General features: G+C 59.1%; 107 protein-coding genes, 5 tRNA genes and 1 pseudogene (1 of these 113 cut by a window edge). 63 read left to right on the top strand and 50 right to left on the bottom strand.

Annotated features, from left to right (window positions below):
* From BM074_RS10190 to BM074_RS10180, 3 genes are all read left to right on the top strand, one after another.
* Window positions 1-1,253, top strand: partial view of an OmpP1/FadL family transporter gene (locus BM074_RS10190; protein ID WP_036814316.1) — the 3' portion only. It extends 52 nt beyond the left edge of the window; only the last 1,253 of its 1,305 coding nucleotides appear in the window; its start codon lies off the left edge, out of view; the stop codon is at window positions 1,251-1,253.
* 226 nt (window positions 1,254-1,479) lie between these two features.
* A complete protein-coding gene (locus BM074_RS10185; RefSeq protein WP_091921753.1) occupies window positions 1,480-1,740 on the top strand; it encodes a hypothetical protein in 261 nt (86 codons plus the stop codon).
* Between the two features lie 37 nt (window positions 1,741-1,777).
* Window positions 1,778-2,521 carry a tetratricopeptide repeat protein gene (locus tag BM074_RS10180; protein ID WP_228019424.1) on the top strand — a complete coding sequence of 248 codons (744 nt, stop codon included), beginning with the start codon at window positions 1,778-1,780 and terminating at the stop codon, window positions 2,519-2,521.
* 43 nt (window positions 2,522-2,564) lie between these two features.
* Here BM074_RS10180 and BM074_RS10175 read toward each other — a convergent pair whose 3' ends face one another.
* The 3 genes from BM074_RS10175 to erpA all read right to left on the bottom strand — a co-directional run bounded on the left by BM074_RS10175 (window position 2,565) and on the right by erpA (window position 6,291).
* The gene (locus tag BM074_RS10175) at window positions 2,565-4,901 is read right to left on the bottom strand and encodes a phosphocholine-specific phospholipase C (RefSeq protein ID WP_139217646.1); all 2,337 of its coding nucleotides are present in this window, start codon (window positions 4,899-4,901) and stop codon (window positions 2,565-2,567) included.
* A gap of 237 nt (window positions 4,902-5,138) precedes the next feature.
* Window positions 5,139-5,918, bottom strand: coding sequence for an exodeoxyribonuclease III (gene xth / locus BM074_RS10170; RefSeq protein WP_091921749.1), 780 nt, complete (start codon window positions 5,916-5,918; stop codon window positions 5,139-5,141).
* A 37-nt stretch (window positions 5,919-5,955) separates the two neighbouring features.
* The gene (gene erpA, locus BM074_RS10165; RefSeq protein ID WP_027231485.1) at window positions 5,956-6,291 is read right to left on the bottom strand and encodes an iron-sulfur cluster insertion protein ErpA; all 336 of its coding nucleotides are present in this window, start codon (window positions 6,289-6,291) and stop codon (window positions 5,956-5,958) included.
* 168 nt (window positions 6,292-6,459) lie between these two features.
* Between erpA and BM074_RS10160 the strand changes: the two genes are divergently transcribed.
* The 14 genes from BM074_RS10160 (at window position 6,460) to BM074_RS10090 (ending at window position 21,791) form a co-directional block, all read left to right on the top strand.
* On the top strand, window positions 6,460-7,668 hold the full coding sequence (locus BM074_RS10160) for a deoxyguanosinetriphosphate triphosphohydrolase (RefSeq protein WP_091921747.1): 1,209 nt from the start codon (window positions 6,460-6,462) through the stop codon (window positions 7,666-7,668).
* A gap of 63 nt (window positions 7,669-7,731) precedes the next feature.
* A complete protein-coding gene (argS, locus tag BM074_RS10155) occupies window positions 7,732-9,489 on the top strand; it encodes an arginine--tRNA ligase (RefSeq protein ID WP_091921745.1) in 1,758 nt (585 codons plus the stop codon).
* A 128-nt stretch (window positions 9,490-9,617) separates the two neighbouring features.
* Entirely contained in the window at window positions 9,618-12,152 is a 2,535-nt protein-coding gene (locus BM074_RS10150; protein ID WP_175498972.1) for an SPOR domain-containing protein, read from the top strand.
* Window positions 12,153-12,228: 76 nt separating this feature from the next.
* Entirely contained in the window at window positions 12,229-13,248 is a 1,020-nt protein-coding gene (nagZ, locus tag BM074_RS10145; protein WP_091921741.1) for a beta-N-acetylhexosaminidase, read from the top strand.
* A gap of 15 nt (window positions 13,249-13,263) precedes the next feature.
* Window positions 13,264-14,127: a segregation and condensation protein A gene (locus tag BM074_RS10140; protein WP_091921739.1), complete on the top strand. Its 864-nt coding sequence runs from the start codon at window positions 13,264-13,266 to the stop codon at window positions 14,125-14,127.
* A 34-nt stretch (window positions 14,128-14,161) separates the two neighbouring features.
* Window positions 14,162-14,845, top strand: coding sequence for an SMC-Scp complex subunit ScpB (gene scpB / locus BM074_RS10135; protein ID WP_244532838.1), 684 nt, complete (start codon window positions 14,162-14,164; stop codon window positions 14,843-14,845).
* Window positions 14,846-15,030: 185 nt separating this feature from the next.
* Window positions 15,031-15,258 carry a twin-arginine translocase TatA/TatE family subunit gene (locus tag BM074_RS10130; protein WP_027231478.1) on the top strand — a complete coding sequence of 76 codons (228 nt, stop codon included), beginning with the start codon at window positions 15,031-15,033 and terminating at the stop codon, window positions 15,256-15,258.
* Window positions 15,259-15,316: 58 nt separating this feature from the next.
* Complete coding sequence (tatB, locus tag BM074_RS10125; RefSeq protein WP_091921735.1) at window positions 15,317-15,979, top strand: Sec-independent protein translocase protein TatB; 663 nt, start codon at window positions 15,317-15,319, stop codon at window positions 15,977-15,979.
* The gene (gene tatC, locus BM074_RS10120; RefSeq protein WP_027231476.1) at window positions 15,976-16,800 is read left to right on the top strand and encodes a twin-arginine translocase subunit TatC; all 825 of its coding nucleotides are present in this window, start codon (window positions 15,976-15,978) and stop codon (window positions 16,798-16,800) included. Before tatB ends, tatC begins: the two co-directional genes overlap by 4 nt.
* A gap of 64 nt (window positions 16,801-16,864) precedes the next feature.
* A complete protein-coding gene (gene serS / locus BM074_RS10115) occupies window positions 16,865-18,148 on the top strand; it encodes a serine--tRNA ligase (RefSeq protein WP_091921733.1) in 1,284 nt (427 codons plus the stop codon).
* A 17-nt stretch (window positions 18,149-18,165) separates the two neighbouring features.
* Complete coding sequence (surE, locus tag BM074_RS10110; protein WP_091921731.1) at window positions 18,166-18,924, top strand: 5'/3'-nucleotidase SurE; 759 nt, start codon at window positions 18,166-18,168, stop codon at window positions 18,922-18,924.
* The gene (locus BM074_RS10105) at window positions 18,921-19,574 is read left to right on the top strand and encodes a protein-L-isoaspartate(D-aspartate) O-methyltransferase (RefSeq protein ID WP_091921729.1); all 654 of its coding nucleotides are present in this window, start codon (window positions 18,921-18,923) and stop codon (window positions 19,572-19,574) included. The genes surE and BM074_RS10105 overlap by 4 nt, the downstream gene beginning before the upstream one ends.
* A gap of 193 nt (window positions 19,575-19,767) precedes the next feature.
* Window positions 19,768-21,087 (top strand): M23 family metallopeptidase, encoded by a 1,320-nt coding sequence (locus tag BM074_RS10100; RefSeq protein ID WP_091921727.1) that lies wholly within the window; start codon window positions 19,768-19,770, stop codon window positions 21,085-21,087.
* Window positions 21,088-21,461: 374 nt separating this feature from the next.
* The gene (locus tag BM074_RS10090; RefSeq protein ID WP_091921725.1) at window positions 21,462-21,791 is read left to right on the top strand and encodes a type II toxin-antitoxin system HicB family antitoxin; all 330 of its coding nucleotides are present in this window, start codon (window positions 21,462-21,464) and stop codon (window positions 21,789-21,791) included.
* Here BM074_RS10090 and BM074_RS10085 read toward each other — a convergent pair whose 3' ends face one another.
* Complete coding sequence (locus BM074_RS10085) at window positions 21,792-22,655, bottom strand: ATP-binding protein (RefSeq protein ID WP_091922407.1); 864 nt, start codon at window positions 22,653-22,655, stop codon at window positions 21,792-21,794.
* A 163-nt stretch (window positions 22,656-22,818) separates the two neighbouring features.
* Here BM074_RS10085 and yajC point away from each other — a divergent pair, with 163 nt between their 5' ends.
* The 4 genes from yajC (at window position 22,819) to BM074_RS10065 (ending at window position 26,727) form a co-directional block, all read left to right on the top strand.
* Complete coding sequence (gene yajC, locus BM074_RS10080; RefSeq protein WP_091921723.1) at window positions 22,819-23,154, top strand: preprotein translocase subunit YajC; 336 nt, start codon at window positions 22,819-22,821, stop codon at window positions 23,152-23,154.
* Window positions 23,155-23,216: 62 nt separating this feature from the next.
* Window positions 23,217-25,484 carry a protein translocase subunit SecD gene (gene secD, locus BM074_RS10075; RefSeq protein ID WP_091921721.1) on the top strand — a complete coding sequence of 756 codons (2,268 nt, stop codon included), beginning with the start codon at window positions 23,217-23,219 and terminating at the stop codon, window positions 25,482-25,484.
* Between the two features lie 4 nt (window positions 25,485-25,488).
* On the top strand, window positions 25,489-25,878 hold the full coding sequence (locus BM074_RS10070; RefSeq protein ID WP_091921719.1) for an Mth938-like domain-containing protein: 390 nt from the start codon (window positions 25,489-25,491) through the stop codon (window positions 25,876-25,878).
* 12 nt (window positions 25,879-25,890) lie between these two features.
* A complete protein-coding gene (locus tag BM074_RS10065; RefSeq protein ID WP_091921717.1) occupies window positions 25,891-26,727 on the top strand; it encodes a phytoene/squalene synthase family protein in 837 nt (278 codons plus the stop codon).
* A gap of 134 nt (window positions 26,728-26,861) precedes the next feature.
* Here the strand turns inward: BM074_RS10065 and trmFO are convergent, their stop codons facing one another.
* Entirely contained in the window at window positions 26,862-28,271 is a 1,410-nt protein-coding gene (gene trmFO, locus BM074_RS10060) for a methylenetetrahydrofolate--tRNA-(uracil(54)-C(5))-methyltransferase (FADH(2)-oxidizing) TrmFO (RefSeq protein ID WP_091921715.1), read from the bottom strand.
* A gap of 85 nt (window positions 28,272-28,356) precedes the next feature.
* Window positions 28,357-29,304 carry an aldo/keto reductase gene (locus tag BM074_RS10055; protein WP_091921713.1) on the bottom strand — a complete coding sequence of 316 codons (948 nt, stop codon included), beginning with the start codon at window positions 29,302-29,304 and terminating at the stop codon, window positions 28,357-28,359.
* A gap of 213 nt (window positions 29,305-29,517) precedes the next feature.
* Here BM074_RS10055 and BM074_RS10050 point away from each other — a divergent pair, with 213 nt between their 5' ends.
* Window positions 29,518-30,021, top strand: coding sequence for a hypothetical protein (locus BM074_RS10050; RefSeq protein ID WP_091922405.1), 504 nt, complete (start codon window positions 29,518-29,520; stop codon window positions 30,019-30,021).
* Between the two features lie 159 nt (window positions 30,022-30,180).
* On the opposite strand, the gene BM074_RS10045 is transcribed toward BM074_RS10050, so the two are convergent.
* The gene (locus BM074_RS10045) at window positions 30,181-30,327 is read right to left on the bottom strand and encodes a DUF1127 domain-containing protein (RefSeq protein ID WP_081815883.1); all 147 of its coding nucleotides are present in this window, start codon (window positions 30,325-30,327) and stop codon (window positions 30,181-30,183) included.
* Window positions 30,328-30,584: 257 nt separating this feature from the next.
* Here BM074_RS10045 and BM074_RS10040 point away from each other — a divergent pair, with 257 nt between their 5' ends.
* Both BM074_RS10040 and BM074_RS10035 read left to right on the top strand, forming a co-directional pair.
* Window positions 30,585-31,697, top strand: a complete 1,113-nt coding sequence (locus BM074_RS10040; protein WP_175498970.1) for a DUF2157 domain-containing protein — start codon at window positions 30,585-30,587, stop codon at window positions 31,695-31,697.
* A complete protein-coding gene (locus BM074_RS10035; protein ID WP_091921709.1) occupies window positions 31,694-32,269 on the top strand; it encodes a GDYXXLXY domain-containing protein in 576 nt (191 codons plus the stop codon). Before BM074_RS10040 ends, BM074_RS10035 begins: the two co-directional genes overlap by 4 nt.
* Window positions 32,270-32,290: 21 nt before the next feature.
* Here BM074_RS10035 and BM074_RS10030 read toward each other — a convergent pair.
* From BM074_RS10030 to BM074_RS10010, 5 genes are all read right to left on the bottom strand, one after another.
* Window positions 32,291-32,373: transfer RNA gene (locus BM074_RS10030), tRNA-Leu, on the bottom strand.
* 153 nt (window positions 32,374-32,526) lie between these two features.
* Window positions 32,527-32,706 (bottom strand): hypothetical protein, encoded by a 180-nt coding sequence (locus BM074_RS10025; RefSeq protein WP_027231459.1) that lies wholly within the window; start codon window positions 32,704-32,706, stop codon window positions 32,527-32,529.
* A gap of 125 nt (window positions 32,707-32,831) precedes the next feature.
* Entirely contained in the window at window positions 32,832-33,278 is a 447-nt protein-coding gene (locus BM074_RS10020) for a pyridoxamine 5'-phosphate oxidase family protein (RefSeq protein WP_027231458.1), read from the bottom strand.
* An 83-nt stretch (window positions 33,279-33,361) separates the two neighbouring features.
* Entirely contained in the window at window positions 33,362-36,529 is a 3,168-nt protein-coding gene (locus tag BM074_RS10015) for an efflux RND transporter permease subunit (protein WP_091921707.1), read from the bottom strand.
* The gene (locus tag BM074_RS10010) at window positions 36,526-37,638 is read right to left on the bottom strand and encodes an efflux RND transporter periplasmic adaptor subunit (RefSeq protein ID WP_051614995.1); all 1,113 of its coding nucleotides are present in this window, start codon (window positions 37,636-37,638) and stop codon (window positions 36,526-36,528) included. The genes BM074_RS10015 and BM074_RS10010 overlap by 4 nt, the downstream gene beginning before the upstream one ends.
* Window positions 37,639-38,280: 642 nt before the next feature.
* Here BM074_RS10010 and tig point away from each other — a divergent pair.
* On the top strand, window positions 38,281-39,705 hold the full coding sequence (gene tig / locus BM074_RS10005; RefSeq protein WP_091921705.1) for a trigger factor: 1,425 nt from the start codon (window positions 38,281-38,283) through the stop codon (window positions 39,703-39,705).
* Between the two features lie 29 nt (window positions 39,706-39,734).
* Here the strand turns inward: tig and BM074_RS10000 are convergent, their stop codons facing one another.
* From BM074_RS10000 to sfsA, 5 genes and pseudogenes are all read right to left on the bottom strand, one after another.
* Window positions 39,735-40,490: a 3-keto-5-aminohexanoate cleavage protein gene (locus BM074_RS10000; RefSeq protein ID WP_091921703.1), complete on the bottom strand. Its 756-nt coding sequence runs from the start codon at window positions 40,488-40,490 to the stop codon at window positions 39,735-39,737.
* Window positions 40,491-40,619: 129 nt separating this feature from the next.
* A pseudogene (locus BM074_RS09995) lies at window positions 40,620-41,452 on the bottom strand (AraC family transcriptional regulator).
* A gap of 95 nt (window positions 41,453-41,547) precedes the next feature.
* Entirely contained in the window at window positions 41,548-42,348 is an 801-nt protein-coding gene (gene radC, locus BM074_RS09990; protein WP_091921702.1) for a RadC family protein, read from the bottom strand.
* 8 nt (window positions 42,349-42,356) lie between these two features.
* Entirely contained in the window at window positions 42,357-43,187 is an 831-nt protein-coding gene (map, locus tag BM074_RS09985; protein ID WP_091921701.1) for a type I methionyl aminopeptidase, read from the bottom strand.
* A gap of 18 nt (window positions 43,188-43,205) precedes the next feature.
* Window positions 43,206-43,910: a DNA/RNA nuclease SfsA gene (sfsA, locus tag BM074_RS09980; protein WP_091921699.1), complete on the bottom strand. Its 705-nt coding sequence runs from the start codon at window positions 43,908-43,910 to the stop codon at window positions 43,206-43,208.
* A gap of 319 nt (window positions 43,911-44,229) precedes the next feature.
* On the opposite strand from sfsA, the gene BM074_RS09975 reads away from it, so the two are divergent.
* Complete coding sequence (locus BM074_RS09975) at window positions 44,230-44,409, top strand: hypothetical protein (protein ID WP_051614993.1); 180 nt, start codon at window positions 44,230-44,232, stop codon at window positions 44,407-44,409.
* 120 nt (window positions 44,410-44,529) lie between these two features.
* Here the strand turns inward: BM074_RS09975 and BM074_RS09970 are convergent.
* The 3 genes from BM074_RS09970 to phaC all read right to left on the bottom strand — a co-directional run bounded on the left by BM074_RS09970 (window position 44,530) and on the right by phaC (window position 48,134).
* A tRNA-Glu gene (locus BM074_RS09970) sits at window positions 44,530-44,605 on the bottom strand.
* A 146-nt stretch (window positions 44,606-44,751) separates the two neighbouring features.
* Window positions 44,752-46,065, bottom strand: a complete 1,314-nt coding sequence (locus tag BM074_RS09965; RefSeq protein WP_244532802.1) for a YcbK family protein — start codon at window positions 46,063-46,065, stop codon at window positions 44,752-44,754.
* A gap of 248 nt (window positions 46,066-46,313) precedes the next feature.
* Window positions 46,314-48,134 (bottom strand): PHA/PHB synthase family protein, encoded by a 1,821-nt coding sequence (phaC, locus tag BM074_RS09955; protein WP_091921693.1) that lies wholly within the window; start codon window positions 48,132-48,134, stop codon window positions 46,314-46,316.
* 117 nt (window positions 48,135-48,251) lie between these two features.
* On the opposite strand from phaC, the gene BM074_RS09950 reads away from it, so the two are divergent.
* The 7 genes from BM074_RS09950 (at window position 48,252) to BM074_RS09920 (ending at window position 56,490) form a co-directional block, all read left to right on the top strand.
* The gene (locus BM074_RS09950; RefSeq protein ID WP_036814269.1) at window positions 48,252-48,611 is read left to right on the top strand and encodes a hypothetical protein; all 360 of its coding nucleotides are present in this window, start codon (window positions 48,252-48,254) and stop codon (window positions 48,609-48,611) included.
* Window positions 48,612-48,752: 141 nt separating this feature from the next.
* Window positions 48,753-49,970, top strand: coding sequence for an LL-diaminopimelate aminotransferase (locus tag BM074_RS09945; protein WP_091921691.1), 1,218 nt, complete (start codon window positions 48,753-48,755; stop codon window positions 49,968-49,970).
* Window positions 49,971-50,042: 72 nt separating this feature from the next.
* Complete coding sequence (locus BM074_RS09940) at window positions 50,043-51,359, top strand: homoserine dehydrogenase (RefSeq protein WP_091921689.1); 1,317 nt, start codon at window positions 50,043-50,045, stop codon at window positions 51,357-51,359.
* 179 nt (window positions 51,360-51,538) lie between these two features.
* Window positions 51,539-52,522 carry a class II fructose-bisphosphatase gene (gene glpX / locus BM074_RS09935; protein WP_027231447.1) on the top strand — a complete coding sequence of 328 codons (984 nt, stop codon included), beginning with the start codon at window positions 51,539-51,541 and terminating at the stop codon, window positions 52,520-52,522.
* A 151-nt stretch (window positions 52,523-52,673) separates the two neighbouring features.
* Window positions 52,674-53,285 (top strand): hypothetical protein, encoded by a 612-nt coding sequence (locus tag BM074_RS09930; protein WP_027231446.1) that lies wholly within the window; start codon window positions 52,674-52,676, stop codon window positions 53,283-53,285.
* A 77-nt stretch (window positions 53,286-53,362) separates the two neighbouring features.
* The gene (gene recJ, locus BM074_RS09925; RefSeq protein ID WP_091921687.1) at window positions 53,363-55,153 is read left to right on the top strand and encodes a single-stranded-DNA-specific exonuclease RecJ; all 1,791 of its coding nucleotides are present in this window, start codon (window positions 53,363-53,365) and stop codon (window positions 55,151-55,153) included.
* A 92-nt stretch (window positions 55,154-55,245) separates the two neighbouring features.
* On the top strand, window positions 55,246-56,490 hold the full coding sequence (locus tag BM074_RS09920) for a Y-family DNA polymerase (protein WP_091921685.1): 1,245 nt from the start codon (window positions 55,246-55,248) through the stop codon (window positions 56,488-56,490).
* An 11-nt stretch (window positions 56,491-56,501) separates the two neighbouring features.
* Here BM074_RS09920 and BM074_RS09915 read toward each other — a convergent pair whose 3' ends face one another.
* The 3 genes from BM074_RS09915 to BM074_RS09905 all read right to left on the bottom strand — a co-directional run bounded on the left by BM074_RS09915 (window position 56,502) and on the right by BM074_RS09905 (window position 58,691).
* On the bottom strand, window positions 56,502-57,284 hold the full coding sequence (locus BM074_RS09915) for a bestrophin-like domain (RefSeq protein WP_091921683.1): 783 nt from the start codon (window positions 57,282-57,284) through the stop codon (window positions 56,502-56,504).
* Window positions 57,285-57,360: 76 nt separating this feature from the next.
* Complete coding sequence (locus tag BM074_RS09910) at window positions 57,361-57,849, bottom strand: anthrone oxygenase family protein (protein WP_027231442.1); 489 nt, start codon at window positions 57,847-57,849, stop codon at window positions 57,361-57,363.
* Complete coding sequence (locus tag BM074_RS09905; protein ID WP_091921680.1) at window positions 57,846-58,691, bottom strand: NAD(P)H-binding protein; 846 nt, start codon at window positions 58,689-58,691, stop codon at window positions 57,846-57,848. The genes BM074_RS09910 and BM074_RS09905 overlap by 4 nt, the downstream gene beginning before the upstream one ends.
* Window positions 58,692-58,783: 92 nt before the next feature.
* Between BM074_RS09905 and BM074_RS09900 the strand changes: the two genes are divergently transcribed.
* Entirely contained in the window at window positions 58,784-59,413 is a 630-nt protein-coding gene (locus tag BM074_RS09900) for a TetR/AcrR family transcriptional regulator (RefSeq protein WP_091921678.1), read from the top strand.
* Window positions 59,410-59,853 carry an SET domain-containing protein-lysine N-methyltransferase gene (locus tag BM074_RS09895; RefSeq protein WP_091921676.1) on the top strand — a complete coding sequence of 148 codons (444 nt, stop codon included), beginning with the start codon at window positions 59,410-59,412 and terminating at the stop codon, window positions 59,851-59,853. Before BM074_RS09900 ends, BM074_RS09895 begins: the two co-directional genes overlap by 4 nt.
* Here BM074_RS09895 and BM074_RS09890 read toward each other — a convergent pair.
* The 3 genes from BM074_RS09890 to BM074_RS09880 all read right to left on the bottom strand — a co-directional run bounded on the left by BM074_RS09890 (window position 59,850) and on the right by BM074_RS09880 (window position 62,546).
* Window positions 59,850-60,326, bottom strand: coding sequence for a DUF2214 domain-containing protein (locus BM074_RS09890; protein ID WP_091921674.1), 477 nt, complete (start codon window positions 60,324-60,326; stop codon window positions 59,850-59,852). The two genes, BM074_RS09895 and BM074_RS09890, sit on opposite strands and share 4 nt — an antisense overlap.
* The gene (locus BM074_RS09885; protein WP_091921672.1) at window positions 60,323-60,706 is read right to left on the bottom strand and encodes a DUF6152 family protein; all 384 of its coding nucleotides are present in this window, start codon (window positions 60,704-60,706) and stop codon (window positions 60,323-60,325) included. Before BM074_RS09885 ends, BM074_RS09890 begins: the two co-directional genes overlap by 4 nt.
* Before the next feature lie 91 nt (window positions 60,707-60,797).
* Complete coding sequence (locus tag BM074_RS09880; RefSeq protein WP_091921670.1) at window positions 60,798-62,546, bottom strand: adenylate/guanylate cyclase domain-containing protein; 1,749 nt, start codon at window positions 62,544-62,546, stop codon at window positions 60,798-60,800.
* Window positions 62,547-62,764: 218 nt separating this feature from the next.
* Between BM074_RS09880 and gatB the strand changes: the two genes are divergently transcribed.
* The 5 genes from gatB to BM074_RS09855 all read left to right on the top strand — a co-directional run bounded on the left by gatB (window position 62,765) and on the right by BM074_RS09855 (window position 66,273).
* The gene (gene gatB / locus BM074_RS09875; protein ID WP_091921668.1) at window positions 62,765-64,267 is read left to right on the top strand and encodes an Asp-tRNA(Asn)/Glu-tRNA(Gln) amidotransferase subunit GatB; all 1,503 of its coding nucleotides are present in this window, start codon (window positions 62,765-62,767) and stop codon (window positions 64,265-64,267) included.
* Complete coding sequence (locus tag BM074_RS09870; protein ID WP_091921667.1) at window positions 64,268-64,777, top strand: GNAT family N-acetyltransferase; 510 nt, start codon at window positions 64,268-64,270, stop codon at window positions 64,775-64,777.
* Entirely contained in the window at window positions 64,774-65,262 is a 489-nt protein-coding gene (locus BM074_RS09865) for a GNAT family N-acetyltransferase (RefSeq protein WP_091921666.1), read from the top strand. Before BM074_RS09870 ends, BM074_RS09865 begins: the two co-directional genes overlap by 4 nt.
* Window positions 65,263-65,338: 76 nt before the next feature.
* Window positions 65,339-65,743: an NADH:ubiquinone oxidoreductase subunit NDUFA12 gene (locus BM074_RS09860; protein ID WP_027231432.1), complete on the top strand. Its 405-nt coding sequence runs from the start codon at window positions 65,339-65,341 to the stop codon at window positions 65,741-65,743.
* 140 nt (window positions 65,744-65,883) lie between these two features.
* Window positions 65,884-66,273: a DUF2155 domain-containing protein gene (locus BM074_RS09855; protein WP_244532800.1), complete on the top strand. Its 390-nt coding sequence runs from the start codon at window positions 65,884-65,886 to the stop codon at window positions 66,271-66,273.
* Window positions 66,274-66,335: 62 nt separating this feature from the next.
* On the opposite strand, the gene BM074_RS09850 is transcribed toward BM074_RS09855, so the two are convergent.
* The 8 genes from BM074_RS09850 to BM074_RS09815 all read right to left on the bottom strand — a co-directional run bounded on the left by BM074_RS09850 (window position 66,336) and on the right by BM074_RS09815 (window position 75,315).
* Complete coding sequence (locus BM074_RS09850) at window positions 66,336-66,749, bottom strand: VOC family protein (RefSeq protein ID WP_027231430.1); 414 nt, start codon at window positions 66,747-66,749, stop codon at window positions 66,336-66,338.
* 143 nt (window positions 66,750-66,892) lie between these two features.
* Complete coding sequence (aat, locus tag BM074_RS09845) at window positions 66,893-67,462, bottom strand: leucyl/phenylalanyl-tRNA--protein transferase (RefSeq protein ID WP_027231429.1); 570 nt, start codon at window positions 67,460-67,462, stop codon at window positions 66,893-66,895.
* Between the two features lie 41 nt (window positions 67,463-67,503).
* The gene (gene accC, locus BM074_RS09840) at window positions 67,504-68,862 is read right to left on the bottom strand and encodes an acetyl-CoA carboxylase biotin carboxylase subunit (RefSeq protein WP_027231428.1); all 1,359 of its coding nucleotides are present in this window, start codon (window positions 68,860-68,862) and stop codon (window positions 67,504-67,506) included.
* A gap of 31 nt (window positions 68,863-68,893) precedes the next feature.
* Window positions 68,894-69,373, bottom strand: coding sequence for an acetyl-CoA carboxylase biotin carboxyl carrier protein (gene accB, locus BM074_RS09835; protein ID WP_027231427.1), 480 nt, complete (start codon window positions 69,371-69,373; stop codon window positions 68,894-68,896).
* Between the two features lie 37 nt (window positions 69,374-69,410).
* Window positions 69,411-69,854 (bottom strand): type II 3-dehydroquinate dehydratase, encoded by a 444-nt coding sequence (aroQ, locus tag BM074_RS09830; protein ID WP_091922401.1) that lies wholly within the window; start codon window positions 69,852-69,854, stop codon window positions 69,411-69,413.
* A 124-nt stretch (window positions 69,855-69,978) separates the two neighbouring features.
* Window positions 69,979-70,770 carry a DsbA family protein gene (locus BM074_RS09825; protein WP_027231425.1) on the bottom strand — a complete coding sequence of 264 codons (792 nt, stop codon included), beginning with the start codon at window positions 70,768-70,770 and terminating at the stop codon, window positions 69,979-69,981.
* Window positions 70,771-70,820: 50 nt separating this feature from the next.
* A complete protein-coding gene (locus BM074_RS09820; RefSeq protein WP_091922400.1) occupies window positions 70,821-72,215 on the bottom strand; it encodes a M48 family metalloprotease in 1,395 nt (464 codons plus the stop codon).
* Window positions 72,216-72,390: 175 nt separating this feature from the next.
* Window positions 72,391-75,315 (bottom strand): Rne/Rng family ribonuclease, encoded by a 2,925-nt coding sequence (locus BM074_RS09815; protein ID WP_091921657.1) that lies wholly within the window; start codon window positions 75,313-75,315, stop codon window positions 72,391-72,393.
* 704 nt (window positions 75,316-76,019) lie between these two features.
* Between BM074_RS09815 and BM074_RS09810 the strand changes: the two genes are divergently transcribed.
* The 3 genes from BM074_RS09810 (at window position 76,020) to prfB (ending at window position 81,189) form a co-directional block, all read left to right on the top strand.
* Window positions 76,020-77,225 carry an N-acetylmuramoyl-L-alanine amidase gene (locus tag BM074_RS09810; protein ID WP_091921655.1) on the top strand — a complete coding sequence of 402 codons (1,206 nt, stop codon included), beginning with the start codon at window positions 76,020-76,022 and terminating at the stop codon, window positions 77,223-77,225.
* Window positions 77,226-77,496: 271 nt separating this feature from the next.
* On the top strand, window positions 77,497-79,956 hold the full coding sequence (locus BM074_RS09805; protein WP_091921653.1) for a penicillin-binding protein 1A: 2,460 nt from the start codon (window positions 77,497-77,499) through the stop codon (window positions 79,954-79,956).
* Window positions 79,957-80,060: 104 nt separating this feature from the next.
* Window positions 80,061-81,189 (top strand): peptide chain release factor 2 gene (gene prfB / locus BM074_RS09800; RefSeq protein WP_113280744.1). Its coding sequence is split into 2 segments (ribosomal slippage): window positions 80,061-80,129 and window positions 80,131-81,189, totalling 1,128 coding nucleotides; the frame shifts between segments, so codons are not numbered across the junction.
* 10 nt (window positions 81,190-81,199) lie between these two features.
* Here prfB and BM074_RS09795 read toward each other — a convergent pair.
* Window positions 81,200-82,471: a M23 family metallopeptidase gene (locus BM074_RS09795; protein ID WP_091921651.1), complete on the bottom strand. Its 1,272-nt coding sequence runs from the start codon at window positions 82,469-82,471 to the stop codon at window positions 81,200-81,202.
* Window positions 82,472-82,589: 118 nt separating this feature from the next.
* Window positions 82,590-83,063, bottom strand: a complete 474-nt coding sequence (locus BM074_RS09790) for a peroxiredoxin (RefSeq protein ID WP_091921649.1) — start codon at window positions 83,061-83,063, stop codon at window positions 82,590-82,592.
* Window positions 83,064-83,263: 200 nt separating this feature from the next.
* Here BM074_RS09790 and BM074_RS09785 point away from each other — a divergent pair, with 200 nt between their 5' ends.
* Window positions 83,264-86,584 carry a YhdP family protein gene (locus BM074_RS09785; RefSeq protein WP_091921647.1) on the top strand — a complete coding sequence of 1,107 codons (3,321 nt, stop codon included), beginning with the start codon at window positions 83,264-83,266 and terminating at the stop codon, window positions 86,582-86,584.
* Between the two features lie 8 nt (window positions 86,585-86,592).
* On the opposite strand, the gene tyrS is transcribed toward BM074_RS09785, so the two are convergent.
* Window positions 86,593-87,846 (bottom strand): tyrosine--tRNA ligase, encoded by a 1,254-nt coding sequence (gene tyrS, locus BM074_RS09780; protein WP_091921646.1) that lies wholly within the window; start codon window positions 87,844-87,846, stop codon window positions 86,593-86,595.
* Window positions 87,847-87,946: 100 nt separating this feature from the next.
* Here tyrS and BM074_RS09775 point away from each other — a divergent pair, with 100 nt between their 5' ends.
* Window positions 87,947-89,077 (top strand): anhydro-N-acetylmuramic acid kinase, encoded by a 1,131-nt coding sequence (locus tag BM074_RS09775; protein ID WP_091921644.1) that lies wholly within the window; start codon window positions 87,947-87,949, stop codon window positions 89,075-89,077.
* Window positions 89,078-89,133: 56 nt separating this feature from the next.
* On the opposite strand, the gene BM074_RS09770 is transcribed toward BM074_RS09775, so the two are convergent.
* Window positions 89,134-89,808: an alpha/beta hydrolase gene (locus BM074_RS09770; protein ID WP_027231414.1), complete on the bottom strand. Its 675-nt coding sequence runs from the start codon at window positions 89,806-89,808 to the stop codon at window positions 89,134-89,136.
* 206 nt (window positions 89,809-90,014) lie between these two features.
* Here BM074_RS09770 and BM074_RS09765 point away from each other — a divergent pair, with 206 nt between their 5' ends.
* The 7 genes from BM074_RS09765 to BM074_RS09735 all read left to right on the top strand — a co-directional run bounded on the left by BM074_RS09765 (window position 90,015) and on the right by BM074_RS09735 (window position 96,923).
* Complete coding sequence (locus BM074_RS09765) at window positions 90,015-91,190, top strand: cysteine desulfurase family protein (protein ID WP_091921642.1); 1,176 nt, start codon at window positions 90,015-90,017, stop codon at window positions 91,188-91,190.
* Between the two features lie 170 nt (window positions 91,191-91,360).
* Window positions 91,361-92,887: a Fe-S cluster assembly protein SufB gene (gene sufB, locus BM074_RS09760; RefSeq protein ID WP_091921640.1), complete on the top strand. Its 1,527-nt coding sequence runs from the start codon at window positions 91,361-91,363 to the stop codon at window positions 92,885-92,887.
* Window positions 92,887-93,093, top strand: coding sequence for a hypothetical protein (locus BM074_RS09755; RefSeq protein WP_027231411.1), 207 nt, complete (start codon window positions 92,887-92,889; stop codon window positions 93,091-93,093). The genes sufB and BM074_RS09755 overlap by 1 nt, the downstream gene beginning before the upstream one ends.
* 90 nt (window positions 93,094-93,183) lie before the next feature.
* On the top strand, window positions 93,184-93,939 hold the full coding sequence (gene sufC, locus BM074_RS09750) for a Fe-S cluster assembly ATPase SufC (protein ID WP_027231410.1): 756 nt from the start codon (window positions 93,184-93,186) through the stop codon (window positions 93,937-93,939).
* Window positions 93,940-93,950: 11 nt separating this feature from the next.
* Window positions 93,951-95,222: a Fe-S cluster assembly protein SufD gene (sufD, locus tag BM074_RS09745; RefSeq protein WP_091922398.1), complete on the top strand. Its 1,272-nt coding sequence runs from the start codon at window positions 93,951-93,953 to the stop codon at window positions 95,220-95,222.
* Window positions 95,223-95,265: 43 nt separating this feature from the next.
* A complete protein-coding gene (locus BM074_RS09740; RefSeq protein WP_091921638.1) occupies window positions 95,266-96,507 on the top strand; it encodes a cysteine desulfurase in 1,242 nt (413 codons plus the stop codon).
* 5 nt (window positions 96,508-96,512) lie between these two features.
* Complete coding sequence (locus BM074_RS09735) at window positions 96,513-96,923, top strand: SUF system Fe-S cluster assembly protein (protein WP_027231407.1); 411 nt, start codon at window positions 96,513-96,515, stop codon at window positions 96,921-96,923.
* Between the two features lie 63 nt (window positions 96,924-96,986).
* Here BM074_RS09735 and BM074_RS09730 read toward each other — a convergent pair whose 3' ends face one another.
* Window positions 96,987-97,562, bottom strand: a complete 576-nt coding sequence (locus BM074_RS09730; protein ID WP_091921636.1) for a hypothetical protein — start codon at window positions 97,560-97,562, stop codon at window positions 96,987-96,989.
* Between the two features lie 118 nt (window positions 97,563-97,680).
* Between BM074_RS09730 and sufA the strand changes: the two genes are divergently transcribed.
* Both sufA and BM074_RS09720 read left to right on the top strand, forming a co-directional pair.
* Window positions 97,681-98,055: a Fe-S cluster assembly scaffold SufA gene (sufA, locus tag BM074_RS09725; RefSeq protein ID WP_091921634.1), complete on the top strand. Its 375-nt coding sequence runs from the start codon at window positions 97,681-97,683 to the stop codon at window positions 98,053-98,055.
* A 57-nt stretch (window positions 98,056-98,112) separates the two neighbouring features.
* Window positions 98,113-98,430, top strand: a complete 318-nt coding sequence (locus BM074_RS09720; protein WP_091921632.1) for a TfoX/Sxy family protein — start codon at window positions 98,113-98,115, stop codon at window positions 98,428-98,430.
* A gap of 19 nt (window positions 98,431-98,449) precedes the next feature.
* Here the strand turns inward: BM074_RS09720 and BM074_RS09715 are convergent, their stop codons facing one another.
* The 3 genes from BM074_RS09715 to BM074_RS09705 form a co-directional block, all read right to left on the bottom strand.
* Window positions 98,450-98,857 carry an NUDIX domain-containing protein gene (locus BM074_RS09715; protein WP_091921630.1) on the bottom strand — a complete coding sequence of 136 codons (408 nt, stop codon included), beginning with the start codon at window positions 98,855-98,857 and terminating at the stop codon, window positions 98,450-98,452.
* A 79-nt stretch (window positions 98,858-98,936) separates the two neighbouring features.
* On the bottom strand, window positions 98,937-100,442 hold the full coding sequence (locus BM074_RS09710; protein WP_091921627.1) for a DEAD/DEAH box helicase: 1,506 nt from the start codon (window positions 100,440-100,442) through the stop codon (window positions 98,937-98,939).
* A 190-nt stretch (window positions 100,443-100,632) separates the two neighbouring features.
* Window positions 100,633-101,406 (bottom strand): NAD kinase, encoded by a 774-nt coding sequence (locus BM074_RS09705; protein WP_027231401.1) that lies wholly within the window; start codon window positions 101,404-101,406, stop codon window positions 100,633-100,635.
* Between the two features lie 226 nt (window positions 101,407-101,632).
* On the opposite strand from BM074_RS09705, the gene BM074_RS09700 reads away from it, so the two are divergent.
* From BM074_RS09700 to BM074_RS09690, 3 genes are all read left to right on the top strand, one after another.
* A tRNA-Thr gene (locus tag BM074_RS09700) sits at window positions 101,633-101,708 on the top strand.
* Window positions 101,709-101,783: 75 nt separating this feature from the next.
* Entirely contained in the window at window positions 101,784-102,170 is a 387-nt protein-coding gene (locus BM074_RS09695; protein WP_091921626.1) for a DUF6632 domain-containing protein, read from the top strand.
* A 168-nt stretch (window positions 102,171-102,338) separates the two neighbouring features.
* A complete protein-coding gene (locus BM074_RS09690) occupies window positions 102,339-103,457 on the top strand; it encodes an NADH:flavin oxidoreductase/NADH oxidase (protein WP_091921624.1) in 1,119 nt (372 codons plus the stop codon).
* 33 nt (window positions 103,458-103,490) lie between these two features.
* Here BM074_RS09690 and blaOXA read toward each other — a convergent pair whose 3' ends face one another.
* Window positions 103,491-104,306, bottom strand: coding sequence for a class D beta-lactamase (gene blaOXA, locus BM074_RS09685; protein ID WP_091921623.1), 816 nt, complete (start codon window positions 104,304-104,306; stop codon window positions 103,491-103,493).
* A gap of 223 nt (window positions 104,307-104,529) precedes the next feature.
* Between blaOXA and BM074_RS09680 the strand changes: the two genes are divergently transcribed.
* Together BM074_RS09680 and BM074_RS09675 are read left to right on the top strand one after the other, a co-directional pair.
* Window positions 104,530-106,149, top strand: a complete 1,620-nt coding sequence (locus BM074_RS09680; protein WP_091922397.1) for an ATP-binding protein — start codon at window positions 104,530-104,532, stop codon at window positions 106,147-106,149.
* Window positions 106,150-106,185: 36 nt separating this feature from the next.
* Window positions 106,186-106,533, top strand: coding sequence for a response regulator (locus BM074_RS09675; protein WP_280139075.1), 348 nt, complete (start codon window positions 106,186-106,188; stop codon window positions 106,531-106,533).
* Between the two features lie 29 nt (window positions 106,534-106,562).
* Here the strand turns inward: BM074_RS09675 and BM074_RS09670 are convergent, their stop codons facing one another.
* The 4 genes from BM074_RS09670 to BM074_RS09655 form a co-directional block, all read right to left on the bottom strand.
* Window positions 106,563-106,751, bottom strand: a complete 189-nt coding sequence (locus tag BM074_RS09670; RefSeq protein WP_027231395.1) for a hypothetical protein — start codon at window positions 106,749-106,751, stop codon at window positions 106,563-106,565.
* Window positions 106,752-106,835: 84 nt separating this feature from the next.
* A complete protein-coding gene (locus BM074_RS09665; protein ID WP_036814254.1) occupies window positions 106,836-107,039 on the bottom strand; it encodes a hypothetical protein in 204 nt (67 codons plus the stop codon).
* Window positions 107,036-107,698, bottom strand: a complete 663-nt coding sequence (locus tag BM074_RS09660; protein ID WP_081815854.1) for an acyl-homoserine-lactone synthase — start codon at window positions 107,696-107,698, stop codon at window positions 107,036-107,038. Before BM074_RS09660 ends, BM074_RS09665 begins: the two co-directional genes overlap by 4 nt.
* A gap of 81 nt (window positions 107,699-107,779) precedes the next feature.
* Window positions 107,780-108,520: a LuxR family transcriptional regulator gene (locus BM074_RS09655; RefSeq protein WP_139217645.1), complete on the bottom strand. Its 741-nt coding sequence runs from the start codon at window positions 108,518-108,520 to the stop codon at window positions 107,780-107,782.
* Between the two features lie 484 nt (window positions 108,521-109,004).
* Here BM074_RS09655 and BM074_RS09650 point away from each other — a divergent pair, with 484 nt between their 5' ends.
* Window positions 109,005-110,654 (top strand): FAD-binding dehydrogenase, encoded by a 1,650-nt coding sequence (locus BM074_RS09650; protein ID WP_091921618.1) that lies wholly within the window; start codon window positions 109,005-109,007, stop codon window positions 110,652-110,654.
* 18 nt (window positions 110,655-110,672) lie between these two features.
* On the opposite strand, the gene BM074_RS09645 is transcribed toward BM074_RS09650, so the two are convergent.
* The 3 genes from BM074_RS09645 to rlmB form a co-directional block, all read right to left on the bottom strand.
* The gene (locus BM074_RS09645; RefSeq protein WP_091921615.1) at window positions 110,673-111,266 is read right to left on the bottom strand and encodes a YceI family protein; all 594 of its coding nucleotides are present in this window, start codon (window positions 111,264-111,266) and stop codon (window positions 110,673-110,675) included.
* A 14-nt stretch (window positions 111,267-111,280) separates the two neighbouring features.
* On the bottom strand, window positions 111,281-111,862 hold the full coding sequence (locus BM074_RS09640) for a cytochrome b (protein ID WP_091921614.1): 582 nt from the start codon (window positions 111,860-111,862) through the stop codon (window positions 111,281-111,283).
* Between the two features lie 91 nt (window positions 111,863-111,953).
* Window positions 111,954-112,817, bottom strand: a complete 864-nt coding sequence (gene rlmB / locus BM074_RS09635) for a 23S rRNA (guanosine(2251)-2'-O)-methyltransferase RlmB (protein ID WP_091921612.1) — start codon at window positions 112,815-112,817, stop codon at window positions 111,954-111,956.
* Between the two features lie 241 nt (window positions 112,818-113,058).
* Between rlmB and BM074_RS09630 the strand changes: the two genes are divergently transcribed.
* The 3 genes from BM074_RS09630 to tuf all read left to right on the top strand — a co-directional run.
* Window positions 113,059-113,143, top strand: a tRNA-Tyr gene (locus BM074_RS09630).
* Window positions 113,144-113,168: 25 nt separating this feature from the next.
* Window positions 113,169-113,242: transfer RNA gene (locus BM074_RS09625), tRNA-Gly, on the top strand.
* 235 nt (window positions 113,243-113,477) lie between these two features.
* The coding region (gene tuf, locus BM074_RS09620; RefSeq protein ID WP_091921610.1) for an elongation factor Tu at window positions 113,478-114,628 on the top strand (1,151 nt) is incomplete at its 3' end.

Below are 114,628 nucleotides of genomic sequence, written 5' to 3'. Positions count from 1 at the left end.
TGGCCTCCGCTGCTCAGGCCGGGGGGCTCGAGCGCGGAGGTTATAACTGGGATCTGTTGTTCGAACCGGGCCGCTTCGCTTCGGAAGCCGGCGCCATCTATGTGATGCCGGAACGGCGGATCAAGAATGCGGTTGATACCAACCCGCGCGACGGTCTTGGATCGAACGGTATTGGCGGTGGCGCGACGTCCGTGGACGAAACGCCGGACTATACGGTTCCGCGTTTTGGCGTGAAGGTCGGTCTGACCGACGATGCCGACTGTCTTGCCAGCTACGCCGAACCGTGGGGCGTTCACACCGACCCCGGCTATGATTGGGTTGGCGCTAACCAGAACATCGAGACCAAGATCCGCAGCCATGATTATGGCCTGACCTGCTCCTATCGCTTTGACGTTGGCAAAGGCCAACTGCGTGCTATTGGTGGTGTGTCCTACCAGGAAGTATCCGGCTTCAAGCGCCGCCTCGTTCTTGGGCCGGCCATTATTCAGGGCGCACTTGGACCTGCGGCTGCCGGCTTTGACGGAAGTGGACTTCTTGATCTTGAGGCAGACGGTGTTGGCTGGCGCGTTGGTGCCGCCTACGAAATTCCCGAATACGCGTTTCGCGCCAGCCTGATCTATAATGCCGAGATCGATCTCGGCCAGATCAATGGCACGGTGGACCTGACGGAAATTCCTGGCGTCATGGCCGGCGCGCTGCGCAATCCATTCGTCGGCCGGATCACGGATGTCTACGGCACCGCGACCATGCCGCAGTCGGTCCAGTTCAACTGGCAGACCGGTATTGCTCCGGACTGGCTCGCCTTCGGTACGGTGAAGTGGGTTGACTGGAGCGTTCTCGAAGTCATCGCCTTCTGCCCGACTTCAACGAAGTCGCTTGGTTCCTGCGGTCCGAGCTCGCCATTCCGCCTGACCTCGCTTGACCTGATGTTCCAGGATGGTTGGACTGTCTCTGCGGGCCTTGGCCACAAGTTCAACGATCAGTGGTCAGCCTCCGCGCAGCTCAGCTGGGACCGTGGCACCTCAACGGGCCTGACCACCCAGACGGATACCTATCTTCTGTCGAGCGGTGTTGCCTACGCTCCCAACAAGAATGTCGAGCTGCGTGTGGGCGGCGCTGTTGGTATGCTTACCTCCGGTTCCTACGGCCCTACGGCATGCCCGGGCAATCAGACCTGCGGCACCGACGTGTCCTATGACTTCGGCGATGATCTTGTGACTGCTCTGTCCATCTCCGGCAAGGTCAAGTTCTGATCAGAACCCACGCACCCCAAAGAGCCCGGCCCCGTGCCGGGCTTTTTGTTGCGCCATGTCCGCTAGGTCACTGATTTTGTGACGATTCAGCAACACTTGTCCGGCATGATCTTCCGCACGGGTTCGGGGAACAAATTTGCCCATTTTGCGCCACAAACCCAGCGCACCTCGAATGGGCGGCGGAAAGACATCGAGTAATAGTGCTGATGTTCCGCACGGGGAAATGATGGACGCAATACTTATTCCGCATGGCAGTTTTTCAGATCGTCATCTGACGTTTCGCCATCATTTTACTGACAGCCCCAGTATTGCCGGAAATCTGTCAAATGATTGCTGGAATGATGTGCAGGATATTGAGGTTCCGGCCATGGCTGCCCTGTCAGAGCAGCGTGGCGGGGATTGGGCCCGCAAGGTTGCAGTGGCGCGCATTGATGCAGCGACACAACTGATCCGGGCGAAGGAAGATTGCTGCCATGGTCATTGCTGATCGTCTTCGTGCACCCCTGATCGGGATTGGCCTTCTGATGAGCGCCATGACGGCGCCCTGCTTTGCATTCGATACACAGAATGAAGTGAAGGAGGATTCCAGTCCCTTCGCGCTCTTCAAATTCGGTTTTTCAGCCTATAAGAACGGCCACAAGGACGAGGCAGTCAAAGCGTTGCGCTTTGCCGCGGAAAAGGGCCATCAGGGCGCCAATTGGAAACTTGCCCGCATGTATGCCGAGGGCGACGGCGTCAAGGAAGATGACTACCAGGCCTACCAGATGTTCGAGCAGGTCATTCGCGAGGGCGCTGACCAGGGAACGCAGAACGAGAGCTACGTCGCTGACGCCCTTGTGGCGCTCGCAGGCTACTTGAAGCGCGGCATCCCGAATTCACCGGTCGGGGCCAATCCAAGCGCTGCCCGCGACCTTTACATGCAGGCTGCATCCAACTTCGGTGATTCCGACGCCCAGTTCGAACTCGGCAAGATGCTGATGAAGGGCGAGGGCGGGCAGTCCAATCCCAACCAGGCCGCCCGCTGGTTCCGTCTCGCTGCACAGAAAGGCAATGCCGGCGCGCAGGCCATGCTCGGCAATCTTCTGTTTCAGGCCGGCAAGACCGTACGCGGCCTCGCCATGATGACCGCTGCGCTCGAACATGCGAGCAAGCAGGATCGCGCCTGGATCGGCGATATCCAGGAACAGGCATTCTCGATTTCCGACGAAGCCGACCGGCGGACAGCCATGGTGCTTGCCGAAGACATCATCAAGACCGGCGATTTCTGAAAACCCGCCCGCACAAAATTGCCCCGGGCAGGTCAATTCTCGCCTAAGCCGTCTCCACATTGTTGAAGGTCAGAAACGGGTCGGTAACACTCGCGGCGCCCGTTTCGACACGACCTGCAAACCGGCGCAGATAGAAGCCGTCGGACTTGCCGCTTTCATTGACCAATTCCACCGTAATATCGTACCAGCCTGACCGGGTTTTGATCTCCTCGAACTGCGGAACGCAGGTCAGAAGCTTGAGCGGGCGCATTTTCGTTGAAGGGGTGCGATCGGCCGATCCGATCTTGTCATAAAGAACCGTAATTTTGAGAATCTGGTCTTTTGTTCCGGCATTGACCAACTTGAGTGTCACGTCACCGTTTGTCTGATACAGGATTTCGACTTCCGGATCGACTTCGAGTTCGGTTGTCAGGGCGCCCTTGAACTGGCGTAGATAGCCGTTCGGCCCATGGATGGCGAGGTTGTAGCCCTTGTCGGTCACATCCCACGCATCCTGTAACGGTTCACCCTTGATCACCGAATAGCGGCGCGGCTTTTGATCCTTGAGCACATAGTCGTAGGCATAGAAACAGCTGCCCGCTTTGCCCGCGTTGACGAAATCGACCACCAGCTGTTTTTTTGCAGCATCCAAATGCCCGTTGACGTGGAACTCGTAGGGGAGCGGCCGGGATCTCCGGGAGAAATCGGGATTGCTGGTATTGTCGGTGCCAAATGCCGTGACCGGGTTTTCCAGCTTCGGCATGGCGTTGGTGAGCGGCACGTTCGGAGGAAACTTTCCGCTCTTGTTCACGAATGGTCCGCCTTTCGGATAGGCCACGAAGGCAGCATCATTCTTGGCGAAGTCGAACGCCGAGGTAAGATCGCCGGCGATCGCCCGGCGCCACGGCGTGATATTGCTCTCATAGAGCGGGTTTTCCACGCCCGTCTTGTCGCTCTCCAGGCCGAAACGCGCTTCGAGGAAGCGCAATGTGGAGGTGTGGTCAAATACTTCCGAGCACACCCAGCCGCCCTTGCTCCATGGCGAGACCACCAGCATCGGCACACGCGGTCCGAAGCCGATATATTGACCGACCCATTCTTTCTCGTGGTTATACAGTTCGCGGTCGAGGCCATTCAGCAGCGAGGGCGACATCTTGCCCGGGCCCTTTTCATCGACAGGCATGGGTGGCACGACGTGGTCGAACAGGCCGTCGTTCTCGTCGTAGTTGAGCAGGAAAATCGTCTTGCTCCACACCTCGGGATTGGCGACGAGAGCGCTCAGGACCTCGTTGATATAGTACGCACCGTCTGTGACTGTCGCGGATGGGTGTTCGCAGTTCTTATAAGGTGCCACGACCCATGAGATGTTGGGCAACTGATTGTTGAGGACATCCTCACGCATCTGCGCGATCGAACGGTTGGTGACGCCGTTTCGGACAAGCGTCGGAAGATTGTCCAGGCTGCCTGTATACGCCTTACCGTCCTTGTAGCAGACTCCATCCACCCAGTAGCACCCCTTCACGGGCTGGTCGTTATAGGCGGCAAAATAGGCAAGGTTGTTTTCCTCGTAGCAATCGGTCGGCTCGCCCGGTTTGCCTGTGCCGCCCTGGTAGGTGCGCCAGGTAATCTTCCGTCCAGGATTGGTCTGCTCCGCATTGAATTTCTCGATGCGCTCGGGATAGGTCGTCCAGTCGGAGACTGCGCGCACGGCTGGTGTCTTGTCCCACGACGGCCAGATCACCTTCGGATTTTTCAAGGCAGGATTGGCGGCGGCGCCTGACACCAGAAATTGGCGGTTCGGTATCGTATCGCCATGGCAGGATACGAAGTAATGATCGCAAACGGTGAAGGCGTTGGCGAGATAGCGGTGATAGCTTACGTCCTTGTGGCGCAGGTAGCTCATCGTCAGGACATCGCCTTTCGCGGCGATCCAATTGTCGTAGCGGCCGTGATTCCAGCAGGATTGGCCGCTGTTGACGCCATGGTCAGTGCCGCGCAGGCCTTCGCCGGTCTTGTCGTAATCGATCGGGTAGGGCAGGACTTCGCTCGTCCCCAAGGGCACGCCGCAGCGCTTCCCGTCCTTATTGGAAAGACTATCGGTAATCGGCTGACGAAATACGTCCTTGCCGGTAGCTGGAGAGATCACGGGCCGCGGGTCGGTAAAGCCGCGTACACCGTTATAGGTTCCGAAGTAGTGATTGAACGACCGGTTCTCCTGCATCATGATCACGACATGCTCGACATCCCTGATTGTGCCGGTCGCATTGTTGGGCTCGATTGCCAGCGCCTGCTGGATGGCCGGCGGCAACATGCTCAGCCCCGCGACGCCGCCCGCGCTCACACCCATCATTTCCATGAATTTGCGGCGGCTCATCTGCCTGTGCGTGCGATTATCGCTCAAGTTCAATCTCCAGTCGTCATAAAGTTCAGATGCAAAATGCTTGCTTGAAATGGACGGCGTAAAGATTGCCGCAATTGTGCCCACCCCATACGGAACGTCACGTCAATGCGTCAATGCGACTATAGTTTATGTGGACTTGGAGGCGTGCGTGATACGGCACGATTCTAAAAAAAATGTTTCAGAAATATTTCACGTTTGTTTCAGAAATATTATCCGTCTCGTTATCAATACATCAAGCTAGGCGATTGAAATCGCTACGGGGACGTGGTCGGAAGGCTTTTCCCAAGCACGCACATGCTTCTCGATGGTTGCGGATTCGAGGAGATTGGTTGCTTCCGGCGACAGCATCAGGTGATCGATGCGGATGCCGTTATTTTTTTGCCAGGCGCCGGCCTGGTAGTCCCAGAAGGTATAAATGCCCGCTTCTTCGCTGACATTGCGAACGGCATCGGTAAATCCGAGGTTTTCGAGGCGGCGGAACGCCCGACGGGTTTCCGGCTGGAACAGCGCATCGTTTACCCAGACTTCGGGGTTTTTTGCATCAATGGGTTCGGGGATGACGTTGTAGTCGCCAGCGAGGATCAGCGGCTCTTCGAGCGCCAGCCTCGCTTCGGCCCAGCGTTCAAGTCGCGCCATCCAGTTCAGCTTGTATGGGAATTTTTCCGTGTTGATGGGATTGCCGTTCGGCAGATAAAGCGACACGACGCGCAACGCGCCTCGCTCGGTCGAGAACACCGCCTCGATGAATCGGGCTTGTTCGTCGCTGTCATCGCCGGGCAGTCCGCGCGTCACTTCATCGGGCGATTTCTTGGAGAGAATCGCGACGCCGTTGAAGCCCTTCTGGCCGTGCGTTTCTACATGATAGCCGAGCGCTTCGATCTCGAAGCGTGGAAAGGAATCATCGACAGATTTGATTTCCTGCAGGCAGACGATGTCAGGATTGGATTCCTGCAGCCATGTTGTGAGGACGTCGATGCGCGCCTTGGCGCCGTTGATGTTCCAGGTAACGATTTTCATGGGATCCGCTCTGAGTTGCGACGGCGGCAATAGGAGTTCAGATTGCGAAGCTCGTTCCGCAGCCGCAGGACGCCGTGGCGTTGGGATTGCGTATCTGGAACGACTGGCCCATGAGGTCATCAACGAAATCGATCTCAGAACCGCCGATATAGGGCAGGGAAATCGCGTCGATCAACACCTTCGCGCCGAGCTTTTCAATGACGATATCGTCTGCATCCTGGGCATCGACCAGATCGTATTTGTAGGAGAACCCGGAGCAGCCGCCACCCTCGACCGAGATACGCAGCGCCGTCTTCTCGGGATCGGATTTCAGGATAGCCGATATGCGCTTTGCGGCGGCATCGGATACGGAAATGTTTACGGCTTCGGTCATTCGCTCAAGCTTCCTTCGCGGATTACTCCGCACCCTGTTTGGCCGGTTCGACATTATCATGTCACACCTTGCCATTCATCATATAGCATAGCTAAGAATTGGCGACTGTGAAGTCAACGGCGCGCAGGTTCCTGCCAACTGGAAGCTGCGCGCGAGGGAAGTTCGAGAATGTCCATGCAGGGTGTCGGGTTCGGTTATAGGGAAAGGGCGCCCTATGCGTGCGACCCCGAAAAGAGCCGCGGACGGCTGGTAGCTGAAAGCGAAAGCCCGACGCGCACGGTTTTTCAGCGCGATCGCGACCGGATCATTCACTCGACAGCTTTTCGCCGGCTGAAGCACAAGACGCAGGTGTTCATCGCCCATGAGGGCGACCACTACCGCACGCGCCTGACACATACCATAGAGGTTGCGCAGATCGCGCGGGCGCTGGCGCGCTCGATGCGGCTCGACGAGGATCTCGCCGAGGCAATCGCGCTGGTCCACGATTTTGGCCATACGCCGTTCGGCCACACGGGCGAAGATGCGCTCAACGAAAGGATGCGCGATTTTGGCGGTTTCGACCACAATGCGCAGTCACTGCGGATCGTGACGAACCTTGAAAAACGCTATGCCGATTTCGACGGGCTGAACCTCACTTGGGAAACCCTGGAAGGGCTGGTCAAGCACAATGGACCGCTTGCGAATGCAAAGGGCGAGGGGCTCGAGCATCCTGTCCCCGCGCCAATTGTGGAGTTCAATGCAAGGTTCGACCTCGAACTTGCGAACTTCGCTTCGCTTGAGGCGCAGTGCGCGGCGATTGCCGATGATATCGCCTATAATGCCCACGACATCGATGACGGATTGCGTTCGGGCCTGCTCTCGCTCGACAGCCTGGAAGATGTTGCCATTACCGGCGGCATCCTGCGGGCGGTCCGGCAGAAATACCCATCGCTTGACGATGTGCGTACATCGCACGAGATCGTGCGGCGTCAGATCACGATCATGGTTGAAGATGTCATTCGGGCGGCACAGGCAAACCTTGACGCGATCAGACCGCGCAATATTGGCGATGTTCATGCTGCGGGTCGTGCCATTGTCGGGTTCTCCGCTTCGATGCGGGAAGAGGAGAAATCGCTGAAGGCATTTCTCTACAAAAATCTCTACTTTCACGACAGCGTCATGCGGGTGCGCAAATCGGCGGACAGGATTGTACGCGAGCTTTTCGATGCCTACCTCGACGACCCGCAATCGATGCCCGAGGGCTGGCGGGAGGAGGGTGAACAGGGGGATGCGACGATGCGGGCCCGGCTCGTCGCCGATTTTCTTGCGGGCATGACCGACACCTATGCTGTGCGAGAACACCGACGCCTGTTTGACCATACGCCCGATTTAGCTTAATGCGGGCGCAAATTGCGGTAGCTAGCCGCTAGACCCTGCTAAAACCCAAACGAGTATGACGTCATGAACATCTTCGCCGATTTCGACGCGCGGATAAAAAAAGCCCTGCAAGCGCTTGAACTCAAGACTGCGCAAGGCAGCGAAATCGACCTGTCCCGCGTGGGCGTCGAGCCGCCGCGCGATCCGAGCCACGGCGATATCGCGACCAATGCCGCCATGGTTCTTTCCAAGGCGGTTGGGCAGAATCCGCGCGAACTCGCCGTGCGGATAGGCGAGGCGCTGAAGAGCGATCCCGATGTGGGCAGCGTCGATGTCGCGGGGCCGGGCTTTATCAACCTGCGATTGAAAGACTCCTATTGGCACCGGCAGTTGGCGATCATGCAAGGCGCCGGCCTCAATTATGGGCGCTCGCAGCTTGGCTACGGGCACCGCGTCAACGTCGAGTATGTTTCGGCCAATCCGACGGGACCGATGCATGTCGGCCACTGCCGCGGCGCCGTCGTCGGTGACACCCTGGCGAATCTTCTCAAGTTTGCTGGCTATGACGTCACCAAGGAATATTACGTCAATGATGCCGGGTCGCAGATCGACGTTCTGGCAAACTCGGTGATGTTGCGCTACCGCGAAGCGCTTGGCGAGCAGATCGGCGAAATTCCCGCCGGGCTCTACCCGGGCGGTTATCTCGTTCCCGTCGGCCAGGCGCTGGCCAGCGATTTCGGCACCAAACTCCTGGAAATGCCGGAAGAAGAGGCCTTGGCCATCGTCAAGAACCGGACGATCGATGCCATGATGGCGATGATCCGCGATGATCTTGCGTCGCTGAATGTGCATCACGACGTGTTCTTCTCGGAGCGGACGCTGCATGCGAACAATGCGAAGCTGATCCGGTCGGCGATCAACGACCTGACGTTGAAGGGTCATGTCTACAAGGGCAAACTACCGCCGCCGAAGGGCCAGCTTCCGGAAGATTGGGAAGATCGTGAGCAGACTCTGTTCCGTTCGACCGATGTCGGCGATGACATCGACCGGCCGCTGGTAAAGTCTGACGGGCAGTTCACTTACTTCGCCGCCGATGTCGCTTACTTCAAGGACAAGTATGACCGTCATTTCGACGAGATGATCTATGTGCTGGGCGCCGATCATGGCGGCTATATCAAGCGGCTCGAGTCGCTGGCGCGCGCCGTTTCAGGCGGCACGGCCAAGCTTACGGTGCTCATCTGCCAGTTGGTAAAGCTCTTTCGCGATGGCGAACCTGTTCGCATGTCGAAGCGTTCCGGCGAGTTCGTGACACTACGCGATGTCGTCGAGGAGGTGGGACGCGATCCCGTCCGCTTCATGATGCTCTACCGGAAGAACGATGCGCCGCTCGACTTCGATTTTGCCAAGGTGACAGAGCATTCGAAGGACAATCCGGTGTTCTATGTGCAGTACGCCTCGGCCCGCTGCCACTCGGTTTTCCGGCAGGCGATGGAGCAGATGAATATTGGCGAAGAAGCATTGGCGGGCAGTGCAAAGCACTTCGGTTTGCTGACCGACGAGAGCGAAATCGCGCTCATCCGCAAGCTGGCCGAATATCCCCGGCTGATCGAGACAGCGGCGCTGCATCAGGAGCCGCACCGGCTCGCATTCTACCTTTATGACCTTGCCAGCGCGCTGCATACGCAGTGGAACAGAGGCACGGAAAATCCGGACTTACGTTTTATTAAGGTTAACGATCCAAACTTGTCAGAAGCCAGGCTAGGGCTGGTTCAGGTTGTTTCGAAAGTCTTGGCGTCCGGATTGACAATAATAGGTGCGGACGCTCCGACCGAAATGCGCTAAAAGCGGGTATAACACGGTATAAACCGCCGAAAAGCGTAGCAATTCTGACAACTTTTGCCCACATTGCGCTGGTAAGGCCAATGCGAGACGTTTGCGGACGTCCCACAGTTGAGTACAGGATTAACGCTATGGCGGACAATATTATTCAGCGTTCTCACCGGCAGGACGATTCGCGATTCGGCAATGACGATCCTTTGATGGAGCTTTCCCGTATCATGGGAACGCCCGATGAAGGGCATGATGCCGCGTCGAACGACGCCTTTGCCTTGGACCTCGAACGCGAACTCATGGGAGGCTTCGACGAGCCTGCGCCCGTGCAGTCCGCCGCGAAAGTTCCTGATCACCAGCAGCAGGCGGATGACGATCGCCATGCGGTCGACGATTTTCAGGAAGCCATAGAGCGCGAACTCGCGGGCGATCCGAATTACGGCCATCATGAAGCGGCGTCAGGACCCCTCGCAGCCTATGCCGAACCGGACTATGCCGATTACGAGCCCGACCTTTCTTATGCGGACAATGAGGCAGGTGAGGGCCGTTCGGTGGTCGATGCGCCATCGATGAGCCTCGAAGACGAGCTCGAGAACCTTCTCGCTGGATCGCAGCAACCGGTGGTGCAGCGTTCGGCAACTGCCTCCTGGGGTTATGGATCGCAGGCCCAGATGACCGGCCGTGCGGAACATCCCGCCCCTTCGATTGCCCGGGCGATGTCCTATCAGCAGCCGGCCGCTCACCAGCCAGCCCCAGAGCCTGCCGTTTACAGTGCGCCCGAACCAATCGCCTACAACGCGCCGGAACCGGCGCAGCAGAGCTACGAAGCCACCGATGAGCAGCCCCAAGCCGCTGAGGACGAGTTCGACTCTGAGGCATTGATGGCGGCGTTCGACGATTTCGACGTTTCGGCCGAGGCCGAAGAAGAAGTTGCCGAGAGCCAGCCGGTGTTCCCGCTCTATCAGGCTGTTGAGCCGTCTGCAGAAGTGGCATCCGTCCGCGAGCAGCTCGAAGTTCCGGTTGCGATGCCGGTCGCGAGCGCACCGAAGCTTCCCGAAGTTCACGATCTGCATGACTACGCCGATGAACTCGACCGGGCCGCATCGGCGATCGATGCCGCCCCTGACGTCGACACGATCTCGGTAACGGAAAATCGCGTCGATTTCACCGAAGCGCTCGACCTGCCGGAAGTGCACTACGAGGACGATGCTCCCGAACATCATGCGCTCGGCGAGCTCGAGAGTGAATTTGCCGAAGTCTTCGGATCGATCGAGGCCGAAGAGGTGCGTTCGAGCCAGTCAGTCGCTGAGGAACCTGCGGCGAAAGCCGAGCCCGAAGAAGACGAATATGCCGACATCTTTGCCGATGTGTTTGGCAACAAGGCGGAGCAGGGCCAGTATAGTGCGGCTGGTTATGCGGCCGCCGCTGGTGTCGCCGCCATGGGTGCGGCAGCCGCCGGTGCCCGCCAGCATCAAACGCCGGCCTATGGTCCCGAGGACGACAATGACTTCGGCTACGATCCGCGCCGCGACAATGTCGATATCGCCGCAACGCCTTACGGCGAAAAGCAGGCGAAGCGCCGCAGCAGCCTGTTTGTGCCGGGTGTGGCCGCTGCCGTGGTGCTCGTCGCCGTCGCGGGCGCCGTTGCCTATAAATGGACCGGCGGTGCGGGCGGTGACCCGGTCGTGATCATGGCCGACAAGACGCCGATCAAGGTTCAACCCGAGACGACCAGTACTGCAATCGTGCCCAATCAGGACAAGGCAGTCTACGATAAGGATGCAACGGCTGCACCGACGGCGCCGAAGCAGGATCAGCTCGTGACCACGCGTGAAGATCCGGTCGATCTGGCCGCCGATGAAGATGCCGAGGACCCGGCGACCGACAAGGTCGATGCACGGGTCGATCCGGCCGAGCAGGATACCGCCGCCAACGATCAGCAGCCGGCGGCCAATACGAATACGCTGGCGCCGCGCAAGGTCCAGACCATGGTCGTCAAGCCGGACGGAACGATGGTTGCATCCATCCCGCAGAATGATCAGGCGCTCAGCAGCGGTCCAGCCGCTGCCCCGGTCGATCGTCCGGCAGCTGCAGCCGTAGCGAGCGACGCTCCGACCGCGCCGCAGATGGCCGATACTTCAGGTGACGATGCCATTGGCGATCTGGTCGAGAGTAATGATGCACCTGCCGCCCCGGCGCAGGCCGCTGCACCCGAGCCGGCGAAGCCCGCCAAGGCGCCTGTCGCCGCAAAAGTTGCGCCCAAGGCGGTCGAAACTAAGAAGATCACGCAGGAAACGGTCGCCTCCGTGTCGGCGGCGCCTCGGAATGCACCGGTTGTCGATCGCCCCGCCGATCAGCCGGTCGACATCGTCGACCGCGTGCCGCCAAAGAATGCCGCAGGACAGCAGGTCGCCTCCGCTGCCCCGGCAGCGGGCAGCTATCTGATCCAGATCGCATCGCAGCCCAACGTCGAGGGCGCGCAGAAGACCTATGCGTCGCTCTCGCAGAAATATGCGGGTGTGATCGGTGGTCGCGGCGTTGACATCAAGCAGGCCGAGATTGCCGGCAAGGGCACGTTCTTCCGGGTACGCATCCCGGCAGGATCCAAGGCTGACGCGATCAATCTGTGCACGAAATACAAGTCTGCCGGTGGCAGTTGCTTCGTCACGCAGTGATCGGCACTACAACGAATGAGACAAGGCGGCTCCGGCCGCCTTTTCCTTTTTTGGATTGAGGAAGTAGACTTCTCGCATGAGCGAATCAAAAGCATGGATTGCCGGCACTGCCGGTTTGAAACTGACCCCAGACGAAATTGCGTTTTTCCGCGACGAACGCCCGTGGGGTTTTATTCTCTTCGCCCGCAACGTCAGCGAACCGGCGCAGATCGAGGATCTGTGCGCGCACTTGCGCGATCTCGTCGATCGCGAGGATGCGCTCGTGCTGATTGATCAGGAGGGCGGGCGCGTGCAGCGCCTGCGTCCACCGCTGGCGCCCAACTATCCTTCCGGTTCGGCTCTCGGAGCGCTTTATCGCGAGAATGAGGAAGAGGGGCTGCGCGCTGCCTGGCTTTTGTCACGCCTGCACGCCTTCGACCTTCTGAAACGCGGGATCGATGTTGACTGCCTGCCTGTACTCGATGTTCCGGTCGAGGGCGCAAACGAGGTCATCGGCAGCCGTGCCTATGGCAAGGAGCCTGAGATCGTCACGGCCATGGGCCGCGCCGCAGCGGACGGACTGATCGCCGGCGGCATGTTGCCGGTTATGAAGCACATGCCGGGCCACGGCCGCGCGTTTGCCGATACGCATCATGAGCTGCCGACAGTAACGACACCATTCGATGCGCTGGCCGAGCGTGATTTCGCCCCGTTCCGCGCTCTTGCTGATTTGCCGATGGCGATGAGCGCGCATGTGATCTTCTCCGCCATAGATCCGAAGAATCCGGCGACGACCTCGGGAAAGGTTGTCGAAGAGGTTATACGTGGCCATATTGGCTTCGACGGGCTGCTGATGAGCGACGACATCTCCATGAACGCACTTTCTGGGGATTATTTCGATCGCACCAAAGCAATCTTTGCCGCCGGACTCGATATCGTGCTTCATTGCCATGGCATCATGGATCAGATGCGGGCAGTTGCATCGTGTACGCCGGAGCTCGAAGGCAAGGCATTCGAGCGCGCAAAGCGGGCAATTGAATACAGGAAGCAGCCGGATACCTCGAATGAGGAGGAACTCCGGGAAGAATTCCAGCGCTATTTCGAGGCGGTGGCATAGAAGCGTGAGAGACTTTTGGCAGCGACGGAACAGAAGCTAAACGGCAATAACGGAGCGCCCATGGAGGCGCTTTGGGAAAGTCCGTCCGATCGCGGCGTCAGTGAACCCTTGCTTGTCATTGATATCAAGGGCTTCGAAGGGCCGCTTGATCTGTTGCTGCATCTGGCGCGCAACCAGCGCGTCGATCTTGCGCGCATTTCCGTGCTCGCACTCGTCGAACAATATCTTGTCTTCATTCGCCAGGCGCAGGCTTTGCGGCTTGAGCTTGCGGCCGATTATCTCGTCATGGCCGCCTGGCTTGCCTATCTGAAATCCAAGCTGCTGATCCCCAAGTCGCCGGGCGATGACGGCGAAAGCGGCGAGGAACTGGCTGCAACCCTGCAGTTCCGGCTGAAGCGCCTCGAAGCGATGCGCGATGCGGCGATGAAGCTCGTCAATCGCCCGCGGCTCGGGCGCGATATCTTTGCGCGCGGCATGCCCGAAGCGGTCATAGTCGACCAGACCAACACTTATGCCGCGACGCTCTACGAGCTTTTGACGGCCTACGCCTCGCAGCGGCAGAAGCAGGCGGTGTCGCAGGTGCAGATCGCGCGGCGCAGTGTCTGGTCGCTGAAGGATGCCCGAGAAATCCTCATGCGCCTTATCGGCGAAATGAAGGACTGGACTGCTCTCGACCAATATCTCCTGGAATTTATCGTCTCGCCGGCAGAACGAGCAACCGCAATCGCGAGTTCCTTTGCGGCAAGCCTTGAAATGGTGCGCGAAGGCCATCTTGAAATTCGCCAGACCGGCGCCTTCAATCCGATCTATCTGCGCAATCGGCAGACCAAGGCGACCGAGCCTTATTTCGAGCCGATGGAGGATGTGGTCAATGGCTGACAACATTCACGATACGCTGGAAGACGACGAAATCATGGAGCCGGGCGCGAACTGGACAGCGCGGATCGGGGTTTCCGAGGCGCTGCGCATGGTGGAAGCGATCCTGTTTGCGTCCGCTGAACCAGTGACCGAGAAGGCGTTGCAGGAGCGGCTGCCATCCGGCGTCGATGTTCCGGCACTCCTCGGCGAGCTTCAGGAGTTCTACGCAAAGCGCGGTATCAACCTGCGTCAGGTCGGCGGCGCCTGGGCGTTTCGGACCGCGGCTGATCTCACCTTCCTGATGAACCGCGAGGCGGTGCAGCAGAAGAAGCTGTCGCGGGCGGCGCTCGAAGTCTTGGCTATTATTGCCTACCACCAGCCGGTGACGCGAGCGGAGCTCGAAGACATTCGCGGCGTTGAAACGTCGAAGGGAACGCTCGACGTTCTCATGGAAACAGGTTGGATAAAATTCCGCGGCCGCAGACGCACGCCGGGGCGGCCGATCACCTATGGCACTACGGCGTCATTCCTTGATCATTTCGGCCTGCAAGAGGTGCGCGATCTGCCGGGCATCGATGAACTGCGCGGGGCAGGCTTGTTGTCGGCGCGCATGCCGGCAAATTTCGCCGTGCCCGTTCCGACCAATGATCCGGATGAGCTGACCGAGGATGAGGATCCGCTGACGGACATCGATCTTGAGGAGCTTGGTCTTTTGACGCCGCGCGTCGAACATGATTGAGACAAGCTTTGGACTTAAGGATAATGTGGCCTAAACAACCCGTCACGCAAGATTTTGTGCGGGTTTTAAACTTGGGCCTTGCGCGTCGCTTACATGAATGTGAAAGAGCAAGCAGCTCTAGTGTTTGAAAAGCACGGGGAAAAGGCATAGATCAGCCCGAACCATTGGGCGAATGTGAGGAAATTATGGGTAGTTTTTCAATTTGGCACTGGCTTATCGTGCTTGCAGTCGTGCTTCTTCTGTTCGGTCGCGGCAAAATTCCGGAACTGATGGGCGATGTTGCCAAGGGCATCAAGAACTTCAAGAGCGGCATGAGCGATGAAGACGAAGCTACTGCCGACGGCTCGAAGACGATCGATAACCAGACTGGCCAGCCGGTGAACTCGGTCAAGGAAAAGACGACCAAGTCTTGATTGGCAATGATTAGCCTCGTCATGGGCGCGGCGGATTTGCCGCGCTGGAGCATGTTGAATGTTTGAAGTCGGTTGGTCGGAAATCCTGGTTATCGTGATCGTCCTGATCGTGGTGGTCGGTCCGAAGGATTTGCCGAAGATGATACGCGCCTTTGGCAAGGCGACAGCGAAATTTCGCGCAACGGCTGGAGAATTCCGCCGCCAGTTCGACGAGGCGCTCAAGGAGGCGGAGCTTGACGATGTCCGCGACATCATCAACGACGCGAAAAGCCTCGATCCGCGCAGCGATATCCGCAAGGTCTTCGATCCGGTAAGGACGATGGGCGAGGATATTCGCTCAAGTCTCAAGGACGTAGCTGCATCAGCCAAGGATAACGTTGCCATTCCCGATCCGAGCGCGCCCGGCGCAGCTCAGCTCCAGCCGCAGGTGATGGAACCATTGCCGGCAGCGACGCAGGCCGCCGCCTCGACTGTCGCCGAGCCCAAGACTGAAGCGCCGGCAAAGAAACCGGCTGTGCGGAAGTCAAAGCCGGCGGCGCCCAAGGCAACCGAAGCAAAGGCCGCACCCGCCAAGGCAGCAAGCGCGAAGTCCGCACCCGCCAAGACTGCACCTGCCAAGACCGCCGCTTCCAAGGCTCCGTTAGCCAAGGCTGCAAAGGCGCCCGCAAAGACAACGGCCAAGCCGCGCGCCAAGACTGGCGATACGGGGAAACAATCTTGAACAAGACCGACGACGAAATCGACAAGAGCTCAGCGCCTCTGATCGAGCACCTCATTGAATTGCGCCGGCGTCTGATCTGGGCGCTCGTTGCGTTCTTCGTCGCATTCCTCGGCTGTTTCCACTATGGCAAGCAGCTATTCAATCTTCTCGTTATTCCATACCAATGGGCCGTGGGCTGGGCGGGTTTCGATCCGGCCAAGGCTCAGCTGATCTATACCGCGCCGCAGGAATTCTTCTTCACGCAGGTGAAGATCGCCATGTTCGGTGGCATCGTCTTGGCCTTCCCGGTAATCGCCTCGCAGATCTACAAATTCGTCGCGCCTGGCCTCTACCGCAATGAGCGCATGGCATTCCTGCCGTTTCTCGTTGCGTCACCGATCCTCTTCCTCATGGGCGGGGCCCTCGTTTATTTCTTCTTCACACCGATGGTGATGTGGTTCTTCCTCGCCATGCAGCAGCAAGGCGTCGCAGGAGAAGTACAGATCTCGCTCCTGCCAAAGGTTTCGGAGTATCTCAGCCTGATCATGACGCTGATTTTCGCGTTCGGCCTGGTGTTCCAGCTTCCGGTCGTTGCGACGTTGCTGGCCCGCGTTGGTCTCGTTGGCTATGACGGCATGAAGTCGAAGCGCAAATACGCCATCGTCATCGCCTTCATCGTTGCCGCCGTGATTACGCCGCCGGATCCGGTCAGCCAGATCGGTCTTGCGCTCCCGACGATCATTCTCTACGAGATTTCTATCTGGATGGTGCGTCTGGTCGAGAAGAAGCGTGCAGCGGCCGAAGCCGAAGCGCAGTCGGGCTCAAGCGAAGTCTCCTCCTGACACTTTCCGATTTCGCCGGGTCTTCGGGCCCATTTTACCACGCATCCAAGACGGCTTTACTCCCATGCTCGACATCAAATGGATCCGCGAGAATCCGCAAGCGCTTGACGCAGCTCTGGCCAAACGAGGCAACGAGCCGGCTTCGTCCCGCCTGATCGAGCTCGATGAGAAGCGCCGTCAGCATATCGGCAAATTGCAGGAGGCGCAGGAGCGCCGCAACGCCGCGTCCAAGGAAATTGGCAAGGCCATGGGCGCCAAGGACCAGGCGACTGCGGATCGGCTGAAGGCCGAGGTCGCCGACATCAAGCTGTTCCTGCAGTCGGCCGAAGAGGAAGAGCGTCAGCTCGACCGTGCGCTGACCGATGCGCTGTCGGTGCTGCCCAACATTCCGCTCGAAAGCGTACCGGTCGGCAAGGACGAGTCCGACAATGTCGAGGTGCACCGCATCGGGCAACTGAAGAACTTTGCCTTCGAGCCGAAGGAGCATTTCGAGATCGGCGAACAGCTCGGCTACATGGATTTTGAACGCGCAGCGCGTCTTTCCGGCAGCCGCTTCACGGTGCTGAAGAGCCAGCTTGCAAGGCTCGAGCGGGCGCTCGGACAGTTCATGCTGGACCTGCACACGCAAGAGCACGGCTACATGGAAGTGAGCCCGCCGCTCCTCGTCAATGACGAGGTTCTGTACGGGACGGGCCAATTGCCGAAATTTGCCGAGGATTTGTTCCAGACGACCGAAGGCCGCTACCTCATCCCGACCGCCGAAGTGCCGCTGACAAATCTTGTACGCGAGGAAATCCTCGACATACGCGACCTGCCGCTGCGCATGACCGCACTGACCGCGTGCTTCCGCTCGGAAGCCGGTTCGGCCGGGCGCGATACCCGGGGCATGTTGCGCCAGCACCAGTTCATGAAGGTCGAGTTGGTGTCGATCACCGATGCGGATCGTTCGATCGAGGAACATGAACGCATGACATCCTGCGCCGAGGAGGTGCTGAAGCGTCTCGATCTGTCGTTCCGCACCGTGACGCTGTGCACGGGCGACATGGGCTTTGGCGCGCAGAAGACCTATGACATCGAGGTCTGGCTGCCGGGGCAGAGGAGCTACCGCGAGATTTCGAGCTGCTCGGTCTGCGGCGATTTCCAGGCCCGTCGCATGAATGCGCGCTACCGGCCGGAGGGCGAGAAGTCGACGCGCTTCGTCCATACGCTGAATGGTTCCGGTGTCGCAGTCGGCCGCGCGCTGATTGCGGTTGTCGAAAATTACCAGAATGAGGACGGCAGCGTTACGGTTCCTCAAGCACTCGTGCCCTATATGGGTGGGCTGACACGAATCGAAAGAGCCGCTTAACAGGCAAGGATAGGGTAATGCGCATACTTCTGACCAACGATGATGGAATTCATGCGGAAGGTCTGAGTGTGCTCGAAGCCATTGCCCGAAGCCTCTCGGACGATATCTGGGTAATCGCGCCGGAAACCGACCAGAGCGGTCTTGCGCACTCGCTGACGCTTTCCAATCCGCTGCGCTTGCGCAGGATCGACGAGCGGCACTTTGCACTGCGCGGCACGCCGACGGATTGTGTGATCATGGGCGTGAAGCATCTGATGCCCGAGCCGCCTGACCTTATCCTCTCGGGCGTCAATGCGGGATCGAATACCGCCGATGACGTCACCTATTCGGGAACCATCGCCGGTGCCATCGAAGGCACGCTGCTCGGCATCAGGTCGATTGCGCTGTCGCAGGAATATGGCCTTGAGGGCGACGCCCGGGTGCTGCCCTGGGACGTCGTGGCGGCGCACGCGCCGGACCTGTTGAAGAAGTTGCTCGGTGTCGAATTGCCGAAGGGAGTCCTCATCAATCTCAATTTCCCGAACTGCAACGCCGGCGCCGTCGCGGGGACGCGGGTGACCGTGCAGGGCAAGCTTTCCCATGGCCTCGCCATCGAAGAGCGTCATGACGGCCGTGGTCTGCCCTATTACTGGCTGCGCTACGGGCGGGGCAAGGATGTGCCGGCCGAGAATAGCGATGTCGCGGCGATCCGCAAGAATTTCATATCGATAACGCCCCTCCAGCTCGACCTCACCGCGCACGAAACGCGTGCGGCGCTGGAGGATGCCTTCGCATGAAGCCAGCATTGTCCGAACGGGAGGGGTTTGCGGCGTTCGTTTTGCGCATGCGCTCGCTCGGCAATACCGACCAACGCCTGCTCGGCGCCTTCGAGGCGACGCCGCGCATGGCGTTCGTCAATGGCAATCTTGGTACTCTGGCCTATGGGCAGGGGATGCTGCCGATCGAGTGCGGCGAGTTCATGGAAGGGCTTGACCTGCAGGCCCAACTGATCAGGTCGCTCGATCTCGAGCCGACGCACCGCGTGCTGGAGGTTGGTACCGGTACTGGCTTCACAGCCGCCGTCATGGCGCGTCTCGCGGGCCGTGTCCTGTCGCTGGAGCGCTACAAAACGCTTGCCGAGCTTGCCCAGCAACGGCTGCAAGCGCTGAAGATTGAGAACACGTTCGTCAAGCATGCCGACGGCAGGCATGGCCTTGCCAATGACGGGCCGTTTGACCGTATCATTGTCTGGGGCTCGTTCGAGAGCCTGCCGCGCCAGTTCGTCGACCTCTTGTCGTCGAACGGCGTGATGATCGCGCCGATCGGCGCGCTTGAGGGCAGGCAGGTCATGGCCCGCCTTTCGAAGATCGGCAGCCGTTTCGAACGCCAGGACATGATGCCGGTGCGTTTCCTGCCGCTTCTCGAAGGCCTCTCCGCCGCGCTCTGATCTACGTAATCAACTACGTGCACTCGGCGCAGCTCGTAGCGCCCCCGCGTGGCTATCTCTAAGCCGACGAAGGGCAACCCTTTACGGGTTTGGTGAATTTTTCGCAAATTTTATGAGCACTTTAACCGTCGGGTAACATTAACGCGATCTAATGGCGTCAATAAACTTGTATTGAGTACGGGCGGGACATGCGATGCGTTTGAGTACATTAGACAAAGCGTCACGGCGGCTGGCTCTAAATGCCGCTATTCTTACGGTTGCTGGATTGGCTGCAGGTTGCAGCTCAGGCGTGCAGCGCTTCACCAGCGCCGATTTCAGCTCCGGCTACAGCGATAACCAGCGCTCCGTCATGGCGCAGAACAACGGCCCGCAGCCCTATACGCCGCCGGTCGATTCGACGCAGACCGCTTCGGTCGGCAGCGGAAAAGTTCAGCGCGGCAACCTGCCGCCGGTTGGCGCAGCCAGTGCGTCGGCCTTGCCGCCCGTATCGTCGCAGCCCTCGCGTCCTGCGCTTGCTCCGGTTGCCAGCGCTCCGGCGCGCAGCCAGCAAATGGCATCCGCTGAACCGGTCCAGCCCATGCGGGCGGCACCGCTTGGCTCCAGCACAAACACCTTGAAGACCCCCGACGGACGTGAAGCACGCATGCCTGCCCAGCCAGCCCACAATTCTGCCAACAACGTTGCCGTAATGCCGCAAGCGCCGCAGGTAAAGGCAACGCAGCCCAACGCTTCTACGTCTGCAAAGACGCCGGCTAATAATAACGGTGCCTATACGGTGCAGAGCGGCGATACGCTGCATGCGATTTCGCGCAAGACCGGCGCCAATGTCGAGGCCATCAAGCAGGCCAACAACATGACCGACGGTACTGTCCGTATCGGACAGTCGCTGATCATTCCGCCTTCCAGCGGTTCGCTTGCGCAGAATGTCGCCAATAACATGAAGTCGAAGGGCGCGGTCGACCAAGTCAAGACCGCATCGACGCCGCCCACCGAACAGCCCAAGGTTGTCGCCAACGCCGCGCCGACTGCAGCAACTCCGGCCAATGCCCAGCCTGACGGCCAGGCCAAGCCGTATACGCCGCCGCAGGCGAGCGAGAAGGTCATCGACGATGCGGAGAAGGACGTGGCCGCAGCGCCATCGGCGACCGGCGTCACCGGCATGCGCTGGCCGGTGCGAGGACGTGTCGTCGCCAATTACGGCAAGGGTAGCGATGGCATCGATATCTCCGTACCCGAAGGCACGCCGATCAAGGCCGCCGAGAACGGCGTCGTCATTTACTCGGGCGACGGCTTGAAGGAGTTTGGCAATACCGTGCTCGTGCGCCACGACAACGGCCTTGTCACCGTCTACGGCAATGCCAGCAAGCTCAATGTCCAGCGCGGACAGAAGGTCAAGCGCGGCGAGGAACTCGGCAAGTCGGGCATGACCGGCAACGCCACCCAGCCGAAATTGCACTTCGAGGTGCGCAAGAACTCGACGCCGGTTGATCCGTCGAAATATCTCGAATCCTGATCAGGCTTCGACCGCGAGCTCAGAAGCCTTTATGTAATTTGGCCCCCGAAAGTTGGATATCAACCTTCGGGGGTTTTGCATTTTAGATTGACGATTGTGCTAGCATTCAATGCTTGCAAGTAATATATTTTAAAGAGGCATTTTGATGAATAGCAGGCATAGGCGAACCCTGCTCGCTGTCTTTTCTGACCCGGTCGCGGGCTCGATAGCATGGTCGGATATCGAAAGCTTGCTGGTCAGCGTCGGGGACGGACGATCGAGGGTCGTGGCTCGCGTGAACTGGAAAGCTTTCACAGGCCCCATCCCACCAAGGAAGCAAAGCGCTATCAAGTCCGCGCCGCCCGGGCCTTTCTGAAAAGAATTGGAATCGAACCATGAACGTCATGCACTACAAGAATTATACTGCGCGGGTAGAGTATGACGACGAAGATGAAATATTCTTCGGCAAAATCGCGGATATAAGCGACGGCGTCGGCTTTCATGCCGATACAGTCGTCGACCTTAAAGCGGCTTTTCATGAAGCGGTGGATGACTATATCGAGGCTTGCGCCAAGATCGGCAAGGAGCCGCAGAAGCCCTACTCGGGCAAGATGATGTTTCGGGTGAAGCCCGAAGTTCATCGCCGCGCAGTCCTGGCTGCAGAACGGGCCGGGAAGAGCCTCAACCAATGGGCCGAAGAGGCTTTGGACAAGGCGGCGAGCTGACTACAGCTTCTTCCCAAGCCGCCCAGCGAGATCCTGAGTGAACTGCCAGGCGACACGCCCCGAGCGCGAGCCGCGCGTCGTTGACCATTCCAGGGCGTCGGCATGGAGCTCGCCCTTTTCGACGCCAAGGTCAAAATGCGCGGCGTAGCCGTCGATCATGGCCAGATAATCGTCCTGGCTGCACTTGTGAAATCCGAGCCACAGGCCGAAACGGTCGGAAAGGGACACTTTTTCCTCCACCGCTTCCGACGGATTGATCGCCGTCGAGCGCTCGTTTTCGATCATGTCGCGCGGCAAGAGGTGCCGCCGGTTGGATGTCGCGTAAAAGATGACATTGTCCGGCCGGCCCTCGACACCGCCTTCGAGCGCAGCTTTCAGCGACTTGTAGGACGTATCGTCATGGTCGAAGGAAAGGTCATCGCAGAACAGGATAAACCGGTAGTCGGTGTCCTTGATCGCCGCCATGAGGGCAGGGAGGCTGTCAATGTCCTCACGGTGGATCTCGACAAGCTTTAGGGGCGCGCCATTATCGCCCGCTGCAGCATTGACCGAGGCGTGTACCGCTTTGACCAGCGAGGATTTGCCCATGCCGCGCGCGCCCCACAGGAGCACATTGTTGGCCTGGAAGCCTTCGGCAAAACGCTTGGTGTTGTCGAAAAGGATATCGCGGACAGTGTCGACGCCGCGGATCAGCGAGATATCGACGCGATTGACCCTGGTTACTGGATCGAAGCAGAGATGGTCCGGATTCCAGACGAAACAGTCGGCGCTATCGAGGTCGACTGCCTGCGGCTCAGGCGGCGCCATTCGCTCCAGCACATTAATCAAGCGGTCAAGTTTATCCGTCAGCAATTCCCGCGACATTCCCATCCAGCCTTTGCTTTACCTGCGCACCTGCAACTATCATGTTGACGATAAATCGAAAAGCCGCCCTCACGGTTTTGTACGGTTGCTTTTGCCAACGCAAACATTGTATTGCGCAGGCTCAGGTATAATCAAAATATGTCTTCTCTGGAGGTTTGTCTCAATGTTCGTAACTCCTGCATATGCACAGGCCGCCGGCGGCGCACCGGAAATGCTCATGAGCATTCTGCCATTCATCCTCATCTTCGTGATCATGTACTTCCTCATCATCCGTCCGCAGCGCACGGCGGCGAAGAAGCGCGAGGAACAACTGAAGGCAATTCGCCGCGGCGACACGATCGTCACCGGCGGCGGTTTCATCGCCAAGGTCGTGAAGGTGTATGAGGATACGGGCGAACTCGATGTCGAGATCGGCGATGGCGTCAAGGCACGGGTGTTGCGCGGCATGGTCGCCGATGTACGGGTCAAGGGCGAACCGGTTGCCGATAACAAGAAATAAGGCATAGTTACGGGGCGGCCACGGAGCCGCCCTGTTGATTCTATGCCGAAGGTTATTGCCGAATGCTCTATTTCAGCCGCTGGAAGACCGTACTCATTTGGGCCGTTGTTCTGGCAGCCGTCATATTGGCTCTTCCCAATCTGTTCACGCAGGATCAACTGGTAAAGCTGCCGGACTGGCTGCCCAAGAAGCAGCTTGCCCTCGGGCTTGATCTCGAAGGCGGATCGCGCATCGGCCTGCAGGTCGACAAGGACCATCTCCCCGATACGGATGCGACGATGGCGGTGCTGACACGGCGCCTGAGCGAACTCGGCTATACAAATCCGAATGTCGAGGGCCAGCGCAACGGGCGTATCCTTGTCGAGGTGCCGGGCCTCTACGATTCGCAGCTCCTCAAGGACATTTTGAGCCTGACAGGCGAACTCACCTTCCAGATGGTGGATTCGTCGATGCCGGCTCAGAAGGCAGTCGATGGCACACCGCCGGAAGGCGATGAGGTCGTCTATTCCTTCGACGATCCGCCGGTTCCATATCTCGTCAAGACCGAGCCGCTCGTTTCGAACAAGAATTTTGTCGACGCGCAGGCCGGTATCGACACAGCGTCACAGGAGCCTGTGGTGACGTTCCGGCTCGACAGCATCGGCGCCGATCGCTTCTCCAAGGCGACGAAGGCCAATGTCGGGCAATCCTTTGCGATCGTCCTGGACAATCAGGTTCTGTCGGCGCCGGTGATCAGCGAGGCCATTCCCGGCAATACCGGCCAGATTACCGGCAACTTTGACCTCTCCGGCGCGAGCAATCTTGCGCTTGTCATGCGTGCGGGCGCCTTGCCGACCGATGTTACCGTGATCGAAGAGCGCACCATCGGTACCGACCTTGGCGCTGCAGCAGTATCATCCGGCAAGATTGCGGCCCTGATCGGCGCAGCGCTCGTCATCCTGTTCATGCTGCTGACCTATGGCTTCCTCGGGGTCATCGCCAGCGTTGCGCTTGTCGTCAATGTCCTCCTGATCCTTGCAGTGCTGACGCTCTTTGGCGCGCCGCTGACCCTTGCCGGTGTCGCCGGTATCGTCCTGACGATCGGCATGGCGGTGGATTCGAACGTCCTTATTTATGAACGCATCCGTGAAGACCGGCGGGCGGGCTTTTCAGTCATCCAGGCCATCGACTCCGGGTTCTCCCGGGCGCTTGCGACAATTGTCGATGCCAACGTGACCACCCTGATTGCAGCGCTGGTCCTGTTCATTCTCGGCAGCGGCCCCGTGCACGGCTTCGCCCTCACGGTGACGATCGGCATCGTTACGACGCTGTTCACGACATTCACGTTGACCAGGTGGCTCATATCGATCTGGGTGCAACGCTCGAAGCCAAAGGAAGTACCTGGCGCACCGCTCAAGCTCGTGCCGAACAACACCAGAATTCCGTTCATGAAACTGCGCGGCCTGACCCTCGGTTTTTCGGCGCTGTCGAGCATTGCCGCCATCGTCCTCTTCGCCGTTGTCGGCATGAATTTTGGCATCGATTTCAAGGGCGGCACGTTGGTCGAAATCCAGTCGCGGCAAGGACCGATCGACCTCGACGATGTTTATAGCCGGCTCGATGATCTGAACATTGGCGAGGTCAAGATCGAACCGTTTAAGTCGGACGACCGCGCCTTGATAACGGTTGGAAGCCAGGGCGAGGGCGAGAATGCCGAGCAGACCGTCGGCGTCAAGATCCGCGGCGAACTGCAGGACGACTACGATTTCCGCCGTGTCGATGTCATCGGCCCGTCCGTATCGAGTGGATTGTCGCAGGCGGGTGTGCTCGCCGTGGTCCTGTCGCTCGTCGCCATCCTTGCCTATGTCTGGTTCCGCTTCGAGTGGCATTTTGCGCTCGGCGCGATCCTTGCCACGATCCACGACGTCGTGCTCATCGTCGGCATGTTCGTTATCTTCCAGATGGAGTTCAATCTTTGGAGCATCGCGGCGCTTCTTGCCATCGTCGGCTACTCGCTCAACGATACAGTGGTGATTTATGATCGTGTCCGCGAAAACCTCAGGCGCCATGGCAATACCATGTCGCTGTCGGCTGTTCTCGATGCATCGATCAATCAAACCTTGTCGCGCACTATTCTGACTTCGCTTGCTACCTTCCTCGCACTCCTTATGCTTTACATCTATGGCGGCGATGACGTGCGTTCCTTCGCGCTGACCATTGCCGTCGGCATCATTGTTGCGACCTATTCGTCGATCTTCGTGGCCGGTCCACTATTGATGTTGTTCGGGCTCAAGGGCCGCGACGTTGTTGATGACACCGCGAGGGTGGCGTCCGAGCAGAACGGAGTTTAGGGACTTGGCCAAGGGCATTGAAATCCGGGACGCCCATTTTCCGGGGCGCGCGCCGATCGATGCCTATGGCAATGGCGGATTTCGCTTTGCCGACATGTCCCATCGTGGCTCGATCCTGTGTCTTCCATCAGGCATTCATGGCTGGGAGCCGAAAACGCCGCCGATCTTGACGGCTGCCGATCTGTCGCTCGTGATGGAGCAAGCGGATGACATCGAGATCCTCTTGGTAGGCACCGGCACGGAGCTGCGCCGGCTGCCGCAGGAACTGCGCGACGCCTTGCGCAAATACCGCATTTCCGCCGATCCCATGAGCACGGGCGCGGCAGTGCGCACCTATAATGTCTTGCTGGCCGAAGATCGGGCGGTGGCGGCTGCCTTGATCGCCGTCGATTAAGGCGGCATCTCGATGAACGCCAATGAAACCTACTGCATGCAGTTCCTGCGCGATGCGGACCCTGATCGCCATGTCTCGATCCTTTATGCCCCCGAGGACAAGCGCGGCGCGCTGGCGTCGATTTATGCCTTCAATGCGGAGATCGCTCGCATTCGCGACCTGATCCACGATCCCTTGCCCGGCGAGGTACGGCTGCAATGGTGGCGCGATCTTATCAACGGCACCGAACACGGCGCGGTCTCGGCGAATCCGGTTGCCGCGGCGCTCCTCGACACGATCAAGACCCACGACCTGCCGCGGCAGGCTTTCGACAATTATTGCGAGGCCCGGATTTTCGACCTTTATGACGACCCGATGCCCAGCCGCAATGATCTTGAAGGCTATTGCGGCGAGACCGCGTCGGCCTTGATCCAGTTGGCATCGCTGGTGCTCGATGAGGATGCCGCGCTGAAGCACGCGGATACGGCGGGACATGCTGGCGTTGCGCAGGCGATTTCCGGCCTGCTGCGGCTCCTGCCCCTGCACAGGCGGCGCGGCCAGATTTATATCCCGGCCGATATTCTGACAGCGGTCGGCTGCAGCCCGCAGAATCTCCTCGATGGTTCTGATGGAGAAGCGATTGCGCGTGCAGTCGCTGCCATGATAGCGCTTGCGACTGACCATCTGGCAAAGTTTGAAGCTGGAGCGAAGGAGCTGCGCGTCAGCCTGCGTCCTGCATATCTCCCGGCGCGCCTTACGCGTATCTATCTGAAAAAGCTGAAGGCAAAGGGCGCTGATGCTGCGAACGAAGTTGCCGATATCACGCCGCTGCGCCGGCAGTGGGCGATGCTGAAGGCTTCCGTCAGTTAACATGGACAAGGCTGATCGGGGTCGCAGTTATCCCCCTCTGCACTGCCGGGCATCCCCCCACGAGCGGAAAGATGGGCGGCAGCCCAGAGTCGTGAGCACCCTTGAGGAACGCAACTCCGAAGTGAAGTAGCTTGCTACTCCGCAGCCTCGGCAATCGCCGGCAATCCGAGCCAGGTGCGACAATCGGCGAGGGCGCGGGCGCTCATGGCGCGCTTCTTGGCATTGGATTTTTCCTTGCCGCGCAGGCGTTTGCCTTCCGACTTCGGTGCCTCGATAGGCGGGAAGAGCCCGTAATTGACGTTCATCGGCTGGAAGGAGCGCTTTCCTGGTTCCTCATCGGTGACAATATGGCCGCCGGTAATGTGGCCGAGGAGCGCCCCAAATGCCGACGTTGCCGGCGGCGGCGTAACGGCTTGGCCCAGTCGTTCGGCGGCGGAAAACCGGCCGGCGAGCAGACCAATCGCGGCCGATTCCACATATCCCTCGCAGCCGGTGATCTGACCGGCAAAGCGCAGCCCTGGCCGGCTTTTCAATTGCAGCGTTGGATCGAGGAGGGTGGGCGAATTCAGGTAGGTATTGCGGTGCAGGCCGCCGAGGCGCGCGAACTCGGCGTTTTCGAGTCCGGGGATCATGCGGAATATTTCAGTCTGCGCTCCATATTTCAGCTTCGTCTGGAAGCCGACCATGTTGTAGAGCGTGCCAAGCGCATTATCCTGGCGCAGCTGCACGACTGCATAGGCCTTGACGGTGGGATTGTGCGCATTGGTGAGCCCCATGGGCTTCATCGGACCGTGGCGCAGTGTCTCCGGCCCGCGTTCCGCCATGATCTCGATGGGGAGGCAGCCGTCGAAATAGGGCGTGCCCTCCCACTGCTTGAATTCCGTCTTGTCGCCGGCAATCAGGGCCTGCACGAAGGCCTCGTATTGCTCCTTGGTCATCGGGCAGTTGATGTAATCCTTGCCGGTGCCGCCCGGTCCAACCTTGTCGTAGCGCGACTGGAACCAGCAGACGTTCATGTCGATCGAATCGAAATGCACAATCGGAGCAATCGCATCGAAAAAGGCGAGGGCGTCGGCGCTGGTCTCGCGGCCGATGGCCTCCGCAAGCGAAGGAGCCGTCAGCGGTCCGGTCGCTATGATGGCTTTGTCCCAGTCTGCCGGCGGCAGGCCGGTGATCTCCTCGCGCACGATGGTGATGAGCGGATGCGCTTCGAGGATTGCGGTGACCTTGTCGGAAAAACCGTCGCGGTCGACGGCAAGGGCGCTGCCGGCCGGCACCTGGTGGGCGTCTGCCGCGGCCATGATCAGCGAATTGGCAAGCCGCATTTCGGCGTGAAGTACGCCGACCGCATTGGTCTCGGCATCGTCGGAACGGAACGAATTGGAGCAGACCAACTCAGCCAGTCCTTCGGTCTTATGCGCATCCGTGCCGCGCACAGGGCGCATTTCATGCAGGATGACAGGCACACCGGCTTGCGCCAGTTGCCATGAGGCTTCGGAACCGGCGAGACCGCCGCCAATGATGTGTACAGGTTTGATGGACATGGCTTTCCAATAAACGCTTTGACCGCCCGCATCAATGTGCAAAAGCCGCCGCACGGCGCAATGCGGCGGCTTTCGATCCAAGCGATCAGGCGCTGGCCTTGTCGAGTTGGGTAACGTCTTCGGCACTGAGGTTGATCGACGCCGCCTTGATCAGGCTGTCCAACTGTTCAAGGGACGTCGCGCTGGCAATCGGGGCGGTCACGCCTTCGCGCTGCATAATCCAGGCGAGGGCGATTTCCGCGGGCTTCGCCTTGTGCTTGGCGGCAATATCGTCAAGCGCGGCAAGAATGCGGAATCCACGCGGATTGAGATAATCCTTGATGCCGCCGCCGCGCGCGCTTTTGCCAAGGTCGGCTTCGCTGCGATACTTGCCGGACAGAAAGCCGCGTGCGAGGCTGAAATAGGTGATGACGCCGATATGTTCGGCCATGCAGAGATCGCGCAGCGGTCCGTCATAGCTCTTGCGGTCGTAGAGATTATACTCCGGCTGCAGCACATCGTAGCGCGGCAGGCCAGTTTCCCTGGATACGTCGAGTGCGGCACGCAGTTGCTGGGCATCGAGATTAGATGCGCCGATTGACTTGACCTTGCCCGCCTTCAGGAGTTCCGCGTGGGCGCCGAGGGTCTCCTCGTAGGGTGTTTCCGGATCCGGCCAGTGCGAAAGATAGAGATCGATCGCATCTACCTGCAGCCGGCGCAAGGAAGCCTCAGCCGCCTTGGCGATATAGGCAGCCGAAAGGTCCTTCTTGCCTTGTCCCATGTCGGAGCCGACTTTTGTGATAATTACAACTTTGTCGCGGTTCTTACGCGATTTCATCCATTCGCCGATGATGGTTTCCGATTCGCCGCCTTCATTGCCGGACACCCAGCGCGAATAGGCATCCGCCGTATCGACAGCGTTGAAGCCGGCATCGACGAAGCGATCAAGCAGGTCGAAGGATGTCTTCTTGTCTGCGGTCCAGCCAAAGACATTCCCGCCAAAAACGAGCGGTGCGATGGAAAGGCCGGTTCGGCCGAGACGGCGTTGTTGCATGATCATTCTCCGATTGGGTGAGGTGCGCCAGGGGTGATTAGGGTGCGGCGCCGGCGGTTGCCAGGTGAGGATTTCCGGGAGCAACCATATTATGCAAATCTGTTGGGCTTCGGTGAAAACAATTGTTAGTGTTGGCGCATGCAAACAAAAGTTTTAAATAAACTCGTCTTCTGTTTTCTTCTTCTCATTCTTTGCAGTCCCGCATCCATCGCCATGGCGCAGACCTTCAGCGTTTGTCACGGTTATGGCTGCTATTTTAAGACCAATGTGACGCTGACCGGTGCCGACCGTTCCCGCATTGCCTCCATCATGGCGTCTGGCCGCAAATCGCCAGAGGGCGAGCGCGCGGCGGTTCGCCGGGCGGTTCAAGTATTCGAACAACGCAATACGCAGGTGATTGGCGTCGTCGACCGGCCGAAAATGGATTTTGGCAAGGGACGCGAGCGCGGCCAGATGGATTGCGTGGACGAATCCACGAATACCGATCACTTCCTGCGCTATATGCAGGGTGCAGGCCTGTTGCAGTTCCACACCGTTGCCCGGCGGGATTCGCGCGGAAGCTTTTTCGACGGGCGCTATCCACACTTCACTGCTGTTCTGAAAGATCGCAGCGGCACGCTTTGGGCAGTCGATTCCTGGTACGAGCCGGGAGGGGGCGCTCCAGACGTCATGACGCTCGCAGAATGGAAAAGCAGGGGATATGGCGGCGTCCGCTAGGGCTCAATAGGCTGGAGGCGGCCTGAAACAACAACACCCACCGCGGGAGGAGGTGCGGTGGGTGTCGTTTGATAAAGGCCGATCAGGGAGGAGGAGTATCGGCCTTTGATCGCGGGGGCTTCGGGAGGAGGATAAGCCCCGGCGATATTCTCTATGCGATTAGCGAATTGCGGACTTCTTGGCGACGTACGGGATGTCCGAACGGGCAATGCCGAGATCGCTGAGTTCGCGGGACGACAGGCGGTTCAATTCGGAAACCGTGTCGCGATAACGACGCCAGTTGCTGTAGGAGCGGATAAGGTTCATTTCAATCACCACTTTGGTTGTTGTTTGCTTGATCACTCTTGATCGTTGAGTGGAAGATAGTGCACGGCTCCTGAAAGTTGCAGAGCCAAGTTTGCAGATCAGCTATGCAATTGCTGCATTGCAACATTAATCGATGTTAATTGTTGCGGCGCACAAATGTCGTGATTGTGGCGCTGCGAGCACGCAGGGATCGCCATAGGAGGATGACCGCCACCTCGCTATACTAAAGACTCGTTGCAGCGATTCAGGAGCAGACCTTGGCGATAACCATTGGCGTTAAGAAACACATTGCGCGCTGGCAGCGGGATGGTCTGATCGATGAGACGACGGCCGAACGCTTGCGCAAGGACATGGACGGCAGGGGACACGGCCTCGGGCTTGGAGGCGTCCTTGCGGTTCTCGGCGCAGTTTTGCTGGGCGCAGCCATCGTCTCCCTCGTAGCGGCCAACTGGGAACTCATGCCGCGCCTTGTTCGGCTTGGTCTTATCATATCGGTGATCGGCGCCGGCTATATCGGCGGCGCCTGGCGGGCAAGCCTGGGCGACAGGATATTCAGTGAGGCGCTCTACCTGATCGCCGCCATCACATTCGGTTCGGGTATCGGTCTCGTTGGCCAAATGTACCACCTCTCGGGAGACACCACCGATGCGGCGCTTCTTTGGGTGGCGGGCACGATGGTGGCGGCCCTCCTGCTGCGATCAACGGTACTGACGTCCACGAGCGTCGCAATTACCGGCTTCTACCTGTTCGCTTCGCTCGAACCATCGACTCCAGACCACTGGAACTACATCTGGCTGGTGCCTGTGCTTGCAATCATCTGCGCGGGACTGGTCTGGTGGACGAAGGCGAAGCAGGCGCGACATTTCATTGCCATTCTCCTCATCGCCTATGTCTTCGTGGTCCGGTTCGATCTGGACGACCAGGCGATCCTCTGGATCGCGGCCGTTCTCGGCGCGGCACTCTTCCTCGCGGATGCACTGCGGAGCAGGGCGACCCAGCAGCTTACCGGCTGGAGCGAGGCCATCGGAGGATATGGCTTCATCATGCTGGTCATCGCCCTCATCTTTTTCCAGTTCGACGAATTCAGCGAAGGGGTTGGCAATCAGGTTGTCATCGGCTTTGCGATTTTGGGATGCTCTGTCGCGGGCCTCGCCCTTTCGGGGCACCGGAACCTTGCGGTGCGCTGGGTTTCCTACACGGTCTTCTCGCTCGAGGTGCTGTACCTGGCGTTCAAGACGATCGGTACATTGATAGGCACCGCGGGCTTCTTCCTGACTGCCGGCATCCTCGTCTTGTTGCTGGCGGCCTTCGTTGTCAGAATGGAGCGAAGACTTCTAAGAAAGAATCCGAAAAAGGAAGCAACGGCATGATATTCAAGGTAAATCGCCTGATCCTGCTCGGCGCCGTTGTGGCAATTTTACAGTCCGGAGCCCTCTACGCCATGGTCGCACAGCGGGCGTCGATCCTGCGAAGCGGCACCAATCTCACGCTGCTTACCGAGCCGGTCGATCCACATGATTTCCTGCGCGGCGACTATGTCACACTTGGTTACGGCATCGCGACAATCGAGGCCAACAAGGTGACTGGGACGCCGCCGACGTCAACCGGGTTCGCCGATATCTATGTAGCGTTGAAGCAGGCGGATGACGGCTCCTGGGGCATAAGCAGCGCCTCGTGGCAAAAGCGCGAGGATCTGGCGCCCGGTGAAATACAGCTGCGCGGCCGCACCTCCGGTTACGCCAATGCCGCGATCTATCACGATCTTCACATCCAATACGGGATAGAGCGCTATTATGTGCCGGAGGGGGAAGGACGTGTGATCGAAGACCAGCAGCGAGAACGCAGGATTGAGGCTGTCATCGCGGTTTCGCCGTCGGGAGATGCTCAAATTCGCGCTCTGAAAAACAACGGAGAAGTTCTCTACGAGGAGCCGATCTACTGAAGATCGCGACGTCAAGCGCTATGGTGCGGATGGAGGGACTCGAACCCCCACGGTCTCCCGCCAGAACCTAAATCTGGTGCGTCTACCAATTTCGCCACATCCGCAGATGGAGGCGTTACCGCACCCCAAGCGCCGGTCTCTATAGCATCGTGATTTCTGCCGTCAAAGGAAAAAGGGGTTGTTCCAAAAGAAGATTAGCGAACCGGCCACACGCGAGGCATGGCCCGACGATTGGGCTGGACAGTGTAGGTACGCGCCTACTTGGCGGATGGCCGGCTCTTCGTAATCGAAAAAGCCCCCTTGGAGCGCTTCAAAACGTCCGACAAGCGTTCAGGATTGAATTTTGGCTTTGGCGTCGCCTGCCGAATCGTATCGATGAGATGATCCGAAGCAGTTGGCATCCTGCGCACGAAATGCTGATTGGACGTTCCGCCCATGGTGGTGCTCCTTTTGATTGGTCCCTCAATTATACAACGTCTAAGGGGTATCGTTGGTTGCACCAGTTCGCAGGCCAGGATCACATTCTTCTACCTTATGGAAAAGGGGAATGTGCGAACTTCGTCTAACGCTCCTTGACCGCCTTATGGCCGGTCGTTTCTGTTATAGCGATGCGGAAGTAAACCGGGTCAAGCGGGCGTTCCTGTTCGCGAATGACTGTCTTCACGTAGCCGGGCTCCCACCATTCGGCCTTCTTGTTCAAGAGATCATGAGCCATGTTACGCTCGTCGCTATGTTCCTTTGTGATCTCCTCGAACCTGCCGGTAACGACCACGCTCTTCCAGCTATTGGTCGAATCGATCTCGTCGAACTCGACGCAGACCTTGTTGTTCTCGCGCATCCACTCGATTTTTCGCCCAACAGTGGTGAAGGAATAGAGGTAGACGGAATTGTAGACGAAGCGAAGCGGGACGATGTAAGGCTGATCATCCTTGGCGCAGGCGAGCCGGCCGATGCTGGCCCGGGTCAGCAGTTCCTTGATTTCCTGCCGCGACATTTCGGTAATAATCATCTCTCGCTCCGCATGAATGATAAGTCAGCGCGCACCAGCATGATGCCCGCCGACCCTTAACGCAAGCCGGTAATGAAGCGGGACTAGAAGCCCCGCGCCGGAGCCTCCACCGCGGGTTTGCGCTTGCGCCCGAATGAACGGAGCGCCACGTAGAACACCGGCGTCAGGAACAACCCGAAGAACGTAACGCCCAGCATGCCCGAGAACACGGCCGTTCCCAGCGACTGGCGCATTTCCGCGCCGGGGCCGGTTGCGATCATCAGCGGAACCACGCCGAAGATGAATGCAAATGCGGTCATCAGGATCGGGCGCAGGCGCAAACGGCTTGCCTCGATTGCGGCTTCGACGGGTGTCGCGCCGTCGTCCTGGTGTTGTCGCGCAAACTCGACGATCAGAATCGCGTTCTTCGCGGCAAGGCCGATCAACACTACAAGCCCGATCTGGGTCAGGATATTGTTGTCCATGCCACGCAGGTGCACGCCGATCAGCGCGGCGAGCACAGCGAGCGGGACGATCAGGATGATGGCAAGGGGGAGGATCCAGCTTTCATACTGGGCGGAAAGCGCCAGGAAGACGAAAATGACCGACAGGGCGAAGATGTAGATCGCCGTATTGCCGGTGCTGCGCTCCTGGAATGCGAGTTCTGTCCAGTTGAACGTCGTTCCCACCGGCAGCGTCTGCGCCGCCAGTTGCTCCATCTTGTCGAGTGCATCACCAGTCGAAATGCCCGGCGCCGGATTGCCCTGCAATGGCACCGAAACATACATGTTGTAGCGCTGCACCAGCGAGGGTCCGGTCGTGTCCCTGATCTCGATCAGCGTTCCGAGCGGCACCAATGCTCCCGTCGCCGAGCGAACCTTCAGCGCCAGAATGTCGGCCCGGTCCATGCGATATTGCTGATCCGCCTGCGCGCGCACTTGATAAACGCGGCCGAATGCATTGAAATCGTTGACATAAGAGGTGCCGAGGTTGATCGACAGCGTCTCGAAGATGTTGGGGATCGGTACGTTCAATGCCCGCGCCTTGTCGCGGTCGATCTCGAGGAAATATTGCGGGCTCGACGCCGAGAAGGTCGTGAAGACCCCGGTGAGTCCCGGCGTCTTGTTGGCTTCACCCATCATCTGATAGGCAAGAGGCAGGATGCGGCGCATGTCCGGATTGTCGCGGTCGAGAATCTGCATCTTGAAGCCGCCGGAATTGCCGATGCCGCGGATCGATGGCGGCGGCACGGCGATGATGAAGGCCTCCTGGATGCTCTGCATCTTGGTGAAGAGCTGGCCGATGATCGCCTGCGCCGTCTCGCCCTTTGGCAGTCGCTCCTCGAAGGAATTGAACGGCGCGAACACCACGCCTGCATTCGACGCATTGGTAAAGGTGGCGCCGCTGAAGCCAGCAAACGCCACGGCATGGCTTACACCGGGAACGCTGCGGACGATGTCCGAGGCACGCCTGATCACCGCATCGGTGCGCTCCAGCGACGCGCCATCGGGCAATTGGACGACGACGATGGCATAGCCCTGGTCCATTGTTGGAATGAAGCCGCGCGGTACGATATTGGCCATGTACCATGTCCCGGCGAGGAGACCCACGAAGACGAGCAGCGAGGCCAGAAGGCCGACAGCTGAGCCGACAAGATGGCGAATGATCCACGAATAGCCGTGTGCCATTCGGTCGAAGCCGGTGTTAAAGCCGTTGGCGAGGAAGCGGCCGGCGCGCGCAAGCGGGTTTCTCGATTGCGAATGCCCGTGCGGGCGCAAGACGATTGCCGCAAGGGCCGGGGAGAGCGTCAATGAATTCAGCGCCGAGATCGCGGTGGCGACGGCGATGGTGATTGCAAATTGCAGATAGAACTGGCCGGAAATGCCGGGGATGAAGGCAGTCGGCACGAACACGGCAATGAGTACGAGCGAGATGGCGACGACCGCCGTTCCGACCTCATCCATGGTGACGTGGGCCGCTTGCTTCGGCGTCATGCCGGACGAAAGATTGCGCTCGACGTTTTCGACGACGACGATCGCGTCATCGACGACGATGCCGATGGCGAGGACGAGGCCGAACAGTGTCAACATGTTCAGCGAGAAGCCGAAGGCAAGGAGTATGGCGAGCGTTCCGATCAACGACACCGGAATGGCGACGATGGGAATAATGGCGGTGCGCCAGGACTGCAGGAATACGAGCACGACGAGAGCCACCAGAATGACGGCCTCGATGATGGTCTTGTAGACCTCGTTGATCGATTCGGAGATGAACTCGGTCGGGTTGTAGACAATGTTGTAGGTCAGTCCGTCCGGGAAATCCTTGGCGAGTTCCTTCATCGTCTCCTGAATGGTTTCGGAGGTTGCCAAGGCATTGGTGCCGGGCCGGCTGAAAATGCCGAGCGCCACGGCGGGACTACCGTCGAGGTAACTGTTGGTCACATAGTCCTTGGCGCCGAGCTCGATGCGCGCCACATCCTGCAACTGGACGAGGCGGCCGGTATCTGAAGCCTTGACAATGACATAGCGGAATTGCCTCGCGTCGCTGAAACGCCCTTCCGTCGTGACGGTGTACTGGAATGCACTGTTGCCCGACGTCGGCGGCCCGCCGATCGAACCGCCCGAAACCTGCACGTTCTGATCGCGCAGCGACTGGACGACGTCGCTCGCCGTCATGCCGTAGGCAGCAAGCTTCTGCGGGTCGAGCCAGATGCGCAGCGAATATTCGCGTTCGCCGAAGATGGTCAGATCGCCAACGCCGTCGAGCCGCAGGAGGACGTCGCGGATACGGGTGCGTGCATAGTTGGACGCATAGAGCTGGTCGTAGCGGTTGTTCGGCGAAAGAACGTGGATGACCATCATCAGGTCGGGCGAGCTTTTCGTCGTGGTCACGCCGAGACGCCGCACCTCCTCGGGCAGGCGCGGTTCGGCGATGGAAACGCGGTTCTGGACCAGGACCTGCGCCTGGTCGAGGTCGGTGCCGAGCTTGAAGGTAATCGTCAGCGCCATTGACCCGTCTGCGGTCGAATAGGAGGACATGTAGAGCATGTTCTCGACGCCGTTGACTTCCTGCTCGATTGGCGTCGCCACCGTGTCGGCAATGGTTTGCGCATCCGCGCCGGGATAGGAGGTGCGCACCACGATCGTCGGCGGCGCGATTTCCGGATATTGGGCGACGGGAAGCTGCGTGTAGGCAATGCCGCCCACGATCAACAGCACGATCGACAGGACGGATGCAAAGATCGGCCTGTCGACAAAGAAATGCGCGAATCTCATTGGCCGACCCCCGTCGCCTTGGCTTCGGGTGGCAGCGTAATGAGTTCCGGCTTGACCTTGACGCCCGGACGGATGCGCATCAATCCATTGACGACGATGGTCTCGTCGCCGGTCAGACCCTCGCGAATGATGCGATAGCCATATTGCTTGGGCCCAAGCCGCACCGGCTTCGGCGTAACCGTGCCGTCTTCGCTTACTGTGTAGACGATGCGCTCGTTCTGGTCCGCGCCAACTGCATCATCAGGGACGAGGATGCCCTTGTAGGTGTTCGAGGCTGAGACTTCGACGCGCCCGAACAGGCCGGGCTGCAAGACAAAATCCGGATTGGCGAAACGGGCTCGCACCCGCATCGTGCCTGTCTGGGCATCGAGCCGGTTTTCGGAGAAGTCGAGCTTGCCCTTGACCGGTGGTTCCTTCGAGTCCGTCAGCCGAACGGTAACATCCAGCCCGCCACCGCCTTCCTGAAGGTCGCTGCCCCGCTCGCGCGCCGAACGGGCATAGGAAAGCAGATTGCGCTCATCGACGTCGAAATAGAAGTCGATGGGATCGAGCGAGACGATCGTCGTCAGGATCGTGTCATTGGCATTGACGAGGTTGCCAACGGAAATCAGCCTTCGATCGATGCGTCCGTCCTGCGGCGCGGTGATTTCGGTGTACATCATGTCGAGCTTCGCCTGGGCGACCGCGGCTTCCGCGCCACGCACGCTCGCCTGGCCGGCGAGATAGGCGCGGCGCTGGTCGTCGAGCGTCGATACCGACAGGGTGCCGCTGCCGGTCAGCGATTCAGTGCGCTTGTATTGGGCTTCGGCGTAGGTAAGGGTGGTCTTTGCGACCTCGAGCGCCGCCTGCGCCTGATCGAGAGCAGTCTGGAACGGTCTCTGGTCGATCGTGAACAGCGGATCGCCCTTCTTGACGAGCGCACCGTCCTTGAAATGGACCGTATCGAGATAGCCCGACACACGCGAGCGCACAGCAACCTGATCGACGGCGTCGAACCGGCCGATGAATTCGTCAGCGTCGATCACATCGCGAACAATGGGTTTTGCAACCGATACCGGTGGTGGAGGCGGGGCGGCAGCCTCCTGCGCCAAAGCTGAAGTTGCGGTCATAATAGCGGCTGCAAGGCCGAGCTTAACGGCGGAAATGAACGTTCGTGACAAGGGCAGGCCTCCAAGACAATCGGACACCGAACGGCCACGCGGGATGAATTCCAGGACAAATCAACCGGATGGAGCGGCTGACACTGCAAATCATCGGACGATCGGGTCTAGTTACGCAAAGTCAGAATTCAACGCTCAGGCGGAGTAATTCAACCAGATGCGCTCGTGCGCCCAGCCGGGCGACGCGGAGACAACCTGTCTCAAAACCCCACGAATCCAGACTTGCATAGTTCGAATTGGTTGTCACCTTGCAATCGCGACTGGTATTTAAAGGTTAAACGCCTTGCAAAACGGGCATTTTTCTCGAGGCAGCAACCGGGCTGCGCCATTGATTTTTGCCCGCAAGGCAAGTAAAGGGAGCGACCAGTCGGTGAGGGTGCAATCTCTTTCGCAACTTTGTGCCACATTCTGTGCTAGAATTCGTGTCGCAAATCGAGAGTTGCACTGGAATTAGGCAATAAAATCAACGTGGATGGTGAGTAAAGCTCTTCGTCCGCACCGGAAGCCGCAAGGGCAGGCAGTTTTCTCCCGCAATTTAGGCCAACGAGCCGGCAACGGCGGGACAAATGTTAAAAAAGTGAAGGTTTGGACATGCAGGTTACTGAAACGCTCAATCAAGGGCTGAAGCGCGAGATCAAGGTCGTCGTTCCGGCCAAGGATCTGGAAGCAAAGCTTTCCGAACGCCTCAAGGGCGCCAGCGCCAAGGCGCGCATCAATGGCTTCCGCCCTGGCAAAGTGCCGATGACCCATCTGCGCAAGATGTACGGCAAGTCGTTCATGGCTGAAGTCGTCAACGAGATTTTGAGCGATTCCTCACGGTCCATTCTTGCCGACCGCAATGAAAAGTCCGCTACCCAGCCGGAAGTCGTCATGACCGAGGACGAGAAGGAAGCGGAAAAGGTTCTGAGCGGCGAAGCCGATTTCGAATTCTCGCTCAACTACGAAGTTCTTCCTGCCATCGAGATCAAGGACGCGTCGAATATCAGCGTAACCCGCGAAGTCGTCGATGTCAGCGATGAGGAAGTCGAAGAGCAGGTTAAGCGCGTTGCCAGTTCCGCCCAGACCTTCGAGACGAAGAAGGGCAAGGCCGAGAGCGGCGATCGCGTGACGATGGACTACCTCGGCAAAGTCGATGGCGTTCCGTTTGATGGCGGCGCCGACACCGACGCGACGCTCGTCCTCGGTTCCGGCCAGTTCATCCCCGGCTTCGAGGATCAGCTCATCGGCGTCAAGGCTGGCGACGAGAAGCAGATCAACGTGACGTTCCCGGCTGAATATGGTGCTGCGCACCTTGCCGGCAAGGACGCAACCTTCGACGTCACAGTCAAGGAAGTCGCCAAGCCGGGCGAACTCGAAATCAACGACGAGACTGCAAAGAAGCTCGGCATCGAAAGCGCCGACCGCCTGCGCCAGGTCATCCGCGAACAGATCGAGAGCCAGTACGGCACGTTTACGCGCCAGAAGGTCAAGCGCCAGATTCTCGACGCGCTCGACGGTGAATACAAGTTCGAATCGCCGGAACGCCTGATCGACGCCGAGTTCAACAACATCTGGGCGCAGATCGGTCACGACCTCCAGGAAGCCGGCAAGACCTTCGAAGATGAAGATACGACGGAAGAAGAAGCGCGCGAAGAATATCGCAAGCTTGCCGAACGCCGCGTTCGTCTCGGCCTCGTCCTTTCCGAAATCGGCAACAAGGCCGGCATCGAGGTAACGGAAGAAGAGCTGCAACGCGCCGTCTACGATCAGGTTCGCCGCTATCCGGGCCAGGAGCAGCAGATTTATGAATTCTTCCGTAAGACGCCGGAAGCAGTAAACAATCTGCGCGCGCCGATCTTCGAGGAGAAGGTGGTCGACCATCTCCTTTCGAACATCAAGGTCACCGACAAGAAGGTGACGAAGGAAGAGCTGATGGCCGACGATGAGGCGGATGCCAAGTCGGAAGAGACCAAGAAGCCTGCGAAGAAGGCCGCGCCGAAGAAGGCCGCCAAGAAGAAGACTGACGACGAGGCATAAGCCTCACTATCGATCCGGAAAGGGCGGCGTCAGCCGCCCTTTTCATTTGCGGTACCGAGAAGCGTATCGCCGCCATGCGCCAGGACCACCGCAGCCCGGATCAGGTCGGCATTGTCCTCGGCTTCCTTGCCTTCGGGAAGGAGCTTGCCATCCTCGAGGCCAATGCGTCCATCATAGCCGCGCGCAATTGCCAGGTTGAACATCGGCCAGACACTCGCTTCATCGCCGTGCAGCAGAATGGGAAGCTCGAATTTCGCCTGTTCCAGCACTGATATGATCCCAGTTGCCACCGCCATTGCCTCATCAAAGTCCTGTTCATTGACTTCAATGAGCACTCTCAGGCACTTCTTGGCGTCAGGAAGGGAAATGAAGCGCTCGGCGTCGCTCACCGACCATAGGCCGGCTTCGACGCCGATGCCCTTATCCCAGACGAGCGCCATGATCTCGGCAGCATCCTCTTCGATCAGATTGACCGATACATAGTCGGGAAGCTCCTGCCATTGCGCGATCGGTGCATGGCGCGCCTTGCCGCCGGGTGGGATGCGCCAATGTGTCGAAACGCCGATCGGTACCTCCGGAACGCTTTCACGTATGGCGCGGATCGCGGCGCTGATATCAGAGGCGACAAGGCTTTCGTTACCATCCAGATCCCGCGGATGTATGTGAAGCTCGCCGGCGCCTGCCGCCACGACAAGCGCGGCGTCGCGGGCAAGCTCGTCTGCCGTAAAGGGAACGGCAGCGTGAAAATCGCGGTTACGACCGCCGTTGAGGCAGGCTTGCAGCATGTGTCAGCTCCCATCTTGCCAAGGCGGCTGATCTTAGCAAACCTGCTAACAGCCATCTGTCAGCAATAACGGTTGGAGCGGCGCATGGTTGCGGCGGGCCGGCTGCCGCTGGCCCACCAATGAAAACGATCAGGACTTCACAGGTATCCAGATCTCGAGCCCGCCATTTCCGGTTCTCGGATCGAATTGCGGCCCATAACGCTCGAAATTGGGAGCATCGGCGACCTCATGGCCAGACTCCGGAAGATAGTTGCCCCAGATGGTCATGAAGGTGCTTCGGATCGTCGAGATATGATCCTGATGCGTGAAAACGAGGTACTTCTGGGACGGAATACGGAGGCGGCTGAATGTGTCGGGAATTTCGGAGAAATCCCTGACCTCGACGCCGGCGATGTAATCGAAGTTGTTCTCATCGTCGCTATTGCAGCAAACGCCGTAGGCAATGTCGCCGACCTGACCTGCAATATGCCCGATATGCGGTGCAAAGCGCTGCCATTGAGACGGGATCGCCTTGCTGCTCTCGCAATTGTAGCGCGCGCCCAATCCTGCGACGAGAAGAGGCTTGCCGGCAACGACACGCGGTACTTCCAGATTTACGACCAATGTTTCGTCCATTTTGATAGCCTCCACCAGGGGGATGTTGTCGACATGGCCTTGCGCACGAACCTGTTCCGGCGTCACGCCGAACTGATCGCGGAAGGCGCGGGTGAATGCTTCATGGGAATTGTAACCGGCCCCGAGCGCAACGCAGAGAATATCGGGAGCACCCTCGCTGAGAAGCCGGGCGGCCGAGCTGAGGCGGCGGCCCCGGATGTAGCCGCTGACCGAACAGCCAGTCACAGCCGCAAAGGCACGTGACATGTAAAGCGCGACAGGCCCGCCGAAGCGGCGATGTCGTCGAGGGTTATACCCCCGGAAAAATGCCCTTCGATGTACCAGATCGCTTTTTCGACCGTGTTCATTCAAATCTCCATGCAAGCACGATACCTGAATAGGACTTTTCAGAATGGTTCATTTGATCGGGTTTGCTGTCGAACAGGATATTGCCCGGAGATTCTCAGAAAAGTTGCAATCCCTTGAGACTGGCATGGCTGTTCTTGCCGACGATAATGTGGTCGTGGACGACAATGCCCATCTGCGCGCCGATATTGGCGATGGTCCGTGTCATCTCGATGTCCGCCTTGGAAGGCGTCGGGTCTCCGGACGGATGGTTGTGGACCAGAATGATCGCGCTTGCGGAAAGGTGCAGAGCCCGTGCGATCACTTCCCGCGGGTAAACAGGTGTGTGGTCGACAGTGCCGACCTGCTGTACCTCATCGGCAATCAACGCGTTTTTCTTGTCGAGGAACAGGATGCGCAACTGCTCGCGGGGTTCGTGGGCCATCGCGGCGATACAATATTCGATGACCTTGTTCCACGATGTCAGCAACGCCTTCTCTCGAATATCGCTGCGGATAACACGATGCGAAAGCGCGGATACCAGCTTGAGGTCGAAAGTGACGGCAGGGCCGCAGCCCTTTACTTCGCGCAGCAGGTGCTCAGGCGCGCCCAGGACTTCCGCCAGTGAACCAAAACGGGCAATGAGCGCCTTGGCAAGCGGCTTGGTGTCGCCCTGTCGTATCGAGCGGTAGAGCAGCATCTCAAGCATTTCATAGTCGGCGAAACCATCGTGGCCGACCTTCTCGAAGCGCTCCTTCATGCGATCGCGATGACCGACATAATGCGGCGTGTCATTGCCCGACGGCTTCGGCTGAGCGTTGTGGGAAGCACCGTAGCGCTCAACGAGTGGTTGTTTAGGGGTGGATTTTGCGGAGGGTTCGTTGAGGAAGAAAGTCGGTTCCGGCTTTTCTTCGCTCATTGCCGATCCTATCCGAGGTTCAGTCCGGGCGCGAACAGGCCGGCCGGCGATAGAGTGAATATCTCGCAGCCCGTGCTGGTGACGCCGACGGTGTGTTCGTATTGCGCGGTGAGCGAGCGGTCACGTGTCACCGCCGTCCATCCGTCTGCAAGCACCTTCACATGCGGTCGGCCGAGATTGATCATCGGTTCGATCGTGAAGATCATTCCCTCGCGCAGTTCAATACCTTCATTTGGCGTGCCGTAGTGAAGGATGTTGGGTGCGTCGTGGAAGAGCTGGCCAACACCGTGGCCACAGAAGTCGCGCACGACCGAGCAACGCTCGGCTTCGGCATAGCTCTGGATGGCAGCGCCAATGGCCCCGGTGCGCACGCCCGGCCGAACGGCGGCAATGCCGCGCATCAGGCTTTCAAGCGTGACTTCCATCAGGCGTTCAGCAGCGCGCTTGATTTGCCCGACGGGATACATGCGGCTTGAATCGCCGTGCCAGCCATCGAGGATATAGGTGACGTCGATATTGACGATATCGCCTTCGCGCAACGGCTTCTCATCGGGGATGCCATGGCAAACCACGTGGTTGATCGACGTGCAGCTCGATTTGGTGTAGCCGCGATAGTTGAGCGTCGCGGGCAGGGCCCCGTGGTCGGCGCCGAACTCGAACACGAACCGGTCGATCGTATTGGTCGTGACGCCCGGGGCCACGATCGATGCGAGCTCATCGAGGCAGCGGGCGGTCAGCTGGCAAGCCTTGCGCATCGCCTCGAACCCTTCCGGGCCGTGCAGCCGGATCTGGCCGGTATTCTTAAGAGGCGCGTTCTGTGCGTCGAGATAGGTGACCATAGTTAAGTCCGGTTGGCATCAATCGATAATTGGCATCGTGCTTATTGCAGCAATGCCCGTGGGCGTGATGTGGCATTTTACAGCGTATGCTTCAACCCCGCGCTTCATTGCCCGATCAAAAGCCATAGCGTAGACCGGGTCAAGATCGCCGCAGATCCTCAGTCGTTCGCAATCCCCGCGCTGGACGACATAAAGCATTACGCCGCGAAAACCATTTTCAACCATGTTTCCGAGCTCGTCCAGATGTTTTGCGCCGCGCGCCGTTGGCGAATCGGGGAATTCGGCAAGGCCGGCTTTTCGGGAGAAATGGACGTTCTTGACCTCGACGTAGGCCGGCTGACGATCGGGGCCGCGCAAAAGGATATCGATACGCGAGTTCGCGCCATATTTCTGCTCGCGCCTCAGCTCGGCATAGCCCGAGAGCGAGGGTATCATCCCGGCAAGGATTGCATCCTCCGCGATCCGGTTGGGCAAGCCGGTGTTGATGCCGACCATCGTGCCGCCAACCTCGACCATCTGCAGCGTGTGCGGATATTTGCGTTTCGCGCCGTCGGTGAGCGAGAGCCAGACCGGAATGCCGGGATCGGTGAGACCAAGCATCGACCCGGTATTGGGGACCGAACTCGTGATCGCAGCGCCGCCGTCGTCGAGAATGATATCGGCGAGAAAGCGCTTGTAGCGCTGGACCAGCCTGCCGGTAACGAGGGGTGAAGCGAAATTCATGATTTGGGTTTAGCCGAAGCGCAAAAAGACGGCAATCAGCGTGGACGGTCCTGTGACAACCGATGCCGCATAAAAAAACCTGCCTCTAAGGGCAGGTTAGTTTGCTCTGGGGTGGGAGAATCGGGTCCGAGTGGAGGTAAACCGAACCCTACTGCCAGCAAATGAGTCCCGGCAGTAAGCAGATGATAGGTCAGCCGCCGATATCGGTCTCATAACTTTGTCTAACAGTGCGTGATAAAGCTTGAAAATGCCGGGGTGTTCGAACCGCTTTCGCTGACCCATTCTATGTATGGGGACGAAACAAACAGGAGAGAACATGATGAACTTCAAGTTTTTCTTACCCGTCGCAGCCGTCGCCGCGCTCACTTTGGCCGCATGCGACAACAAGCCGAAAGAGGGTGAAACCAGCGCGCCTGCCACGACATCCGAGCCGGCTACACCGGCTCCAGCGCCAGCGACACCTGCACCCGAGCCAGCAAAGCCTGCGCCATCCAACTGAGTCGTGTAAACGCCAAATCGTGCGGCCAGCTCGCGCAGGGCTGGCCGTTTGCACGGGATACGCGCCACAAAAGCAAATGAGCTTTGCGCTTTAAGGTTCTGATTTTCCAGGAAGAAAACCTGGTACGCCCAAGGGGAATCGAACCCCTGTTTCCGCCGTGAAAGGGCGGCGTCCTAGACCGCTAGACGATGGGCGCCCCGCAGGTAAGCGGCTTATAGTGAAACAGTTTTTGCGCCGCAACCCCATTGAGCATTCTTTTTTCAAAAAAAATGAAGATTGTTCAACTTGCGCGTTAGCCGACACAGGACAGCGTGTAAGGACGAGGCGGTTTTCGCGGTGCGGCTAGCCACGGCCACGCGAGCAGCGCCAGTTCCAGTCGCGGGTCGGTCCGATGTCCACATGGACCGATTCGGTGTGACAATAAGTTCCAACGCCGCCACGGCCCGGCATAGAGCGGGCAAAATTGGCCAGAACCCACTTGGAAACGCCGGGCACCTGAATATCGGCGGCGGCGCATGACATGTGGAGCGAGGCCTTGGCGCCATTCACCAGGCGGTTGTAGGGCGGGCTGCGATAGCCGGAGGTGACGATTACCGCTTTGCCGAAGCGGCGCTCGATCGACTTGAGGAAGCCGACGAGCTGCGGCTTGAGACATGCGACCTGCACATTCTCGCGCTGCACCTTCAAGCCGTTCGGGGCGAGACGCGCGAGGCCGGCAGCGGAAGCGAGGATCACCTGTGCCGGCGCAGCCTCGACGTCATCGTCTTCGTAAAGGCTGTCGCGCTGCATGATCTGAATGCCGGCATTCGGGCGAACGCCGGGCAAGGACGACAGGTGCTCGGTCTTGCCTTCGAATGATTCGGCCGAGGGAAGCGCGGCCGATGCGGTCTGGACCGGAGGCTCGGCCGAGCGAAGCTGCGGTTGGGATCTTGGCTGGATGATTGCAACCTGGCGGCTCGCCGCTGGCCTGTTCTGGCTGTTGCCGAAAAGGCGAAGGAGGAGACCGCTGTCCTTGTTCGGGGCGGTGGCAGCCGCCGCCTTGGTCTCGGCAGGCTTAACGTCTGCGCTGGCTGCAGCCTCGTCGGGCTTCGCCGTCTCGGTGATGGCCGGTGCTTCCGCGGCTTCGGCAGGCTTCGGCGCAGCCTTTTGCGGCGCCGGTGCGCCTTCACCGCGCATGCTGTTGCCGAAGAGCGAAGTCTTGGCCGGAGCTGCCGCTGCTGCGGCGCTGGCGACATCTACGGTGCCTTCCGGCCTTGCCGGCGCGCTCGAACCGAAGAGCGATGTTTTCTGCTGCGGAGCCGCTTCGGCCGGTGCGGCGGCCGCTGCCTGCTGTTCTGTCGACGCGACTGCCGCAGCAGCCTTGGCGTCGGCTGGCTTCGTTGCATCCTTCACGGCTTGCAGGGCATTGGCTTCGGTGCTGCCGGCGAGCGCAAGCGCTTCGGGCGATACTGTCGCCGTGCCGGTGGAGGGCATACCGTGTTCTGAGGTGGACTTGGCTTCGGCAGTTTGTGTCGACTCGGCAGCGCTGGTCAGTGCGGAGGTCACGCTGGGGCTGGTGCCAGTGGTGCAGGAGGTTGCTGCGAATGCGGAGAGCGCAACGACGCATGCGACGGTACTTGCCCGCAAGGCAGAAACTGAGGCTGGCAGTATTTTCAACGATTCCCCCGTCTCGTCTTTCGCGATTTCCGTGGATCGTGGAGACCGCTTTTATAAGAGCAGAAAGCTCGCGAAGTTTTGTCTAAGTGCAAAAACACCGGCGTAGAGTCGCCAGAGTTAAAGACTTTTAGGTATCTGCACAAGTCGTCCAGTATAGATAGAATGAGGCGAAAACGTGATTGGCCGCTTTTTTGCCATTGTCTTCACCTGTGCTTTCGCGGGTGCCGCCGGTTCGAATCAACTCTTTCCTACACCCTGACGCGAACATAGGTTCCTGGTGCTTCGGCCAGAATCTCAACGTTTTGTTCGCCGGGTTTGCGTGCGGAAACGCGTTCTGGAGCCTGTGATTCGATCCATTTTTCCCAGTGGTTCCACCAGGAACCCGGGTGCTCCCGGGTTTTGGCGACCCAGTCATCAAAATTGCCGATGGGAGCGCCGCCGGTCCAATATTGATATTTGTTCCTGGCCGGCGGATTGACGACGCCGGCAATATGGCCCGAACCCGCGAGGACATAGGTGACATCCCCGCCAAAAAACTTGCATCCGGTAAATACCGAGAGGGCGGGAGCGATGTGGTCTTCCTTGGCCGCAAGGTTGTAGATCGGAATCTTGACATCGGCGAGGGAGAGATTTTCGCCGGCGAGTTGCATCATGCCGCGCACCAAATTGTTGTCGAGATAGCAATTGCGCAGATAGTAGGAATGGTTGGCTGCGCTCATCCGCGTCGCGTCGGCGTTCCAATAGAGAAGGTCAAAGGGCAAGGGATCGCGGCCGCGCATGTAGTTGTTGACGACATAGGGCCAGATAAGGTCGCCGGAGCGCAGCATGTTGAAGGCCGTCGCCATGCGCGTGCCTTCAAGGTAACCCTCGGCGGACATCGCCTTTTCCAATGCACTGATCTGGTCTTCATCGACGAAGACCTTCAGATCGCCGGCGTGGGTGAAATCCACCTGTGTGGTGAAGAGCGTCGCGCTCTTGATGCGGTCCTCGCCCTCTCTGGCAAAAAGCGCAAGCGCCGCACTCAGCAGCGTACCGCCGACGCAATAGCCGATGGCATTGACACCTTTTTCGCCCGTGGCTTTTTCGATGGTGTCGAGGCCAAAGCGCAGCCCTTCATTGATATAGGCCGTCCAGTCCTTGTGGGCATGCCGTTCGTCTGGATTGACCCAGGAGATGACGAAGACCGTGTGTCCCCGATCAACTGCCCATTTGATGAATGATTTTTCCGGGTTGAGATCGAGAATGTAAAATTTGTTGATCCAGGGCGGGCAGATGAGAAGTGGGCGCTTGAGCACCTTTTCCGTCGTCGGCTCGTACTGGATGATCTCGGCGACTTCGCTGCGCGCGATGACCTTGCCCGGCGTGGTGGCTACATTTTCGCCAAGCGAGAATTTTGTCGTGTCGGATTGGCGGAGCCTGAGGTCACCGCCGCCGGCGGCGATATCTTCTGCAAGCATCTTCATGCCGCGGACAAGGTTTTCCGCGTTGCTGGCGACTGTTTCCTTATAGAGCTCGGGATTAGTCATGAGGAAATTGCTCGGCGAGGCCGCGGTCGTAATCTGCTTGACGTAGAAGGAGGCTTTATGACGCGTATGCTCGTCTAGCCCTTCGGTGTTTTCGACGAGCTCGGCCGCCCAGCGGGCCGTGACGAGATAAGCCTGCTTGAGAAAATCGAAAAAGGCATACTTGCCCCAATCCTCGTCGGCAAAGCGTTTGTCGCCTTTGTCGGGCGTGACGACATCCTCCACGTCTTCGCCGCTCATGCGGCGAATGGAGTTCGACCAGATCGCCATATAGCTGGTGAACAGCCTTGTCTGGGCCTCGAGGGCACGCGCCGGTTCGGCGAGCCAATATTCGGAAACCTTGGAGAGTGTCTTGACGACATCGGTCACAGGGTCGGCAAGCGTATCGCGCTTCAGGCCCTTTTCGCGCGGCTCAACCCAGGCGGATGCGGCCTTGCCGGCCTGCTCGATCATGTGGGCGACATTGCGGGCAAACGCCTCTGGATCCTTGATGACATAATTATCAAGGTTCGGCGCTTTGCCTGTCTTGTCCCCTTGATTGTCCATGCAGGCACTTCCTCCCATGTCGCACAATATTGACATCATATCATAAATTGGTGCTATCCCTCTAACGTGCAATTGTTATCGTCATTATGAATTCGTTTTTCGCAATCGGGACATAAAATGAACTTGCCGGTCAAAAACCTCATGCGCCTTTCATTCGGCGCCGTTCTGATTTCGGGGCTCGGCGCCTGCGCAAATAACTCGGCGCAGCCGGTCATGGCGAATTCGCCGCTGACCGGACCCGTCAATACCGGCACCTATCCGCATTTTACGCCGGACCCGAAAGGCGAGACGACGCAATTTACCCCGGAAGAGAAGCAGGCGCTGATCGCCAGGACTACGGCGGCAAAGACAGCCGCGCAATCCGGTCCCTCGGCCGATCCGGCGGCGGCTGCCAAGAAGCAGGCGGATTTGCAGAAGCTGATCAAGCAGCAGCAGGACGATTTGACGGCGATCGAAGGCAAGAAGACAACGCCCTAGTTTTGGCCGCATCTTTCCCACAATGAGGTGGGAGGCTGTCGCGATCGCCGGCGCGAATGCCCGCAATGATTACTCGACCGCTGTAGCGTTTCGTTGTATAGCGCGACGCGCATAATTAACCCTTTTAACCGGACCCAGCCTATGGAAGAATTTCATAAAGTTCGCCGCCTCCCGCCTTACGTTTTCGAACAGGTGAATCGCCTGAAGGCGAGCGCGCGAGCGGCGGGTGCGGATATTGTCGATCTCGGCATGGGCAACCCAGACCTGCCGACGCCCCAGGGAATTGTCGACAAGCTGTGCGAGGCCGTGCAGGACCCGCGCACGCATCGCTATTCGGCATCGAAAGGCATCCCCGGTTTGCGTCGGGCCCAGGCTGCCTATTATGAGCGGCGCTTCGGCGTGAAGCTCAATCCGGACACGCAGGTCGTCGCGACCCTTGGCTCGAAAGAAGGCTTCGCCAACATGGCGCAGGCGATCACCGCTCCGGGCGACGTCGTGCTTTGCCCCGATCCGACCTATCCGATCCATGCTTTCGGCTTCATCATGTCGGGCGGCGTCATCCGCTCCATTCCGGCAAAGCCCGACGATCAGTTCATTCCGGCGTTGGAACGCGGCATTCGCCACTCCATTCCAAAGCCGCTCGCACTTATTCTGAACTACCCGTCCAATCCGACCGCCCATGTCGCGTCGCTCGATTTCTACAAGGACGTCGTGGCTTTCGCCCGCAAGAACGAGATCATCATTCTATCGGATCTCGCCTATTCGGAGATCTATTTCGACGGCGCGCCGCCTCCCTCGGTTTTGCAGGTGCCGGGCGCGATCGATGTCGCGGTCGAGTTCACCTCGATGTCGAAGACCTTCTCGATGCCCGGATGGCGCATGGGCTTTGCCGTCGGCAATGAGCGGCTGATCGCGGCGCTGACCCGGGTCAAATCATACCTCGATTACGGCGCGTTCACGCCTATCCAGGTTGCGGCGGCCGCTGCACTCAACGGCGACGGCTCCGACATCGCGGAAGTGCGCGGCATCTACAAGCGCCGGCGTGACGTTCTCGTCGACAGCTTCGGCCGGGCAGGCTGGGATGTGCCGCCACCGGCGGCGACCATGTTCGCCTGGGCGCCGATCCCGGAAAAATTCCGCAGCCTCGGCTCGCTCCAGTTTTCCAAGCTGCTGATCGAACACGCTGACGTTGCGGTCGCCCCCGGCATCGGTTTCGGCGAGCATGGCGACGACTACATTCGCATCGCTCTGGTCGAGAACGAGCACCGGATACGTCAGGCCGCACGCAGTCTGAAGCGGTTTCTTGCCACGGCCGACGAAAAACTGCACAACGTCATCCCGTTGAACGTTCGTCGTTGATCTGGCGGCGTTCGCAGTAAAATCGACGGCGCCATCCGGCGCCGTTTCAGCAAAATTTCAGGGAATTGCATGATGAGTGAAGCGCTGCGCGTGGGTATCGCCGGACTGGGTACTGTTGGTGCCTCCGTTCTGAAAATATTGCGTGACCGGGGCGAAATGCTCACTCGCCAGTGCGGCAAGGAAATCGTGGTTACTGCCGTTTCGGCGCGTGACCGCAAGCGCGACCGTGGCGTCGACTTTTCCTCGGCGAGTTGGTTCGAAGACCCGGTGGCGCTCGCCAAATCAAACGACATCGACGTTTTCATCGAATTGATCGGCGGTGACGAAGGACCGGCGCGTGCCGCCGTGGAGGCTGCGCTGAAATCGGGCCGGCACGTCATCACCGCCAACAAGGCCCTGCTTGCCAAGCATGGCGTCGCCCTGGCAAAGATCGCGGAGGAGAAGGGCGTTCTCCTCAACTTCGAGGCGGCAGTCGCCGGGGGCATCCCCGTCATCAAGGCGCTGCGCGAGTCGCTCACCGGCAATACTGTTTCGCGCGTCTATGGCATCATGAACGGCACCTGCAACTATATCCTCACGCGCATGTGGGAAGAGGGTATCTCGTTCGATGCCTGTCTCGCCGATGCGCAGCGTCTCGGCTATGCGGAAGCGGACCCGACCTTCGACATCGAGGGCAATGATACGGCACACAAGCTCGCAATCCTGACGAGCCTTGCATTCGGCACCCAGATTTCCGCAGACGACATCTATCTCGAGGGTATCAGCAACATCTCGCTCGCCGATATCAAGGCGGCCGACGAACTCGGCTATCGCATCAAGTTGCTGGGCGTGGCCCTGAAAACCGACAGTGGCATAGAGCAGCGCGTTCATCCGACGATGGTGCCGGTCGAATCCGTCATTGCGCAGGTCCACGGCGTCACCAATGCGGTCGCGATTGAAACCGATCTTCTGGGTGAATTGCTGTTGTCAGGACCTGGCGCCGGCGGCGCGGCGACGGCCTCGGCCGTTATTGGCGACCTTGCCGATATTGCCAAAAGCCGGCCGGGTTTCCAGCACGGTCCTGTGTTCGGTACACCGGCAAAGGCGCTGGCGCCTTACAAGCGGGCGCGGATGCGCTCGCACGAGGGCGGCTACTTCATCCGCCTGACGGTGCACGACCGCGCCGGCGTGTTTGCCGCTATCGCCAAGCGCATGGCTGACAACGATATCTCGCTCGAATCCATCGTCCAGCGCCAGAGCGCCGACAACCAGCCGGAAGCGACGAAGACGGTTATTCTTGTCACGCACGAGACCACTGAGGCTGCGGTGAAGAAAGCGCTTGAGGGGATCGTCAAGGACGGCCACGCGACCGACAAACCGCAAATGATCCGTATCGAACGGGCGGGTTGAGACGGCCTCGCGCGGCCGCAACCACTGGAAGAAACTGCGCCTAGGGCGTTTAATCGATTAGCTTTTTTGCGAGCCCTTGCCGCATCGGTGCGACTTTGACAAAAGGTTTGCATACCGATGCTAAGGAGAGCTGTGGCGATCCGAAAATACGGCGTCGCCACACCAACGCAGGAAAAACTATGCTGAAAACCTCCGAACAAAATGGTCTCGATCGCATCCTTACCCTCGAATTGGTGCGCGTAACCGAGCGGGCAGCGGTGGCTGCTGCACGCCTGCGCGGCCGGGGTGACGAGATGGCGGCCGATCAGGCGGCTGTGGATGCGATGCGTCAGGAGCTCAATCGGCTCCCCATTGCCGGAACCGTGGTGATCGGCGAGGGCGAGCGCGACGAGGCGCCTATGCTCTACATCGGCGAAGAAGTCGGCACGCGGAACGGTCCCGCCGTCGATATCGCCCTCGACCCGCTTGAAGGGACGACGATCTGCGCCAAGAACCTGCCCAACTCCCTCGCGGTCATCGCGATAGCCGAGAAGGGCAATCTTCTCTATGCACCCGACGTCTACATGGAAAAGATCGCCGTTGGTCCGGGTTATCCGGCCGGGATCATCAATCTCGACGCGCCTGCCATCGAAAATATCACCGCCGTTGCCAAGGCAAAGGGCGTGCCGCTCAATGAAATCACCGCCTGCATCATGGACCGCCCACGTCATGCGCGCCTGATCGAGGAGGTGCGTGCGACGGGCGCTGCAATTCGCCTGATCGGTGATGGCGACGTTGCCGGCGTCATCCATACGACGGATCCGGACGAGACCGGTATCGACATCTATCTCGGCATTGGCGGCGCCCCTGAGGGCGTACTTGCCGCGGCGGCGCTTCGCTGCATCGGCGGCCAGATGCAGGGGCGTTTGCAGCTCAACAGCGACGACAAGATCGCACGCGCCGCCAAGATGGGCATCTCCGATCCCAAGAAGGTCTATACGATGGAAGAAATGGCGAAGGGCGACGTGCTCTTTGCCGCCACGGGCGTGACCGACGGCAACATGCTCAGCGGCGTCAAGTTTGCCCGCGACTACATCCAGACGCATACGGTCGTCATGCGTTCGCATTCGCAGACGGTGCGCGAGATCAAGGCCAAGCATCAGGACATGGCCAAGTTTCAGTAACGACGCGCCCGCCTTCACATAAAGCTGCCTGTCTCGTTCGGGACCGGCAGCTTTTTTTTACGATAATTACTGCTGATTTCACTCTACCCTATTGGGATCACGTGTTTTTTGGTATTTTGTCATATGAGTACCTCTTCGCAACGGGTCAGGCATGAATATCCATTACGGAATTGTCTGCAATATATTGTCGATACTTTTGGTTTTAGTGCCGTTTTCTCCGCTTCATGCGCAGGAAACGGACCTGGATCTCATTCAAGGCTACCGTTCGCGCGATATCCTCGTCGGTCTGCCTGATACCTCCGGCCCCTTCACCGTCATCAGCCGCAATGCCGATCCGCAGAATTTCAGCGCGACTGTCGAATATGGCGGCGTGGATGCGCGAGCGATCGTCTCGGTCAACGGGGTCCGTGCCAGCAATGTCGCCGGCATGTACCCGGTCAAGGACGGCCCCGATGATCCAGTGGTGCGCAGCCTGCTCGACCAGGCATTCCAATACCATTCGAGCCAGCCCAACCAAGTGGCGCAGCGGACCAATATAAGTTACGGCAACCGCGCCATGGCCTGTGTCAGCTCTGATGATCCCCAGAAAAAGGACGACTTTCTCGTTTGCGCCACAGGCGTGCTCGGGCGCTACATGCTGATTCAGCCCGTAATGAATTATCGCCTCAGCTCCAAGGAGGTCGTCGACCGGCAACTTGCCGATTTCGCCTCCGCCATGGCCTCCGCCATCAGCGAACTTGCGCTGCCTCCTGCCAGCAACTGACACCCGTTGGCGTGATTGGCGTTGGATAGGCCTTTCGAAGCATTGCTTTCGCAGTCGGCGGGTGATTGAACGATGCAATGACATCGGCACGGCTCTTCCTCGGCGTTGAAAAATCGGCAACCGGCCTGAAATGGGTGGACCGGCTCGCCCAGCGCGAGGCGAACATCGCGCTCGCTATGGCGCAGAACCATGGTTTTCCGGATATCGTGACCCGGGTGCTGGCCGGCAGGGGTGTAGGGCTCGACGAGGCGGTTGCCTTCATGGACCCGACGCTGAAAAGCCTGATGCCCGATCCCACATCGCTGACCGATATGGAAATCGCGGCGGCACGCATCGCGCGGGCAATTGCAGGGCGCGAAAAGGTCGCCATCTTCGGCGACTACGACGTTGACGGGGCCGCCTCCTCGGCGATCCTGTCAAGGTTCCTCAGCCATTATGGCATCGCCAATCGCATTTATATTCCTGACCGGATTTTCGAAGGCTACGGTCCCAATCCTGCGGCGATGCAGGAACTCGCGCAACAGGCGAGCCTGATTGTAACAGTCGACTGTGGAACCAACAGCGCGGCCGCCATCGAGGCGGCGAAGGCTGCGGGCGCCGATGTCGTTGTGCTCGACCATCACCAGCTTGGCGGCGCGTTGCCGGCTGCCGCGCTTGCCGTGGTCAACCCCAATCGCGAGGACGATCTTTCGGGGCAGGGCCACCTTTGTGCTGCAGGCGTCGTGTTCCTGACGCTCGTGCAGACGCTGCGCGCGATGCGCGAACTGGGTGTCGGCGCGAGCGCGCCCCCGTTCGACCTCTTGTCGTTGCTCGACCTTGCCGCGCTTGCGACCGTTTGCGATGTCGTGCCGCTGCAGGGACTCAACCGTGCCTTCGTCGTCAAGGGCATCCTTGTGGCACGGGCCCAGCAAAATGTCGGCCTTGCGGCCCTCGCGCGTGTTGCGCGCATTGGTGAACCGCTCAATGCCTTTCACTTTGCCTATCTGATCGGCCCCCGCATCAATGCCGGCGGGCGTATAGGTGATGCCGGCCTCGGCGCGCGTCTCTTGACGCTGGACGATCCAAACGAAGCGCTGCGCATTGCCGAGGAACTCAACCGCCTCAATCAGGAACGCCAGGCGATGGAAACCGCCATGCTGGAACAGGCTGAAGCGGAGGCAATGACCGAACTTTCAGCAGCCGCCGGCCCCGCCATCGTCGTTACTGCGAATGACGACTGGCATCCGGGGATCGTCGGGCTGATCGCGGCCCGGCTGAAAGAAAAAACCCGGCGTCCGGCTTTTGCCATCGCGTTCAATGCCAATGGCACCGGCGCGGGCTCCGGCCGCTCCATCCACGGGTTCGACCTCGGCAGGCTGGTACGCGGCGCGGTCGAACAGGGCTTTCTCGTCAAGGGCGGCGGGCATGCCATGGCAGCCGGCATAACCGTGGAACGCGGCAAACTCGGCGCCTTGCGGGCCTTTTTCGAAGAAAATGCAGCGGCCATGGTCGGGGAATTGCGCGGCAATGAATCGCTGGAAATCGACGGAGCGCTCAGCGCCGCCGGCGCCACCGTGGCCTTGCACGACTTGATGGAACGGGCTGGACCCTATGGTTCGGGGCATCCACAACCCGTGCTTGTGCTGCCGCATCACCGCCTGACCGATGCGCGGGAAGTGGGAAGTGGCCATGTGCGCGCGACACTCGTCAGTGCCGATGGCTCGCGGATCAATGCCATGGCGTTTCGCGCCGTCGGAAGCCCGCTCAGCGATTTCCTTTTCAAAAATCTCGGCCAAACCATCCACGTTGCGGGCAATCTCTCCCTCAACCACTGGAATGGTTCGACAACCACACAGTTTCGCATTCTCGATGCGGCACGTGCTGCCTGACCGGAGCTTCTCTTCTTCGCAATTTCCAAGATTGCTGTTTTAATTCCGGAGCAAATGTTCTATTTTTGTTCTCAATGTGAGAGCCTCGGAACATGCGCAAGCCGACCCATCCTGAAAAGCTATATCTGGATTTTGACAGTTTCTTTGCGAGCGCCGAGCAGCAACTCAATCCGGCGCTGCAGGGAAGGCCAATAGCGGTCGTTCCGCTCGATTCGCCCTATACCAGCGTGATCGCCGCAAGCCGAGAAGCCAAGCCATTCGGCATCAAGACGGGCACTTCAGTACGTGAGGCGCGGGAGAAATGCCCGGACATCGTGTTCATCGAGGCGCGGCCTGATATATACGTGCGCCTGCACAACCGCATCCTTGAAATCATCGAGCGGTGCGTTCCGATTGCCGCGGTGCGCTCGATCGACGAGCTTGCCTGCACGCTGCTCGAATCCGAAGCGCGGCAGGCAGCGGAGCTCTCGTCGCGCATCAAGCGATCGTTGCGCGACGAGTTTGGTCCGGTGCTCACCTGTTCGATCGGCATCTCGTTCAATGAACTGCTCGCCAAGATTGCGGCGGAGATCGATAAACCGGATGGCTTCGTGATTCTCGACCACGCGGATCTGCCGGGGAAATTGCTGGGTCTTGCCTTGCGCGATCTGCCGGGTATCTCGAAGGGCATGGAGACGCGTCTCATAGAGGCAGGCGTCACCGATATTGCAGGCCTTTGGGCACTTGCCCCCAAGCATGCGCGGGCGATCTGGAACAGCGTCGAAGGCGAACGTTTCGTTGCCGCCTTGCACGGTTACTCAGTCGAAAAGCCGGAAACGATCAAGCGCATGTTCGGCCATGGCCGCAATTTGCCTCCGGACTGGCGGACGCCGCAAAAGGTGCTGCAATGTGCGCGTCTTTTGACAATGAGCGCGGCACGAAGGCTGCGCCGTTCACATCATCGCGCCGGGGCGCTGACCTACACCGTGGGTACGCGCCGCGAAAACCGCACAAGCATGGACAAGCGATTCAGGCCGGCGCGCGACGATCATACTTTTCTCAATGCACTCAATGAATTGCACGAGAAATTTGTGATGTCAGGCGAAATGAACAACATCAGTTCGGTTACCGTCGTCCTGCATGAGCTCTCCGAGGAGCAGGAAGCCAGTCGCGACCTGTTCGATACGCGCGATAGCTGTAGAGCGCAGAGTCAGTGGGAGCGGGTGTCTGATGTTCTCGACACGATCAGGGTAAGGCACGGATCCAGGGCGCTGAACCTTGGTCCAGCGAACGGGCCCGGAAACTACATAGGGTCGAAGATCGCATTTGGCCGAATACCTGCCGCCGAGGATTTTTGAGCGACGCTTCGTTACGTCTGCGGTGGTTGCGAGATCGAGTGGCGGATCTGCTCCTGGAGGCGCAGAAGCCGGCCGGGGCTCATTGCTGCGGGCGGACTGTAGGGGTTGGAGAAGGCATAAATGAGAAACAGGATAATGCCGGTATAGGCGCCGAACATGGAGATGAGAACGATATTTCGTCGCTGCGGCGGATAGGAATAATAGGCGAGCGCAATGAACACGACGCCGGAGAGAGCCGCGAACCAGAAGATGCCGCTCATCGAGTCGGCGACATTGCTTTCCCGCTTGGTTCGGCTTTCGGCAACTGTGTAGAGACGCTCAAGCATGTGGTTGCGCAGGCTTTCCTCGCGCTTGTTCGTCGGTTCGAGATCAAGCACGGCCGCATAGGCTGCGTCCCACTTCGCCCAGGCCTCCGGAGTCAGGCGGTCGGTGGCGCCGAGGATCGCCCACTCCTTGTCGACCACCACGCTGATATATTCGCTGAGCGGCGTCTGGATCGCCCCGGCATGGCCGCCGCCATAGCGGCCCGCGTCGAAGTAGATATCGGCAATGGCGTTGGATTCGGTCGCGGTTTCATTGCGAAGCTGCTGGTAGTCGATCATCTCCTGCGCAAAGACGAGAGCCAGGATCAGTCCGTGCAAGGCCGATACGCGGAAGATGATCGAACTTGCCAGATCGCGTTCCTGGCCATCGGGATCGCCGCCCGTAATGAGGCGCATCAGGAAATAGGCGATGAGCGTCAGGGTTATCGTTCCGCCAACGAACAGCACCGCGACAAGAAGCTCAAATGCCATGTATTCCCCCGGAACCAGCGCAATTGCCTGGTTAATCTACTGTGTTTCCGGAAAAAGGACAGGAGATGAGGTTTGATCAGGCTGACTGTCGGGCAAAGGCCAGGATGAAGCTGATCAATGCCGCTATGCTGGTGAGCGTGCGGACATGGTTCCACGGCAGCCATTCGGCAAGGTAACGCATCCAGAGAGCTGCGCTCTCGAGGCTCGCCGGGTTGGCGGTGGCAAGCGCGTCATTCAGCGGCACGTTGAAGATCATCGTCACGGCGATCGTGCCGATCAGGAAGAGCAGGCTTCCCGCTACGAGCCACATCGATCCGGGCTCGGACCAGCGGAGAAATCCGACCACGCCAAGCCCAAGACACAAAATAGTTGTTCCGAAGAAGGCGACGCTAAAGCTGAGGTTGAGAATGGTCACGTTGATCGAGTTCATGGCAGTAATGCCTTGATCGGCGGGAAGGCGAGCGAGCGCCGCCATGACGAAGCTCGAGAACGCGAAGAACAGCCCGGCCATCAGACCGCTGCCAAGGGCGGCAAGAAGAGTGAGGATTGGAATGAGAGCAATCATTTCACTTGCTCCCATACGCCGGCCGCGGCGCCCGCTTGGGCGAATTCGGCAAAATCCCGTGGTGCCCGGCCGAGTGCCCGCTGCACGCCATCGGTGAGATATTCATTGCGTCCATCCAGCACCGAGCGGAAAAGCTCATCGATCAACGCGGCGACATCATCAGGAACGCCATCGGCCGCCAGCCCCTGCATGAAGACGTCGTGAGGAATCGGCGTGAAGTGGATATCGCGGCGGGTCGCCTTGGCGATTTCCGCGGTCGCCTCGGCAAATGTGATCAGGCGCGGCCCGGTGACCTCGTAAAGCTCGCCGATGTGCCTCGTATCCGTCAGGGCGGCGACGACGATTTCGGCGATGTCATCAGCATGGATGAAGGGTTCGCGCACGCCTTGCACCGGCAGCGCAAGATCACCGGCAAGGATCGGTTCGCGAAAGAAGCTCTCGCTGAAGTTCTCCGCAAACCAGCTCGCGCGTACGATCGTCCAGTCCGCCCCCGACGCCTGCAGGGCCTGTTCGGCGCGTTGCGCTTCCGGTTCTCCGCGCCCGGAAAGGAGAACGAGACGCTTCACGCCCTTGCGAACGGCAAGGCGGGCTAGCTCACCGACGGCGTCCGCGGCGCCCGGCACGGCGAGATCCGGGTAGTAGGTGATGTAGGCCGCCGACACACCCTCCAGTGCCACAGCCCATGTATCGGGATTTTCCCAATCGAAGGCCGGAGTTCCTTGGCGCGAACCGATGCGGACGGGAAGGCCGAGGGCGGCAAGGCGCTTGGCCACGCGTCGGCCGGTCTTGCCCGTGCCGCCAACGATCAGAACAGGAAATTTCGAACTATGGAACGTTGTCATTTTCAGCTCCCATTAAATATGAGGAAGTCTCATATTTGCAAATGTGATAAATCCTCATATTATAGGAGTCAAGAAAAATGTGAGGAACACTCATGAATGACACTGGCATCGTGGCAACAGAGTTGGGGACGCGGCGCGAACCCACCCAGAAACGCAGCCGCGAACGGGTTGAGCGTATATTGGCGTGCGCCTCGGCGCTGATTGAAAAAAGCGGCAGCGATGCCATGCGCATGAGCGATGTCGCCGAAATGGCAGGCATATCGATCGGTTCGCTCTACCAGTATTTCCCCGACAAGGCAGCAATCATTCGGACGCTGGCGGAACGCTATAATGTGGCCGGCCAGCAATGCATTGTCGAAGGACTGGAAGGGGTTGGCGACAAGGTGGGTTTGCGCCGGGCGTTCGGCGAATTGATCGATATTTATTATGCGATGTTCCTGGCCGAGCCGGTGATGCGCGATATCTGGTCGGGCATGCAGGCCGACAAGGCGCTGCGTGATATCGATCTTGCCGATAGCCGCATCAATGGCGCGGTACTGGCGAGCGCCCGTGCACGCGTCAATCCCGTTGCCGACCGGACCGAACTCGAGCGGTCGAGTTTTCTCATCATGCAGCTTGGCGAAGCGACGATGCGCCTTGCCATCTCGGTCGAGCGGGCGGAGGGCGATGCCTTGGTCGAGCACTTCAAGAACATGGTCTTGCGGGAGATGGATCAAGAATGAGCAAGCCGACGATCGATACCTGCGCCGAAATCTTCCTCAACGGCGAAGCGCTTATCGAGACTATTCCTGATACATACGTTGCAAAAAGCGGGCTGCAGGGGCAGGGGCTTTTCACCAGCCGTGCCTGGGCGAGGGACGAGGTACTTTGTGTTCTCGATGGTCAGTTGGTGGAAGCGAAGCGTTACCCGGTCTTGCTGACGGAAATGGAATGGAATGCGCTGCCGGGCGAAATGCTGCTGGTTCGTCCCTTGCGCACGAGCTACGGCTTTATCAACCACAGTTTCAATCCCAGTATCGAGATCGGCGCCGACTATCGCACCATGCGGGCAATACGCTCCATCGCCGCAGGCGAAGAACTGACGCTCGACTATGCGGTGCAGCCGGTACCCGACGGCTACATGCAACGGGACGATACGACGTTCATGCAGGACGACGACTAGATAAAGCCGATCCAGCGTCCCGCAATGACGGCGCATATCCAGACGGTCAACGATATGAGCGCGGCGACCCGCGCTCCGCCGGACACTTGCTTTTCGAACCGCCAGGACCGGCTGCGGCTGAGCAGCAATGCATTGCCCAGGCCCAGCGCGATCAAGCCAAGTTTGGCAAGGAAGGCAGGGTTGTTGACGTACGCCACCGGCCGCACGGAGAACAGGATGAACCCCGTCAGCATGGCAAGCGCGACGCCCGTTGCCGCTACGCGGATGAGAGGCGGCGCAAGCATGTTCACAGGGTACTGCTTGAACAGGCCGAGAATGCGAAGATCAAGCGTGACGATGGCGCCGATGAGCAGGCCGACGGATATGATATGGACGGCGTTGGCGATCAGATATGCAATCTGATAGCGCCGCAGCAGCACGGCGACCGGCCATTCGGAGAGTCCCTGCAGCAGCTCGACGAAACCGCTGTTCACTGCGTTTTTATACGCTCGGGATAAAGATCATAGGTCTTGCCCGCGACCGAAATCCTCACCGCTTTCATACGCTTCTCTTGCGGGTCGGTGGAACGGTTGCCGAGCGCGACGATTTCATCACCCTCTTTTGCCGACCCCTCGATGAAGCCGGCGCGCGTGGTCTGGTTATGATTGGCAAGTTCGATGCGCCAAAGCCCATCGCTCGCGGTTTCGACATCAAGGGTCGGGTGCGGCGGCCCAATATAGATTTCCCGGATAATGCCGCGCTGTTCGATCTGGTCGGCTTCGGCCCAGGACCAGCCGTGATGTGCGAGCGCACCGGTGGCGAATATCGCTGCAACGGCGGCACCACTGAAAATTCGGCCTAGCAGAGTCTGCATGACTGCCTCCCTTTTCAATTGCCTGACAGGTCAAACTATCCCATCGATTAGCGGGAAGGCCAAACAACAGTCTTGTGAAGGCCGGGCAGCGTCACTCGGGCAGCCCGGCCTTGCGATATCCCTCGACAAACAATTGCCGCGTCTCCGGATCGCGGAATGGCTGCGATTCCGCCCACTTTCCGATGGAAAAGTTCGGGTTGTTGGCCATGAAGAGCGCTGCCTCCTGGCGGGCTTCGTTCAGATTTCCAGCCTGCGCAAGGCTTGCCGCAAGAATGCGTCGGGCCCCAGTGCGGTATGCGGGGCCGCCGCGCACGGTTTCGATCGCTTTTTCATATTGGCCGGCGACGTAATATACGAGGCTCTGTTCCCAATAATATGAGGCGGTCGGATGCGGATTTAGCCTGAACGCCTGTTCCATGACGTCCATGGCTTCGCTCGCTTGTCCGGCAAAGGCGAGAAGCTCTGCGCGAAAGATCAACGCGTCCGCTGAGTTCCGATCCATTGCGATCGCTGCATCGAACGCCGCGTCCGATTCCGACCATTGCCCTTCATAGGCAAGGAGATAACCCAATATCCAGCGACTTTGAGCGTCATTGGCATCGAGGGCCACTGCCTTTTTAGCCATTTCAAGCGACAGTCTGCGGTTGTCGCTGCTAGCATACATGGCATTTGCCCAGGTGGACCACAGATTGAATGCCAACCAGCCATGGGCTTCGGCGTAAGATGGATCGATTGCGATCGCCTGCTGCAGCAGGACGATGGATTCGTAGATGGCTTCAGGGGATCCGGCGGAATTCCAGCCAAGCGAGCGCGCGCGCACGCAAAGATCATAGGCTTTCATGCTCTTTGGGCGATTGCGCATGGGCGGGACGATAAGTCGTCCAACAAGCGCCTCCACGATCCTTGCCGCCACGTCGTCCTGCACCGCAAAAATATCCTCGATCTCACGGTCGTATCGCTCGGCCCACAGGTAGCCGCCGCCGAGCGTGTCTACGAGCTGAACGTTGACGCGCACTCTCTCTGCGGAACGGCGGGCGCTTCCTTCGAGCAGGTAACGCACGCCAAGCTCGGTGGCGATCTGGCGGACGTCCACCGGTTTTCCCTTGTAGGCAAAGGCTGAATGCTGGGCGATGACGAAAAGGCCGGGCGTGCGCGAAAGCTCGGTAATGAGGTCTTCGGTAAGCCCATCGGCGAAGGCGCCATGCTCGGCATTGGCGCCCATCGTGTTGAACGGCAGTACCGCAATGGACGGCCGCGGCGGCAACGACAATGGCGTGGACTGACCACCATCCGCTCCTGGCGGCTGCTGCGGACACGGCCGGACGCGGTAGGCATGAACCGACTTGGCGAAATTCTTCATCGAAACGGGCCCGAGATCGTCATACTCCGCAACGACCTCACGACAGACCTGATCGAATACGTTGGACGAGATCGTTATGTCGCCGGCGTTGCCATGACTTTCGAGCCTTACGGCGAGATTGACGCCGTTGCCGTAGAGGTCCTTGCCCTCGACGATGACATCGCCGAGGCTGATACCGATGCGCAGCACATACTGGCGGGTCTCGGGCAATCCTTCATTGGCCGCGTCCATGTCCCGCTGCAGTTCCACGGCGCAGCGAACCGCGCTTGCGGCGCTGGCAAATTCCGCAAGAATTCCGTCGCCGAGGATTTTAACGAGGCGCCCCTCGTGGCGGAGCAGCAGCGGGTCGAGAACATCGCGGCGCCGGGCCTTCAGACGGGAGAGGGTGCCTGCCTCATCCTGCTCCATATGGCGCGTATAGCCGACCACGTCGGCGACGAAAATCGCAGCGAGTCGTCGTTTGACACGTTCATCTGCCATATCAGGTGTCGCCCCCGATCCCCATCTGACGCACTCAGTTAATCACGGTGTTTGGCATGCGCCAAGTCGGTGTATTACTGCGTGTCTGCCCTGCTTGCTATTGCATCAGAGGGATTAGGGCCTGGCTTTCAGCCATTCGCATATGAGAAACACTTGCCTGACCGAGCGGATTGCACTAGCCAATAGAACACACGAATGAGCCAGGAATGACAGGCAGCATGACTTTAGTTGATACCCGTACGCCCGACCCAAAGCGTTTCATATCCGGCGCCACAGGCGATTGGGAAATCGTTGTCGGCATGGAGGTCCATGCCCAGGTAACCTCAAACTCGAAGCTGTTCTCCGGTGCGTCGACCGAGTTCGGCGCCGAGCCGAATGCCAACGTGTCGCTGGTCGATGCGGCGATGCCGGGCATGCTGCCGGTGATCAATGAGTGGTGCGTGCGCCAGGCGATCCGGACAGGTCTCGGACTCAAGGCGCAAATCAATCTCAAGTCGGTGTTCGACCGCAAGAATTATTTCTACCCCGACCTGCCGCAGGGCTATCAGATCTCGCAGTACAAGCAGCCCATCGTCGGCGAGGGCACGATGATCATTTCGGTTGGACCTGACCGCAAAGGCGACTTCGAAGATATCGAAATCGGCATCGAGCGGCTGCACCTCGAACAGGATGCGGGCAAATCGCTGCACGACCAGAACCCGACCATGTCCTATGTCGATCTCAACCGGTCCGGCGTCGCCCTGATGGAGATCGTATCGAAGCCCGATTTGCGTTCCTCGGACGAGGCGAAGGCCTATCTGACCAAGCTGCGCACCATCGTGCGCTATCTCGGCACTTGCGACGGGAACATGGACGAAGGCTCGATGCGCGCCGACGTCAACGTGTCGGTACGCCGTCCGGGCGGTGAGTTCGGGACGCGCTGCGAGATCAAGAACGTCAACTCGATCCGTTTTGTCGGACAGGCCATCGAATATGAGGCCCGCCGCCAGATCGGTGTCCTCGAGGATGGCGGCGCCATAGACCAGGAAACCCGGCTTTTCGATCCGGTCAAGGGTGAGACACGTTCCATGCGCTCGAAGGAAGAGGCGCATGATTACCGTTATTTCCCCGACCCGGACCTTTTGCCGCTCGAGTTCGAACAGGCTTATGTCGATACGTTGAAGGCCGATCTACCCGAGCTTCCGGACGACAAGAAGTTGCGCCTTGTGAATGAGCAGGGATTGTCGGTCTATGACGCGTCGATCCTCGTTACCGAAAAGGCCATTGCCGACTATTACGAGGCCGTAGCCAAGGGCCGCGACGGCAAGCTTTCCGCCAACTGGGTGATCAACGATCTCCTCGGGGCGTTGAACAAGGCGGGCAAGGGCATCGAGGAATCACCGGTATCGCCGGATCAGCTCGGCGCTGTTCTCGACCTTATCAAGGAAGGCACGATTTCCGGCAAGATTGCCAAGGACCTCTTCGAGATTCTCTGGACCGAAGGCGGCAACCCGCGCGAACTGGTTGAAAGCCGGGGCATGAAGCAGGTTACCGACACCAGCGCGATCGAAAAGGCTGTTGATGACGTCATTGCCGCCAACCCGGACAAGGTGGAACAGGCAAAGGTGAAACCGACGCTCGCCGGATGGTTTGTCGGCCAGGTGATGAAATCAACCGGTGGCAAGGCCAACCCGCAGGCGGTCAGCGATCTCGTCAAGGCGAAATTGGGGATTGTCGAGTAAATGTGGGTTCGCAGCGCCACGAAAGAGGATCTCGACGCCGTCCACGAAATGCTGGTTACTACCTGGCACGCAACATATGACGACTTATATGGAGCCGAGAAGGTAAAGGCGATCACCGGCCGCTACCATTCTCTGGAGGCGTTGAAGAAGCAGTTGGCCAAGCCCTATTCGGAATTCATCATCGCCGATGATGGTGCCGATATTCTCGGCATGGCCTATGCCTCGCAGAAGGATCACAGGCTGTCGATCCTCAACCAGCTCTATGTTCACCCCGAGCGCCAGAAGCAGGGCGTCGGCTCGCTGCTGCTGGCCGAAGTCGAAAGCGCCTTTCCCGGCGTTTTCTCGATGCAGCTTGAAGTTATCGAGGCAAATCAGAAAGCTATCCGCTTTTATGAAAGCAGGGGGTTCGAGCGGACGAATAACCGGATCGACAATTGGGGCGAGCCGAATTCAGGTATCTCGGTCGTTGTTTTCGAGAAATCACTGACTGGCTACGAGCTGGCGCCGTGAACGTCGATACTGATGTTACCTTCCGGGAAGCGACGCGCGCTGATCTTTTCGCGCTGATCGCGCTGTTTGCCGACGACACAATCGGCGGTCATGGCGATACGACCGATCCTGCAGCATTGCCTGACTATGAGCGGGCCTTCGCCGCCATCGAGGCCAGTCCTAATGATCTGCTCTTCGTCGGCATTCTGGGCGGCGAGGTGGTCGCCACGGCGCAGGTTACGTTCATAACATCGCTGACTGGCCGTGGTACCCGACGAATGGCGATCGAGGCGGTGCAGACCCGCTCCGACATGCGCGGTAAGGGCATCGGGGCAAAACTGATCAACTACTGTCTCGATGTTGCGCGCGAGCGCGATATCGCGCTCGTGCAACTCACCTCGAATGCCAAGCGCCCGGACGCCCACCGCTTTTACGAGCGGCTCGGATTCGAGAAGAGCCATGCCGGTTTCAAATTGCGGCTGGCACCCGCTCACGCGGCAACTTGACCCTTGCCATTCCTTGGTGATACCGCCATAAACCCTTGAGTTGCCAAAGGCTGAACGAGATCGTTCGAGGATTGCCATGAAGACTTTCATCACCCAATTTTTCACCTGGTGGAACGGGCAGACGCTCGGGACCCGGTTCTTTACCTGGCGCAAAGGTACGAAGGTCGGCGAGGATGAACTCGGCAATATTTATTACGAGGGCCTCAGCACATTCGATTCGGAAGGGCGCAAGCGCCGCTGGGTTGTTTATAATGGCTATGCCGAAGCCTCGGCGATTCCGGCTGGATGGCACGGCTGGATGCACCACCGGGTCGACACGCCCCCGTCGCAGGAAAACTACAAGCCATATGGCTGGGAAAAGAGCCACCAGCCCAATCTGACCGGTTCACCAGCCGCTTATCGCCCCAAGGGCTCCATTGCCCATGGCGACAATCGTCCGACCGTCACCGGCGATTACGATGCCTGGACGCCTGGTGCCTGATCCGATCTTCTTCTGCCACAATTGATCATTATCGACTGGCTGGAATCGAAATCCCCGACACCGCTAACCCCGGAAGTGCAATGATCCGCTCGACCCTGACTGTTCCCTTTCGCGCCAGGTTTGCACGGATGATTGGAGTGATGGCCACAGCCGCTGCAGTTGCGGCCACCGCGATTGCTCCGGCGCGGGCGGATGAAAAGATCACCAATCCGATTGCTGTATTTTCAGGGCTAGACAAGATTACCGGCCGCATCACCACATTCGACGTCTATATCGGTGAAACCGTGCAATTCGGCGCGCTGCAGCTGACACCGCGCGTCTGCTATACGCGCCCGGATACCGAGGCACCAAAAACGGATACGTTTGTCGAGGTCGACGAAATCACCCTCGACCGCAAGATCAGGCGCATCTTCTCGGGCTGGATGTTTGCCGACAGCCCTGGTCTTAATGCCGTCGAGCATCCGGTTTATGATGTCTGGCTGAAGAGCTGCAAGCAGAAGTCGGATGTGCCGGCGCCGGCAAAGAGCTGATTTCGCTCTAGATTTGCGTTCAACCGGCCGACACCAGCGTGCCGGCCGTCCGATGCGATCAGTTACATCGGCTTCGGGCAGTTGACGATCCAGGGTGTCCCGTATTTGTCGGTAAACATCGCAAAGCGCTGAGCCCAGGAGGTTTCACCGAGCGGCATCAGCACGTGTTGCGCGTCTTGTGACAGGGCAGAGAATATGCGCTCCGCTTCCGCAGGCGTGTCGACGTTGATGGCGACCGTCATGCCCTGCGCCTTCTGGAAATAGGGCGGCGGTGCATCTGATGCCATCAGCACGTTGTCGCCGATATGCAATGTCGCGTGCATGATATTCTTGGCAAGTTCCTTCGGCATGTCGTTGCCTTCAGGCATTTCGTCGAAACGAATCATCGCGACGATCTCGCCGCCGAGTACGCCGGCATAGAAGTTGAAAGCCTCTTCGCACTTTCCATCAAAGTTCAGATAAGCATTGATCTTCACGACAATTCTCCTTGTTTGTCGGGTTATTCCCTCCCTAAGACGAACGAGTGCGCACCGGGTCGACATTCTCTTTTAGAAAAAATTGCGCGGCACTCGCCCGCAAGAAGACATACACCGACAATGTGGAAGCGGGATGTCGCCGTTCAGAATTCCGCGGACTGCGCCAGTGCGTTTTCCAGCATCTTCTGGTACTGGCGGCGCGGCACCTCGACTGCACCGAAGCTCTCGAGATGGTTCGTGGTGAACTGTGTGTCGAGGAGCGTAAAGCCCTTCTCGATCAGGTGACCGACAAGGTGGACGAGGCAGACCTTGGAGGCGTCGCGCTCGCGCGAAAACATGCTTTCCCCGAAGAAGGCCGACCCGAGGGCGATACCGTAGAGCCCACCGACGAGGCGGCCGTCAAGCCAGGCTTCCACGGTATGGCAGTAACCGAGTTCGAACAGCTTGCCATAGGCCTCGCGGATCGGCTGGTTGATCCAGGTGCGGGAACGCTCGCCCGACCCGCTGGCGCATCCGGCGATGACGCTGGCGAAATCGCTGTCGAGCCGGATGGAGAAGCGACCCTGGCGCACGGTCTTGCGCAGACTGCGCGAGACGTGAAAATTCTCAAACGGGATAATGCCGCGCTTTTCCGGGCGCACCCAGAATATTTCCGGATTGTCGGCCTCTTCGGCCATCGGAAAGACCCCGGTCGCGTAGGCACGCAACAGCAACGCGGGGTCGATTTTGAAAGATTCTACCGGGTTATTGCCCGTCATGCCTCTTCTTCTGCGGTATCTCCGGCCAGATATTTCTCCAGCCAGTGAATGTCATAGTCGCCATTGGCGATATCAGGATTGTTGATCAGATCCTGGAAGAGGGGAAGTGTGGTCTTTATCCCGTCGACGACGAATTCATCGAGCGCCCGGCGCAGGCGCATCATGCATTCGACGCGGTTGCGGCCGTGAACGATGAGCTTGCCGATGAGGCTGTCATAATAGGGCGGGATCTTGTAGCCGGAATAGACGCCGGAATCGACGCGAATGCCAAGGCCGCCGGGTGTGTGGAAATGCGTGATTTTGCCCGGCGAGGGCGTGAACGTGCGCGGGTCTTCGGCGTTGATGCGGCATTCGATGGCGTGGCCGGAGAAGCGAATCTCCTCCTGGGTTACCGAAAGCCCGCCGCCCGAGGCGACGCGAATCTGCTCATGTACAAGATCGATGCCGGTAATCGCCTCGGTCACCGGATGCTCGACCTGAAGACGCGTGTTCATTTCGATGAAATAGAATTCGCCATTTTCGTAGAGGAACTCGATCGTGCCGGCCCCGCGATAGCCCATGTCGGCCATGGCGTTCGCGCAGATCATGCCGATGCGCTCGCGCTCGTCGGAGTTCAGGGCTGGTGAGTTGGCCTCTTCCCAGACCTTCTGGTGCCGGCGTTGCAAGGAACAGTCGCGTTCGCCAAGGTGTACCGCCTTGCCATTTCCATCGCCCATGACCTGAACTTCGATATGGCGGGGCTTTTGCAGGTATTTTTCTATGTAGACGGCATCGTCACCAAAAGCGGCACCGGCTTCCGTGCGCGCCGTGGACAGCGCGATCGACAGTTCGTCCTCGTTGAGCGCCACCTTCATGCCGCGGCCGCCGCCGCCGGCGGAGGCTTTGATGATAACCGGATAACCGATCTCCGCCGCAATGCGCGCAGCTTCCTTGTCGTCGGTGACGCCGCCGTCGGAACCCGGTACAACCGGAATACCGAGGCGCTTCGCCGTACGCTTGGCTTCAATCTTGTCGCCCATGACGCGGATATGCGCGGCGGTAGGCCCGATGAAGGTGATATTGTGCGCCTCGAGGATCTCGGCGAATTTGGCATTTTCCGACAGGAAGCCGTAACCGGGGTGAATGGCGTCCGCGCCGGTGATTTCGCAGGCGGCAACGATCTGATGAATGTTCAGATAGCTTTCGCGCGAGGGCGGCGGTCCAATGCAGACGCTTTCGTCGGCGAGCCGTACATGCATGGCATCAGCATCGGCGGTCGAATGGACAGCCACCGTCTGGATGCCGAGTTCCTTGCAGGCCCGCAGGACGCGCAGGGCGATTTCACCGCGGTTGGCTATGAGAATTTTCTGAAACATCACGCTCTCGATTCACCCACGGGGTCCGGCATCACTCAATCACGACCAGCAGCTCGCCATATTCGACGGGCTGGGAATCCGCTACGAGGATTGCGGTGACTGTGCCGGCGCGCGGCGAGGGGATCTGGTTCATGGTCTTCATCGCTTCGATGATCAGAAGCGTCTGGCCTTCTTTCACCTGGGTACCGACCTGGATGAAGTCGCGTGCGCCGGGTGCGGGCGCAAGATAGACGGTCCCGACCATTGGTGAGGGGATGGCATTCTTCGAGGGATCGGCGGCGGGCGCTGCCGCCGGCGCAGACGCTGCGGGCGATGCTGGCTGAGCGGGACCGGCCGCCGGAGCCTGCGCATAGAACGGCTGCGGGGCTGCCGCCTGCACGGTGACCTGGCGCGAAACGCGGATGCGAAGGTCGCCCTGCTCGATTTCGATGTCGGTGAGGTCCGTATCGTTCAGGATTTCCGCGAGATCGCGGATCATGACCTTGTCGATCCCGGTGGTTCTGTTAGCCATGCTTTTTCAAGCCCCTTATTCTGATTGGCACTGCCAGCTACTGCGGCGTTGCCAGCTTGATGAGTGCGCGCAAGCCCATCAGGTAGCCGTCGGCCCCGAAGCCACATATCACCCCTTTGGCCAAAGAGGAAACGTAGGAGTGGTGGCGGAACGACTCGCGTGCGTGGATGTTGGAAAGGTGAACTTCCACCAGCGTTACAGATGCCGCCCTTATAGCGTCATGCAGCGCGATGGAGGTATGCGTATAGGCGGCGGGATTGATCAACACCAATGCCTTCTGCTCGCCTGCCTCCTGTATCCAGCTGACCAGATCACCCTCATGATTGGACTGGCGGAAATCAATCTTGCAGCCGAGTGCCTCGGCTTCGGTCCGGCACATGGCTTCGATGTCGTCCAGAGTCACGGCGCCATAGATACCCGGCTCACGCTTGCCAAGCATGTTGAGGTTTGGGCCGTTGAGGACGAAGATCGTTTGCTTCATGATTACCGGACGGTTCGAAAATGCTGGTCCCATATAGACGGCTTATCGGCAAGCGAAAAGCCTGCAAAGTCACGTTATTGCTTGTCCACAACGGGTTTTCGCAGTCAGAAGTAAATATTCAGACCTATTTGTTGCGAATATGGCTGATCCGCTCGGCCAATGCGTCCGCACCGAGGGCGCCGGGCACTACTTCGGTTCCGACGACATAGGATGGAGTGCCGGTGATGCTGAGGTTATTTGCGAGGTCATAGGTTTCCTGGAAGCTCTTTGTGATCTCAGGCGAATTCATCTTTTCGCGGATCTGCGCTTCATTGGCGCCGAGCTTGACGGCGATCGCCATGGCGGAAGCTTCGGTCGCACGTCCTTCGCCGCCGAGAAGGTCGCGGTGGAATTCGAGATATTTTTCGGGCATGACCGCCTTGAATGCCTTGGCGACGATATGCGCCCGCGTCGAATCGGCCCCGAGGATCGGGAATTCCTTCATGACGAAGCGCAGGTTCGGATCGCTCTTCAGCAACGCGTCCATATCGGGGAGCGCCTTCTTGCAGTAGCCGCAATTATAGTCGAAGAACTCGACGATGGTCACATCGCCCGTGGGATTGCCGAAAACAGCGTCATTGGCGGACTGGAATATCTTGTCCTTGTTTTCGCCGATAACCTGCGTCGAGGCTTCCTTCTGCGCCGCTTCCTGCTTGGTATTGAGCGCGGTCTGAACTTCGAGCATGACCTCGGGATTGTTGATCAGATAGTTGCGCACGATGCCTTCGATCTCGGTGCGATCGGTGGTCGAAGCGGTAACCGCGGTCTTGTCCGGTGCGGAGGCCATGAGATCGGTCCGGCCTGCGTGATAGCCGAGCGCCAATGCGGCGATGCTGACGAGGCCTGCGGCTGCGCCGATCAGAGCGACTTTTGCCATTATGGAGTATCCTTCTTCAAAAACTGTGTCCCTTGAGGGATTGCCGCATCTTACTTGCGCTTGGCGCTGATAATGTCCTGAGCCTGTATCCACTCGGGCGAGCCGCTTTTCAAGCCACGTTGTGCACGGGTCGCGAAGATTTGAGCGTCCTGGATCTTGCCCGAATAGAATTTTTCGTTCGCGCTGGCGAGATCGGAGAGCGCCATGTCACCCATCTGCCCATAGGCCTGGGCCAGATAGGCGTAGCCCGCCGGGGACTCGCGGTCGCGGCCTATGCTCGTCTTGAGTTCGTCGACGGCAATCTTGAGGTTCGCCGGCGTTCCCGTCAGCATTAAGGCGCGGCCGTAGTTCATTCGGATCAGACCGGACTTGCGCGGATCGAGTGAACTTGCTTTCTCGAAGGCGTTGGCAGCATCCTGCACCTTGTTCTGCTTTAACAGCATTTCGCCGCGCATCTCGTAGAAATACGGGTTTTTCGGTTGCTCCTTGATCAGCGGATCAAGCTTCGTCAAGGCCGATTGCGCCGAGCCATTGAGATAGGTGGCGATCGCGTCGCCGTAACGGGCGCCGATATTTTGTGGATCCTTGCGGAAGGTTTGCAGGACGCTGGCGCCCCCGCCGGTATAGGCGGCGATCTTGCCGCGCATCAGATCGTGACGCTGCTGCAGCGCAGGGCTGTCCTTCTTGTCGAAATAGGGGCTTGCCCGGGCCAGCGTCTCGAGGTTGGCAATGCGCTCACGCGGCAGCGGGTGGCTGATGCGGTAGGGATCCATGCGCGTGCCCGTCAGCGACAGGGCGTTGGAGAAACGCTCGAAAGTCGTGAGCATGCCCTTGGCCGATTGTTGGGTTGCGGCAAGGTAGGTTATGGCCGAACGATCCGCCGCCATCTCTTCCGTACGCTGATAATTGAGCAGGCTGCGCATCGCGACTTCCGGCGCGCCCATCGCGATACCGGCTCCTGCCTTCGACAGGCCGCTCGCGCCCGCAGCGGCGCCGCCGACGATAGCGCCGACGCCGAGAAGGCCCGCTACCACGGCCATGGTCTTGGCGTTGGCCAATTGCTCGCGCAGCTTGAATTGGTGGCCGCCGGCAAGATGGCCGGTTTCGTGGGCGATGACGCCGATGATTTCATTGGGCGTTTCGGCTTGCAGCAACGCGCCGGTGTTGATGAAGATGCGGCGCCCGTCAACGAAAGCGTTGAAACTGCTGTTGTTGACGAGGACGACCTTGATCGCACGCTTGCCGAGGCCAGCCGCATTGATGATCGGCGTTGCGTAGTCCGTAACCAGCGCCTCGATCTCGGCATCGCGGACGATTGGCAATGATTGGGACTGGGCAAGAGCGACTGCGCCTTGGGCAACCACCAGCGCGCCCGCAGTCAGGGCGATGAGAGTGGGGCGCATCAGGGAGGCGAGCGAGCGGCATGAACGGCGAATTGTCATCATGGTCCCATTGGTATCGAAATCGAACTTCGAATGAAAGGGAGCCCAAGCTCCTCCTACCTTGTGAAATCTGCCCAATTCGGCAAATCTGCGGCGCAACAAGCCAAATCCCGGCTTTCATAAAGAAAAACCGGCACGAATGCCGGTTCCTCTTGTCTTCAATTCAATCGATCGCGGCTCAGAAGAAACCCTTCTTCTGCCACCAGCCACGCTTCGGTTGCGCTTCACCTTCGCTCTTCTTTTCCGTGGCAACGGTAGATGTGACGACCGGCTCGCTCGGAACTTTCTCTTGCTTCGGTTCGGCAGCGTCCGGCTCGGGCTGCACTTGCGCAGGCGCTTCGGCTTCGACTTTCTCGGGTTGCGGAGCAGGCGATTCCTCGGCAGCAACCGCCTCTTCGATAACAGCCTTCTTCGTTGACTTGCGCGGTGCACGCTTCGGCTTGGCCGGAGCTTCGGCGGCCGTTTCTACTGGCTCGGCGGCGGCCTCCACCGGTTCGGCGGCAGCCTTTGCCCGCGACTTGCGCTTGGCCGGCTTCTTGGCGGGCGCTTCTTCGATGACCGCAATCACCCCCTCGGCCACTGGCTCGACGGCAGGTGTCTCGACCGCAGCGACGACGGAGGCAGCTTCGGCCTCATCGGCAACCGTCTCGATCGTCTTTGCCTTGGCAAAGTCCGGAAGCGGTATGGTTACGAACACCGGTTCCGCGTCCGGGACGGCTTTTGCAGCGATGTAATTATCGCCGTCATCGCCGTCGCGACGGTTCTTGCGGCCGCCACGGCGACCCCGGCGACGCTTCTTGCGCCGTTCGTTCTCATCTTCGCGTGCCTTCTTCGCGGCCGCATCCTCGCCTGGAACGGGCGGTTGATCAGCATCGTCCGCATCGTCGTCGCTGCGAACCGATTGACCGGGCTCGCCCGCGGCAACTTCCTGACGGTCACGTCCGCCACGCCGCCGCCGCTTGCGCCGGCGCTTGCGCGAACCGTCGTCGCCGTCGACGCGGGCCGTGTCGGCCGCCTGAACGTCTTCGACTTCATCAGCTTCTTCGACCGGAATATCGGCATCCTCGAAATCGTCGGCGATGCCGAGCGTCGGGGTCTCCGCCAGCGGAACGATGGGACCGAGTGCGATCGAACCCTTGTCGATGGCGAAGTGCTGAGCACCAACGCTGTCATCGGCCTCGATGCTGATCGTCAGACCAAAACGAGACTCGAGATCGGCAAGATTCTGGCGCTTGTGATTGAGGACGTAAAGCGCCGTCGGAACGGTGGTACGTACGATGATATTGTTCTGCGAATGGCGCAGCAAGTATTCCTCGATCGAGCGCATGACGTGCAGCGCAATCGACGAGGCCGAGCGCACATGCCCGGTGCCGCCGCACATGGCGCAGACCTGTGTCGTGCTTTCGAGAACACTGGCGCGGATGCGCTGGCGCGACATTTCGAGCAGACCGAAATGCGAAATTCGGCCGACCTGGATGCGCGCGCGGTCGTCCTTGAGGCAATCCTTCAGCCGCTTCTCAACCGCACGATTGTTGCGGTTCTCTTCCATATCGATGAAATCGATGACGATGAGGCCGGCAAGGTCGCGCAACCGCAACTGCCGCGCAACTTCGTCAGCGGCCTCGAGGTTGGTCTGCAGCGCGGTGTCTTCGATCGAGTGTTCGCGGGTCGAACGACCCGAGTTGACGTCGATGGCGACGAGCGCTTCGGTCTGGTTGATGATGATGTAGCCGCCGGATTTCAGCGTCACCTGTGGCTGCAACATACGGTCGAGCTGCGCCTCGATGCCGTTGCGGGCAAAGATCGGGGTCAATTCGCGATAGGGCTGCACGACCTTGGCATGGCTCGGCATGAGCATGCGCATGAAGTCCTTGGCCTCGCGGTAGCCGTTCTCGCCAGCGACAAGGATCTCGGTGATGTCCTTGTTATAGAGGTCACGGATCGATCGCTTGATGAGGCTGCCTTCCTCATAGACCAGCGTCGGTGCTGTAGAGGCGAGGGTGAGGCTTCGCACGTTCTCCCACAACCGCATCAGATATTCGTAGTCGCGCTTGACCTCGGGCTTCGTGCGGTTGGCACCGGCGGTGCGCAGGATGACGCCCATTCCTTTCGGAACTTCGAGATCCTTGACGATGTCCTTGAGGCGCTTGCGGTCCTGTACGCTGGTGATCTTGCGGGAAATGCCGCCGCCACGGGCAGTGTTTGGCATCAGCACGGAATAGCGTCCAGCGAGCGAAAGATACGTCGTCAGCGCTGCGCCCTTGTTGCCGCGCTCTTCCTTGACGACCTGAACGAGCAGGATCTGTCGGCGCTTGATGACGTCCTGGATATTGTACTGGCGGCGCTGAAAGCGCTGGTGCGTCGGCACCTCTTCCATCGCATCCTCGGCACCAACCGATTCGACTTCATCGAGTTCGTCGTGCGCATCATCCTTGTCGTCGCCAGAGCGGCGACCGGACTTCTTCGAACGCGGGGTCTCGTTGTCCTCTGTGTCTTCCGGATCGCCGTCGACGACGACAGCTTCGGAAATCACGTCGGCATCAATCGAAGCCGCGCGGGTCTGGCTGCCCGATTCGTCAGACTGGGATTCGCTCGCCTCTTCGGCTGCGACTTCCACGACGGCTTCGTCCTCAGAGGATTCGTCCGTGACGGCACTCTCCTCGGCGTTCTCTTCCGAAGAGGCATCGAGCTTCGACGATTCTTCGCCTGAACGCGGGCCACGACGGCCGCGCCGGCGATTGCGCGAGCTGCGATCATTGCGATCACGGCTGCGCTGCTCGCTTGCATGTTCCTCGTGATCTTCGTCCTGGCTTGCAGCTTCCGCTTCCGCTTCGATCAGCGCCTGACGGTCAGCAACCGGGATCTGATAGTAATCAGGATGAATTTCGCTGAATGCGAGGAAGCCGTGGCGATTGCCGCCATACTCGACGAAAGCAGCCTGGAGGGATGGTTCTACGCGTGTGACACGCGCCAGATAGATATTGCCTTTGATCTGTTTCTTGTGTTCCGACTCAAAGTCAAATTCTTCAATCCGGTTGCCGCGAACCACGACAACCCGTGTTTCCTCCTGGTGGGAGGCGTCGATTAGCATCTTGTCCGACATTATAATTCTTCTCCCCGGCTGCAACGCTAACAACGCGAGACAGCCCGGATACCCTCAAGGTATCTGGAGCCGCGTCTTCACATCTGCCGGATATATTAAAGTTCGCAGAAACAGACAGACGCGGCAACGCGCGGACCTGCCTTGAGGCAGCCGCGGCTTGTAAGCCGGTTATGGTCACATCTGTACCAAACATTGTTGTTCCTGACGAAACGACCTCACGAATGGCACGCTTTTCAGCTGTGCCGCCACTGTTATCACCCCGCTAGGGGCTGGCCCGATGCGCCTTGTCTGCGCGATCTGCCGTTCACAAAGCGCTGCCGACAATCCCTGTCCGCGCGCGCCAAATCCTTTTGTCGGTTACCTACAGCGAAGCTTCGCCATCGCGCCGCCATGTCTGTGCTCCGCTTGTCTTTCCGGCATTCGCGGTGACATCGAGGAGCTGATTCCGGAGGGCGGAAAGTAACTCACCTTTGCTTTTAGGAGGTGTGTCGCTTAATGACAAGGCCTTCTTCATAATCGTGTCATCAACGGCTGCAACGAAATAACGTTGAATAAGAGATTATTAACCATGGCTCCTTACCTAATAGTCATAGATAATAGGTCCTGAGCAGACTTCCAGTGCGTGTTTGGTCGGCCGAGAGGTGCTTGCGGGGATTGCCTGCCCGCTCAGTTTCAAAGGTGTGAATGTGTTCCGTCGGATAATCATGGCTGCATTTCTTGGCCTTGTTGTCTCATTGCAGGGCGGCGCTGTCGCGCATGCGGCGGGCGATCTCGCCGCTTTGACCTATCAGGCAGCCGGCGACGAACTGCGCACACGCGTCGTCATCAATTTCGACCAGGAGCCGGACATTTCGACAATGCTGCTCGGCGATCCGCATCGCCTGGCGATCGACATGCCGAAGACGGTTTTTGGCTTCGACAAGAAATCGACCGAGGCGCGGGGTCTCATTACCGATGTGCGCTATGGGATGATCGACGCAACGCGTTCGCGGCTCATCTTTACCTTGAAGGGTCCTTTTGCGGTCGAACGGATCGATGTCCTCAAGAACGATAACAGTCCCGGCTACCGGCTCGTCGCCGACCTCGTCGCATCGTCCGATCGTGCCTTTGCGGAAGCATTGAAGACGCAGAACCAGACGACTGCCTCGACCACATCGACGCCGACGGGCGATCGATTGGCGGCTGCGGCTCCCGGCGAAGCAAGCCAGGCGCCGAAACCGTTCACAGTCGTCGTCGATGCCGGTCATGGCGGGATCGACAGCGGCGCGGAGAGCGCTGGCGGAAGCCTCGAAAAGAATGTGACGCTGATGTTCGCCCAGCAGTTGCGGGACGAATTGCAGAAGATCTCCGGCATCCGTGTCGAGATGACACGCAACGACGATACGTTCCTGCGTCTGTCCGAGCGCGTGCGCATCGCCCGGCAATACGAGGCCGACCTTTTCGTCTCGATCCATGCCGACACGATCAATCGCGGCAATATCCGTGGTGCAACGGTCTACACGGTTTCCGACCGGGCTTCCGATGCGGATTCCCGCGCCATGGCCGACCGCGAAAACCGTGCCGACGCTGTGGCCGGCATCGCCTTTGACAATGAGGCGCCGGAAATCGCCGACATATTGATGGACCTGACGCGCCGGGAGACACACAACTTCTCGCTGAGTTTCGCCAAGACCGTGGTGAAGTCGCTCAAAAAAGACGTGAACATGATCAACAACCCGCACCGCTTTGCCGGCTTTCAGGTGCTGCGAGCGCCGGATGTGCCGTCCGTGCTGGTTGAAATCGGATATCTCTCCAATCAGGAAGACGAAAAGCTCATGCTCGATCCGGCGTGGCGGAGCCATGTCGCCGAAAGGCTTGCCACGGCGGTCGGCGAATTTGCTGGAATGAAGACGGCTGGCGCGCTCAACTAGGAGTTATGCACGGTAGGGTTGTATTGAAAATTCACACGCCCGTGCGTTGCCGAAACTACACATTTGGTATTTAAATTGTTAAGGGAAACGGGTTTTCCTTGCCTTTGTCACATTTGTCGATCAATGGCATCGACGAGCTTTCGGCGTCGCTCCTGGCACATGCCGAACTTGGGCTGGCTTTCACTGTGGCCATTCCTGCATCGTAATCTGCATGAATCGAAAGCTCGCTTTGATTTTACGTGCCAATTGGTGAAACGGGTTCCGGATACTTATGATACGCTTGATCGGATATTTTTTCGGAATCGGCACGGTTATGGCGCTGATCGCCGCTGCTGGCGCGGCCCTTTACGTCGTCAGCATCTCTAAGGATCTGCCGGACTACGAAGTTCTGGCCAAGTACGAACCGCCGGTCATGACCCGCGTTCATGCATCCGACGGCCAGCTTATGGCGGAATTTGCGCGCGAGCGCCGCCTTTATTTGCCGATCCAGGCGGTTCCTGACCGGGTCAAAGCTGCCTTCATTTCGGCCGAAGACAAGAATTTCTATCAGCATCCGGGCGTCGACATTAGTGGACTGTTCCGCGCTGTCCTTACCAATATCCAGAACTACGGCACGCGCCGGCCTGTTGGCGCATCGACCATCACGCAGCAGGTCGCCAAGAATTTTCTACTGAGCAATGACCAGACCATTGGCCGCAAGGTGAAGGAAGCGATCCTATCGTTCCGCATCGAGCAGGCCTATTCGAAAGACCGCATTCTCGAACTTTACCTCAACGAGATTTTCTTCGGCCTCAACTCCTACGGCATTGCAGGCGCCGCGCTGACATATTTCAACAAGTCGGTGAATGAACTGACCGTGGCGGAGGCTGCCTATCTTGCAGCCCTTCCGAAGGGACCTTCCAACTACCATCCGTTCCGCCAGCCGGAGCGTGCGATTGAGCGACGCAACTGGGTCATCGATCGCATGGCCGAGAACGGCTATGTGACGGCGGAAGAAGCGACCGAAGCGAAAGCCGAGCCGCTCGGCGTTACGCCGCGGCACACTGGCAACTATCTCTTTGCGTCCGAGTATTTCAGCGAAGAGGTTCGCCGCCAGATCATCGCCAAATATGGCGAGAACGCGCTCTATGAGGGCGGCCTTTCGGTTCGTACCACGCTCGACCCGAAGCTGCAGGTCATGGCACGCAAGGCGCTGCAGCACGGGCTCTTCAAATATGACGAGGCGCGCGGCTATCGCGGCGCCTACAAGACCATTTCAACCAATGGCGACTGGGGCATTCCGCTGTCCGAGATCAAGGCGTTCTCCGACGTGCCGGAATGGCAGCTCGCCGTCGTGCTCGAGGTAACGCCGCAGCAGGCGACGATCGGTCTGCAGCCGGACCGCGAGACTTCCGGCAAGGTCGTCAGCGAGCGCAAGCAGGGCACGATCGACGCGGCCGATGCAAAATGGGCCTTGAAACTGCTCATCGACGGCAAGCGCTCGTCGGCAAAGTCACTCGAGGGCGTGCTCAATGTCGGCGATGTGGTCTTTGTTGAGAAGAAGGAGGGCAGCAACGATGCCTTCCAACTGCGCCAGGTGCCCAAGATCGCCGGCGGCGCTGTTGCGATGGACCCGCATACGGGACGCGTTCTTGCCATGGTCGGCGGCTTCTCCTTTGCCGAATCCGAATTCAATCGCGCGACTCAGGCGATGCGTCAGCCCGGCTCCTCGTTCAAGCCGTTCGTCTACTCCGCCGCGCTCGATAATGGCTATACGCCAGCCTCGGTCGTGCTTGATGGTCCGATCTCGATCGACCAGGGCGGCAGCCTTGGCATATGGGCGCCGAAGAACTATGGCGGAAAGTTTGCCGGCCCATCGACGCTGCGCTACGGCATCGAACAGTCGCGCAACCTGATGACGGTCCGCCTCGCGCAGGACATGGGCATGAAGCTTGTTGCCGAATATGCCGAGCGTTTCGGCATCTATGACAAGATGCTGCCGGTTCTTGCCATGGCGCTCGGCTCGGGCGAAACGACGGTGCTGCGCATGGTGACCGGCTATTCGATCATCGCCAATGGCGGCCGCAAGATTACGCCATCGATGATCGACCGCATCCAGGATCGCTACGGCAAGACGGTGTTCAAGCATGACGAGCGCAAGTGCGAAAACTGCACGGCCACCGAATGGAAGGACCAGCCGGAGCCCGATCTGATCGACGACCGCGATCAGGTGCTGGACCCGATGACTGCCTATCAGATCACCTCGATGATGGAAGGCGTCGTGCAGCGCGGTACGGCCACGATCCTCAAGAGCCTCAATCGTCCGATCGCCGGCAAGACCGGAACGACCAATGACGAGAAGGATGCCTGGTTCATCGGCTTCACGCCCGACCTCGTCTTCGGCCTCTATCTCGGCTACGACACGCCATCGCCGATGGGCCACGGCTTTACCGGCAGCGGCCTTGCCGCACCGGTATTCAAGGAATTCGCCGAAGCGGCCCTGCAGGGGCAGCGCTCCGTTGATTTCCGCGTACCCGAGGGCATGACGGTCATCCCGATCGACCGCAAGACGGGCATGCGCGCCTCGCCGGACGGCCCGAATGTCATCATGGAAGCGTTCAAGCCCGGTACCGGTCCTGCTGACACCTATTCGGTCATCGGCATGGATACGTTCTCGGAAGGCTCACCTGTCGAGGTGCAGTCGCCAAACGTGAACCGGGCCATTCAGGGCGGTGGCGGCGGTCTTTTCTGACCGCCTGGCCCGCACTATCTCAGGCAGAGCTGAACACTTTACATCGCGCGGACCAGTCAATATGGTCCGCCGAAATTCGAGCATAGAGAAGGAACGGACAGCCAATGCGCGCCGAAATCGAGACGCTGGTCGACGAGATCAAGCAGGCCATAAGCCTGCTGAGGAGGCATCTTTGACTGGGATGCTTCAATCAAACGCCTGGGCTATCTGAACCAGCTTGCCGAAGATCCGTCGCTGTGGAATGACGCGCAGGAAGCGCAAAAGCTTATGCGCGAGCGCCAGCAGCTCGAAGACGGCATCAACTCGATCCGCACCTTAAGCCAATCCCTGGATGACAATGTCGAACTCATCGCCATGGGCGAAGAGGAGGGCGATGGGTCGATCGTCGCGGAGGCGGAAGCCGCGATCCGGGCCATCAAGCAGGACGTGGATCGCCGCCAGATCGACACGCTGCTTTCGGGCGAAGCCGATGCCAACGACTGTTACCTAGAAGTCCATTCGGGTGCAGGCGGCACCGAGAGCCAGGATTGGGCCAATATGCTCCTACGCATGTATACCCGCTGGGCGGAGCGCAAGGGCATGAAGGTCGAACTTCTCGAAGTTCACTATGGCGAAGAAGCCGGCATCAAGTCCGCCACGATCCTCGTCAAAGGCCACAATGCCTATGGCCTCCTGAAGACGGAATCCGGTGTTCATCGCCTGGTGCGCATTTCGCCCTATGACTCGAATGCGCGCCGCCATACGTCGTTTTCCAGCATCTGGGTCTACCCGGTCGTTGACGACAATATCGCCATCGATGTCAACGAATCCGATGTTCGTATCGATACCTACCGCGCGTCGGGCGCAGGCGGACAGCACGTCAACACGACCGATTCAGCGGTGCGTATCACGCATATCGCGACCGGCATCGTCGTACAGTGCCAGGCTGAACGTTCACAGCACAAGAATCGTGCGACCGCATGGTCCATGCTGCGGGCTCGCCTTTACGAGGCCGAGCTTGAAAAGCGCGAAGAAGCCGCAAATGCGATCTCGGCATCGAAGACCGACATCGGGTGGGGCCATCAGATCCGTTCCTACGTCCTCCAGCCATACCAGCTGGTAAAGGATCTGCGCACCGGTGTCGAAAGCACCAGCCCGCAGGATGTGCTTGACGGCGAGGTGGACGAGTTCATGGAAGCTGCCTTAGCGCACCGGGTACATGGATCGGACGTAGTCGTCGAGGATATCGCCTAAAGCCGCATACTCAGAGGTCGGCAGCGATCTGCCGGCCGATAGCGAGGAAGGTCGTCGGATCGACGGCGTTGCCGTTTCTGCGCACTTCGTAATGGAGGTGCGGGCCGGTTGAGCGTCCTGTGCTCCCGACCTTACCGAGAACGTCGCCGAGCTTGACGCGCTGGCCAGTCTTGACGAGGATCTGACTCATATGGCCGTAACGCGTGACGAGCCCGTTGCCGTGGTCGACCTCGACCATATTGCCGTAACCGCCGGCATATTCGGCGGCAGTCACGGTTCCATTGGCCGTGGCAAGAACCGACGTTCCCGCTATTGCGCGGAAATCCATGCCCGAGTGAAAAGCCATCATGCCGATGAGCGGGTCTCTGCGCACGCCAAAGGAGCTTGATACGGGCATGCCCGGCGCCGGATTGGCGATGGGGACCGCCTTTGCCAGCTTCTTTGCGCCTTCAAGACGATGCAGCGCATCATTCAAATCGGCGAGTTTCGTGTCGAATGGCGCGGTTGGGTTAAAGCTTGCCAGAATGAGCGGGCCGCCGGCGCCGGCAGTCTCACCGCCGGCCGCCCGTTTGATTCCCGTCGCAGCAAGCGCGTCCATGATCTTGTCTGCGGTTTCATAGGCCGAATTGGACAGCGTCTGCATCTGACGTGACTGCTTGGTTTCGATCGCCGCGAGCGAATGGTCGACGGAATCGAGCAGTCCGGCCTTGTTGACCTTGGCTTTCGCCTTGTCGTCACGCGGCGCAGGCTTTTGCGTCGTCGACGTTGGGCCGGTAATGATCGGATCGATCCCATAGAAGGCATCGGCGTCCTCGGACCTGACAATAGTGTCGGCATCGCTGTCCATCGCGAGGTGTGGAGCAACGTCAGCCGGCAAGCTATTGCCGGCGCGTTTGAGCATGGGCGCGAGCTTCTGGTGTTGCTCGGTCAGGCGCTTCTGGCGCTGAACCAATTCTGCAACCTTGCCTTCGACCAGTTTCCGGTCGAGAAGCTGGCGGCTGGTGACGCGGTCGAGCTGGGTGCGGAGCGCGGCGATGCGATCCTCGTAGGCGCGCTCGATCTGCGCCTGCCGGGCGACACTTCCGGTAATGAGCTGATCGCGGAAAACGAGGTAGGATGTCGCAAGGATGTAGGTTCCGGCAAAGCCCACGGCCAGCGACCCGCCGAGGAGCGCGGCCCAAGGCTTCACGCTGAAATGGCGGATCGTTTCACCGCGCGCAATGATGATTGTATGCGGTTCCTTGATCGTGCCGAAGATGCTGGAGCTCTTGACCTTTTTCATGGCTGTGTGTTCGTCGATCCGCAGCTGAATTCCTGCAAATCACTACACTCTGTTAGGGTTAATAAATCCTGACAGAGCCGTGCATTCTCATTGAATTCGCAATGAAAAAGCGACGAAATCAGCTTTTGAGCGCCCGCGTCGCCTCGAGAACTTCCGCGGCGTGGCCGGGAACCTTGACCTTGTTCCACACCCGGGCAATTTTTCCGCTCGCATCGATGAGGAAAGTCGTGCGTTCTACGCCCATATATTTGCGGCCGTACATGCTCTTTTCGACCCAGAGCCCATAGGCCTCGATGATCTTCCTGTCCTCGTCCGCCACGAGATCGACCTTCAGATCATGCTTTGTCTTGAATTTGTCGTGCTTTTTCACGGCGTCAGGAGACATGCCGATAACCGTGGCGCCGAGCGCTTCGAATTGCGGCTTGAGGCCGGAAAATTCGATCGCCTCCTGGGTACAGCCACTGGTGTCGTCCTTCGGGTAGAAATAGAGCACGACCGGCTTGCCGCGCATCGCGGACAGTGTGATGTCGCCGCCGCCATCGCGGGGCAGGGTGAAGTCCGGAGCGATGCTTCCAGTGTCCAGAACTGTCATATGAATGCCTTTCTTTTGATTATTGAATGCCCGCCTCAGTTACGCAACTACAGAGGCTAGGGAATCGTCTACGGTTTCCCATATGATTCCTCAATTGGCTTGGGAATTTGACAGAGAAACCGGAAAAAGTCCGCTTCACGAAGCGCGACTTCACAAAACTTCATCGTTACCCCTCAGCTCATAAGCGCGGCAGGGCTCCCGTGGCGACGCCGCGGCGTCGTTCGCGTTTGCATATTGCAACGAACGCCTGCTTTTCATTCATCATTCTTGTCACCATTCTTGGAGGCATAGCCTTTACGGTTCTTCGGGTCGGCATAGGCGGCGAAGCCCTGACCCGGCGCACGCAGGCGGCCTTGAAATCGGTGGTCGGCCCGGAGACCGCGGCAACGATCCAGTCGGCGCAGATATCACTCGACCAGCGCCATCACCTCGCCCTCGAGGCAAGGGACGTCAACATTGCCGACGCGAAGCGCGGCATCGAAATAAACAATGTCCGTTCCGTGCGGATCGGTCTGGCGACGCTGCCGCTGTTGCAAGGCAACGTCAAGGTCGAGCGCCTCGAACTCGACGGTGCCGAGATCAAGGTTACCTCGAAGGTACCCTTCGATTTCATGACCCTCGTTCCCTGGGACGCGCAGGGTCTCGTCGATCTCGATGGCGCCTCGCGCCTGATCTTCTCGGGACTTGAAAGCGCGGTGTCGCTGCTCGATCAGCGCGAGACACGCGACATTACCATCACCGACACATCGTTTGATTTCACCATCGCCGGCGCACCGGAGCGACTGCGGATCGTCAATCTCGATCTGTCAGAGACTGGCGGGCCTGTCGCCATCAACGGAACGGTAGAGTGGCGAGGTAAGCAAATCGCCATTGCCGCACAAGCAAAGCGCTCGGCCGTCGGCGCGAAAATCGAGGCGTTTTCGCTCGACATCAGCAAAATTCCTCTCCAAGGCACCTTCGGCAATGCCCCTGTGCCCGATGTCGACGGCATCAAGCCTGATGGCGCCTATCTTGCCTATGATAATATCGCCGAAATCAAGCTCGATGGTCTTGCCGGGTCGGCGAGCGAGCCGGCCCGCGTCTGGGGCGCGCTCAACATAGGCGAGGGCCCGGTTTCAATCGGCAATGTCGACGATATGGCTGTCGCGGCGCAGATCAATTTCGAGCATGCTGTTGGGTCGAAGGCTATCGATCTCAAGCCTTCGACGCTGCATTTCGGTGCATTCAAGGGAACTGTCACGGGCGCGATTACCCCGGACGCGGCAAATCCGGCGGAACCGGCTTATCGGTTCGAACTTGGTACCAACCAAGCAACGTCTTCGCCGCAGGACTCGAGCGAACCGGCGCTGGCATTCGATGCCGGCTTGTCGGGACGATACGTGCCGTCGCAAAAATTGCTCGATATCCCGAGGATTTCCGTACGCGCTGGCGAAGACAGCGAATTGACAGGTTTTGCCAAGGCGACGTTTGGCAATGGCACGCCGGCCATGCAAATGTCGCTGCAGATTCCACAGATGCCCGTTGCCGATGCCAAACAGTTATGGCCCGTTTGGGTCGCTACCGGCGCGCGGCGGTGGGTTCTCGAAAATCTCTCCGGCGGAACGACCAGTGACAGCAGGATCGACTTGAATTTCGCGGCCGGCCGGTTCAACGGCCCCGGCAAGCCGCCGCCGCTCGAAGCCGATGAACTGCAGGCGGATTTTGCTGTCCAGGGGTCGCACTTCAATATCGTCGGTGAACTGCCGCCGGTCAGCAATGCCGACGGAAAGATCAGCGTGCGCGGCGCGCGCACGACGATCTCCCTGGAGAACGGCGTTGCGATTACCCCGAACAACCGCGAAGCACATATTGTCGGCGGCACGCTGGTCATTCCGTGGGGACCGCAACGGCCGGTGCTCGCCGATCTTGACCTTAATCTTGCGGGCGACGCTTCCGCCGTCACGGAAATCATCGGCTACAAGCCCATAAACGCCGTAAAAAACCTGCCGTTCACGCCCGATGACATCAAAGGGAACGTCAAGGCACACGTGCTCGTCTCATTCCCGATTACGCGGCGCGCGCCCCCGGGTAGCCTCACCTATACCGCCGAGATGGCGCTCTCCAACATCGACCTCGCCAAGAAAATCGACGGACAGTTGATCACGGATGCAAATGGTTCGCTTTCGGTTACCCGCGAAGGGGCGAGCCTTGATGCTGAAGCCAAACTCAACGGCATCCCCGCCGATGTGGAGCTGTTCGAGCCCTTGGGCGGCAACGCGGCGAAGCGCGAGCAGAACGTCACCTTGCGGCTCGACGACAAGACACGCAATGCGCTGTTTCCTGCGCTCGACCCGCTGCTGTCCGGCCCGATTTCGGTCGATATTTCAAAGGGTGCCGATGGCGCGCGTGTTGCAACGGCGGACTTGACCAAGGCCGAGATAAAACTGGCGCAAATCGGCTGGACCAAGGGCGCCGGTGTGAAGGCCACCGCAAAGTTCGCCCTGCAGCAGGACGGCGATACGGCAATCATCAAGGATCTCGATATTGCGGGCGACACGTTCCGCATCCAGGGCGATGTCAAGGTCGTCGGCGGCGATTTGAGCTCGGCAGATTTCAATAACGTCAAACTCAATCGCGGCGACGACATCACGGTCAAGGTGGCGCGGACGCAATATGGCTTCCGCGTCGATGTGAAGGGCAATGCGTTCGACGCGCGGCCTTTGCTTAATCAGATCACGGACAAGAAGCAGAAGAACAGCGAGGCAGGTGGCAAGCAGAGAGTGCTGATAAATGCCGACATCGACAATGTCGTCGGATTTTATCAGGAAACCTTCAGCAATGTCTCGCTTTCCTACGAGGGCGTCGGCTCAAATGTTTCGGGTCTCGCCTTCAACGCGATCAGCAAATCCGGCCAGAAGGTGATTGCGACGGATAGTTCCGGGAGCGGCGCCCGCTCTATCAACCTTCAGTCGCGCGAAGCCGGTGCGGTGCTGCGTTTCTTCGGATTTTACGAGAAGATGCAAGGCGGCAGCATCAGCGTTGCCCTCGACTCCAAAGGCGACGGGCCGTTGCGCGGGCAGGTCGATGCCCAGAACTTCACGCTCGTGAACGAGCCGCGGCTCGCCAAACTGGTGTCAACCTCGCCAAACGGCACAAGCCTCAACGATGCCGTGCAGAAGAACATCGACGTGTCGCGCGTGACGTTCGATCGCGGCTTCTCGCAGATCGAGAAAGGCTCGAACTACATCAATCTAGCAAATGGCGTGATCCGTGGGCCGACGATCGGCACGACGTTTCAGGGCGTGCTCAGCGATCCGGCCGGGAACATGAACCTGACCGGAACATTCATGCCGGCCTACGGCATCAATCGTATCTTCGGCGAGTTACCGATCCTCGGCATGTTCCTCGGCAATGGACGCGACCGCGGCCTTATCGGCATAACCTACCGGCTGCAGGGACCGCTGAAGCAACCACAGATCATCGTCAACCCGATATCCGTGATTGCTCCTGGCATCTTTCGTTCGATCTTCGAGTTCCAGTAGGGACTGGATCAGACCGGACGAATGAGGATGTGCTTCTTCTTGCCGAGCGAGAGCTTGATCACGCCGTCTCCGGTCACCTCCGAAGCGCCGACCTGAGCCCGCTCGTCCGCTACGGCAGCGTCATTGATACGAACTGCGCCTCCCTGGACATGGCGGCGCGCTTCGCCGTTGGAAGTGGCGAGCCCGGCCTTGACAATAAGGGTCAAGATACCAATTCCGGCCTCAAGTTCGCTTGCGGCGATCTCGACTGTCGGTAGGCTGGTCGCAAGGGCGCCTTCCTCGAAAGTCTTGCGTGCGGTCTCGGCTGCTTCTTCAGCAGCCTTCCGGCCGTGCAGCAGGCTCGTCACTTCGGTGGCGAGGATCTTCTTGGTCTCGTTGATCTCCGCACCGCCCAAGGCGCTAAGCCGGCTAATCTCGTCGAGCGGCAGTGTCGTGTAGAGCTTCAGGAAGCGCTCCACATCCGCGTCTTCGGTATTGCGCCAGTATTGCCAAAAATCATAGGGGCTCAAGAGTTCGGCGTTGAGCCACACGGCGCCGTTCATCGACTTGCCCATCTTCGCACCTGAAGATGTCGTCAGCAGCGGCGAGGTGAGGGCATAGAGCTGCGGCGTTCCCAGGCGATGGCCGAGGTCGATGCCGTTGACGATGTTGCCCCACTGGTCCGAGCCGCCCATTTGCAGGCGCAGGCCGTAGCGCTTGTTGAGTTCGACGAAATCATAGGCCTGAAGGATCATGTAGTTGAATTCGAGGAACGACAGCGATTGCTCGCGATCGAGCCGCTGCTTGACCGAATCAAACGACAGCATGCGGTTGACTGAAAAGTGCTGGCCGACGTCGCGCAGAAATTCGAGGTAGTTGAGCGGCAGAAGCCATTCGGCATTGTTGACCATCAGCGCGTCGCTGGGACCACCGCCAAAGTTGAGATAATTTGTGAATACGCGCTTGATGCCATCGATGTTGGACTGAATGGTCTCGGGCGTCATCAGCTTGCGCGCCTCGTCCTTGAAAGACGGGTCGCCGACCATGCCGGTGCCGCCGCCCATCAGGGCGACAGGGCGATGGCCGGTTTTCTGCATCCAGTAAAGCATCATGATCTGTATCAGGCCGCCTGCATGAAGGCTCGATGCCGTCGGATCAAAGCCGATATAGGCAGACACGGTTTCCTTGGCGAAGAGCGCATCCAGACCCGCATCGTCGGAGGTCTGATGGATGAAGCCGCGCGTGGAAAGCGTGTGCAGAAACTCGGATTTGAAGGCAGACATTTCGGGTTTTCCTGATTGAATCAAACGGCACAAAGCATGTGCCTTAACAGACGCTGCCGTTTAACATCATTCTCAATCGAATCACAAGAAAGGCAGTGTCTTGGCGGCAATACGGCGTGCAATCGGGCTGATGAGCGGAACGTCGATGGACGGTATCGATATCGCGCTCGTCGAAACTGATGGGGGCGGCGATGTCGTGCGGGGCCCGTCCGGCTTCACGCCCTACGAGACCGCATTCCGCCGCCGCATTGAAGCGTCGCTCAGCGAGGCTAAGGCCATGCATCGGCGCGATGAGCGGCCGGGAATGCTCGCGCAGATCGAAGAAGAGCTGACGCGGCGGCACGGCAATGCCGTGAGGCAGTTTCTGTCCGGTCAGAACATCGAAGCGAAAGACGTTGATATTATTGGGTTTCATGGCCAGACGGTTTTGCATCGACCAGGCGAAGGCTTGACTGTCCAATTGGGTAACGGAGAACTTCTTGCCAAAGTGACCGGCATTCCCGTCGTCTACGACATGCGTGCCAACGATATGGTGCATGGCGGTCAGGGTGCGCCGCTGGTGCCGGCCTATCACAGTGCGCTTGCGCGGCATGTTCCCGCTGAACTCAGCCACGGCCGGCCGGTGGTCTTCGTCAACATCGGCGGTATTTCCAATGTGACGATCGTGCCTTCGAAGGGCGATCCGATCGCTTTCGATACGGGACCGGGCAATACGCTGATTGATCAGTGGGTCGAGGACCGCGCCGGGATTGCCTATGATGCCGGCGGCGCCATTGCGAGTGAGGGCGAGATCGTGGGCGCGGCCGTGACACGCTATCTGACGAAACCGTTCTTCAATTTGCGGCCGCCGAAATCGCTGGACCGCAATGATTTTACCCTGGAGGAACTCGGAAATGCCGAGCTTGCTGATGGGGCGCGAACGCTGGCGAGAGTGACGGCCGACGCCATCTTGAAGGCGGGCGCCTATGCACCTGAAACGCCATCGCTGTGGATCATATGCGGCGGCGGGCGCAAGAACGCAACGATCCTCAAGGATCTGTCGGAAGGCGCGAGGCTTTCGGGCGCGAAGGTCGTCGTCGCCGAAGATTTGGGTTTCAATGGGGATTCAATGGAGGCGGAGGCCTGGGCCTACCTCGCCGTTCGTGCACTCGACGGGCTGCCCTTGACCTGGCCGATGACGACGGGCTGCAAAGTGCCGGTGTCGGGCGGGGTAATTGCCGGTCGGAGGTAGATCCGGCTCACCATGATCCTCGGGCCTGTCCCGAGGATCCGTAGTCTTGGAACCCGTTATCGCAGCCGTTTCGGCTTGGCTTCAACCAACTCACCGTTCAGGCGGCGGTCCAGATAGTCCGAACATTCGGCAATGACTTCATCGGTCATGCCGGAGAAGAAATGGTTGGCGCCGACCATGGTCTTTTGCGTGATCGTAATGCCCTTCTGGGTCTTCAGCTTGTCGACCAGACCTTGCACGTCCTTGGGCGGTGCCACCTTGTCCTGATCGCCGTGAAGGATCAGGCCGGACGAGGGGCATGGCGCGAGGAACGAGAAATCATAGGTGTTGGGCTGCGGCGCGACGGAGATGAAACCCTCGATCTCCGGCCGGCGCATCAGGAGCTGCATGCCGATCCACGCGCCGAACGAATAGCCTGCCACCCAGCAGGTCTTCGAGTCCGGATGCAGCGACTGCACCCAGTCGAGCGCACCGGCGGCGTCCGACAATTCCCCCGAACCATGATCGAATTCGCCCTGGCTGCGACCGATGCCGCGGAAGTTGAAGCGCAGGGTCGTGAAGCCGCGCTGCTGGAACATGTAGAACAGATCGTAGACGATCTTGTTGTTCATTGTGCCGCCGAATTGTGGATGAGGGTGGAGGACAATCGCGATCGGCGCGTTTTTTTCCGTCGAAGGCTGATATCTGCCCTCGAGACGGCCCGCTGGTCCATTGAAAATTACTTCAGGCATGTATACTCCACTCTTTGCCACAGGCGGTTGTAGTTGACCGGACTTGACGGCAACCAACTGCGCCCATAAAACCAGTTTAGAACCGTTCAAAACTGGTATAGAATTTTTGCTCGAAGCGGCTTAATAGGCTGTTCCGAGGCAAAAATTCAAGGAAATTGCGCTTTGTGCAGCGCGGTGTTCATAAAGAACAGGATCAAGGACCACCCATGGCCGGCAATCGCGCCTATTTGGACTACAATGCAAGCGCGCCGCTGATCCCGGTGGCTCGCGATGCTGTCGTCCAGGCGCTCATGCAGACGGGTAACCCATCGTCCGTTCACCAGGAAGGCCGGGCGGCAAAGGCAATTTTGGAAACCGCCCGCCGGAATGTCGCCGCGCTTGTCGCCGCAAAGCCCGACCACGTGTTCTTTACATCGGGTGCAACCGAGGCAGCTTCAACCCTCCTGACTCCGCATTTCATGATGGGACGGGCGCCGATGCGCCTTTCCCATCTCTATGTAAGTGCGAGCGAGCATCCGTGCGTTCTCGCAGGCGGCCAGTTTTCCGCGGATCAGATCACTATTGTTCCTGTGGACAGCAACGGCATTCTTGATATCGATTTCCTGCGCGGCGCCCTTGAGGCCCACGATCGGAGCGCGGGGCTGCCGCTGGTGGCCGTCCAGGCTGCGAACAACGAGACCGGTGTTATCCAGCCAACTGCCGAGATCGGCAAGGTCGTGAAAGCGTCCGGGGGCTTGTTCGTCGTTGACGCCGTTCAGGCGGCCGGACGGGTTCCACTTAGTATATCCGATACTTCGGCAGACTATCTCATCCTGTCTTCACACAAGATCGGTGGTCCAAAAGGCGTCGGCGCCATTGTGGCCGTGTCCGATCTGGTCATGCCGCGTGCACTTGTGCGCGGTGGCGGCCAGGAAAAGGGTCATCGGGCCGGCACTGAAGCTCTGCCGGTCATTGCAGGTTTTGGGGCCGCGGCAGAGGTTGCGACGAAGCGTCTGAACGCCGAAGGCTGGTCCCTCAGAACGCGCGACACCATCGAGCAGGGTATCAAGTCCATCGCGCCAGATGCCTTCATCCATGGCGAGGGAGCCAACCGCTTGCCGAATACGACCTTCTTTTCGCTGAGCGACATGAAGGCGGAAACCGTGCAGATCGCTTTCGATCTTGCGGGAATCGCGCTATCGGCGGGGTCCGCCTGTTCTTCGGGCAAGGTCGGCCCCAGCCATGTGCTTGCCGCCATGGGTTTTGGTGGCGGCACCGGTGCTCTCAGAGTTTCGACAGCGTCCGACACGGATGAAAGCGACGTTGCGTCGTTTCTCGGCGCATTGGCCAAAATCGTCGCACGCCGCGACCGTTCGAAACCTGTTGCCGTGGATGCGGCCTAGAAATTCCGGCTATCGACCTCTGTTAACGGTCGATAGCCGAAAAAATCCGGCGTTAGCCGGGTGTTAAATCGCGCAATTGCGCACTACATACGGAGCAAATATTCAAGACGACATACGCCTTGACGTTTGCAACTGCGGGACCTTGAACCCCGCGTGGATGGAGAACGCCAATGCCTGCCGTGCAGGAAACTATTGATCGGGTCCGCACCCTTGACGTGGACCAGTACAAATATGGCTTTGAAACCCTTATCGAAATGGATAAGGCGCCGAAGGGCCTTAACGAAGATATCATTCGCTTTATCTCTGCCAAGAAGAATGAGCCTGAATGGATGCTGGAATGGCGTCTCAAGGCCTATGAGCGCTGGCTGACGATGGAAGAGCCCACATGGGCGCGCGTCAACTATCCGAAGATCGACTTCCAGGACATGGTGTACTTCGCCGGGCCGAAGAACCAGACCGGGCCGACGTCGCTTGCCGAGGTCGATCCCGAACTCCTGCGTACCTATGAAAAGCTTGGCATTCCGCTGAAAGAGCAGGAAATCCTTGCGGGCGTGCGCAAGCAGGGCGAACCGAGCAATTCGAGCGAAGAAGAGGTCAGCGACAACGTCTACAAGTCAGGCCGTGTCGCGGTCGACGCCGTGTTCGACAGCGTTTCTGTCGTGACGACGTTCCGTGCCGAGCTGGCCAAGGCCGGCGTCATCTTCTGTTCGATCTCGGAGGCGGTCCGCGAATATCCGGAACTCGTCCAGAAGTATCTGGCATCGGTGGTTCCGGTCTCCGACAACTTCTATGCGACGCTGAATTCGGCGGTGTTTACCGACGGTTCATTTGTCTATGTGCCGAAGGGCGTGCGCTGCCCAATGGAGCTTTCCACTTATTTCCGCATCAATGAGCGGGATACCGGACAGTTTGAGCGGACGCTGATCATCGCCGAGGAAGGCGCTTACGTCTCCTATCTCGAAGGCTGCACCGCACCGCAGCGCGACGAGAACCAGTTGCACGCTGCAGTCGTCGAGCTCATTGCCCTCGACAACGCCGAAATCAAGTATTCGACGGTCCAGAACTGGTTCCCGGGCGATGCGGAAGGCAAGGGCGGCATCTACAATTTCGTCACCAAACGTGGCGATTGCCGCGGCGTCAACTCCAAGATTTCCTGGACGCAGGTCGAGACCGGCTCGGCAATCACGTGGAAATATCCGTCCGTGATCTTGCGCGGCGACAATTCGCGCGGCGAATTCTATTCGATTGCCGTTTCCAACGGCCATCAGCAGATCGACAGCGGTACGAAAATGCTGCATCTCGGCAAGAACACGTCGAGCCGCATCATTTCGAAGGGCATTTCCGCGGGCAAGTCGAACAATACCTATCGCGGCCAGGTGTCGGCGCACCGGAAGGCCGAGAATGCGCGCAACTTCACCCAGTGCGATTCACTGCTGATCGGCAATGATTGCGGCGCCCACACCGTGCCCTACATCGAGGCGAAGAACGCCACGGCGCAGTTCGAGCACGAAGCGACCACCTCGAAGATCTCTGAAGATGCGCTATTCTACGTGATGCAACGCGGCATTCCGGAGGAAGAGGCGATCGCGCTCATCGTCAATGGCTTCGTCAAGGAAGTCATCCAGGAGCTGCCAATGGAGTTTGCCGTAGAAGCGCAGAAGCTCATCGGCATCAGCCTTGAGGGGAGCGTCGGTTAATGGTCATCGCCACGAAGGAAGAGCTCGACAGGTTGCGCCGGCGCTATGAAGAGCTTGGCGAAGTCATCGAGGAATTGACGGATACGCTTGCGCGCTCGTCCACGGCGACCGAACGTGTGCTCGAACCTGAACTGATCCGGGCCCGCAAGGAGCTCGCCTCCGTGGTCGAGCGCCTGAAAAGCCTGAGCGGCGACAATTCGAATTGAGGGATGGCGACAGGCCATCCATGCTGGAAATGAAATTGAGCGGAGGATCGCCTGTTTGCTGGTCCCGCTGGAATACGAAGGAACTATGAAATGCTGGAAATCAGAAACCTGCACGCACGCATAGCCGAAGATGGCACCGAGATCATCCGGGGCCTGAACCTCACGGTCAAGGCCGGCGAAGTTGCCGCCATCATGGGCCCCAATGGCTCGGGCAAGTCTACACTCTCCTATATTCTTGCTGGCCGCGAGGACTATGAGGTGACGGAAGGCGACATCCTCTACAATGGAGAGTCGATCCTTGATCTCGACCCGTCCGAGCGTGCGGCAAAGGGAATTTTCCTCGCATTCCAGTATCCTATGGAGATACCGGGCGTAGCCACGATGGAATTCCTCAAGGTGGCGATGAATTCGCAGCGCAAGGCGCGCGGCGAAGAACCGCTGAAAATCCCGGAGTTCCTCGGCCGCGTCAAGACCGCAGCGGCGTCGCTCGACATGGACATCGGCATGCTCAAGCGTCCACTCAATGTCGGTTTTTCCGGCGGCGAAAAGAAGCGCGCCGAAATCCTGCAGATGAAACTGCTCGAGCCCAAGCTTTGCGTGCTCGATGAGACGGATTCCGGTCTCGATATCGATGCCCTGAAGATCGTTGCCGACGGCGTCAACGCGCTGCGTTCGCCGGATCGGGCAGTAATCGTCATCACGCACTACCAGCGCCTGCTCGACTATATCGTTCCGGACACGGTGCATGTCCTCTACAAGGGGCAGGTCATCAAGTCGGGGGGCAAGGAACTTGCCCTGCACCTCGAAGAAAACGGCTACGCCGATATTATCGGCGAGGCAGCCTGAGGAGCGTCATGATGAATGTTCACGCAAGACGCCAGCCCACGGCCGCGGAAGCCGCGCTGGTCGACGCCTTTGTCGACCGGATGGGCGAACTGCCGGGCGATGGCGAAATCTCCAGCGCCCGCGACAATGCCATTGAGGCGCTGAAGGAGCAGGGCCTGCCCTCGCGCCGTGTCGAAGCCTGGCACTATACCGATTTGCGGACGCTGCTGCGCAGCGTTGCGCCCTATGACAGCGCTGCTGGCACCAATGCATTGCTGCCGATCATCTCCGGCTCTGCCATTGCCGCGGTTTCGAACGGCGTCAGCCTGGTTGCACCCAGAGTTGATGGCGTCGAATTCCAGAAGTTCAGCGAGAAGCTGTCGGAGGGATCGGTCATTGGCGACCTTGCCATCCGTGATGGCGATGACACGATCGGCCAGATTAACGCAGCCTATGTTACCGATGGCTGGGCTGTGTCGGTTGCCGAAGGCATCGAACTCGGTACGCCGCTCGAACTCCAGAACATTCAGATGCGCGGCCAGGGCCACGTGCGGTTTCCGGTCAAATTCGGCAAGGGCGCCAAGGCTACGGTCATCGAGCGCCAGGCAGGCGGCGGGGGCGACGGTTTCTCGACGAGCATCAGCAATGTCACTATCGCTGACGATTGCGAAATTACCTGGATCATCCTGCGCGAGCATGGCGAACAGTCGACCCAGCTCGCCCAGTTCATTGCGACCATCGGCAAGAACGCCAAGCTCAACCTCTATGTCGTCAATGCCGGCGGCAAGCTCGTTCGCCAGGAAGTGCACGTGCTTGCCCAGGGCGAGGGCGGCGACTTCCAACTACGTGGCGTCAATCTCCTCGGCGGAGACAGCCATACGGATGTGACGATGACGCTCGGCCACCTCGTCGAGAACACGACGTCGGTAGAAATCGTCCGCAATGTCGTGACCGACCGGGCGCGCGGCGTCTTTCAGGGCCAGATCAAGGTCAACAAGATCGCCCAGAAGACCGATGCGCGCATGGCCTGCAACACGCTCCTGCTTTCCGACGACGGCGAATTCGACGCCAAGCCGGAACTTGAGATTTTTGCCGACGACGTTGCGTGCGGTCATGGCGCGACGGTTGCCGAAATCGACGGAAACCATCTCTTTTATCTGCAGGCACGCGGCATTCCCGAAAGCGAGGCACGCGGGCTGCTGATCAAGGCATTCGTGGCCGAGGTCGTCGAAGAGCTTAAAGACGAAGAATTGGTCGAAGCGCTGGAAGGCATCCTCGACAAGTGGTTGGCCGCTCACGTCTGAGCGGTCGTCCAAGTCAACTGGAAAACGGGGTAACGCGGCTATCATGGACTCCAAGATCATTCCGAGCAGCTACGACGTAGAGGCGATCCGTCGCGATTTCCCCATCCTGTCGCGCGAAGTCTATGGCAAGCCGCTTGTCTACCTCGACAATGGTGCATCGGCGCAGAAGCCACAGGCTGTCATCGACGCGATCACGCATACCTATTCCAACGAGTACGCCAATGTGCATCGCGGCCTGCATTTCCTTTCAAATGCTGCGACCGATGCCTACGAAAAGGCGCGCGAAAATGTCCGGCGCTTTCTGAATGCGGCTTCCGTTGACGAGATCGTCTTCACCAAGTCGGCGACGGAGGCAATCAACACTGTCGCCTATGGCTATGGCATGCCGAATATCGGCGAGGGCGACGAAATCGTGCTGTCGATTATGGAGCATCATTCCAACATTGTGCCGTGGCATTTCATTCGCGAGCGCCAGGGCGCCAAGCTCGTCTGGATGCCGGTCGACGATCAAGGCGCGTTTCATATCGAGGAATTCGAGAAGCGGCTGACGGAGCGCACCAAACTCGTCGCTATCACGCATATGTCGAACGTGCTCGGCACGGTGACGCCGATCAAGGATATCGTCCGTATCGCCCACGCACGCGGCATTCCAGTGCTGGTCGATGGCAGCCAGGGTGCGGTTCACCTGCCCGTCGATGTGCAGGAGCTTGGATGCGACTGGTACATTTTCACCGGGCACAAGATTTACGGGCCGTCCGGCATCGGTGTTCTGTACGGGCGCAAGGAAAAGCTTGAAGCGATGCGGCCCTTCCAGGGCGGCGGCGAGATGATCGAAGAGGTGACGGAAGACATCGTCACCTACAACCATCCACCGCATCGGTTCGAAGCGGGTACGCCACCGATCGCCCAGGCGATCGGCCTTGGTGCGGCGATCGAATATGTCGAGAAGATCGGCCGCGGCGCTATTCTGGCGCATGAGGAGGATCTGCGCGACTATGCCCACGAGCGTCTGCGGCAGATCAATTCGCTGCGCATTTTCGGCGACGCCAAGGGCAAGGGCGCGATCATTTCTTTCGAGCTCGAAGGCATTCACGCCCATGACGTGTCGATGGTGATCGACAGGGCCGGCGTCGCGGTGCGTGCCGGTACGCATTGTGCGCAGCCGCTTCTGAAGCGCTTTGGCGTAACGTCGACATGCCGTGCCTCATTTGCCATGTATAATACGCGAAACGAGATCGATGTTCTTGCCGATGCGCTGGAGAAAGCGCGGAAATTCTTTGGGTGATGATAATGGCCGATAAAGTCGAAACGCTTGAAAAGCAGGATACGGTTGCAGCCGATCCGGTACATACGCCGGTTGGCACGGCGTCGGCGTCCGCTATTCCCGCCGATGAACTGGCGCGGATGACGGATGACATTATCAGTGCGCTGAAAACCGTCTATGATCCGGAAATTCCCGCCGATATCTATGAACTCGGGCTCGTCTACAAGGTCGATATCGAAGATGATCGCTCGGTCAAGATCGAGATGACGCTGACGGCGCCGGGCTGCCCCGTAGCCGGAGAAATGCCGGGATGGGTGCAGGATGCAGTCAGCGCCGTAGAAGGCGTCAGCTTCGTCGATGTAACGATGACCTTCGATCCGCCGTGGACGCCCGACCGCATGTCGGAAGAGGCACAGGTTGCGGTCGGCTGGTATTAATCCGTTCCCTGTTTGGATAGCTTGCCGCAAGCCCTCGGGCTTCGGCTCCGTCCGATGAATTGGTCAGGGCGCCTCGCAGCCCTCAGGAACGCTTTCTTCGAGCGACTTGTCGGATTTCTCCAGCGTTCCGTCGAGGATCGACATAGGGACGTAGGGCACGCCCTGGATGGCCGGATTGGCGAGCCGTAAACGATAGCAGCCGTTGAAGACTTCCATCTTGCCATCCTTGCCGGTCGATTCGATGGCAACAGGCTTGCTCCAATAGGCGGAACCCGCGGCGCCTTCTCCCTCCGCCTTGCCGAAGAGTACTTTTACCGAGGCCGTGGTCTCATAGCCCTTCTGAAACTCGGCAAAAGGCTTGGGCGGATTGTCTGGAGCATAATAGCTGTAGGCGCGGGCGTATTCCTGCCGGTTGATGGCATTGTAGTAGGATCGGATCAGAGTTTCCGGCGTGCTGCGATTGTCGAGATATTCGGGCGGGGTCTGGTTTTGCGCTTCGGCGGCGGGTTCGGCGGGTTTTGCCGGAGTTTGCCCCTGATCCTGCGTTTGTTCCGGCTGCTTCGTTTCCTGCGCTGAGGCGAAGGCCGGCGCCAGGAAGGCGAATACGATGCTGCAGTAGAGAAGATTGCGATGGTTCATGGGCTCTCCGCCTCTCAATCGTTGGCCGGGACAGTTTGAACACTTGCGGTGACGGTTGTGTAACATTAACTATGGTATTGTGTGATCGTTCCGCGATCTCAAAGAAGAGAGATGAGAAATGGGTCGTTTTTCTGTCATGACGTTGACTGATGCTGCAGCCAACCGCGTCCGCGAAATCGTCGCAACGCGCGAGAATGCGCTCGGAATTCGTGTCGGCATCAAGAAGGGCGGCTGCGCGGGGATGGAATACATGATCGATCTCGTTACCGAGGCAAAGCCGGGTGACGATGTCGTCGAGAAGGACGGCATCAAGGTCTATGTTGCGCCGGAAGCCGTGCTTTATCTCCTCGGCACGCAGATGGATTTCGAAGTGACGACGCTGCGCACGGGCTTTGTGTTCAACAATCCCAACCAGACTTCGGCCTGTGGGTGCGGCGAATCAGTAGAGTTGACGCCGGCAAAGCCGGAGGCGCTGGCTGCGGCCGCGTCTTAAGATTACTCCTGTCAAATCGGGCGTGACGCGCCGTGCTTGTCCTGCAATAGTTCGTGCATGGACAATGATGCGATTCACGATCTTTTCTCCGGTCTCGGGCCCGTTACCATCAAGCGGATGTTCGGCGGCAAAGGCATATATTTCAATGGCTTGATCATCGCGCTTGAAGTGGATGACGAGATTCTGCTCAAGGCGGATACAGTTTCAGCGCCGGCGTTCAGTGCCGCCGGCTGCCGGCAATGGCGCTATAGCGGTAAGAACAAGCCCATCGACATGCCCTACTGGTCGATCCCCGACGAGGCGATAGACGATCCCGATATGATGGCGGAGTGGGCACGGCGCGCCTATGAGGCATCCCTGCGCACCAAGAAATAAATACCAAGGCAGGATTTATCTAAACGACCGCCCGGTCGCGCAGCAGGTCGACGGCATGGAGCGTCGGCATCGTCACCTTTTCCGGCAGCTCTCCGAGCGGAAACCAGCCAATGCCGCCGTGCTTTTCAGGCTCGAGCAGCCGGGCCTCGCCGCTATAGGTTCTTGCGAGATACAGGATGCCGAGCCAATGCTGTTGCTCTTCGTGGAAGAGCTGTTCGCTCAAGCCCAGCAGGCTGACAATTCCGGCTTCAAGACCGGTCTCCTCAAGAGCTTCGCGTCGTATGGCCTGTTCGGCGGTTTCGAGGAAATCCACTTTGCCGCCGGGAATGCCCCAGGCTCCGGCCTCGGGGCTTTTCTTGCGTTGCAGAAGGAGAATGCGGCCGCGATCCAAAAAGACCATGCCGCAACCGACGCCCGGAGTGTGCACGAGAAGCCCCTTCTTTCTGAACCGAATCCCGGTCCTGAGCTTTGCTCACGGGCATGGGATTCGACAAGACTGCCTGGGTTCAGATTTTGGTGTCGATCAGCATGAATGCGGGGATTTCGTCGCCGAAGCCGACCGGTGCCGAGCCCAGGTCGTCGCGTTCGCGCCGATGATCACGGCGCGGCTCGGCTTGTGAAGGCTTGCCGCGGCGCTGTTCATTGTCGGCCTTGATGGCTGCCCTGTGCGGCTTGTCGGCGTTGCGCGGCGCTACGGCGACCTCGGCCACGACTGGCGCTTCTTCGGTGTCCTTTGCCTTGTCGGCAGCGGCGAGAATATCGATTTCCGACTGGGGCCGTTCGCGCTCGCGGCCTTCGTTGCGTGGCCGGCGCTTGGGTTCGGCCTTGCGGCGGCCGCGGCGTGGCGCCTCTTCGGGTTCCGTCGAAACGGGCAGGGTGGAGAGGTCGCCGTCGAGCCAGCTGATATCTTCGCCGATCAGCTTTTCAATCGACGAAAGGTGCTTTACGTCAGCGGGCGTCACCAGGGTGAAGGCCTTGCCGGAACGTCCGGCGCGGCCCGTGCGCCCGATACGGTGCACATAGTCTTCCGAGTGGATCGGCACGTCGAAGTTGAACACGTGGCTTACATCCGGAATATCGAGGCCGCGGGCGGCGACGTCGGAGGCCACGAGAATCTTGAGCTTGCCGTCCTTGAAGTTTGCAAGCATCGTCGTACGGGCGCGCTGATCCATGTCGCCATGCAGCGCACCGGCATCGAACTCATGCTTGACGAGCGAGCGGAAGAGCTCCGACACATCCTTCTTGCGATTGCAGAAGATGATCGCATTCTTGAGGCCTTCGTCTTCAGCGCGGATCAGGTCGCGCAGCACGGCGCGCTTTTCCCAATCCTTCTTGCCGGACTTCACCAGCTTCTGCTCGACGGTCTTGGCCGTGGTCGCTGCCTTCGCGACTTCGACGCGGGCCGGCGAATGCAGGAACTGTTCGGTGAGCTTGGTGATTTCCGGCGGCATCGTCGCCGAGAAGAACAGCGTCTGCCGGGTGAACGGGATCAACTTGCAGATGCGTTCAATATCGGGGATGAAGCCCATGTCGAGCATACGGTCGGCCTCGTCGATGACGAGAATGTCGACGGCGCTGAGCAGCAGCTTGCCACGTTCGAAATGGTCGAGCAGGCGGCCCGGCGTAGCGATCAACACGTCAGCGCCGCGCTCAAGCTTGCGCAGCTGGTCGTCGAACGAAACACCGCCAATGAGCAGGGCAACATTCAGCCGGTGGTTCTTGCCGTACTTGACGAAGTTCTCCTCGACCTGCGCCGCGAGTTCGCGCGTCGGTTCGAGAATGAGCGTGCGTGGCATGCGGGCGCGGGCGCGGCCCTGTTCGAGCAGGGTCAGCATCGGCAGCACGAAGGAAGCGGTTTTGCCCGTTCCGGTCTGGGCGATGCCGAGCACGTCCTTACGCTGCAGCGCATGCGGAATAGCGCCAGCCTGGATCGGTGTCGGAATTGTATATCCTGCTGCTTCTACAGCATTGAGCACTTTGGGTGAAAGGCCCAGATCGGCAAAGGTGGTCAACGGAGGTTTAACTTTCTATCTGCAGTCGGTGCTGCGCCTGTCCATAATCCGACCAGGATTGCCTTGGTCTTTGGAATTGCACAGCGTTTTGCTTGAATGGCGTTACGGCGCAGGGGAGCAAAAGTCAACTCTTGGCGCAGGTCACATTTAAGAGTTTGTTACAATTGTGCGCGAATTTATTCCAATGTTGTCAATAAAGGAACTGTTCCTTGAGAATTCGCTCGTTCCAGGAATGGTTCTTGTCAAACAGAATGGTCGCGCGCATCTGCAAAGCTTCTTCAACCGTGACCGACAAGACGGACTTTACTTCCGTATGATCGGCGACAGCATTGACGGGCCGCTTTTCGGGTTCGAGGATATCGAAGCGCACGGTCACACGGTTTGGGAGAAGGGCACCGCGCCAGCGTCGCGGGCGGAAGGCCGAGACCGGCGTGAGCGCTAGGAGGCGCGCATCGAGCGGGATGATCGGCCCCTGCGCCGAGAGATTATAGGCAGTCGAGCCGGCCGGCGTCGCAACCATGACGCCGTCGCAGATCAGTTCCTCGAGCCGCACCTGCCCATCGACGCTGATGCGGATCTTCGCTGCCTGATAGGATTGGCGCAGCAGCGACACCTCATTGAGGGCAAAGGCCGTGAAGTTCTCGCCATCCGCCGTCTCCGTCACCATTTTGAGCGGGCGGATGGTTTCGGCTTGTGCGGCCTCGATCCGCTCCTTAAGTCCCTCTTCCTTATACTCGTTCATGAGAAAGCCGACCGAACCGCGGTTCATGCCGTAGATCATCTTGCCCTGGTTCATGTAGTTCTGCAGCGTGGCGAGCATGAAACCGTCGCCGCCAAGCGCGACGATGACGTCGGCGTTGCGCGCTTCGGTCTGGCCATAGATCCGGGCAAGCTCGCTTATCGCCTCGTCGGAATCGGGCGTCCCTGAGGAAACGAAGGCAAATGTTTCGATTTTTCGGTTCATTTCCGCCTGCTCATGCTCGGTCGATCCTCATTGCGCGCTGGTGACTGGCAAGGTGCTCGCGATCTCGCCTTGCTCCAACCAGCCGATCCTATGCCACGCGGCTATCCGCGTAGCACGGCAGGGCTGATCTGGCAAAACCGCCGGCGCCTAAAAAAGTTGACGAAATCGCTTCCCCGCCGATTTTTTAATTTTACAGGAACGAGCTTTATGCTAAGCGGACGCCGCTGCCCTTGTAGCTCAGTTGGTAGAGCATCTGATTTGTAATCAGAGGGTCGGGCGTTCGAGTCGCTCCGGGGGCACCATTAAAACTTGTCAGGACGTTATACAGCATCCGCAGCGCGAAACCGTGCCGTTTTCCCTGAACAAAGCAGTGCCCCATGTCACGTCTGAAAATACTGCAGATTGCCCTGGTCGTGTTCGGTGTCGCATTCTGCCTCCTCTATCCGCTTGCGATTGTCTGGCCGTCAGGGTGGGCGTGGCATGACGGCCCGCCGACCGCTTCGCATTATTTCATGATGATCGTGGGCATCTATGCGACGCTTGGAGTATTTCTGGTTCGAGCGGCGCGAAACCCCATGGCACATCGGTCGCTCATCGACTTTACGATCTGGTCGAGTGTGGTGCACGCGCTGATCATGGCGATCCAATCCTACGGCCCCGGTGCGCATTCCGGTCACATGCTCGGCGACGTGCCCGCGCTATTGTTGGTCGCCGCGGTGCTCGGTGGATTGACCTATTCCGGCGGCGAAACCAAGGAGCGCTAGAACGAAGTCTCACCCGGTCGAGATTTGCTGCCGCCGCGCTACAACCGGTCTTCTGCACCTCATTATCGAACTATCTGCGTTCGAAAAGTGCATTACCAGCCGTGCCGGACTACGCTACCATGTGGCGGCAAAGCCATTCGAACATGTAAAGCGGTTTTCGGAGGTCCTATGAGTGGAACCAAGCTCTTTTCGCCGGTGTCGATCGGCGATCTAAGTCTCAGCAACCGCATCGTCATTGCGCCGATGTGCCAATATTCCGCGCAAGACGGGCAGATGAGCGATTGGCACCTCATTCATCTCGGCACCCTTGCCAATTCCGGCGCGGGCTTCCTTACGATCGAGGCGACCGCAGTTACGCCGGAGGGTCGCATCTCCTACGGCGATGTCGGCCTTTACGACGATGCCTGCGAAGCGGCGATGCGCCGCGTCCTCGATGGCATTCGCCGCTGGTCGGACATGCCGATCGGCATCCAGCTCGGTCACGCTGGCCGCAAGGCTTCGAGCGAATTGCCGTGGAAGGGCGGCAGCCAGCTACCACCGGACAATGCCAACGGCTGGAAGACGGTCGCGCCCAGCGCCGTTCCCTTCAAGGACAGCTACGACGTTCCGACAGCGCTTGACAGCGATGGACTGGCGCGATTGCGCAAGGCGTTTACCGACGCCACGGCGCGGGCGGCGCGGCTCGACCTTGCGGCGGTCCAGATCCACGGCGCGCATGGCTATCTCCTGCATCAGTTTCTGTCGCCGCTTTCCAACAAACGGACCGACGCCTATGGCGGGTCGCTCGAAAACCGCATGCGCTTTCCGCTCGAAATCTTCGAGACAGTTCGTGCCGCCTTTCCGGCGGGGAAGCCGGTCACGATGCGCGTGTCGGCAACAGACTGGGCCGAAGGCGGATGGAATATCGAAGAGACGGTCGCCTTCGCCCATGCACTCGAAGAGCGTGGCTGCGATGCCATCCATGTTTCGAGCGGCGGGCTCGCATTCAACCAAGAGATCGCAATTGGTCCCAATTACCAGGTGCCATTTGCGCGAGCCGTCAAGGCGGCGACGCATATGCCGGTCATCGCAGTCGGCCTCATCACCGAATTCGAACAGGCCGAAGCGATCCTTGTGACCGGCGATGCCGACCTCATCGCGATTGCCAGGGCGGCGCTTTATGATCCGCGCTGGCCATGGCATGCGGCGGCACATTTTGGCGAGACGGTTTCCGCACCGAGCCAGTACCTACGGTCGCAGCCGCGGCAGTACCGCACCCTGTTCGACGGAAACGCCGCCCAAAAATAGCGGCGAATAGCGGGTGAGGCCGTACGTCCCGTCTCAACGCTTCAAATCATCGGCAAGCGCCGGCCACTCCTTCAGGAATGCGGCGCGGGCACGAATCCCCGGCGATGTCGCTTGGCGGCTTTCGTCCTGCGTGAGCCGTGCGAACACCAGAGTGTCGTCGCCTTTGCGTGCCCAGCCGACATACCAGCCGAGGCCGCGGCTCCTGTCGAAGGCGCCGTCGGGTTTGCGCGGGTAGGCGCCCCCCGTCTTGCCGGAGATGGTCCAGCCGCCCGGCACCTCGCTGCTTTCAACGATCCTGTTGGTCATCTCATAGGCGCGCGGATCCACTGGCAACTTCTGGCTTGCGATCTTTTCGAGAAAGCGCACCTGTTCCAGTGGCGAGATTTTCAGTGAGGAACTGATCCACGCCCGCTCGAGCGCATTGTTCTTGCCTGGATCGCCGGAAAAATCAGCATTGCCGTAGCCGAAAGCGGTCGCATATTGACGCAGCCGCTCGACCCCGAGCGCCTGCGTGATCTGCTGCGAGTACCAGACCACGGAGTATTTCATCCAGCGAGTCGGATCGGTCGGCTGTCTCCAGTCTTCGCCTTGCCAATCCGGATAGCCTTCGCGAAATGGCAGCCTTGGCGTGTGGGCATCCTTGAGAAATCCAGAATCATACCCCATGACGCTCAGGGCGATCTTGAATGTCGATGCTGGCGTCACCCGGTTTTGGCAATCGCCGTTTTCCACGAGGATTTTGCCATTGGATGCGTTGGCAACAATGGTGCAGATCGTCTTCCCCTGCGACACGCCAGTTTGAAAGCCGAGTGCCAGAAGGGCGAGCCCCGCAAGATTGAGCTTCTGCAAAATATTCTCCGCTGTTTTCGATTATTCGGTCCGGGTGCAAGATGCCAAGCTAAGCAACGGACATTGCATATAAGTTACCACCACGATGTGGACCCCGCCCAAGTTCGGCTTTCAGGTACGTTTTACCAGCGCGATGAGCCCTATTGCGGGGCGGCAAATCATGTGTCATTTCAATCCTTAGTATAATATGGGGGCCGGGAATATTGCCGGGCATCTGCAAAAAATGAATTTGCTTCTTGCGACCGATCCGATTCGTCTGCGTCCGTGGCTCGGCTACGCAACTGCGATCGTGCTCGTTACCGTTTCGCTCGTTTGCAGAGCCTGGCTCGGGCTTTATGTCGGCGGCATCAATTTTCTGCTTTTCTATCCGGCGATTCTCCTTGCGAGCCTGCTCGGCCGATGGGGGCCAGGGGTTCTTGCAACGGCGCTTTCGGCGTTCCTGGCGCAATATTTCTTTGTCGATCCGGTGTACTCCGTCCTGCCGGAAACCCCGGATCAATGGGCTGCACTCATCGGCTTTCTCTGCAACGGGTTGATCATCGTTGCGCTGATGGAACGGGTTACGGCTGCCCATGCGCAGCAGATGGTCCTGCAGAAGCAACTGGAGGACGCCGCGAAGACGCTGGAGTCGAAAGTGGAGCGCCGCACCGCCCAGCTGCGATCTGAAATGGACGAGCGCGTCGCGGCACAGGAAAAAGTCCGGCAGTTGCAGAAGATGGAATCGATCGGCCAACTGACTGGCGGCGTCGCTCACGATTTCAACAATATGCTGGCGATCATTATCGGCAGCCTGGACATGGCGACGCGCCGGCTCACGGGCTCCGAGGATCCGCGCCTGGCAAAATCGATTCAGAACGCCAAGGAAGGGGCCCAACGCGCCGCGACTTTGACGGCCCGCCTCCTGGCGTTCTCGCGCCAGCAGCCGTTGAAGCCCGAGACCGTCGACGGCAACAAGCTCGTTGGTGGCATGTCCGAGCTGCTGCGCCGCACGATCGGGGAGCATATCCAGATCGAGACCGTGCTGGCGGGCGGCCTTTGGAAGGCCCATGCGGATATCGGCCAGTTGGAAAACGCGATCATCAACCTTTGTATCAATGCGCGCGACGCCATGCCCGGTGGCGGCAAACTGACCATCGAAACGGCCAACGCAGAACTTGATGATCGCTACGCGCGGCTACATGACGAGGTCAAGCCTGGCCAATATGTGATGCTCAGCATCACCGATACCGGTACCGGTATGTCCAAGGAGGTCATCGAGCGGGCGTTCGATCCATTCTACACGACGAAGGGCGCCGGGAAGGGGACTGGTCTCGGCCTCAGCCAGGTCTACGGCTATATCAAGCAGACTGGCGGACACATCAAAATCTATTCCGAAATCGATCGTGGCACGACGGTAAAAATCTACCTCCCGCGCCATCACGGCGAAGCGGATGTCGCGGCACCGGGAGATGCGCTGGAAACGGCGCTGCCTCTTGTCGACGGTACCAGAATCGTCCTCGTGGTGGAGGATGAGGAGCAGGTCCGGCACATGACGGTCGATGCCCTGCGTGAGTTAGGCTATACCGTGGTCCAGGCGAGCACGCCGAAAGAGGCCCTCCAGCAAATCGAGTTGCTGCCCCATATCGACCTTCTGTTCACGGATATCGTGCTACCTGAAACCAACGGCCGACAACTGGCGGATATGGTGCGGCAGAAACGGCCGGAGGTGAAGGTGTTGTTCACGACCGGCTATACCCGTAACGCAATCGTTCACAATGGCGTCCTTGACCATGGCGTCAATTTGCTGCCAAAACCGTTCACGATCGATCAACTGGCGCTGAAACTGAAAGACGTTCTTGGATAAGAATAGTGGGATCGTGACAGTGGGGAAAGTTAGACGGTGAACAAAGGGGCAAGAATTCTCGTTGTCGAGGACGAAGGGCTGCTCGCCATGATGATCCAGGAGATGCTGGAAGATCTGGGCTTTGAAGTGCCGGACGTTGCGTCTACCTTAAGCGAAGGCATAAGCCTTGTTGAAACCGGTGCATATGACGCTGCGATCCTCGACGTCTCGCTGCACGGTGAAAACTCATTTCCCATCGCCAGCTTGCTTGCCGAGAAGGGCATTCCCTTTGCATTTTCATCCGGTTTTTCGCTTGAAGATATCGCACCGGAATTTGCCGATCGGCCGCTGCTGCGCAAACCCTACCAATTCAATGAGCTGGAAGGTATTTTGGCCGCGTTCTAGAAATCGCAAGTCGCCGATTTTGAATTCCGTTATGTTTGGGTGAGCAAGTGGCTCGAACTCGCAACCTGCAATTCGGCCTCCGCCAACGCAATCGAAATGAGCGTCACGACTGACGACCAGCCGTCGGCCGCCGCGATCGTTCTCAATCGCTCGAGCTCCTCCCTGATTTTGTTAGCCACCTCAAGTCGTTCAAAATTTTCATTGCTGGCCGTTGCCATATGTGCCCCCGAGTTGCAGCTTGTATGGCTCACAACTAAGCACATTGCGCGCTTCGGCGCTCTTGGCAATTGGTCGAATACGCCTTAGTGGGGTTCGGAACCGTTGAGGTGATTTGATTGCGTTTTGCTCTTTCCAGACACTTGCTGCTTCGCCAGGTCGCTAACCTCGATGAAGGCCATTTCTATCAGGTACGAGAGGAACGGCAGTTTCTGATCTTTGGCGAGATCCGCCAGTTCCTGAAGCAAAGAGGCAATATATTCGAGACTTTCTTTACGCGTGGCCTTCATTGGTGGTTGCTCATCTGTGCATTGAGGAAGAGGGCGGGCGAGGGATTGAGTTGCATGATCACCGGGTCGGGACGATCACCAGCTTTGCCCAGACGTTTGCGGGCGATGTCCGAAATCTCGAACATCCCGGCATGAGTGAGGATGCCGCCAAAGTAGGTAGGGACGCCGACGGAACGCGGTGCCCAGTTGGCGCGCCGAAAAATGCGCGCCATGCGGGCGTCGTAGACCGAAACCACAGTGTCGAGTCCGGCGAAGAGACCGACCTCAACAACACCGCAAAAGAGCTCGGTCGTGACGCTGTTCAGCCGGCCGTCGAGCGGGGCGGCCAGGTCAGGGTCGATGCAGAAGCGGGAGCTTTCCCAAATAAGCGGGCTTTCGATGAATGCGCCATCGGGCAGCAGCGCGCCGAACACGTCACGCAACATGTTTGGGCCTGTGGTTGGCAGCAACCGAAGCGATCCCTGCAGCCTTCCGGTCTGTTCATTGACCGAGGTCAGGTAGAGCGGATCAAATGTGTCGAACCGATCGATCTCGCGACCGTTCTGCACTTGCACATCCCAGTTCAAGCGGTCCTTGAATACTCTGGCGCGAAGGCGAAACATCTGGTCGAGGAAATGGTTGTGCGAAATATAGTCATCGGCGCCAATCACATAAATCATGGGAAATACCCCGTTAATACGGCGCCAGTCTAGACGACGGCAAAGGCCGCGCCATACTGGAGAACTCGGGTATTTTGATCGTCAGAGTAAATCGAGCGAATAGAGCTTGGCGACAGCGTGGGTAAGGTTTTTTGCATCAAGCTTGCGCCGGGCAAGATCTTGATAGAAGCGCACCGTTTTTTCACTCAAGGAAAGAATGGTCCCGATTTCACCTGCAGACTTTCCGGCGGCCGACCATTTCAGGCACTCCAGCTCGCGTGGCGACAGTTTTATCTTTGGGTCGCGGTGGCCTTCGGCGCGAAGGACCATCTGGTGAATGTGAAAAGCGAGGATCTGGAAATCGCGGGTCCAGAACGGCATGAAGCGGATCCATTTTCCGAGCGGCATATTGCTGGAAACAGAGAGCAGAGCTTTTTCGCCATATCTGCCACGGACCGGAAAGCTGAGCCCGTGCCTTCCGACGCCGAACTCCACTGCTTCGCCGAAGAAACGGCGCAATGGCGGCCTGGTCACGTCGAACTTACCCCAATCGATAGGCAGTATGGATGAGAAGCCTTGCTTCAGGACCGGGAGCTGCCAGTAGTTCTGATCGTTATAGCGATTGATCCAATCCGGCAAAAATGTCGTGGAGACATAGCGATTTCCGCCAGCGGGCCCGGGAAGATTGACGCCGACATAGGCAACGGAACTCAGCTCGTAGATTGTCGCGAGGCGGCCGATCAATTCGTGGACCTGCGGGTGATGACGAACCGACGTTGCCTCCTCGATCAGATTGAGGAAGTTTGGATCGAGGTTCATAGAATGCGCTGTAGCGGAGGTCACGCGCTCTTATCCTTCATTCGCCTGCGCCACCTTTAATACAGTTCGTTTATGGCAAACTGTATTGAACGATAGTCTAAGACGCGCGTGATAATGGGAGCAGAAGCAGGTCTGTCAGCAGGGCACGACTATCCGTCCACGGCATTCCTGGAATGCATTGGCAGACATACGTTTCGTTGGTGTGAGAAGGTGGAACCCGCTAGCGCTGGCGCGGACGTCCGGTACTGACAAAGTAGAGCATCCCGTAAGTGAGGGCGAATGACACCAAACATGGGAGTAGGTAGTCAACAATTGTGCTCATATCATCCTAACTAGATCGGAGGCCAAAAGTTCCATTGCAGTATAGCATAAGTGGAAAAGGTTGGGGGAGGGTTTACGCCGTCTCGCTCCACATAAATAGTTTGTTTGGGTTGCATGGGGCAAAATTAGGTGCAAGCCGCTCCGATGCGATCCGAATCGGGTCCCGTTTGCCCTTGGGGAGATCAGTATGGCGCATGATGCGGATGTCATCGTAATCGGGGCGGGGCTCGCAGGTTTGGTGGCCGCAACCGAGTTGGCCGATGCCGGCAAGCGAGTCATCATCGTCGATCAGGAACCGGAACAAACACTTGGCGGTCAGGCCTGGCGCTCGTTCGGCGGTCTCTTTTTCGTCAATTCGCCGGAACAGCGTCGGCTGCGCATCAAGGACTCGCGTGAACTGGCGCTGCAGGATTGGCTGGGCTCTGCCGGTTTCGACCGCCGGGACGACCATTGGCCCCGCCAGTGGGCCGAAGCCTATATCGATTTTGCTGCCGGCGAAAAACGTTCGTGGCTGCACGCCCAGGGCATGCGCTGGTTTCCGATCGTGGGCTGGGCGGAGCGGGGCGGGTCACTCGCCACGGGTCACGGCAATTCAGTGCCGCGCTTTCACATCACCTGGGGCACCGGCCTCGGCGTCGTCGAACCCTTCATTCGCCGGGCGCGCGAAGCAGAGCGCAGCGGGCTAGTGTCCTTTCGCTTCAGGCACCGGGTGACGTCGCTGTCGTCGAGCGCCGGAACGATCGATGGCGTCGAGGGCGAAGTGCTCGTGCCCAGCGAGGTGAAGCGCAGCGAGCCGAGTTCGCGCGCGGTCTCGACATCGTTTTCGCTAAAGGCGCAGGCGGTGATCGTCGCAAGCGGCGGCATAGGCGGTAATCATCATCTGGTGCGCCGTAATTGGCCAAGGCGCCTCGGCACGCCAAAACATCTCATCAGCGGCGTGCCCGACCATGTAGACGGGCTTATGCTCGGAATTGCAGAGCGCGCCGGCGCACACCTGATCAACAGCGACCGCATGTGGCACTACGTGGAAGGCGTGCACAATTGGGACCCGATCTGGACCAACCATGCCATCCGGATATTGCCCGGCCCTTCTTCGCTATGGTTCGACGCCGAAGGCAGACGCCTGCCGGCTCCGTGCCTGCCCGGTTTCGATACGTTGTCGACGCTCGACCACATCATGAAAGGCGGGTTCGACTATTCCTGGTTCGTCCTCAATCATACGATCGTGAAGAAGGAATTCACGCTGTCGGGGTCGGAGCAGAACCCTGATTTCACCTCCAAGAGCTGGCGGCAGGTGTTGAAACGGGCGCTTGGAGGCGTGCCGGCACCGGTCCAGGCCTTCCTCGACAATGGCGAGGATTTCATCGTCGAGAAGGACCTTGGCAATCTGGTGCGCCGGATGAACGCCTTGACCGGCGACAATCTCATCGACGAAGCGAAACTGCGCGGCGAGATCGAAGCGCGCGACCGCGAGGTTGACAATCCCTTCACGAAGGACGTGCAGATCACGGCAATACGGGGCGCGCGCAACTATATCGGCGATCGCCTTGTGCGCGTGGTGCCGCCGCACAAGATTCTCGACCCAAAGCATGGTCCGCTGATCGCGGTGCGGCTTAATATCCTCACGCGCAAATCGCTTGGCGGCATCGAGACCGATCTTAGCGCGAGAGCGCTCAAGGCGGATGGCGAGGTACTCGCAGGCGTCTATGCGGCCGGTGAGGCGGCTGGCTTTGGCGGCGGTGGAATGCACGGTTACAATTCGCTCGAGGGGACTTTCCTCGGGGGCTGCATCTTTTCCGGCCGCGCCGCAGGCCGGGCCGCGGCAAAGGCGGTGTAACGAGCGCGTTTCGTTCTGTCAGGAACGCTGTCCGCGTATCGTCATGTCGAACTGAACGACGTTCGAATAAATCGGCGTACCGACATCCATGCCATAGCGCGACCGCAGCAGCTTGCCCTGCACGTGGAAGGTGATGGTGTTCTTGCCGTGATCGGCGAGACTTGCCTGGAAATTCGCCGGACTGCTTTTGCCGCGCGCCGTCAGGATCCCCGATATCTGGGCGGTATCGGAACTGGTCTGGGTGATCTGTGTCGATTTGAACGTGATGGTCGGGAAATTTGCCGAATCGAATACCGCGTCGGATTTGAGGAAGCTTTCAACCCGGGCCTCGCCGGTCGAAACGCTCTCCGGATACAACGTGAAGTCGATCTCGGATCGCTTTATATCGGAACTGTTCAAGGCAAAGACGCCCGAGAATTTCTTGAAATCGCCGGTGATGCCGCCGCCGCCAACCTGCGAAACCGTAAAGCCCACGCGTGAGGAGGGCTGAATACGGTAGCGTCCGGCAACGTCAGAGAGCGTGTCGGCAGTCACGAAAGTTGGAGTGAGGGCGACGATCGCGGCAATGCTTGCGCCGGAGATCGCCGAAAGAATCGCATGTTTCGTTTCCATGATTGTTGATCCTGTCATGTTGCGTGCCGGCCGCCGTTTCGCACGGCCCCTGGAGCCAGCATGCGCAGCAAGATTGTGTCCCTCTTCCAGAAGTGATGGTGGAGCGCCGCGAGAATATGCAGCATGGCAACGGCCGCCGAGAGATAGGCAAGCCAGGCATGGCTCGCCGACCAGAACGCCTCGGCGCTATCCGAAATCGCAATTGGCAAGGATGGGATAACGACGAGATCGAACATGAACGTCGGTATCCGCAGGGGCGAACTCGAGGCTATCGCCCAGCCGGTGAGCGGCACGACGAAGAGGCTCAGATAGAGAATGACGTGTGCACCATGCGCGGCCACGCGCTCCAGCGGGCTCAGCGTTGCGGGATCACGGGGACGCAGATTGGCCGATTTCCACAGCAGACGGAGGGTTGACAGTCCGAGAACCAGGAAACCGAAGGATTTGTGCCACTGGTAGAGATTGAATTGAAGGGTAAAATCGCTCACCCGCACCATCAGATAGCCGAGAGCGATCTGACCGATGAAGACGAGGCCGATAATCCAGTGCAACAGGATCGATATCAGGCCAAATGATTCTTTGCTGTTGCGCAGCATGGGCGTGCTCCATTCCAGCCCTCCGCTATTGGGACGACTGGAGCAGGATGAACACTGCTGACCCGAATTATATTCGAATGCGGCTTTTTATCTAAGCGGAATCGCCGGCAAGGAAGCGCTGCGCGGCGTAAAGCGAGATCGCGGCGGCATTGGAAACGTTGAGCGACTTGATCGCGCCCGGCATATCCAGCCGGGCGAGGTGGGTTACCGTCTCGCGCGTCTTTTGCCTCAGCCCCTTGCCCTCTGCGCCGAGAACAAGGGCAATTCGACCCTGCTGCATTGTTCGTTCGAGTTCAAGCGGACCTTCCGAATCGAGCCCGATCGTGGTGAAACCGAGTTCGTGCAACTCGCCAATCGCTTCCGCAAGATTGCGAACTTCGATATGCGGAATGAGTTCCAGGGCGCCCGATGCCGCCTTGGCGAGGACGCCGGATTCCTGCGGGCTGTGACGCGCGGTCGTAATGATGGCGCCGGCTCCGAAAGCAACGGCAGAGCGCATGATCGCGCCGACATTGTGCGGATCGGTCACCTGGTCGAGAATCAACAGGAGCGAACTCTCCTGCAGCGCTTTCAAGGATTGTGCCTTGAGCGGCTTCGCCTCGATCATCACGCCCTGGTGCACCGCCTCAGTGCCAGTCTCGCGGTCGATGGCGCGCGGATCGACGATTTCCACGTCGAAAGGCAGCGCGGACGAATCGCCGATCTCGAGGCGATCCAGAGCGTTCTTCGTAACGAGCATGCGCTTGATTTGCCTGGCGGGGTTGTCGAGCGCGGCGCGCACCGTATGCAGCCCGTAGAGCCGCACCAGGCCCTCAGGCGCTTGCGAGCCTTCCGCCGCGGGACGCCGGCTGCGCTGTGGCTGCGGCGCGCCGCCTGCCTTCTGGTCGCGAAACTGTCGACGCAGCGTCGCATAGTGGGAATCTTTGGGCGTTCGGGATGGTTTTTGCTCGGTCATGGCCGGACATATACCCTTTTGACAATGGGTGCGATACAGACTTCTCGGCAAAAATCGCGGGCATTGCTGGCATGATAGGCAGATTTCTTCAGCTTGTTTCAACAAGCCATTCATTTTCTGCCGTGACCTGTTGACACCACGTAGGCTAGTCGGCATAAGGCCCTCCGCAAGCAGCGGCCAGGGCAAACGCAGGCAGGCTGCTTGAGAGAGTGCTTATGGTGTGGTTCCATCGGCGATGACCGGAGGGGTGCCCGAGTGGTTAAAGGGGACGGACTGTAAATCCGTTGGCTTGGCCTACGTTGGTTCGAATCCAACCCCCTCCACCATCCGCCGGGACCAACACCATGATGTGCGGGTATAGCTCAGTGGTAGAGCAGCAGCCTTCCAAGCTGAATATGCGGGTTCGATTCCCGCTACCCGCTCCAGTTTCAGGGGGCACCACATGTGCGTGAAAACGCGCAGAGGTGCTCTTCGATTTTTGTCTTGAGCATTGTACTTCGCTCATGTGTTTTCCATATGAACGAGCAAGCTTGGACAGAACCCGGTCGATCGCCATGCGATTAAGCGGGTGAATGTGCTGACGGACGGCTTGCTGTCTCGTCTGAGCTACAAACATGGTACCGGCGCAAGGCCGGTTGTGATGACGAGAGAACGACAGCTATGGCTAAGAGCAAGTTTGAACGTAACAAGCCGCACGTCAACATTGGCACGATTGGTCACGTTGACCATGGCAAGACGTCGTTGACGGCAGCGATTACGAAGTATTTTGGTGAGTACAAGGCGTACGACCAGATCGACGCAGCGCCGGAAGAAAAGGCGCGCGGCATCACGATCTCGACGGCGCACGTCGAGTACGAGACGGCCAACCGTCACTATGCCCACGTCGACTGCCCCGGCCACGCGGACTATGTGAAGAACATGATCACCGGCGCTGCGCAGATGGACGGCGCGATCCTCGTCGTTTCGGCTGCCGACGGCCCGATGCCGCAGACCCGCGAGCACATCCTCTTGGCCCGCCAGGTTGGCGTTCCGGCCATCGTCGTGTTCCTGAACAAGGTCGACCAGGTCGATGACGCCGAGCTGCTCGAGCTCGTCGAACTCGAAGTGCGCGAGCTTCTGTCGAAGTACGACTTCCCGGGCGACGACATTCCGATCGTCAAGGGTTCGGCGCTTGCCGCGCTTGAAGACAGCAACAAGGAAATCGGCGAAGACGCGGTTCGCGCGCTGATGGCGGAAGTCGACAAGTACATTCCGACGCCGGAGCGTCCGATCGACCAGCCGTTCCTGATGCCGATCGAAGACGTGTTCTCGATCTCGGGCCGCGGCACGGTTGTGACGGGTCGCGTCGAGCGCGGTATCGTCAAGGTTGGCGAGGAAGTCGAGATCATCGGCATCCGTCCGACCTCGAAGACGACGGTGACGGGCGTTGAAATGTTCCGCAAGCTGCTCGACCAGGGCCAGGCCGGCGACAACATCGGTGCACTGATCCGCGGCGTTGGCCGTGAGGACGTCGAGCGCGGCCAGATTCTGGCCAAGCCCGGCTCCGTGAAGCCGCACACCAAGTTCAAGGCGGAAGCCTATATCCTGACCAAGGACGAAGGTGGCCGTCATACGCCGTTCTTCTCCAACTACCGTCCGCAGTTCTACTTCCGCACGACCGACGTGACGGGTGTTGTGACGCTACCGGAAGGCACGGAAATGGTCATGCCCGGCGACAACATCGCAGTCGATGTGACGCTGATCGTGCCGATCGCCATGGAAGAGAAGCTCCGCTTCGCTATCCGTGAAGGCGGCCGCACCGTTGGTGCCGG

This window comes from Phyllobacterium sp. CL33Tsu, from assembly GCF_900113985.1.
GTDB lineage: Bacteria > Pseudomonadota > Alphaproteobacteria > Rhizobiales > Rhizobiaceae > Phyllobacterium > Phyllobacterium pellucidum.
Note: the sequence above shows the minus strand (reverse complement) of the source record. Positions and strands in the feature narration are given on the sequence as shown.

Bases quoted from the DNA above. Each gene is read 5' to 3' on its own strand.
- BM074_RS10185 (WP_091921753.1), top strand. From the start codon at position 1,480: ATGGACGCAATACTTATTCCGCATGGCAGTTTTTCAGATCGTCATCTG.
- BM074_RS10180 (WP_228019424.1), top strand. From the start codon at position 1,778: ATGAGCGCCATGACGGCGCCCTGCTTTGCATTCGATACACAGAATGAA.
- xth (WP_091921749.1), bottom strand. From the start codon at position 5,918: ATGAAAATCGTTACCTGGAACATCAACGGCGCCAAGGCGCGCATCGAC.
- erpA (WP_027231485.1), bottom strand. From the start codon at position 6,291: ATGACCGAAGCCGTAAACATTTCCGTATCCGATGCCGCCGCAAAGCGC.
- BM074_RS10160 (WP_091921747.1), top strand. From the start codon at position 6,460: ATGTCCATGCAGGGTGTCGGGTTCGGTTATAGGGAAAGGGCGCCCTAT.
- argS (WP_091921745.1), top strand. From the start codon at position 7,732: ATGAACATCTTCGCCGATTTCGACGCGCGGATAAAAAAAGCCCTGCAA.
- BM074_RS10150 (WP_175498972.1), top strand. From the start codon at position 9,618: ATGGCGGACAATATTATTCAGCGTTCTCACCGGCAGGACGATTCGCGA.
- nagZ (WP_091921741.1), top strand. From the start codon at position 12,229: ATGAGCGAATCAAAAGCATGGATTGCCGGCACTGCCGGTTTGAAACTG.
- scpB (WP_244532838.1), top strand. From the start codon at position 14,162: ATGGAGCCGGGCGCGAACTGGACAGCGCGGATCGGGGTTTCCGAGGCG.
- BM074_RS10130 (WP_027231478.1), top strand. From the start codon at position 15,031: ATGGGTAGTTTTTCAATTTGGCACTGGCTTATCGTGCTTGCAGTCGTG.
- tatB (WP_091921735.1), top strand. From the start codon at position 15,317: ATGTTTGAAGTCGGTTGGTCGGAAATCCTGGTTATCGTGATCGTCCTG.
- serS (WP_091921733.1), top strand. From the start codon at position 16,865: ATGCTCGACATCAAATGGATCCGCGAGAATCCGCAAGCGCTTGACGCA.
- surE (WP_091921731.1), top strand. From the start codon at position 18,166: ATGCGCATACTTCTGACCAACGATGATGGAATTCATGCGGAAGGTCTG.
- BM074_RS10105 (WP_091921729.1), top strand. From the start codon at position 18,921: ATGAAGCCAGCATTGTCCGAACGGGAGGGGTTTGCGGCGTTCGTTTTG.
- BM074_RS10100 (WP_091921727.1), top strand. From the start codon at position 19,768: ATGCGTTTGAGTACATTAGACAAAGCGTCACGGCGGCTGGCTCTAAAT.
- BM074_RS10090 (WP_091921725.1), top strand. From the start codon at position 21,462: ATGAACGTCATGCACTACAAGAATTATACTGCGCGGGTAGAGTATGAC.
- BM074_RS10085 (WP_091922407.1), bottom strand. From the start codon at position 22,655: ATGTCGCGGGAATTGCTGACGGATAAACTTGACCGCTTGATTAATGTG.
- yajC (WP_091921723.1), top strand. From the start codon at position 22,819: ATGTTCGTAACTCCTGCATATGCACAGGCCGCCGGCGGCGCACCGGAA.
- secD (WP_091921721.1), top strand. From the start codon at position 23,217: ATGCTCTATTTCAGCCGCTGGAAGACCGTACTCATTTGGGCCGTTGTT.
- BM074_RS10065 (WP_091921717.1), top strand. From the start codon at position 25,891: ATGAACGCCAATGAAACCTACTGCATGCAGTTCCTGCGCGATGCGGAC.
- trmFO (WP_091921715.1), bottom strand. From the start codon at position 28,271: ATGTCCATCAAACCTGTACACATCATTGGCGGCGGTCTCGCCGGTTCC.
- BM074_RS10055 (WP_091921713.1), bottom strand. From the start codon at position 29,304: ATGCAACAACGCCGTCTCGGCCGAACCGGCCTTTCCATCGCACCGCTC.
- BM074_RS10050 (WP_091922405.1), top strand. From the start codon at position 29,518: ATGGCGCAGACCTTCAGCGTTTGTCACGGTTATGGCTGCTATTTTAAG.
- BM074_RS10045 (WP_081815883.1), bottom strand. From the start codon at position 30,327: ATGAACCTTATCCGCTCCTACAGCAACTGGCGTCGTTATCGCGACACG.
- BM074_RS10035 (WP_091921709.1), top strand. From the start codon at position 31,694: ATGATATTCAAGGTAAATCGCCTGATCCTGCTCGGCGCCGTTGTGGCA.
- BM074_RS10025 (WP_027231459.1), bottom strand. From the start codon at position 32,706: ATGGGCGGAACGTCCAATCAGCATTTCGTGCGCAGGATGCCAACTGCT.
- BM074_RS10020 (WP_027231458.1), bottom strand. From the start codon at position 33,278: ATGATTATTACCGAAATGTCGCGGCAGGAAATCAAGGAACTGCTGACC.
- BM074_RS10015 (WP_091921707.1), bottom strand. From the start codon at position 36,529: ATGAGATTCGCGCATTTCTTTGTCGACAGGCCGATCTTTGCATCCGTC.
- BM074_RS10010 (WP_051614995.1), bottom strand. From the start codon at position 37,638: ATGACCGCAACTTCAGCTTTGGCGCAGGAGGCTGCCGCCCCGCCTCCA.
- tig (WP_091921705.1), top strand. From the start codon at position 38,281: ATGCAGGTTACTGAAACGCTCAATCAAGGGCTGAAGCGCGAGATCAAG.
- BM074_RS10000 (WP_091921703.1), bottom strand. From the start codon at position 40,490: ATGCTGCAAGCCTGCCTCAACGGCGGTCGTAACCGCGATTTTCACGCT.
- radC (WP_091921702.1), bottom strand. From the start codon at position 42,348: ATGAGCGAAGAAAAGCCGGAACCGACTTTCTTCCTCAACGAACCCTCC.
- map (WP_091921701.1), bottom strand. From the start codon at position 43,187: ATGGTCACCTATCTCGACGCACAGAACGCGCCTCTTAAGAATACCGGC.
- sfsA (WP_091921699.1), bottom strand. From the start codon at position 43,910: ATGAATTTCGCTTCACCCCTCGTTACCGGCAGGCTGGTCCAGCGCTAC.
- BM074_RS09975 (WP_051614993.1), top strand. From the start codon at position 44,230: ATGAACTTCAAGTTTTTCTTACCCGTCGCAGCCGTCGCCGCGCTCACT.
- phaC (WP_091921693.1), bottom strand. From the start codon at position 48,134: ATGGACAATCAAGGGGACAAGACAGGCAAAGCGCCGAACCTTGATAAT.
- BM074_RS09950 (WP_036814269.1), top strand. From the start codon at position 48,252: ATGAACTTGCCGGTCAAAAACCTCATGCGCCTTTCATTCGGCGCCGTT.
- BM074_RS09945 (WP_091921691.1), top strand. From the start codon at position 48,753: ATGGAAGAATTTCATAAAGTTCGCCGCCTCCCGCCTTACGTTTTCGAA.
- BM074_RS09940 (WP_091921689.1), top strand. From the start codon at position 50,043: ATGAGTGAAGCGCTGCGCGTGGGTATCGCCGGACTGGGTACTGTTGGT.
- glpX (WP_027231447.1), top strand. From the start codon at position 51,539: ATGCTGAAAACCTCCGAACAAAATGGTCTCGATCGCATCCTTACCCTC.
- BM074_RS09930 (WP_027231446.1), top strand. From the start codon at position 52,674: ATGAATATCCATTACGGAATTGTCTGCAATATATTGTCGATACTTTTG.
- recJ (WP_091921687.1), top strand. From the start codon at position 53,363: ATGACATCGGCACGGCTCTTCCTCGGCGTTGAAAAATCGGCAACCGGC.
- BM074_RS09920 (WP_091921685.1), top strand. From the start codon at position 55,246: ATGCGCAAGCCGACCCATCCTGAAAAGCTATATCTGGATTTTGACAGT.
- BM074_RS09915 (WP_091921683.1), bottom strand. From the start codon at position 57,284: ATGGCATTTGAGCTTCTTGTCGCGGTGCTGTTCGTTGGCGGAACGATA.
- BM074_RS09910 (WP_027231442.1), bottom strand. From the start codon at position 57,849: ATGATTGCTCTCATTCCAATCCTCACTCTTCTTGCCGCCCTTGGCAGC.
- BM074_RS09905 (WP_091921680.1), bottom strand. From the start codon at position 58,691: ATGACAACGTTCCATAGTTCGAAATTTCCTGTTCTGATCGTTGGCGGC.
- BM074_RS09900 (WP_091921678.1), top strand. From the start codon at position 58,784: ATGAATGACACTGGCATCGTGGCAACAGAGTTGGGGACGCGGCGCGAA.
- BM074_RS09895 (WP_091921676.1), top strand. From the start codon at position 59,410: ATGAGCAAGCCGACGATCGATACCTGCGCCGAAATCTTCCTCAACGGC.
- BM074_RS09885 (WP_091921672.1), bottom strand. From the start codon at position 60,706: ATGCAGACTCTGCTAGGCCGAATTTTCAGTGGTGCCGCCGTTGCAGCG.
- BM074_RS09880 (WP_091921670.1), bottom strand. From the start codon at position 62,546: ATGGCAGATGAACGTGTCAAACGACGACTCGCTGCGATTTTCGTCGCC.
- gatB (WP_091921668.1), top strand. From the start codon at position 62,765: ATGACTTTAGTTGATACCCGTACGCCCGACCCAAAGCGTTTCATATCC.
- BM074_RS09870 (WP_091921667.1), top strand. From the start codon at position 64,268: ATGTGGGTTCGCAGCGCCACGAAAGAGGATCTCGACGCCGTCCACGAA.
- BM074_RS09860 (WP_027231432.1), top strand. From the start codon at position 65,339: ATGAAGACTTTCATCACCCAATTTTTCACCTGGTGGAACGGGCAGACG.
- BM074_RS09855 (WP_244532800.1), top strand. From the start codon at position 65,884: ATGGCCACAGCCGCTGCAGTTGCGGCCACCGCGATTGCTCCGGCGCGG.
- accC (WP_027231428.1), bottom strand. From the start codon at position 68,862: ATGTTTCAGAAAATTCTCATAGCCAACCGCGGTGAAATCGCCCTGCGC.
- accB (WP_027231427.1), bottom strand. From the start codon at position 69,373: ATGGCTAACAGAACCACCGGGATCGACAAGGTCATGATCCGCGATCTC.
- aroQ (WP_091922401.1), bottom strand. From the start codon at position 69,854: ATGAAGCAAACGATCTTCGTCCTCAACGGCCCAAACCTCAACATGCTT.
- BM074_RS09825 (WP_027231425.1), bottom strand. From the start codon at position 70,770: ATGGCAAAAGTCGCTCTGATCGGCGCAGCCGCAGGCCTCGTCAGCATC.
- BM074_RS09820 (WP_091922400.1), bottom strand. From the start codon at position 72,215: ATGATGACAATTCGCCGTTCATGCCGCTCGCTCGCCTCCCTGATGCGC.
- BM074_RS09815 (WP_091921657.1), bottom strand. From the start codon at position 75,315: ATGTCGGACAAGATGCTAATCGACGCCTCCCACCAGGAGGAAACACGG.
- BM074_RS09810 (WP_091921655.1), top strand. From the start codon at position 76,020: ATGGCTGCATTTCTTGGCCTTGTTGTCTCATTGCAGGGCGGCGCTGTC.
- BM074_RS09805 (WP_091921653.1), top strand. From the start codon at position 77,497: ATGATACGCTTGATCGGATATTTTTTCGGAATCGGCACGGTTATGGCG.
- BM074_RS09795 (WP_091921651.1), bottom strand. From the start codon at position 82,471: ATGAAAAAGGTCAAGAGCTCCAGCATCTTCGGCACGATCAAGGAACCG.
- BM074_RS09790 (WP_091921649.1), bottom strand. From the start codon at position 83,063: ATGACAGTTCTGGACACTGGAAGCATCGCTCCGGACTTCACCCTGCCC.
- tyrS (WP_091921646.1), bottom strand. From the start codon at position 87,846: ATGTCTGCCTTCAAATCCGAGTTTCTGCACACGCTTTCCACGCGCGGC.
- BM074_RS09770 (WP_027231414.1), bottom strand. From the start codon at position 89,808: ATGCCTGAAGTAATTTTCAATGGACCAGCGGGCCGTCTCGAGGGCAGA.
- BM074_RS09765 (WP_091921642.1), top strand. From the start codon at position 90,015: ATGGCCGGCAATCGCGCCTATTTGGACTACAATGCAAGCGCGCCGCTG.
- sufB (WP_091921640.1), top strand. From the start codon at position 91,361: ATGCCTGCCGTGCAGGAAACTATTGATCGGGTCCGCACCCTTGACGTG.
- BM074_RS09755 (WP_027231411.1), top strand. From the start codon at position 92,887: ATGGTCATCGCCACGAAGGAAGAGCTCGACAGGTTGCGCCGGCGCTAT.
- sufC (WP_027231410.1), top strand. From the start codon at position 93,184: ATGCTGGAAATCAGAAACCTGCACGCACGCATAGCCGAAGATGGCACC.
- sufD (WP_091922398.1), top strand. From the start codon at position 93,951: ATGAATGTTCACGCAAGACGCCAGCCCACGGCCGCGGAAGCCGCGCTG.
- BM074_RS09740 (WP_091921638.1), top strand. From the start codon at position 95,266: ATGGACTCCAAGATCATTCCGAGCAGCTACGACGTAGAGGCGATCCGT.
- BM074_RS09735 (WP_027231407.1), top strand. From the start codon at position 96,513: ATGGCCGATAAAGTCGAAACGCTTGAAAAGCAGGATACGGTTGCAGCC.
- BM074_RS09730 (WP_091921636.1), bottom strand. From the start codon at position 97,562: ATGAACCATCGCAATCTTCTCTACTGCAGCATCGTATTCGCCTTCCTG.
- sufA (WP_091921634.1), top strand. From the start codon at position 97,681: ATGGGTCGTTTTTCTGTCATGACGTTGACTGATGCTGCAGCCAACCGC.
- BM074_RS09720 (WP_091921632.1), top strand. From the start codon at position 98,113: ATGGACAATGATGCGATTCACGATCTTTTCTCCGGTCTCGGGCCCGTT.
- BM074_RS09705 (WP_027231401.1), bottom strand. From the start codon at position 101,406: ATGAACCGAAAAATCGAAACATTTGCCTTCGTTTCCTCAGGGACGCCC.
- BM074_RS09695 (WP_091921626.1), top strand. From the start codon at position 101,784: ATGTCACGTCTGAAAATACTGCAGATTGCCCTGGTCGTGTTCGGTGTC.
- BM074_RS09690 (WP_091921624.1), top strand. From the start codon at position 102,339: ATGAGTGGAACCAAGCTCTTTTCGCCGGTGTCGATCGGCGATCTAAGT.
- BM074_RS09680 (WP_091922397.1), top strand. From the start codon at position 104,530: ATGAATTTGCTTCTTGCGACCGATCCGATTCGTCTGCGTCCGTGGCTC.
- BM074_RS09670 (WP_027231395.1), bottom strand. From the start codon at position 106,751: ATGGCAACGGCCAGCAATGAAAATTTTGAACGACTTGAGGTGGCTAAC.
- BM074_RS09665 (WP_036814254.1), bottom strand. From the start codon at position 107,039: ATGAAGGCCACGCGTAAAGAAAGTCTCGAATATATTGCCTCTTTGCTT.
- BM074_RS09660 (WP_081815854.1), bottom strand. From the start codon at position 107,698: ATGATTTATGTGATTGGCGCCGATGACTATATTTCGCACAACCATTTC.
- BM074_RS09650 (WP_091921618.1), top strand. From the start codon at position 109,005: ATGGCGCATGATGCGGATGTCATCGTAATCGGGGCGGGGCTCGCAGGT.
- BM074_RS09645 (WP_091921615.1), bottom strand. From the start codon at position 111,266: ATGGAAACGAAACATGCGATTCTTTCGGCGATCTCCGGCGCAAGCATT.
- BM074_RS09640 (WP_091921614.1), bottom strand. From the start codon at position 111,862: ATGCTGCGCAACAGCAAAGAATCATTTGGCCTGATATCGATCCTGTTG.
- rlmB (WP_091921612.1), bottom strand. From the start codon at position 112,817: ATGACCGAGCAAAAACCATCCCGAACGCCCAAAGATTCCCACTATGCG.